This is a genomic window from Glaciecola sp. 33A (assembly GCF_002836745.1).
Taxonomy (GTDB): Bacteria; Pseudomonadota; Gammaproteobacteria; order Enterobacterales; family Alteromonadaceae; genus Glaciecola.
Genome location: NZ_PJAR01000024.1, coordinates 403,701 through 519,043, shown reverse-complemented (window position 1 = coordinate 519,043; position 115,343 = coordinate 403,701). Strand labels below are relative to the sequence as shown.

95 protein-coding genes and 1 riboswitch (1 of these 96 only partly in view) are annotated in these 115,343 nt (G+C 41.5%); of the genes, 49 read left to right on the top strand and 46 right to left on the bottom strand.

The genetic code is table 11. The features are described 5' to 3' along the window. From CXF81_RS02630 to CXF81_RS02610, 5 genes are all read right to left on the bottom strand, one after another. A protein-coding gene (locus CXF81_RS02630; RefSeq protein WP_101179804.1) for a glycoside hydrolase family 2 TIM barrel-domain containing protein crosses the window boundary here: on the bottom strand, positions 1-3,023 show its 5' portion. 235 nt of this gene lie to the left of the window's left edge; 3,023 of the gene's 3,258 nt are visible here — the first part of the coding sequence; the start codon lies at positions 3,021-3,023; its stop codon lies off the left edge, out of view. 100 nt (positions 3,024-3,123) lie between these two features. Next, on the bottom strand, positions 3,124-4,521 hold the full coding sequence (locus CXF81_RS02625) for an acetylhydrolase (protein ID WP_101179873.1): 1,398 nt from the start codon (positions 4,519-4,521) through the stop codon (positions 3,124-3,126). 61 nt (positions 4,522-4,582) lie between these two features. Then, a complete protein-coding gene (locus CXF81_RS02620; protein WP_101179803.1) occupies positions 4,583-5,575 on the bottom strand; it encodes a Gfo/Idh/MocA family protein in 993 nt (330 codons plus the stop codon). Between the two features lie 9 nt (positions 5,576-5,584). Next, the gene (galK, locus tag CXF81_RS02615) at positions 5,585-6,763 is read right to left on the bottom strand and encodes a galactokinase (RefSeq protein ID WP_232771753.1); all 1,179 of its coding nucleotides are present in this window, start codon (positions 6,761-6,763) and stop codon (positions 5,585-5,587) included. 15 nt (positions 6,764-6,778) lie between these two features. Next, complete coding sequence (locus tag CXF81_RS02610; protein WP_101179802.1) at positions 6,779-7,813, bottom strand: UDP-glucose--hexose-1-phosphate uridylyltransferase; 1,035 nt, start codon at positions 7,811-7,813, stop codon at positions 6,779-6,781. A gap of 283 nt (positions 7,814-8,096) precedes the next feature. Between CXF81_RS02610 and CXF81_RS02605 the strand changes: the two genes are divergently transcribed. From CXF81_RS02605 to CXF81_RS02575, 7 genes are all read left to right on the top strand, one after another. Beyond that, complete coding sequence (locus CXF81_RS02605) at positions 8,097-8,867, top strand: SapC family protein (protein WP_101179801.1); 771 nt, start codon at positions 8,097-8,099, stop codon at positions 8,865-8,867. A gap of 188 nt (positions 8,868-9,055) precedes the next feature. Continuing rightward, a complete protein-coding gene (locus CXF81_RS02600; RefSeq protein ID WP_101179800.1) occupies positions 9,056-9,913 on the top strand; it encodes an SPFH domain-containing protein in 858 nt (285 codons plus the stop codon). A gap of 24 nt (positions 9,914-9,937) precedes the next feature. Further along, on the top strand, positions 9,938-10,180 hold the full coding sequence (locus CXF81_RS02595) for a hypothetical protein (RefSeq protein ID WP_101179799.1): 243 nt from the start codon (positions 9,938-9,940) through the stop codon (positions 10,178-10,180). A gap of 253 nt (positions 10,181-10,433) precedes the next feature. Then, the gene (locus tag CXF81_RS02590) at positions 10,434-10,664 is read left to right on the top strand and encodes a hypothetical protein (RefSeq protein ID WP_101179798.1); all 231 of its coding nucleotides are present in this window, start codon (positions 10,434-10,436) and stop codon (positions 10,662-10,664) included. Between the two features lie 150 nt (positions 10,665-10,814). Further along, the gene (locus CXF81_RS02585) at positions 10,815-12,389 is read left to right on the top strand and encodes an amidohydrolase family protein (RefSeq protein WP_101179797.1); all 1,575 of its coding nucleotides are present in this window, start codon (positions 10,815-10,817) and stop codon (positions 12,387-12,389) included. A 174-nt stretch (positions 12,390-12,563) separates the two neighbouring features. Beyond that, positions 12,564-14,696 carry an alpha-galactosidase gene (locus tag CXF81_RS02580; RefSeq protein WP_101179796.1) on the top strand — a complete coding sequence of 711 codons (2,133 nt, stop codon included), beginning with the start codon at positions 12,564-12,566 and terminating at the stop codon, positions 14,694-14,696. 199 nt (positions 14,697-14,895) lie between these two features. Continuing rightward, positions 14,896-16,785, top strand: coding sequence for a DUF885 family protein (locus tag CXF81_RS02575; protein WP_101179795.1), 1,890 nt, complete (start codon positions 14,896-14,898; stop codon positions 16,783-16,785). 20 nt (positions 16,786-16,805) lie between these two features. Here the strand turns inward: CXF81_RS02575 and CXF81_RS02570 are convergent, their stop codons facing one another. From CXF81_RS02570 to CXF81_RS02560, 3 genes are read right to left on the bottom strand one after another with little or no spacing between them, the layout of a single operon-like run. Beyond that, on the bottom strand, positions 16,806-17,732 hold the full coding sequence (locus CXF81_RS02570; protein ID WP_101179794.1) for an SMP-30/gluconolactonase/LRE family protein: 927 nt from the start codon (positions 17,730-17,732) through the stop codon (positions 16,806-16,808). Between the two features lie 35 nt (positions 17,733-17,767). Then, positions 17,768-18,757 carry a 2-dehydro-3-deoxygalactonokinase gene (locus tag CXF81_RS02565; protein WP_101179793.1) on the bottom strand — a complete coding sequence of 330 codons (990 nt, stop codon included), beginning with the start codon at positions 18,755-18,757 and terminating at the stop codon, positions 17,768-17,770. Next, a complete protein-coding gene (locus CXF81_RS02560; RefSeq protein WP_101179792.1) occupies positions 18,757-19,554 on the bottom strand; it encodes an SDR family NAD(P)-dependent oxidoreductase in 798 nt (265 codons plus the stop codon). The genes CXF81_RS02565 and CXF81_RS02560 overlap by 1 nt, the downstream gene beginning before the upstream one ends. Positions 19,555-19,729: 175 nt before the next feature. Here CXF81_RS02560 and CXF81_RS02555 point away from each other — a divergent pair, with 175 nt between their 5' ends. From CXF81_RS02555 to CXF81_RS02535, 5 genes are all read left to right on the top strand, one after another. Next, positions 19,730-20,428 (top strand): FadR/GntR family transcriptional regulator, encoded by a 699-nt coding sequence (locus CXF81_RS02555; RefSeq protein WP_101179791.1) that lies wholly within the window; start codon positions 19,730-19,732, stop codon positions 20,426-20,428. Positions 20,429-20,475: 47 nt separating this feature from the next. Then, entirely contained in the window at positions 20,476-21,120 is a 645-nt protein-coding gene (locus CXF81_RS02550) for an NTP transferase domain-containing protein (RefSeq protein WP_101179790.1), read from the top strand. Between the two features lie 52 nt (positions 21,121-21,172). Beyond that, positions 21,173-21,676, top strand: coding sequence for a (2Fe-2S)-binding protein (locus CXF81_RS02545; protein WP_101179789.1), 504 nt, complete (start codon positions 21,173-21,175; stop codon positions 21,674-21,676). Beyond that, positions 21,673-23,961, top strand: coding sequence for a molybdopterin cofactor-binding domain-containing protein (locus CXF81_RS02540; protein ID WP_101179788.1), 2,289 nt, complete (start codon positions 21,673-21,675; stop codon positions 23,959-23,961). The genes CXF81_RS02545 and CXF81_RS02540 overlap by 4 nt, the downstream gene beginning before the upstream one ends. A gap of 174 nt (positions 23,962-24,135) precedes the next feature. After that, a complete protein-coding gene (locus CXF81_RS02535; protein WP_101179787.1) occupies positions 24,136-25,185 on the top strand; it encodes a MipA/OmpV family protein in 1,050 nt (349 codons plus the stop codon). Between the two features lie 83 nt (positions 25,186-25,268). On the opposite strand, the gene CXF81_RS02530 is transcribed toward CXF81_RS02535, so the two are convergent. After that, positions 25,269-27,152 (bottom strand): CocE/NonD family hydrolase, encoded by a 1,884-nt coding sequence (locus CXF81_RS02530; RefSeq protein ID WP_101179786.1) that lies wholly within the window; start codon positions 27,150-27,152, stop codon positions 25,269-25,271. Between the two features lie 634 nt (positions 27,153-27,786). Between CXF81_RS02530 and CXF81_RS02525 the strand changes: the two genes are divergently transcribed. After that, on the top strand, positions 27,787-29,301 hold the full coding sequence (locus CXF81_RS02525; RefSeq protein WP_101179785.1) for a tryptophan halogenase family protein: 1,515 nt from the start codon (positions 27,787-27,789) through the stop codon (positions 29,299-29,301). A 111-nt stretch (positions 29,302-29,412) separates the two neighbouring features. Here CXF81_RS02525 and CXF81_RS02520 read toward each other — a convergent pair whose 3' ends face one another. Continuing rightward, complete coding sequence (locus tag CXF81_RS02520) at positions 29,413-32,607, bottom strand: TonB-dependent receptor domain-containing protein (RefSeq protein ID WP_198556298.1); 3,195 nt, start codon at positions 32,605-32,607, stop codon at positions 29,413-29,415. Between the two features lie 412 nt (positions 32,608-33,019). Further along, positions 33,020-35,233, bottom strand: a complete 2,214-nt coding sequence (locus CXF81_RS02510) for a glycoside hydrolase family 3 N-terminal domain-containing protein (RefSeq protein WP_101179783.1) — start codon at positions 35,231-35,233, stop codon at positions 33,020-33,022. A 376-nt stretch (positions 35,234-35,609) separates the two neighbouring features. On the opposite strand from CXF81_RS02510, the gene CXF81_RS02505 reads away from it, so the two are divergent. Then, entirely contained in the window at positions 35,610-37,046 is a 1,437-nt protein-coding gene (locus CXF81_RS02505) for an MFS transporter (RefSeq protein ID WP_101179782.1), read from the top strand. Between the two features lie 181 nt (positions 37,047-37,227). Further along, positions 37,228-37,479 carry a hypothetical protein gene (locus tag CXF81_RS20200; protein ID WP_101179781.1) on the top strand — a complete coding sequence of 84 codons (252 nt, stop codon included), beginning with the start codon at positions 37,228-37,230 and terminating at the stop codon, positions 37,477-37,479. Between the two features lie 68 nt (positions 37,480-37,547). Here CXF81_RS20200 and CXF81_RS02495 read toward each other — a convergent pair whose 3' ends face one another. The 4 genes from CXF81_RS02495 to CXF81_RS02480 form a co-directional block, all read right to left on the bottom strand. Next, complete coding sequence (locus CXF81_RS02495) at positions 37,548-37,796, bottom strand: DUF3297 family protein (RefSeq protein WP_101179780.1); 249 nt, start codon at positions 37,794-37,796, stop codon at positions 37,548-37,550. 206 nt (positions 37,797-38,002) lie between these two features. After that, positions 38,003-41,485, bottom strand: a complete 3,483-nt coding sequence (locus CXF81_RS02490; protein WP_101179779.1) for a hypothetical protein — start codon at positions 41,483-41,485, stop codon at positions 38,003-38,005. Positions 41,486-41,521: 36 nt separating this feature from the next. After that, the gene (locus CXF81_RS02485; protein ID WP_101179778.1) at positions 41,522-42,916 is read right to left on the bottom strand and encodes a family 16 glycosylhydrolase; all 1,395 of its coding nucleotides are present in this window, start codon (positions 42,914-42,916) and stop codon (positions 41,522-41,524) included. 242 nt (positions 42,917-43,158) lie between these two features. Further along, positions 43,159-44,589 (bottom strand): MFS transporter, encoded by a 1,431-nt coding sequence (locus tag CXF81_RS02480; protein WP_232771752.1) that lies wholly within the window; start codon positions 44,587-44,589, stop codon positions 43,159-43,161. Between the two features lie 291 nt (positions 44,590-44,880). Between CXF81_RS02480 and CXF81_RS02475 the strand changes: the two genes are divergently transcribed. Further along, entirely contained in the window at positions 44,881-45,903 is a 1,023-nt protein-coding gene (locus CXF81_RS02475) for a glycosyl hydrolase family 17 (RefSeq protein WP_232771751.1), read from the top strand. A 52-nt stretch (positions 45,904-45,955) separates the two neighbouring features. On the opposite strand, the gene CXF81_RS02470 is transcribed toward CXF81_RS02475, so the two are convergent. From CXF81_RS02470 to CXF81_RS02460, 3 genes are all read right to left on the bottom strand, one after another. Continuing rightward, complete coding sequence (locus CXF81_RS02470; RefSeq protein ID WP_101179775.1) at positions 45,956-46,900, bottom strand: glycosyl hydrolase family 17 protein; 945 nt, start codon at positions 46,898-46,900, stop codon at positions 45,956-45,958. After that, positions 46,890-47,771 (bottom strand): glycosyl hydrolase family 17 protein, encoded by an 882-nt coding sequence (locus tag CXF81_RS02465; protein ID WP_101179774.1) that lies wholly within the window; start codon positions 47,769-47,771, stop codon positions 46,890-46,892. The genes CXF81_RS02470 and CXF81_RS02465 overlap by 11 nt, the downstream gene beginning before the upstream one ends. Before the next feature lie 266 nt (positions 47,772-48,037). Next, a complete protein-coding gene (locus CXF81_RS02460) occupies positions 48,038-49,414 on the bottom strand; it encodes a glycoside hydrolase family 2 TIM barrel-domain containing protein (RefSeq protein WP_101179773.1) in 1,377 nt (458 codons plus the stop codon). 229 nt (positions 49,415-49,643) lie between these two features. On the opposite strand from CXF81_RS02460, the gene CXF81_RS02455 reads away from it, so the two are divergent. The 3 genes from CXF81_RS02455 to CXF81_RS02445 all read left to right on the top strand — a co-directional run bounded on the left by CXF81_RS02455 (position 49,644) and on the right by CXF81_RS02445 (position 52,833). Continuing rightward, complete coding sequence (locus tag CXF81_RS02455; RefSeq protein WP_101179772.1) at positions 49,644-50,774, top strand: sensor histidine kinase; 1,131 nt, start codon at positions 49,644-49,646, stop codon at positions 50,772-50,774. Positions 50,775-50,776: 2 nt separating this feature from the next. Continuing rightward, positions 50,777-51,607, top strand: coding sequence for a LytTR family DNA-binding domain-containing protein (locus tag CXF81_RS02450; protein ID WP_101179771.1), 831 nt, complete (start codon positions 50,777-50,779; stop codon positions 51,605-51,607). Between the two features lie 98 nt (positions 51,608-51,705). Next, positions 51,706-52,833, top strand: a complete 1,128-nt coding sequence (locus tag CXF81_RS02445) for an aminotransferase class V-fold PLP-dependent enzyme (RefSeq protein ID WP_101179871.1) — start codon at positions 51,706-51,708, stop codon at positions 52,831-52,833. Here CXF81_RS02445 and CXF81_RS02440 read toward each other — a convergent pair. Next, positions 52,830-53,894: a DUF1679 domain-containing protein gene (locus CXF81_RS02440; RefSeq protein ID WP_101179770.1), complete on the bottom strand. Its 1,065-nt coding sequence runs from the start codon at positions 53,892-53,894 to the stop codon at positions 52,830-52,832. The genes CXF81_RS02445 and CXF81_RS02440 overlap by 4 nt on opposite strands. Positions 53,895-54,110: 216 nt before the next feature. On the opposite strand from CXF81_RS02440, the gene katG reads away from it, so the two are divergent. After that, the gene (gene katG / locus CXF81_RS02435) at positions 54,111-56,321 is read left to right on the top strand and encodes a catalase/peroxidase HPI (protein WP_101179769.1); all 2,211 of its coding nucleotides are present in this window, start codon (positions 54,111-54,113) and stop codon (positions 56,319-56,321) included. A gap of 94 nt (positions 56,322-56,415) precedes the next feature. Then, the gene (locus tag CXF81_RS02430; RefSeq protein WP_101179768.1) at positions 56,416-57,276 is read left to right on the top strand and encodes a PA4780 family RIO1-like protein kinase; all 861 of its coding nucleotides are present in this window, start codon (positions 56,416-56,418) and stop codon (positions 57,274-57,276) included. 203 nt (positions 57,277-57,479) lie between these two features. Here CXF81_RS02430 and CXF81_RS02425 read toward each other — a convergent pair whose 3' ends face one another. Together CXF81_RS02425 and CXF81_RS02420 are read right to left on the bottom strand one after the other, a co-directional pair. After that, positions 57,480-58,106: a DNA-J related domain-containing protein gene (locus tag CXF81_RS02425; protein WP_101179767.1), complete on the bottom strand. Its 627-nt coding sequence runs from the start codon at positions 58,104-58,106 to the stop codon at positions 57,480-57,482. A 69-nt stretch (positions 58,107-58,175) separates the two neighbouring features. After that, on the bottom strand, positions 58,176-59,162 hold the full coding sequence (locus tag CXF81_RS02420; protein ID WP_101179766.1) for an MDR family oxidoreductase: 987 nt from the start codon (positions 59,160-59,162) through the stop codon (positions 58,176-58,178). A gap of 309 nt (positions 59,163-59,471) precedes the next feature. On the opposite strand from CXF81_RS02420, the gene CXF81_RS02415 reads away from it, so the two are divergent. From CXF81_RS02415 to CXF81_RS02405, 3 genes are all read left to right on the top strand, one after another. Continuing rightward, entirely contained in the window at positions 59,472-60,749 is a 1,278-nt protein-coding gene (locus tag CXF81_RS02415; protein ID WP_101179765.1) for an amidohydrolase family protein, read from the top strand. 253 nt (positions 60,750-61,002) lie between these two features. Then, positions 61,003-61,674 carry an OmpW family outer membrane protein gene (locus CXF81_RS02410; RefSeq protein ID WP_101179764.1) on the top strand — a complete coding sequence of 224 codons (672 nt, stop codon included), beginning with the start codon at positions 61,003-61,005 and terminating at the stop codon, positions 61,672-61,674. 176 nt (positions 61,675-61,850) lie between these two features. Continuing rightward, positions 61,851-62,741: a delta-class carbonic anhydrase gene (locus CXF81_RS02405; protein ID WP_198556297.1), complete on the top strand. Its 891-nt coding sequence runs from the start codon at positions 61,851-61,853 to the stop codon at positions 62,739-62,741. Between the two features lie 33 nt (positions 62,742-62,774). On the opposite strand, the gene CXF81_RS02400 is transcribed toward CXF81_RS02405, so the two are convergent. The 3 genes from CXF81_RS02400 to CXF81_RS02390 all read right to left on the bottom strand — a co-directional run bounded on the left by CXF81_RS02400 (position 62,775) and on the right by CXF81_RS02390 (position 66,062). Continuing rightward, positions 62,775-63,452, bottom strand: a complete 678-nt coding sequence (locus CXF81_RS02400; protein WP_101179763.1) for a response regulator transcription factor — start codon at positions 63,450-63,452, stop codon at positions 62,775-62,777. Then, complete coding sequence (locus CXF81_RS02395; RefSeq protein ID WP_101179762.1) at positions 63,449-65,008, bottom strand: HAMP domain-containing sensor histidine kinase; 1,560 nt, start codon at positions 65,006-65,008, stop codon at positions 63,449-63,451. Before CXF81_RS02395 ends, CXF81_RS02400 begins: the two co-directional genes overlap by 4 nt. 133 nt (positions 65,009-65,141) lie before the next feature. Continuing rightward, a complete protein-coding gene (locus CXF81_RS02390) occupies positions 65,142-66,062 on the bottom strand; it encodes a cation diffusion facilitator family transporter (RefSeq protein WP_101179761.1) in 921 nt (306 codons plus the stop codon). A 390-nt stretch (positions 66,063-66,452) separates the two neighbouring features. Here CXF81_RS02390 and CXF81_RS02385 point away from each other — a divergent pair, with 390 nt between their 5' ends. Continuing rightward, complete coding sequence (locus tag CXF81_RS02385) at positions 66,453-66,713, top strand: DUF5062 family protein (protein WP_101179760.1); 261 nt, start codon at positions 66,453-66,455, stop codon at positions 66,711-66,713. 44 nt (positions 66,714-66,757) lie between these two features. Here CXF81_RS02385 and CXF81_RS02380 read toward each other — a convergent pair whose 3' ends face one another. Beyond that, the gene (locus CXF81_RS02380; RefSeq protein ID WP_101179759.1) at positions 66,758-67,066 is read right to left on the bottom strand and encodes a helix-turn-helix domain-containing protein; all 309 of its coding nucleotides are present in this window, start codon (positions 67,064-67,066) and stop codon (positions 66,758-66,760) included. Positions 67,067-67,078: 12 nt separating this feature from the next. After that, on the bottom strand, positions 67,079-67,477 hold the full coding sequence (locus CXF81_RS02375) for a hypothetical protein (protein ID WP_101179758.1): 399 nt from the start codon (positions 67,475-67,477) through the stop codon (positions 67,079-67,081). A 253-nt stretch (positions 67,478-67,730) separates the two neighbouring features. On the opposite strand from CXF81_RS02375, the gene cysD reads away from it, so the two are divergent. The 6 genes from cysD (at position 67,731) to cydB (ending at position 73,953) form a co-directional block, all read left to right on the top strand. Beyond that, the gene (cysD, locus tag CXF81_RS02370; protein ID WP_101179757.1) at positions 67,731-68,642 is read left to right on the top strand and encodes a sulfate adenylyltransferase subunit CysD; all 912 of its coding nucleotides are present in this window, start codon (positions 67,731-67,733) and stop codon (positions 68,640-68,642) included. Between the two features lie 15 nt (positions 68,643-68,657). Beyond that, positions 68,658-69,464, top strand: a complete 807-nt coding sequence (locus CXF81_RS02365) for a DUF6671 family protein (RefSeq protein WP_101179756.1) — start codon at positions 68,658-68,660, stop codon at positions 69,462-69,464. A 231-nt stretch (positions 69,465-69,695) separates the two neighbouring features. Next, a complete protein-coding gene (locus CXF81_RS02360; RefSeq protein WP_101179755.1) occupies positions 69,696-70,586 on the top strand; it encodes a pseudouridine synthase in 891 nt (296 codons plus the stop codon). A gap of 243 nt (positions 70,587-70,829) precedes the next feature. Continuing rightward, positions 70,830-71,378 carry a GbsR/MarR family transcriptional regulator gene (locus CXF81_RS02355; protein WP_101179754.1) on the top strand — a complete coding sequence of 183 codons (549 nt, stop codon included), beginning with the start codon at positions 70,830-70,832 and terminating at the stop codon, positions 71,376-71,378. A gap of 138 nt (positions 71,379-71,516) precedes the next feature. Then, on the top strand, positions 71,517-72,944 hold the full coding sequence (locus CXF81_RS02350) for a cytochrome ubiquinol oxidase subunit I (protein ID WP_101179752.1): 1,428 nt from the start codon (positions 71,517-71,519) through the stop codon (positions 72,942-72,944). Between the two features lies 1 nt (position 72,945). Beyond that, positions 72,946-73,953, top strand: a complete 1,008-nt coding sequence (cydB, locus tag CXF81_RS02345; protein ID WP_101179750.1) for a cytochrome d ubiquinol oxidase subunit II — start codon at positions 72,946-72,948, stop codon at positions 73,951-73,953. A 62-nt stretch (positions 73,954-74,015) separates the two neighbouring features. On the opposite strand, the gene CXF81_RS02340 is transcribed toward cydB, so the two are convergent. From CXF81_RS02340 to CXF81_RS20010, 6 genes are all read right to left on the bottom strand, one after another. Then, entirely contained in the window at positions 74,016-74,477 is a 462-nt protein-coding gene (locus CXF81_RS02340; protein ID WP_101179748.1) for a DUF2721 domain-containing protein, read from the bottom strand. Between the two features lie 19 nt (positions 74,478-74,496). Continuing rightward, positions 74,497-76,149: a GldG family protein gene (locus tag CXF81_RS02335; protein WP_101179745.1), complete on the bottom strand. Its 1,653-nt coding sequence runs from the start codon at positions 76,147-76,149 to the stop codon at positions 74,497-74,499. Next, positions 76,149-76,859 carry an ABC transporter permease subunit gene (locus CXF81_RS02330; RefSeq protein ID WP_101179743.1) on the bottom strand — a complete coding sequence of 237 codons (711 nt, stop codon included), beginning with the start codon at positions 76,857-76,859 and terminating at the stop codon, positions 76,149-76,151. Before CXF81_RS02330 ends, CXF81_RS02335 begins: the two co-directional genes overlap by 1 nt. Positions 76,860-76,865: 6 nt before the next feature. Further along, entirely contained in the window at positions 76,866-77,636 is a 771-nt protein-coding gene (locus CXF81_RS02325; protein WP_101179741.1) for an ABC transporter ATP-binding protein, read from the bottom strand. A 173-nt stretch (positions 77,637-77,809) separates the two neighbouring features. Next, positions 77,810-78,250, bottom strand: coding sequence for a universal stress protein (locus CXF81_RS02320; protein WP_101179739.1), 441 nt, complete (start codon positions 78,248-78,250; stop codon positions 77,810-77,812). An 818-nt stretch (positions 78,251-79,068) separates the two neighbouring features. Further along, positions 79,069-79,245 carry a hypothetical protein gene (locus CXF81_RS20010; protein WP_198556296.1) on the bottom strand — a complete coding sequence of 59 codons (177 nt, stop codon included), beginning with the start codon at positions 79,243-79,245 and terminating at the stop codon, positions 79,069-79,071. Positions 79,246-79,701: 456 nt separating this feature from the next. Here CXF81_RS20010 and CXF81_RS02310 point away from each other — a divergent pair, with 456 nt between their 5' ends. After that, complete coding sequence (locus CXF81_RS02310; RefSeq protein WP_101179735.1) at positions 79,702-80,511, top strand: ferredoxin--NADP reductase; 810 nt, start codon at positions 79,702-79,704, stop codon at positions 80,509-80,511. A gap of 44 nt (positions 80,512-80,555) precedes the next feature. Here CXF81_RS02310 and CXF81_RS02305 read toward each other — a convergent pair whose 3' ends face one another. Beyond that, complete coding sequence (locus CXF81_RS02305; protein WP_101179732.1) at positions 80,556-81,446, bottom strand: homocysteine S-methyltransferase family protein; 891 nt, start codon at positions 81,444-81,446, stop codon at positions 80,556-80,558. A gap of 916 nt (positions 81,447-82,362) precedes the next feature. Between CXF81_RS02305 and CXF81_RS02300 the strand changes: the two genes are divergently transcribed. From CXF81_RS02300 to CXF81_RS02265, 8 genes are all read left to right on the top strand, one after another. Further along, complete coding sequence (locus tag CXF81_RS02300; protein WP_101179730.1) at positions 82,363-82,803, top strand: winged helix-turn-helix domain-containing protein; 441 nt, start codon at positions 82,363-82,365, stop codon at positions 82,801-82,803. A gap of 80 nt (positions 82,804-82,883) precedes the next feature. Continuing rightward, positions 82,884-83,489: an EAL domain-containing protein gene (locus CXF81_RS02295; RefSeq protein ID WP_232771750.1), complete on the top strand. Its 606-nt coding sequence runs from the start codon at positions 82,884-82,886 to the stop codon at positions 83,487-83,489. A 2-nt stretch (positions 83,490-83,491) separates the two neighbouring features. Further along, positions 83,492-83,836 (top strand): hypothetical protein, encoded by a 345-nt coding sequence (locus tag CXF81_RS02290; protein WP_101179726.1) that lies wholly within the window; start codon positions 83,492-83,494, stop codon positions 83,834-83,836. 57 nt (positions 83,837-83,893) lie between these two features. After that, positions 83,894-83,969, top strand: a riboswitch (cyclic di-GMP riboswitch). Positions 83,970-84,051: 82 nt separating this feature from the next. After that, the gene (locus CXF81_RS02285) at positions 84,052-84,855 is read left to right on the top strand and encodes a fimbria/pilus periplasmic chaperone (RefSeq protein ID WP_101179724.1); all 804 of its coding nucleotides are present in this window, start codon (positions 84,052-84,054) and stop codon (positions 84,853-84,855) included. Continuing rightward, on the top strand, positions 84,848-85,270 hold the full coding sequence (locus tag CXF81_RS02280) for a hypothetical protein (protein WP_101179722.1): 423 nt from the start codon (positions 84,848-84,850) through the stop codon (positions 85,268-85,270). The genes CXF81_RS02285 and CXF81_RS02280 overlap by 8 nt, the downstream gene beginning before the upstream one ends. Positions 85,271-85,330: 60 nt before the next feature. Further along, positions 85,331-85,783 carry a hypothetical protein gene (locus CXF81_RS02275; protein ID WP_101179720.1) on the top strand — a complete coding sequence of 151 codons (453 nt, stop codon included), beginning with the start codon at positions 85,331-85,333 and terminating at the stop codon, positions 85,781-85,783. Positions 85,784-85,839: 56 nt separating this feature from the next. After that, positions 85,840-86,220, top strand: coding sequence for a hypothetical protein (locus tag CXF81_RS02270; RefSeq protein WP_101179718.1), 381 nt, complete (start codon positions 85,840-85,842; stop codon positions 86,218-86,220). Positions 86,221-86,474: 254 nt separating this feature from the next. Then, entirely contained in the window at positions 86,475-89,048 is a 2,574-nt protein-coding gene (locus CXF81_RS02265) for a hypothetical protein (protein WP_232771749.1), read from the top strand. A 140-nt stretch (positions 89,049-89,188) separates the two neighbouring features. Here CXF81_RS02265 and CXF81_RS02260 read toward each other — a convergent pair whose 3' ends face one another. The 8 genes from CXF81_RS02260 to upp form a co-directional block, all read right to left on the bottom strand. After that, the gene (locus tag CXF81_RS02260) at positions 89,189-90,340 is read right to left on the bottom strand and encodes an ABC transporter permease (RefSeq protein ID WP_101179716.1); all 1,152 of its coding nucleotides are present in this window, start codon (positions 90,338-90,340) and stop codon (positions 89,189-89,191) included. A gap of 47 nt (positions 90,341-90,387) precedes the next feature. Further along, complete coding sequence (locus CXF81_RS02255) at positions 90,388-91,527, bottom strand: ABC transporter permease (protein ID WP_101179714.1); 1,140 nt, start codon at positions 91,525-91,527, stop codon at positions 90,388-90,390. 23 nt (positions 91,528-91,550) lie between these two features. Further along, positions 91,551-92,525: an HlyD family secretion protein gene (locus tag CXF81_RS02250; protein ID WP_101179712.1), complete on the bottom strand. Its 975-nt coding sequence runs from the start codon at positions 92,523-92,525 to the stop codon at positions 91,551-91,553. Between the two features lie 9 nt (positions 92,526-92,534). Then, positions 92,535-93,911 (bottom strand): TolC family protein, encoded by a 1,377-nt coding sequence (locus tag CXF81_RS02245; RefSeq protein WP_101179710.1) that lies wholly within the window; start codon positions 93,909-93,911, stop codon positions 92,535-92,537. A gap of 148 nt (positions 93,912-94,059) precedes the next feature. Beyond that, positions 94,060-94,386, bottom strand: coding sequence for a YdbL family protein (locus CXF81_RS02240; RefSeq protein WP_101179708.1), 327 nt, complete (start codon positions 94,384-94,386; stop codon positions 94,060-94,062). A 9-nt stretch (positions 94,387-94,395) separates the two neighbouring features. Then, positions 94,396-94,575 (bottom strand): YnbE family lipoprotein, encoded by a 180-nt coding sequence (locus CXF81_RS02235; RefSeq protein WP_101179706.1) that lies wholly within the window; start codon positions 94,573-94,575, stop codon positions 94,396-94,398. A gap of 2 nt (positions 94,576-94,577) precedes the next feature. Next, positions 94,578-97,121, bottom strand: coding sequence for a YdbH domain-containing protein (locus CXF81_RS02230; protein ID WP_232771748.1), 2,544 nt, complete (start codon positions 97,119-97,121; stop codon positions 94,578-94,580). 189 nt (positions 97,122-97,310) lie between these two features. Next, entirely contained in the window at positions 97,311-97,940 is a 630-nt protein-coding gene (gene upp, locus CXF81_RS02225; RefSeq protein ID WP_101179704.1) for a uracil phosphoribosyltransferase, read from the bottom strand. Positions 97,941-98,428: 488 nt separating this feature from the next. Here upp and CXF81_RS02220 point away from each other — a divergent pair, with 488 nt between their 5' ends. Then, positions 98,429-99,670, top strand: a complete 1,242-nt coding sequence (locus CXF81_RS02220; protein ID WP_101179702.1) for a cation:proton antiporter — start codon at positions 98,429-98,431, stop codon at positions 99,668-99,670. An 85-nt stretch (positions 99,671-99,755) separates the two neighbouring features. After that, positions 99,756-99,968 carry a DUF418 domain-containing protein gene (locus CXF81_RS20580; protein ID WP_101179700.1) on the top strand — a complete coding sequence of 71 codons (213 nt, stop codon included), beginning with the start codon at positions 99,756-99,758 and terminating at the stop codon, positions 99,966-99,968. On the opposite strand, the gene CXF81_RS02210 is transcribed toward CXF81_RS20580, so the two are convergent. Next, entirely contained in the window at positions 99,872-100,315 is a 444-nt protein-coding gene (locus tag CXF81_RS02210) for a helix-turn-helix domain-containing protein (protein WP_101179698.1), read from the bottom strand. The genes CXF81_RS20580 and CXF81_RS02210 overlap by 97 nt on opposite strands. A gap of 549 nt (positions 100,316-100,864) precedes the next feature. Here CXF81_RS02210 and CXF81_RS02205 point away from each other — a divergent pair. From CXF81_RS02205 to CXF81_RS02185, 6 genes are all read left to right on the top strand, one after another. Then, a complete protein-coding gene (locus CXF81_RS02205) occupies positions 100,865-103,069 on the top strand; it encodes an EAL domain-containing protein (protein WP_232771747.1) in 2,205 nt (734 codons plus the stop codon). A 57-nt stretch (positions 103,070-103,126) separates the two neighbouring features. Continuing rightward, complete coding sequence (locus tag CXF81_RS02200) at positions 103,127-105,478, top strand: DNA polymerase II (protein WP_101179694.1); 2,352 nt, start codon at positions 103,127-103,129, stop codon at positions 105,476-105,478. A 457-nt stretch (positions 105,479-105,935) separates the two neighbouring features. Then, positions 105,936-106,070 (top strand): hypothetical protein, encoded by a 135-nt coding sequence (locus CXF81_RS20460; protein WP_255409400.1) that lies wholly within the window; start codon positions 105,936-105,938, stop codon positions 106,068-106,070. Beyond that, positions 106,067-106,750 (top strand): polyketide cyclase, encoded by a 684-nt coding sequence (locus CXF81_RS02195; RefSeq protein ID WP_101179692.1) that lies wholly within the window; start codon positions 106,067-106,069, stop codon positions 106,748-106,750. The genes CXF81_RS20460 and CXF81_RS02195 overlap by 4 nt, the downstream gene beginning before the upstream one ends. Then, complete coding sequence (locus CXF81_RS02190; protein WP_101179690.1) at positions 106,747-107,442, top strand: alpha/beta fold hydrolase; 696 nt, start codon at positions 106,747-106,749, stop codon at positions 107,440-107,442. The genes CXF81_RS02195 and CXF81_RS02190 overlap by 4 nt, the downstream gene beginning before the upstream one ends. A 71-nt stretch (positions 107,443-107,513) precedes the next feature. Beyond that, positions 107,514-107,705, top strand: coding sequence for a hypothetical protein (locus CXF81_RS02185; protein ID WP_198556295.1), 192 nt, complete (start codon positions 107,514-107,516; stop codon positions 107,703-107,705). Here CXF81_RS02185 and CXF81_RS02180 read toward each other — a convergent pair. From CXF81_RS02180 to CXF81_RS02165, 4 genes are all read right to left on the bottom strand, one after another. Then, complete coding sequence (locus tag CXF81_RS02180) at positions 107,671-110,811, bottom strand: efflux RND transporter permease subunit (RefSeq protein ID WP_101179688.1); 3,141 nt, start codon at positions 110,809-110,811, stop codon at positions 107,671-107,673. The two genes, CXF81_RS02185 and CXF81_RS02180, sit on opposite strands and share 35 nt — an antisense overlap. A 1-nt stretch (position 110,812) precedes the next feature. Beyond that, positions 110,813-111,883: an efflux RND transporter periplasmic adaptor subunit gene (locus CXF81_RS02175; protein ID WP_101179686.1), complete on the bottom strand. Its 1,071-nt coding sequence runs from the start codon at positions 111,881-111,883 to the stop codon at positions 110,813-110,815. A 47-nt stretch (positions 111,884-111,930) separates the two neighbouring features. Beyond that, positions 111,931-112,380, bottom strand: a complete 450-nt coding sequence (locus CXF81_RS02170; protein ID WP_101179684.1) for a GbsR/MarR family transcriptional regulator — start codon at positions 112,378-112,380, stop codon at positions 111,931-111,933. 237 nt (positions 112,381-112,617) lie between these two features. Continuing rightward, the gene (locus CXF81_RS02165) at positions 112,618-113,007 is read right to left on the bottom strand and encodes a MerR family transcriptional regulator (protein ID WP_101179682.1); all 390 of its coding nucleotides are present in this window, start codon (positions 113,005-113,007) and stop codon (positions 112,618-112,620) included. Positions 113,008-113,225: 218 nt separating this feature from the next. On the opposite strand from CXF81_RS02165, the gene CXF81_RS02160 reads away from it, so the two are divergent. After that, on the top strand, positions 113,226-115,325 hold the full coding sequence (locus tag CXF81_RS02160; protein WP_101179680.1) for a TonB-dependent siderophore receptor: 2,100 nt from the start codon (positions 113,226-113,228) through the stop codon (positions 115,323-115,325). Positions 115,326-115,343 lie beyond the last annotated feature (18 nt).

The following is a 115,343-nucleotide window of genomic DNA, read 5'->3' as shown; positions in this document are numbered from 1 at the left end:
AAAGCGAGCAATGGTAAACCCGTAAACTTGAGCCCATTACCTTTACTATTAACGAAGGATAGAAAACGGATATCGGTTCTATGTCCGTTTTCTTGAGGCCTTACATAAGGAACTTCAAGTTCTGAAACCGTGCTTTGATATAAGCCGACAAAAGCAGAGGATTTTCTATCAATGTAATTTTCATGAGGCCCTCGCCCATACCAAGCCACGTGCTGGTAATCTTTATTTAACACAAATTGCGTCCCAATTCTTGGTAAATAGGACCTGCGTTTGTGCGGCGCGGCATAGAAATAAACGTCAACATCTATAGTGCCATTGCCATATACATCATAAGTCGTGAAATAACGACTCTCCACTGCGGGTAAATATTGCTCAATCAGTACTTTGGTATTTTGGCTCGATACTTTTTGCACGCTTATACTGGTGAGTTCAGTATGGCTACCCGCGTGTTGCCAGACTCCAAACTGGTCGCCATAACCTTTTTGTGGGAAGTCATTATCGGTCGGCGCTCTCCAAAAGTTAGGATGCACCGGTTTGTTCACGTTCGAGCTCAGCAACTGATCACCGGCAAAAATCATGCTGCTAATTAAACCGCTTGTTTTACTAATGACCAAGTCAAAATCTTTGCCGGATAATTGGATCCGTTCTTCATTGTCACTAACCGACAGTCGATTTGTGCCTTTTTCTGCGGCCGCTATGGGCATCGGCAATTTGCTCAATGAAATTTGTTCGGATGCAACAATATGTCCCTCTGGTAATAGATTTTGCGCTCTTACTAAACGAGCCTGTAAGTTCAATAATTGCTCTTTGCCGTCATGCTGTATGGCAACAACGGGAATACTAATGATCTGTGAGGATTGTGGCTCAGCACTCAGAATTAGACCATCCCCGCTTTCATCAACGTCACCATTGACGAGCAACTGCCAAGTCAATTCAATATCACTCAAATTTTTGAAAAAACGTTTGTTACGGATTTCAACTTGAGTTGATTGACCACTGCCTTGCCCGTCTTGAATAGCCAAATTTGAAGCCTTGCTTAATGAAAACCCAATATTCTGCTGCGCATGTTTTACTTCCCATAAATAGGGATATGGCGTCCGGTCGGCATAAACTAAACCGTTAGCCGAAAAGCTCTTTGCGGTAATAGCAAAAGGTGGCTCAAGGTCGCCTCCGTAACCCCAAAAATCTCGACCATCTGCTGTTTTCATCGCGAACGTTTGATCGACCCAGTCCCAAATAAAACCACCTTGAAGCTGCGGATAACGTTCAAATAATTGCCAATATTCATTGAAGTTACCCAGTGAATTTCCCATAGCGTGCTCATATTCGATAAGGATCATTGGCCGCGTAAGGTCTTGTTTTGTTTTTGCAAAACGTTCAACTTGTTCAAGCGACGCATACATTTGTCCGTAAGCATCAGTATGACGACGAAGTTGAGCTTGCTCGGAAATAACAGGAGAATTCGGTTCTTGCTGTTTAAGCCAGTCGTATGATAATTCTAAATTCACGCCATCACCCGACTCATTACCCAATGAGCGCATCACGACTGAAGGATGATTTTTAGTACGGTGATACATGTTAGAAACGCGATCAATATAGGCATCTTTCCATTCAACTTTATTAACTAAATGAACCTCTGGGTCGTAGGCCCCGCCTTGATTTGCCGCCCCAATCCCATGCGACTCAATGTTCGCCTCATCCATAACATACAATCCATATTTATCCGCCAAGTAATAAATATAAGGGTCATGCGGATAATGAGCCATGCGCAAGGCATTAATATTAAAAGCTTTCATTAGTTCTACATCTTTACGCATCGACTCCCGTGTTATTACATGTGCAGACACGGGGTCATGTTCGTGTCGGTTGACACCTTTAAACAGCACGGCTTGTCCATTGATCAATATTTGCCCCCCTTTCAGCTCACTGCTGCGAAATCCAATGTGTTGACCAACCCATTCCTGTTGCTCACCATCGCCATTAACTAGGGCCATTTTAAGTTGATATAAATAGGGCGTTTCTGCACTCCAAACCGATGCGTTTGGAACTAAAATTTGAGTTGTAACTTCACTATCATTGTTTTTTTCAGTGTTATTTATGTTGATGGATGTAGATGCTATTTTTACATTGTTATGGTCAAGTAATTCAATCGCTAACCTGTAGCCTTTAGCGGACTCTGTTGTACGATTTCCAATCAGTGCAGTGAAATTTAGAACCCCCGTGCGGTAATTATCTGTCAATGTAGTTTGCGCATGAAAATCAGCAATGCGCACCTTGGGCGCGGCATACAAATAGACGTCACGTTCTATGCCGCTGACGCGCCACATATCCTGACATTCAAAATAGGAACCAGTAGAGTATCGGAATACCTGCATAGCAATGGTATTTTTACCTAGCTCAACAAAATCAGTAATATCAAATTCAGCAGCGGTTTTTGAGTCCTCGGAGTAGCCGACATTTTGACCGTTAACATACAAATAAAATGCTGACTTTACTGCGCCTAAATGAAGAATGATCTGATTGTCATCCCACGATTTGTCAATATTAATTATTTTACGATAAGACCCTACTGGATTGTAAGTCAGCGGCAATTCAATTTGCTCAGTGTTAGGCTTTAAACAATAATGCGAATGATAAAACGGTGAGCCATAACCATTCACTTCCCAATTGGCGGGTACAGCGAAATCGTCCCATTGACTATCATCGTAATCAACAGTCTGGAAATTTTGTGGGGCTCTGCTAACTGCATTCACCCATTTGAATTTCCACGTCCCATTCAACAATTGGTAGTTGGTCTGTTTCCAAGGTTCTCGAGTGAAAGCATCTTCCTCGTTAGTTACTGGATAATAAAATGCGCGAGCCGGTAATTTATTAATACGAAAGACACTAGGATTTTGCCAATGTTCTAAGGTAGACGTGGTATTTTCTTCGCTCGTAAATCCAGCTTGTGCTGGTTGATTATTAAATATCGCTGCGACCAGAAGAATAGAAGCGCGTAGGAATAAAGCCTTAGTATTATGCATAGTGATCACCTATGGTCTTGGTAAGAGGTAAAACATTTACTTAACTGATTTCGGACTGTCGTTGATGACGAGCATGGGAGTCGTCATCTTCTAGCGCTATCTACTTCTGCTGCCAACGCAATCCAGTTGAGAAACGAGTATCGAAACCCTTCCATGGTTCAGGTAATTTGCCATCCACCTGCACTTGATCGGAGCTTTGCGACAGGTTCAAATAATCACACGTTTCAGTTTGTTTTTTTACATGACAATCCATCATCGCTAAAGCAAAATGTTTATTGATATCGTTTAACACTGAACTTGACCATGCAGATTCATAATAGTGACCAAAATCCGTTTCACTTCCCCAAGCCTCTTTTGGCGCAGGATGAGGTGCAATGTTATGGCGCGCATTTATTATAGTTAGTAAGTACGTGCTGGAAGCTTGCGTTTTTTCATATAAAGACTGTATGCCTGCATAACCAGAAATATCATCCAGATTTCCTGATACAAACAAGTTGGGCACTTGAATGTTGGTAAGACTTTTATGCGTAAATAAATTATTCTGGCCACCCCATGCAGCAAGCATAATTGCCGCTTTCCATTTATCGTCCACTTTTGGGTTTTCGTATTGGCCTGCAGCACAACTATTCAAGGCTTTTTGCACCAAGGGCAGCATCTTTACATCCTGCGTTCCGGTAAACATACCCGCTTGTTCTAGCGAGAAGTTATAACAACCGCCCACCGTGTTCAATGCGCCAAATGCGCCCATTGAATAGCCGATTAGACCTGCATCTTTGGTATTAACAACAGTCCTTAAAAAGTGTTTTTCTTGGGTCATAAAATCAAGCGTAAATTGCTGATCTCGACTGCGGTTAATCAGCGTACTTGGGAAACCATTGAACGGGGCATTAACTATGTCAACATCTTCGTTTGTTGAGTCTGTATGATCAATTGCTGCCACTATGTAGCCGTGGCTAGCTAAGTGCTCCCCAAGATAAAACATAATTTGTCTATACCCAGTATAACCATGTGATATTACCACTACTGGATATGCTGATCCGGAAACTAACGGCGCCGCATCTCTTACGGCATTGGCTTGAATACTGAATTTCTTGGCTAATCTGGTTTCGTTTTCATAGGAAGTTAACGGCGTTCCTTTGTTGTAATCGGCTGGATACCAAACCTCAATTTTAAGTGTTCTCGGCTTAATCTGATTTGTTAGTAAGTCGACGTACTTTTCATTAGTAATATCAAGTGTCTTAACGCCAACCTTATACTTGCCGGCCGCTGCTAGTTCAGGTTGCATATCCGGATGTACTTCAGGATATAACTGCTGAGGCTGCAGTTTTTCGCTTTTAAGCGCTTGAGAATTCGTATCAACAGCTGCTGCGACATCTCCCGCTTCAGTGTTTGGATTGCAACCACTAACAAGGGCAGCAAGTAATAAGTAAGAACCAATAAGTAAAGCCGGTTTCCATTTGTCAGTTTTGACTTTGGTATTGTCTAAATACTTGTTCATAATACTCATATTTTCCTTATTATTATGTTATTTACTGTTCTATTATTTGCGCTGCAACTGCTTATTGCTCACCTTCATATTTAAGGCCCCATTGATTACGCAGGAGGTCCATTGTCTGCATTATTTGCAAACTTTCGTCATGCGTCATGATTGGACTTTGTAACAACCCTTGTTGTATGCAATCGTGCATATGTTGTATTTCAAAACTGAAGTTTTCATTGTCACTAAATGGGTAACTGTAAGTTTGCGGTTCTTGCCCTTGTATGTGCACAGAGAAGCCTTGTGCAGCGAAGAATTGAGGGACTCTAATATAGCCCTCAGAGCCAGAAATTAAGGCTTCACAAGGTGCTACTTGAGTATAGCCCGAGGATAGTGAGGCGATGCGTCCATCACTATATTCAAATAAATAGAATGACCGCGCATCCACACCGGTGGTATCCATTATCGCTGAACTTTGGATTTTTTCAGGAGGCCCATCGAATACGAGGGACGAGAATGTAATTGGGTAAATACCAAGGTCGAGTAATGCGCCACCAGCCAGTTTTTTACTACGAAGTCGATGGCTTTCAGCTAGCTTTGGATTGATACAGAAGTCAGCTCTGACACTTAAGATATCGCCAATCACATTATCTGAAAGGTTTTTTTGCAGCATGCGAATAGCCGGTAAAAACCGAGTCCATACTGCTTCCATGAGAAAGCACTTATTTTCCCGCGCTAGTGCATACAGTTCAGCAGCTTGTTGGGCATTTAACGTGATCGGCTTTTCACACAAAACGTGTTTGTAATTTTGCAGGCACAACTTAATTGACTGATAGTGAAAATTGTGAGTATTGGCGACATAAATGGCTTGTACATCGCTGTCATTTACCAGCGCTTCATAGCTGCTGTATACGCTGCGAATATCATGTTGAAACTTTTGATTTTCAGCCCAAACATGGGCTCTTTGCATAGAATTAGAGGCACAAGCAATTAATTTTCCAGAATCTAGACAAGCCAATCCATCTGCGAACGTGTTGGCGATATTACCGCATCCAATTACACCCCAATTTAGCATTCTAATTCCTTATTTAATATTTGAAACCGTTAGCCCTTTACCAGCGCTACACACATATATATTTGCGCGTAAATTAAAACGCTTTTCGTATTGAGATCCTACAGCTTGCGTAATTGATTCAATGTCATCTGTCCTGCACAGACAAACTATTGCTCCGCCAAACCCACCACCGGTCATTCTAACAGCACCTCGATTTTGTAAAGTTGCAGCACAAATTTCTACCAATCCGTCAGTTGCCGGCACTGTTACTTCAAAATCGTACTTCAACGATTGATGGGAAGCGGTCATTAACTGGCGCAACGTATCCATATCATTATTTTTGAGCGCCTCAACAGCATCTAATACGCGTTGATTTTCACTAATAACATGATGTGCTCGTTTGTATTCATTTGCACTCAAGATGCCTTTATTTGAATCAAGTTTGCTCAAGTCAGCCTGCCTTAACGAACTGACTCCCATTTTTAGGGCCGCTTGTTCACAATCAATGCGACGCTGATTGTATTCACTGTCAACGAGTTTTCGCGGATAATTAGAGTTCACGATAACAATGGCTAAATCTTCTGGAATTAAAACCGCTACTGTTTCTAAGCTTTCACAATCGAGAAGCATCGCATGACCTTGCACCCCGCAAGCTGATATCATTTGATCCATAACCCCGCACTGGCAATTTATAAAATCGTTTTCTGCAGCCTGTCCTAAGACTGCAATTTGAGCCTCTGACAACCCAAGCTGGCAAGCATGATTAAACATTCCTCCAATAGCGACTTCTAGTGCTGCTGATGACGATAATCCGCTACCTTGAGGCACATCACTGTCAATCAGTAGATCGAAACCTGACAAGTTATGATCCTCACGTTTAAAAGCGAATGCCACAGCACGAATGTAGTTGCCCCACTGTGAATCACCAGGAACAATATCGGCGCTGATATCAAAGCTGTCTTTTTCACCTGCATATTGTGTCGAGCGCACGTTTACAATCGAGTCATCGCGCTTATTAAATAATATTCGCGTGCTATATTGCAACGCGCAAGGCAACACAAATCCATCATTATAGTCGGTAAACTCACCAATGAGATTGACCCTACCAGGTGCATTTGACAAAGCTGTTGGCTCCTCGCCATAGATATCGACGAAGGCGTTATGAAAAGGTGAGTCTTTTATTTTTGTCGTCATAGTAGTCGCTAACATGCTCTCTTCTGATCCTTAGTTTTTATAGTGAACAGTGGGAACCTCACGGAGAATTTTCGCCGCCGTTTCTGCCGTTAAATCACGTTGACTTTCTGCCAACATCTCGTAACCCACCATATGCTTTTTAACTGAAGATGAGCGCAATAGAGGTGGATAAAAATGCGCATGTAAACGCCAATGTTTTGCATCACTCAAATCGAGCGGCGCGTTGTGCCAACCCATTGAATATGGAAAACTACAATTGAATACATTGTCATATCGTATGGTTAATTCTTGTAAAATTTCAGCTAGTGAACGTGCTTGAGCATCGTCAAGTTGTGCCATCGTTTGTACGTCATCTTTACACAATAATAGCGTCTCAAAAGGCCATTTTGCCCAATACGGCACCACCACCAGCCAATGTTTATTTTCAATTACAATGCGTTGCTTTTCAATTTGTTCTTTTTCAATATAGACTTCTAGCAATCCACGCTGATGTTTATCGAAGTAAGTGGCCTGTCTTTCGTCTTCAGATTGAATTTCGCTAGATCGATGATTATGCGCCCATATCTGACCGTGTGGATGGGGCTGAGAGCACCCCATCATCTCGCCTTTGTTCTCAAAGATATGAATGCATGAATAACGACTTGAGAGGTCAACAAACTGTGACTTCCACGTCGCCACCACTTGCGCAATCTCATTAATAGATAATTCGGGAAGCGTTTTATTATGCTCACGCGAGAAGCAAATCACTCTTGCTTCGCCTGTGGCTGCTTCGGCTTCAAATAAATTATCATCATCAATTTTTGAATCGTCAGCCAATGTCGGCGTTAATGCACCAAAATCATTGATAAATACGTGGGTAAAATCGTAATTTGGGTTAGTCTCGCTATTAGCTCGAGTATTGCCTGGACACAATGGGCAAGTGGCATCATAGTTATGATTCAAAGACTCAGTTGGCGCTTCAGTTGCCCCCAACCAGGGACGATTATTGCGATGCGGCGATACCAACACCCATTCGCCATTTAGCAAATTTTTACGACGATGGGTAAATTCATAATTTTTAGTCATAATCTAACAACTTCCGATAAAAACATGTTAAGTAGCTTTCAGCTCCAATTTGGACTCTGTTTCCAACTTTTTTGAGGGCTTCAACTAAGCTAGTTCCGACTCTATTTTCTATTTATATGGTAACTAGGCAGAGTTTACAAATCAACATTAATCGTATTTATACGATTAATGAATGTTGGATCCATCTTTTAAGATCAAAGATGATGCATAATTAATCGAGCATAACCCTTTTGTAAAAAATGCGATAGAATTCATGTTTACGAATAATAATTAGTATGAATTTATGAAAAAACTTACGTTAGTAGAATTAAATAACAAAGCGCATAAAGACTTAAAAATTAAAAATAACGCGGTTATCGACCATATTGCGAAACTACACTTGATAACGTTACGAGCAACAGAACTAGGGCAAGCGGCAACTTGTTTTCCTATATTTGCAACCAGAAATACGCACAATGGCTTTTGGACGTTTTCGGCTATGACCAGCTTTGCGCCAAACGAAAACTTGTATGTAAAAAACGACAAGTTCGGGGTTATCTATCGTCCCACGAGCGTGCAAACATTTCCATTTTACTTAATGAAAGCACCTGTTGAAGAAAATGCCTATACCATTGGTATCTTGGAACAAAATAGTTGCTTTTCAAAGACGACAGGCGAATCGTTATTTGATGAAAAAAATAATCCAACTGAAGGTGCTAAAAGACGGGTACAACTTCTAGAAGCCGATGTTCAGAAGGACAAACAAACAGTCCAGTTTAGTAAGACACTAGAGGAGTTGGACTTGTTCAAACCCTTAGATATGAACGTTCAGTTGCTAGATGGCAATTCTAAAAATATTAGAGGATTGCACACTATTGATGAAGAGCGCTTGAAAAGCCTCAGCAGCCAAGAACTTGATTCACTGCACAAGCAAGGTTATTTAATGCCTATTCATGCAATGTTAATATCAATTATACAAGTAAATAAACTGATTTTGCTTAACAATGAAAAGGTTGAGCGGGCCCAGATTATTGAAGTTAAAATGACACCTGCAAAAGATGTGGCTGTTTCTTAGTTGAACAGTTTGTTGAGTAATTCATTCAAAAAAAGCCACCGTGCGCGCAACGACCAAGTTACTTATTCATTAAAGGGAACAGTATATAATCCAAAGTGGGTTCGCATAATTTAATTACGTTAGTTTCTTGATCTCACTCAAAAATAACTCTATAGTGATATCAAAATGATATCACTATAGAGTTATTCATGATTACTGAAAAGACAGGTTTCTCAACAAATGGCTATTTAATTGCGCTGATAATACTGCCGATTCTAGTCGTATTAGCTATTTACTTATTTGCTAGCGATGCGGGTAAATTCTTCTCTGCTTTGCTAGCCATAGTCAACATACTAGGGTTTACTGGTTTTTTCATGGTGCAACCAAATCAAGGTAAAGTCATGACCTTATTTGGCAGTTATGTCGGCACTGTTAAGGAAAACGGACTGCGCTGGACGATACCCTTTTTTGTAAGAAGAACCATCTCATTGCGTATTAGAAACTTCGAAAGTGCAAAAATTAAGGTGAATGATAATCAAGGTAATCCGATTGAGATTGCAACTATCGTGGTTTGGTCTGTATCAGATACTGCTGAGGCAGTGTTTGAAGTTGATGACTATGAAAGCTATGTGACGATCCAAAGCGAGTCGGCATTAAGAATTATGGCTAGTAGTTTCCCTTATGATCCTAGCGACGACGCTGAAGCTGAAGTTGCGTTAAGAAGCCACCCCGGTGAAATTGGTGAGCGCTTAAAACATGAAGTTCAAGAACGACTCGGCAAAGCGGGCATAACCGTTCAGGAAGCTCGAATAAGCCACCTTGCTTATGCACCTGAAATTGCCAGTGCAATGTTACAGCGCCAGCAAGCCTCTGCAATAATAGCGGCCAGAACCAAAATTGTTGATGGTGCCGTTGGCATGGTTGAAATGGCATTAAACCGCTTAAAAAACGACGGTGTCGTTGACTTAGATGAGGAACGTAAAGCGCAGATGGTAACCAACCTGCTAGTCGTGTTATGCAGTGACAAACATACACAACCAATAGTTAATGCCGGTAGTTTGTGCTAATCTGATACAGGTAAGGATGAAATTTTGAGTAGTAAAAAAGCCTATCCGTTACGGATTAATTCTCAAGTGCTTGCAGCCATGCAGCGATGGGCTGGTGATGACTTGCGTAGCGTAAATGCGCAAATTGAATTTGTATTAAGAGATGCACTAGTAAAAAGTGGACGCGTAAAAGTGATACAAAAAGTGGTTACTGAAGTCGTCGATATTGCACGCACACAAGAAGCGCCCGAACAACGCGCACCTAAACAAAAAGCACCTAACCAATAACGCTATCTGACAGAGCATCTTTAATTAAGATAAATAATTTGCAAGTAACGCGACTGAGCAACGTCGATAACCACTGAAGCCAACAGATAAAAAATTATCAGTGATTTAATTTTGGCTATCTATTAGTTATTGAATTGAGCCATGATTCAAATCAAAGCGGTGTATAAGCGGAAGGCGCAGACTGAGTGGAAGGAGTCACTTATGCATACAATGGCTCCTTTTATTCATTTACTGCTCAACATGGGAGCCAGCTATGAGTGATAAAAAGATTATTTTAATTCTCAAGATTGCGATGGCATTTGGTATTTGCTTAATCCTACTAGGCGTTTACTTTCATTTGTTCAATCAAACAATTGAAGAGATGGGTGTAAATGGCATTATCATCAGCGCAGCTTGCGTTGCAATCGGTATGGCATTATCTTTGCCTACAAAAATGTTTCTTACCTTTGTTCTCATGAGAACAGAAGTCGAGCAAGACCAATAGATATTATGAACACTTATAAGCCACGATACAGCGGTCGCCTCTTATCCAGAGCTGATGAACACAACAGAATAATTGTGAGTCAGTGTGTATTGTATAGCTAAGACATATTGTTTATGCTTTTTGCACATCTACAGTCGGCTCAGTTCTTATATGAAGCATTCCACGTTAATTCTCATGCTATGTGTATGGTTAGCATCATGTGCACATCAACCAAGCCGAACATACGACCTACTTATTAAAAATGGTCACATTATTGATGGCAGTGGAGGCAAGACTTACATCGCCGATATTGCCATTAATGGCGACACTATTATTAAGATTGGTGATTTGAGCAGAACCACAGCAACTCTTGTCATTGATGCAAAAGGTCGTGCAGTCAGCCCTGGTTTTATAGATTTGCATTCTCATGCCGAACGAGAGGTATTAAAGCGCCCCGACGCACAAAATAATATTCGTCAAGGAGTGACCACTATTCTGGGTGGTAACTGTGGTGGAAGTCCGCGTGATGTTGCACGCTTTCTTGCTACCCTGGACAAAAATGGTGCAGCACTAAATGTCGGATTATTGATTGGTCACAATACGGTTCGCCAACAAGTGATGCAAAAAGAAAATCGTTATGCCACCACGCAAGAACTGCAAGCCATGCAATCGTTGGTCGAAAAAGCCATGCAAGACGGTGCTTTTGGATTATCCTCTGGGCTGTTGTATATTCCTGGTACCTTTGCGGCACCTGATGAACTCCAAAAGTTAGCGACTGTCGCATATCAATACGCTGGTTTTTACGCTAGCCACATGAGATCCGAAGGCGCTAGTGTATTGCAAGCAGTGCAAGAAACCATTGATGTTGGAGCTGCAGTTGGAATTCCTATTCATATTTCTCATCATAAAACTTCTGGACCATCGGCTTGGGGCTTAAGTGTTAAGACCTTAGAGATGATTGATAATAATCGCGCTGCAGGCATGGATATCACTCTTGACCAATATCCATATACCGCTTCGAACACAAATTTAGGTGTTTTGTTGCCACAATGGTCGCTAGCCGGAGGGCAAAAAGCATTTGTTAAGCGAATGCAGGATCCGCAAATACAACAACAAATCCGCGAAGAAGTTATTCGTATTATGAAGGAACAACGTTCGGGAAAAGAGTTATGGCGTATTCAAATCAGCAGCTATCCTAGCAACTCAGGCTTAGAAGGCAAAACCTTTGAGCAGGTTCTGCAACAGCGTGAATTAGACCTTACCATAGAGAACGGGGCTCAACTTGCATTAGAGTTGCAACTGAACGGTGGCGGTCGTGCTATATACCATACGATGCAAGAACAAGATGTTGAGCGTATTATGCGCCACCCTATGACCTCAATATCGTCTGATGGCAGAGGAGTCGAATGGCAAAAGGGCAGCCCGCATCCGCGAAATTATGGCACTTACCCGCGCTCATTAGCATTATATACAAGGGACAAAGGTGTTCTTTCATTGCCTGAAACCATCAGAAAGATGACTTCTTTACCCGCTTCACGGATGAATCTTAGTGATCGTGGCTTCTTATCCAAAAACTACAAAGCCGACATCGTAATTTGGGACCCTGATAAGGTCCAAGATAATTCCACCTATGCCGACCCCCATCAGTACTCCACAGGTATCGATTTTGTTATCGTAAATGGCATACCCGTTATTATAGAAGGTAAAATGACTGGTGCTTTGCCTGGTAGAGGGTTAAAAAATTAACACCTGAATACGGAGGCTCCACCTAACAAAAATAGAGTCGATGTAGTAATACATCACTTTATAATAAACGTATTTATATGATATATTTAAAGCCACCTTAGTTTGTTGCTTAACTCAGTTTCAATTTAGTCAATCAAGACGCTAACATCACACGTATCACGAGGATTATTCGACATGACTGCTTTATCAGATTTTGTTCAATTAGATAGTCGCCAAGCAAGTCTGGTAATTGATTGCACATCAAACACGCCAGCGATCGCCTATTTTGGCAAACGGTTAAATAAACAAACTTCTTTTGATATGCTAAAGCTGTTGCTAACACGCCAAGAGGCAAAGTGCGCGGTGATTGTTGAACCGCCTATTTCACTGACACCATCAATGGGGCAAGGTTTTACAGGCGGTCCGGGTATTGAGCTAAACAATGACAGCAATGCTTGGTCAATAGGCGCCAAGCTGCAAAAAATTGAGCAACTTAATAGTCAAGAAGTGCGATTTGAATCTTTTGATGAGGCACGCAAACTGACACTCAGTCACTTGATTAAACTCGACGAAGTCAGCAACGTAATAAGTGCATCAACGACATTAATAAACCACAGTGAAGCGGCCGTTGGGGTTAATTATTGCGCAGCACCAACAATCCCTATGCCCGATCATATAACCAAGTTAATGTCCTTTGAGGGACGTTGGTCAAATGAATTTCATCGCAATACTATCGATTTATTTTTAGGATCTGTGCTGCGCGAGAATCGCAAAGGCAAAACCTCACACGATAGCTTTCCAGGTGCTATATTACATGAGCAATATACGAACGAGAGCCAAGGTGAATGTTATGGTTTCCATTTAGGTTGGAGCGGGAATCACCGCGCGCGTATTGAGTTACTGCCAGAACAACGCACCTACATTCAAATGGGTGAGTTGTTAATGCCCTCCGAACTGACCTTGCAGCATGGTGAAGCTTATACTTCACCAACGCTTTACTGCGCATATTCGCAAACAGGCTTTAACTCGCTTTCGAACAACTTCCATCAGTTTGTACGTACTCAAATTCTGACTGCAAAACAGCAAGCAAAGCCCAGACCTGTTCATTACAACACATGGGAAGGTATCTATTTTGAACACAATGTAGATACCTTAAAATCGTTAGCAGATCGAGTAGCCAGCTTAGGGGTTGAACGTTTTGTATTAGACGACGGCTGGTTTAAAGGACGTCGCGGTGACTATGCTGGTTTAGGTGACTGGACCGTCGATTATGCTATTTATCCCGATGGTCTGTCTCCGCTTATTAATCATGTCAATAGCTTAGGCATGGAGTTTGGTATTTGGTTCGAACCTGAAATGGTTAACCCCGACAGTGATTTATATCGCACGCATCCAGATTGGGTATTGCACACTGAGGGCAATGAGCAATTACGTTTTAGAAATCAGCTGGTGCTGGATTTAACACGTCCACAGGTGGTGAATTATCTGTTTAAATGTATTGACGATATCCTAAGCGAATATTCGAGTATTCGTTATATAAAGTGGGACATGAATCGCGACATTAATCATGCCGGTAATGAGCACGGAAAACCCGCCGTCAGTAAACAAACTCATGCCCTATATAAACTCATCGATGACTTGCGCGAAGCCCACCCTGAGGTAGAAATTGAAAGTTGCTCATCCGGCGGTGCACGCGTCGATTATGGCGTTTTAAGTCATACTGATCGGGTTTGGACCTCAGATTCAAATGACGCCATTGACCGTCTCGATATTCAACGTGGTTGCTCGTACTTCTTTCCATCAGAAGTTATGGGGGCACACGTTGGCCCCCGAGATTGTCACATTACTGGGCGTCGTATGAGCATAGAAATGCGCGCAGGGGTTTCTTTCTTCGGTCACTTAGGTTTAGAAATGGACCCTCGAGAATTAAGCGAACATGAAATGCAGATACTTAGCGATATTATTGCGCTGCACAAAAAACACCGCGCGCTAATTCATTCAGGACAACTCATTCGCTTAGATACAGATGGTAACTCGGTCGATTTTGGTATTGTGAGTAGCGACAAATCACACGCTTTGTATGCTTATAACAGCGTTACTGAAACTAAACGTACAGTCCCTAAAAAATATAGATTTAACGGTTTAGATGCCTCGAAAACTTATCAGTTTAATAAGATTTGGCCAACCAACCTTAAAGAGTATTCACCGTCTATTTTAGCAAAAATAGACGGCCAGAAAATCAGTGGGCAAGCTTTGATCCAACTGGGTATGCAACTGCCGATTAGCTTCCCGCAAACTACGCTTATTTTTGAATTGAAGGCAGTTTAATCAATCGGCTATTAAAAATCGTCGGCACGGTATGTAAGCGCCGACGCATTGATACGAATAAAACAAAGAATTTAATAATAGACTTGAATAACGTGCCGTAATGACATCTGGGAATAGAGAACTAGCGCAATTGTGCTTAGTGATTAAGCGGAGTAGGATAAAGACACAAACGACAATTCCACCTTCAAATGAGACCCTAATGCGCTTAAACAACATTGCCTTGATTACCCTTTCTATCCTCACCGGCCTGGCCCTATCTGGTTGTGAAAAAGCGAACGATACAATCGCTACAAAAGTAAGTGAGTCTCCACCATCGGTAGACGCTAATGCAACAATACAATCTGCAGAAACAGCAAAAATAAACGCTTGGTTTGAAGATAAATTTGAGCAAGAATTGATGTTAAGCCCAACTACTTTAACCACTTTAGGTCGAAGTGAACGTCAAGACGAAATAGATGACTATTCAGAACAAGCTTACGGAGCAAAAATAGCCCTCAAAAAAGCCAACCTAAGCGAGTTAAAACGCACCTTTGATTATGCAAAGCTAAGCGATGACGCTAAATTATCTTATGACCTTTGGGTTTACATGAGCGAGCAAGCATTCGCCGCATATGAATTTCGCTATAATAACTATGTATTTGAGCAAATGAATGCGGTTCATAGTTTTTTCCCACAATTACTAATTGCGCTGCATAAGGTCGAAACCGGCGAGCATATGCAACAGTATTTAAAAAGAGTATCCGCAACGGGCAGAGCTCTTGACCAACTGATTGAGAGATCTAAAGAAATTGCTGAAAAAGGGGTCAGACCCCCGTATTTTTCCTTTGAAGCTGTTATTGACGAGTCGACTAAAATTATTACAGGTGCACCTTTTAGCGAGGGTGACGACAGCGCAATTTGGGTCGACGCCCAAGCTAAAATAGCTGGTTTGCTTAAACAGAGCCAAATCAACCAGAGCGAAGCTGACGAATTAACCGAGCGCATTAAGCAAGCACTATTAAATGACTTTAAGCCAGCATACGAAAGACTCATCAAATGGCAGATAACAGACAAAGCAAATGCGCCCGAACAAGCATTAGGAGCTAGTGCATTGCCCAATGGCCTTGCGTTTTATAACGAGCGCTTAGCTAACCAAACAACAACGAATCTAAGTGCTGATGAAATATACAACATCGGATTAGCAGAAGTTGCTCGTTTGCGTAGCAAAATGGAAGTGGTAAAAGCTGAATTTGGCTTTGCAGGTAATCTGCAAGAATTTTTTGTATTCCTAAGAGAAAGCAAAGACGATGAACGTTTGTATTACCCGAATACCGATGCAGGCCGTCAAGCTTATATTGATGACGCAACGGCAGCGATCAATAAAATTAAAAAGGTGCTGCCCGAGTATTTTGGTATATTGCCAAAGGCCGATATGGTGGTCAAACGTGTTGAGGCCTTTCGCGAGCAAGACGGCGCCGCGCAGCATTACTCGTCGTCTACGCCTGATGGTTCAAGACCCGGTGTTTACTATGCCCACTTGTCCGATATGACGGCTATGCCTAAGCGCGAGCTTGAGGTGATTGCATATCATGAAGGCTTGCCAGGCCATCACATGCAAATAGCTATCTCGCTAGAGCTGGAGAACGTGCCTACATTTCGTAAGCAGTCGTATTTAAATGCATTTGGCGAAGGCTGGGCTTTATACTCAGAATGGTTAGCCAAGGAAATGCCGGGCACTTATCAGGACTCACTTTCAGAATTCGGACGTTTAGGCTCTGAAATGTGGCGCGCAATTAGATTAGTGCTCGACACCGGTTTACATGCAAAGGGTTGGAGTGAAGAAAAAGCCATTGCTTACTTTAAGGAAAACTCTGCGATTACTGCAGAACAAGCGCAATCTGAAGTACGCCGTTATTTAACTATTCCAGGACAAGCGACGGGTTACAAAATTGGCATGATAAAAATTCAGGAGCTGCGAGCTCTAGCTGAGCAGCAACTCGGTGATAAGTTTGATATTCGTACTTTTCATGATGTTATTTTAGGCGGTGGTGCTTTGCCTATGGTCATGCTAGAACGTCGAGTAAAAACGTGGATTGCTAGTCAGCAATAATCACGACTTTGCTCATTGCCTCAGATCACACAAACGGGTTCTACAACACCTTCAATTCCATGTAATTGATAGATAAAAATATTACCCGATTGTGGTTCTATCATTAAACGTTCAGGTGCCAGTGAATGCTTCGCTGTGGTCACAATCAGCCAATCCATCTGTGGTCCCCCTATCGCCACACTGGAGGGTTGACTGACGGGCATATCGAGGACTAAGTCAATCTTGCCCTTTGGGTTGTATCGGACAACTTGCGAAGCTCCCCAATGTGCATTCCATAAGTAATCCTCTGAATCGACTATTGCGCCATCAGGAAAGCGATGTCCTTGCGTTGTTGCAAAAACTCTTTTATTAGATAATTGGGTCGTATGCGTGTCAAAATCGTAAGCGCTAATCGTGCGCTTTATTGAATCGGCATGAAACATTGTTTTGCCGTCCTTACTCCAACATAAACCATTAGAAATTGACACATTCAATACCTTTGCATCACATTGCTTGTTCGCATCTAAACAATATAGATTGCCCAAAACAATGTTATCCAAATTATTGTCATCGTTGGCAACAGATTCATTCATAGTGCCAGCCCAAAAACGGCCTTGTCGGTCAGTCCTGCCATCATTAAAGCGATTCGTTTTTATATTCTTTTCAGGTTGAGCCAACCACTCAAGTTGTTTGGTAACAAGATTATAGCGAGCGATCCCAATATCGAATGCAGCGATAATTTCATTCTTAATTGGTGTAAAAGAAAAACAGCCAATCCGATACGGCATATCAAAAGTTTCAACACCATGAGTTCTAGGGCAATAACGTTGAATTTTGGCGCCAATGATATCAACCCAATAAATGATTTGCTCAGACTCATTCCAGAGCGCACATTCGGCCAAAATACATTGTGAGTTGATACTGAAAAGTAACTTACCCACTTTTTTCGATAGTTGAGTATTTTTCAAGATTACATCCTCTTTTTTAAGCACACACAATCGACTCAAGCCGTTTCTTGATTTAATTCATTTATACTCTGGAAAACCGAATTAAAGCCCAATAAAGTGGTCGTCGTTACCTGACAAATTTCAGTTAAAATTGATTGTGACTCTAGCACGCTTGCAAAACAAGAACTTAAGTGGGGAGCCCCAATAATAGAGACTTTATCCATTTTAACGAGGCTCCATTCTGTGGCATTCATAGAAGCACGAACATCGCTCCCTATCAGCAAACCTGAAAGATAAGAGCTTGCTTCATGGGCACTCAATTGCCCAAATAACTGCCTCGAACGCACACTAAATAACCCATGAATTAAACTACCCATTTCACTATTGAGGGTAAAAGCAGCGCCGGAATCAAATGCTTCCTGATTAAACACTTTCTGATTAAACACGCCCTGATTAAACACTGTCACTTTTTCTTGGATCAAGACACTGTGATTTGCAATAAGGTCAAATAACTCGCCAGTTAACGCTGTTTTAAAGAGCTTAATTTTGCCGTCTTCAACTAACACCCATTTAGTATGCGTGCCCGGCAAACAGACTAAATGTCGACCGACTTGGTTTTCTTCCGCTAATTGCAGCCAACCTAAAATCTGTAACTCTTCCCCGCGCATGCAGTCGTAGTTGTTATTTTCAAGTTTACAACTCAGGCCTGGAATAACATTAATATTGTAACCGTTGAACTGAAAATTTACGCAAGATTTAGCCAGTTCTCGGGGGGAAATGGGGCTAGACAAATAGGGTGTCTCTTTCCAACCAATACTTGAGCCAATTTGTCCCGCCATTAAGACCGGTAGTTTGCCGTATTCAGATTCCCACGGCGAAATACATTGCATTAAGGTTTCCTCAAAACTCAAGGCTGACTTACTCACTCCGAGGCCTGCGCTGCGGCTGACTAGTTTTGGGCTGCCATCGGCTTTGACTTTACAAAGAAAAGCTCGAAGTCGACTCGTCCCCCAATCAACAGCAATAAAATAGGAATACCTTTGCATTAAGTTCTCCCACCATCAATATTAATGGCTTGTCCCGTAATCATGGAAGAATTATCTGAAGCCAGAAATAGCGCCAAATTGGCGACGTCATGGGGTTCTATGCGTTTTTTAAGTGCCATCGCTTCAGTCCATTTTTGCTCTTCTTCTTCGGTTAACCAACTGGCTAGCTGTCGATCGGTAGCTACCCAGCCGGGTAAAATAGCGTTAACTCGAATATTGTCGACGCCAAAATCGCGAGAAAGTGATTTCGTCATGCCCATTAAGCCTGCCTTTGCAGTCACGTAACCCGTCATCTGCTGTGGGCCAATAAGCGCATTGATGGAACTGAAATTAATAATGCTACCAGAGGCATGCTCTCGCATAATTTTGAAAGCCGCTTGTGAAGCAAAGAAAGCAGGGTCTAGGTTAACCTGCATACACTTATGCCAATCATAGGCCGAGATATTTTCAACGTCTTGACGAGCATCATTGCCCACATTGTTGACTAGCACATCCAAGTTACCCAATGCTTTTGATGCTTCTAAAATAGCCAGTTGTAGTGTTTCAGGATCGGTTACATCGACTTTTCGATACCAAAGTTGAGCGTCATGATTTTCAGATTCAATCCCAGTAATTAATCTTGCTGAGGCTTGTTCATCGATATCGATAAAAGCAACTTTAGCTTTTTGCCCGACAAACGCCTTTACCATTGCAGCGCCGATGCCGGTGGCGCCTCCAGTTATAAATACAACCTTACCAATGAGACTCGAATACTGTGTCGCGTTTTTGTCAATAGAATCGGTCACCCAATCCTCCATTTGTCGAGGTGTTAAAGAATGTTAATCAAGCGCTGAACACTTAAATATTATTAAGGTAAGCAGTTTTCGCCTTTTAGGTTATTATCATATTATACTAACTAAAAACAAATATGATAATTCAACCATAAAATTAAGTATGATATAACTGATTTATTGTAGATTTGGAAATTTTAACATGCAAACACCGCAACGGCACAATCTAACTCATCAGCTTACACACGATTTAGGCATTGCTATAGTAAATGGGAAATATCCTATTGGCAAAGGCATGCCATCAGAAGCTGACTTATGCGTAGAGTATGATGTGAGTCGAAGCTCTACAAGAGAAGCGGTGAAAATGCTATCCGCCAAAGGACTTATTTCTTCTCGCCCCAAACAAGGCATTAGGGTATTGCCTGAAAGCAGCTGGAATATGTTTGATACCGATGTGCTAACCTGGATTTTAAGCAGTAAACCCTCACTTTCTCTACTTAAAGAATTTACACAGGTACGCTTCGCGATTGAGCCCGAAGCCGCTGCGCTGGCAGCTCAGAATGCAACGGATGAACAGCTTGCACAGATAGAGTTTGCTTTGAGCCGAATGGCGGATGCAGACAATGGCTTAGACGATCCCTTAGAAGCTGATATCGAATTTCACACCAGCATATTAAATGCCAGTGGCAATCGATTTTTCGCTCAACTTTCAGACTTTATCGGCACCGCCTTGCGAGTAAGCATTCGCTATACCAATAAAATAAAAGGTGTTCCCGGTGCTGATGTGCAAAAACACGCTGACATTTTTAATACTATAAAATCAAGGGATGATAAAGCTGCCCGTGAAGCAGTTTCAACCATCCTCGTTGAAGCGCTTGAACTAATCGAATCCAAGCTCTAGGGGTCCTAATATGACGGAGCATACTCAACAACAGCTAAAGACGTAGCATGAACACCGAAGATAAACATTACTGTATCGAAGCAATACTGCTTGCAGCTGGCGAGAGTAGACGCTTCAACGATACTAAACAGCTTGCTTTTGTGGATAAGAAGCCGATGCTGGTTGGCACTGTAGAGATGTTGAAAAACGCAAAATTTAACTCAATTACCGTTGTGTTAGGCGCAAATGCGAGTAACGTTAAAAACGTATTGCAACAGGTTAGTTTAGAATCGGCTTTAGGCAGTAACAGATTTCCAAGCGTAAACGCCATCATTGCCCATAAATGGCAACAAGGAATGGGTGCTTCAATAGCCGCTGGTATAGAGAATTTAGCTCAGGACATCACTCATGTTTTTATTGGATTAACTGATCAGGTGGAAATTCGGTCAGAGCAGTGTAACCTTATGATGATAGCATCGCGCAAAAATCCTAACAAGATTGTTGCCGCTTTTTATAATGGTAAGCTAGGTGCACCGGCTATTTTCCCCAAAGCATATTTTGCGGAGCTCGCTTTACTAGAAAACGATAAAGGGGCAAGAAATATATTGCGTGCCAATGCAGCACACATCATCAGTATTGATATGCCAGAAGCAGCGCGGGATATCGATACCAAGAAAGATTTATTGTCGTATCAATCGAATACCCAAACGTAACCAAGCACGAGTTGAACCCCCCCCAACAGTGAGAAACATAGAGGACAAAGGAATGATTAGTTTTACCTTAAATGACAAACCTATTAAAGTTGATGCGGATCCAAAAATGCCGTTACTTTGGGCATTGCGTGATTTGCTTGATATGACAGGAACCAAGTACGGTTGTGGTATTGCTCAATGTGGTGCTTGTACGGTACATATGGACGGTACACCAATCCGCTCATGTGTTATGCCACTGGCTACCATTGCGGGTAAAAATATCACCACAATAGAGGGCTTACCCAGTGATGCCAGCCACCCTATTCAACAAGCTTGGCTGGAGCATAATGTTCCGCAATGTGGCTATTGCCAGTCAGGTCAAATAATGAGTGCTGTTGCTCTGCTTGAGAGTAATCCTAATCCCGATGACGCCGCTATTGATGATGCAATGCAAGGCAATATTTGTCGTTGTGGCACCTACCCTCGCATCAAGGCTGCCATTAAAGATGCTGCAAAAAATGTGTCGACAACTAACGTCGATTTTAGCCTAGCTAAAAATGCAGGAGAAAAAGCATGATTGAATTATTTCAACAGGCCGCTGATAACGCATCAATTAAGCAGACAAAATCTGTTAGCCGACGTGATTTTTTGAAGTTAACCGGCATGACCACTAGCGGCTTTGTTTTGGGATCTATGTTGTCTGTTAGCTTACCAGCATGGGCGCATGGAAATGCCTCTCATGTAGGCAATAACACACTCAATTTATTTGTTACGATTGAAACTAATGGCCGCGTCAACATTGTCTGTCACCGCAGTGAAATGGGCCAAGGTATTCGCACCAGTATTCCTCAAATTGTTGCCGATGAACTTTGCGTTGCTTGGAAGGATGTGCACGTTGTGCAAGGCTTAGCCAATGAAGCTTATGGCAGTCAAAACACTGATGGGTCGCGTTCAATAAGAAACTTTTATGCAAAGATGCGTGAAATGGGCGCAACTGCAAGAACGATATTAGAACAAGCTGCCGCAGAACAATGGGCAGTGCCGATAGCTGACGTTTATGCTGATGATAGTTTTGTTATTAATAAAAATACCAAGCAAAAAATATCTTTCGCTGCACTAGCTGAACCTGCTTCAAAAATAAAACCCCCTGCCCCCGACTCGTTAATCTATAAATCAAAAAAAGACTTTAAGTATATTGGCAAACCAATACAAATCATCGATTTACCCGACATGGTTACTGGCAATGCTATCTTTGGCCAAGACGTGACACTCGAGGGTATGTTGTACGCAAGTATTGAGCGTAACCCTGTCGTTGGATCAAAAGTTGAATCGTTCGACAAAGCCGCGGCCATGAAAACGGGCGGTGTAGTCGACGTTTATAAGATGCCTGAACAACCAACGCCTGTGGTTTTTAATCCTGCGAACGGCGTTGCTGTTATTGCAACGAATACTTGGGCGGCATCACAAGGCCGAAAAGCACTAAACATAAAATGGGGCGACAGTCCTCATAAAGACCATGACTCAGCAGAATACTTGGCGCAATTAAACCAACGAATTGTCGGTAAAGGTAAGACAATTAGGCAAGGCGGCGATGCTTATGCTGCAATGCAACAATCACAGAAAAAAATAGTAGCAACTTATACTGTACCTTATCTCGTGCATGCACCAATGGAGCCACCCGCCGCGACTGCCGTATTTAAAGACGGCAAGTGTGAAGTATGGGCCTGTACACAAACGCCTCAAAATACTCAACAAAATGTGGCCGCTGCACTAGGTATTGCAAAAGAGAATGTGACTGTAAACGTAACGCTATTAGGTGGTGCCTTCGGACGTAAATCAAAAGCTGATTTTTCAATTGAAGCTGCGCTCCTTGCCAAGTACACAGGAAAGCCCGTAAAGGTTATCTGGAGTCGAGAAGATGATATTCGCCAAGGTTATTACCATTCCATTAGCTCACAATATTTTGAGGCCGGCTTAACCGCCGATAATATGGTAAATGCATGGATACAACGAACCGCCTTCCCGAGTATCAGTTGGACATTTGATGGCGCTACAGATGAGCCCTCCGATGGCGAGTTAAGTTTAGGCTTTGGCGATATGCCATTTAACGTTGATAACTTGTCCTGTGAAACGCATAAAGCGCCTGCTCATATTCGAATTGGTTGGGTTCGTTCTGTATGTAATATTCAGCATGCATTTGCTCAAGGCAGTTTTGTTGACGAACTAGCTCATGCAGCTAGAGTGCCTACGCAAAAAATGTGGCATCAGTTATTGGGCGATGACCGCTTGGTTAATCCAAAGGACCAAGGTTTTGAATATGGTAACTACGGAGAGACACTGGAGCGTTTCCCTATTGACACCAAACGTTTGAAAAATGTTTTAGATGACGTAGTGACTAAATCTGGTGCCGACAAGCCAACTGCCAATGGTGAGGCATGGGGCATTAGCGCGCATCGAAGCTTTGTGAGCTATGTTGCCGTGGCAACAAAAGTGCGTGTAAAAGACAATAAAGTAACTGTTCTCGAAATGCATTCTAGTATCGACGCTGGCACAGTGGTTAACCCTGATCGCGTTCGCTCGCAACAAGAGGGGTCAATGATATTTGGCTTATCGTTAGCGATGATGGGCGAAATCACGGTCAAAGAGGGTGCTGTCGAGCAATCGAACTATAACGACTATCAAGTTTTAAGAATGTCTCAAAGCCCACTGATCACGACTTATATTGTTGAGTCAGACGCGATACCCGGTGGTGTTGGAGAACCCGGTACACCGCCTGTTGCACCAAGTTTAACTAATGCAATATTCCATGCTTGCGGTAAACGAATAAGAGACTTACCTGTAAATAAACATTTTACGGTCTAAACTCGTAGTAATAGTTGGCGCATTGATAAACTTGTTTGGTAAATATCGGTTTTCAGTGCGTTTTTATATAGCGAATTGGGATCAACTCTCTGTACGCTGTCAACTTAAATGCTCGATAATCAGCGAATTATAAACCCAGCGCTGAAGAAAATAGACTTTAGGAAAGCAAGCTGAATGACATTACTTGATACCCGCCCTTTTTTACCTAAACTGTCAGTACTTTTTGGATTAATTACTTCAACGCTGATTTTTACATCTATTGCTTATTCTGCTGAAGAGACTAAAAATGCACAAGACACGACTCTGTCTAGCAAATCTCAAGATAAAGAAAAAAATAACCGTATTTCATTAGGCGATGATATTGGCAAAGCCGACATTCCAATCGAACGAAGCCTAACTGGCTTTGACAACGTTAACGCAACACTTTCGCTATGGGAGCTTGGTGCCGGCGGAGGCGCTTTTTATAATCCTAAATACCCGGCCTCAAGTGAAGGACGAGTCTTTGGTCTAGTGCTCCCCTTTGTTGTTTATCGAGGGGAAACGTTCCGTATAGGTGACGGTGGCGGAGCAAGAGCCATTATTATCGAAAATGAAACATTTGAAATCGACTTTTCCTTTGGCGCAGCATTGCCAAGTGACAGTGAAGACAATAGTGCGCGTGTTGGCATGCCAGAGCTCGATTTTTTAGGTGAAATTGGTCCACAGATGATTTTCATGTTAGGTAAATATGATTTCGATAAGAATGCAAAAGGCGAGAATATAGGTACTAATATTGGCAAAGGCCGACTCGATTTTCGACTGCAAGCGCGAGCTGTATTCTCCACCGACTTTAGTGACATTAATGCTCGCGGCTTTATTTTTGAACCGCAAATATCTTACCAGCACCGTGGCTTTAAACACGAAGATACTGCATTTAATATTTCATTTGGTGCTGTTTTTGCCACCGAACAAACACATGACTATTTTTATGAAGTTCGTCCCGAATTCGCAACTGCGGCGCGCCCAGCCTATGATGCTAAGGCGGGCTATTTAGGCTCAGAACTAAGTTTAGGAGTTTCATTTCGAGTTAGTGACGATATTCGTGCATTTATTGGCGGTTCGGCACAATTTCATAGCTTAGCAGCGAACAAAGACAGTCCACTGTTTGAAAAAGAAGTCACTTATTCTATCGGTGCAGCCTTTGTATGGCGTTTTTACAAGAGTCAGGCAAAAGCTAATTGGTAAGAGGTGGGTGGCCCTAATCTTAAGAGCCCCCTAATATCAAAAATGACGAACTTAATGACGCACCCTCTATGAGTGTTAATCGCTTATTCTACGGTTTTGACCGGTAGCACAATTCGCGACTGATATTGATTAGCGTGATGAATCGAATTATTGGCTACAACGGCTTTAATTTCATCATAATTATTGCCTCCCGTATTTAAATTACGCATATATTGTGGAAACTTACTTGATGAAACTTCAAGTCTGATCCTATGTCCGGCTTTAAACAGATTGCTGGTTGATAAAGGGCTGAAGTTGAGTTCATAGACTTCACCTTTTTGCATAAACACCGGTGTTTTGTAACCCTCTCTGTAACGTGCACGCTGAATAGTGTCGTCCACATTGTATGCAACGCCATCGGGGTCTACGTCGACTAGCTTTACCGTAAAGTCAGTATCTTTAGCGTCGGATGAAACATACAGCGTAATATCAATATGACCGGTAACTTCCATATCCTTATCAAGTGGCTCACTGCTATAAACAAGCACATCTTGTCGAGCTTCTATCGCTCTCTGATCATAGGACCCGCCGGGTGAAGCCCCTGAATTACAGCATACACTGCCGCCTAGTGCTTGCACTGGATTCATTGGGTCATATTGATAATTATCCTGCTCAGACTTAGATGATTTTGTTAATTGTAATTTGCCATCACCATATAGACTATTAGCCTCGCCTGCACTGCTTAAATATAGTGTCACAGGCTTAGAACTCTTGGGTGGCCAGTTATCAGCAGTTTGCCATTCGTTTGCGCCCATTGTGAAGTATTTTACTTTCGAATTATTCTTTTTGAAATCACTCTTTGCATCTTTCATCCAGTAATCGAACCATTCAATAATAAGCGCGTCAGGGTCCATCTTGACTCGTCCCATGTTTCGTTCACCAACAATCAAATCGTCGTATTTCGGAATACGCCAAAAGCCACAGTGCAGATTTGGTGCAATAACCATATACTGGTTGTCTCGTACTTCGGGATCGGATGCATTTTTTGTGACGTGATTAAACAGATCTAGATTAGGACCCTGTGAAACGTCATACCAACTATTAAGCCAGAGAGCAGGAACACCAAAATCTTCGGTGTCATGGTACAAACCGCCTTCTAACCACTCGGGATCTCCGGGTTCACGTTTTACCATTTCTAAAAAGGGGCCATCGTTACCATTTATGTTTTCAAACCACGATTCCAGTGGCAGCTTTTTAGTTTGCTCCTTCCAATCAACCTCAGGCATTTCAGCGGATAAGTCATACGACTTACGCAGGCGTTGTAGCTGTTTTTGCGTTAAGCTATCAGGAAATCGCGGCGCTAGGTTTTGCTGCACACTATACAGCCAGATACTAAATAAGGTTTGATGAACGCCTCCTTTGTACCAGTTACCCTGTTCGGTATATCGACCGACTTTTCCAATGCCAGCACCAGCTGCAGCCGGCACCATTGCGGTGTGGGCAGGATGATTTTGGGCAGCTAAACCCAGTTGCCATTCGGCGGAGGACGAGCAACCAAAAGTACCCACTTTGCCAGAAGACCATTCTTGTTCTTCGATCCAGGATAAGGTGTCATAACCATCAGTACGTGGATGACCTAGTATTTGCCACTCACCTTCAGAATAATATCGACCCCGTTCATTTTGGATAACGAAAGCATAACCATTTTTTACTGCGAGCTTTGCCATTCGAAGACTACCACGTTGCAGTTTATTTTCATTATACGGGGTCTTTAATAATATCGTAGGCAGTTTACCGACGGCATTTTTAGGTCGATAAACGTCGGTAGCCAAACGCACCCCATCGCGCATGGGCATCATGACCATTGTATCGCTAGTTGCCATGTCCATTAATGCTTTATAGTCTTCTTTATCATCGGCTAAGACTGACGAGGATGATATTATACCCAGTACCAAACTACTGATAAAAAGTAATGTTTTAATATTCATGATTATTCCTCCATTTTGACAACAACCCAGAACAGATGTTGGTTGTCGGTATTTAATAATAGTAAATGGCTGTCCTCAAACTTATTGTTAAGTTAAGCGACGGCGCTGACTAATGCATACTTTTGTGAATCTAAAACGACTAGTAGACTAAACTAAAGCATAAGTATAATCGATTCAACAGAGTTTGATTTTATTATGACTATGGATAGTGCGCACGAGGGTGACCAAAGATAAGACTCAACTGTGTACTATCAGAAATTTATTGACTGCACGTTTTCTGTCCCCAAAGCAAAAGATGCTCTATCTATGAGCAATCAAAGCCTCATGCTGTCCTTGTAGAAAGTCATTGAATGGGAGAGTAAACCTGCTACAATTTCGGATGGAAACGAGCTTTAATATATATCAAATAAGCAGATCAATAGTACTCGTAACCATCAAATAAAAAATGCTATTTTACAACTTTATAGGCGCATTTGAGGTATATATATTGAACGGTGTAAATGCATAGTATTCCGCCAATATGTAACTTATAGACTTGCTACCAAAGACGATTGCGACGATGCAGTTGTTACATTGATGTTAGATAGCAGATATCATTTATTAATAAAGGATAACTTGTTTTGGAAGATAGAAAATGAATCAAAATAAGCTAAAAATAGTCATTCTGGGCGGTGGTACTGCGGGGTGGATGACTGCTAATCTGATGGCTGCCAGGTGGAAAGATAAAGACATACAGCTCACATTAATCGAATCGCCTGACGTTGGTATCGTGGGTGTAGGAGAAGGCTCAACACCTTCCCTACAAAACTTTTTTCAAGAGATAGGTGTCCAAGACTCAGAATGGATGCCTGAATGCAATGCAACATACAAAAATGGCATTACCTTTGAAGGCTGGACATCAATTCCCGGATTCGAAACGTACTGTCATCCTTTTCCATCCAAAATGGATAACCATACCTTTCCTAAGTTTGATCGTAATTGTCAATTAAGAAGGCATAATTTTGATGTAGAGGCACATCCAGACCGTTTTTTCCTTGGATCTTATCTCTCTCAAAATCAAAAGAGTCCTAAAGCAAATCATAATTTTCCCTTTGACCATCCTAATGGCTATCATTTTGATTCAGGTTTATTAGGTAAGTTTTTAAGAAAAAAAGCGCAACAATGTGGTGTGGAACATTTATCACGTCATGTGACTCGTGTTAATCAAAAAGAAAATGGTGAAGTTCGTAGTCTTGATTTTAAAGAAGGCGAATCACTAGAGGCAGATTTTTTTGTCGACTGTACTGGTTTTGCAGGGGTTCTGTTAGAAAAGACATTAAAAGTACCGTATATAAAACTCGACAAAATGCTGTTTAACGACACAGCAGTCGTCGTTGCAACACCCAGTGATAAACATAGCTTGAATTCACAAACCAAAAGTACGGCATTAAAACATGGTTGGGCATGGGATATTCCGCTAACCAGTAGAACAGGCAATGGCTATGTATTCAGTTCCAAATACTGTTCGATAGCCGATGCTGAAACTGAATTCAGAGAACATTTAGGTTTATTGGAAGCGGATGTAGAGGTTAGAACTGTAAAGTGGAAGCAAGGAAGGCTTGAAAAAAATTGGAGTCAAAATTGTCTGGCCGTCGGATTATCGCAGGGGTTTCTCGAACCGATTGAAGCCATGGCGCTTCACCTTGTGTATAACAGCATTGGTCACTTTATAACTGAATTTGAAAATGGCAATTTTACCAATCAAAATCAACAAAAATATAATCAGATTATTGACCGTGGATTTGATGGTGTAGTCGACTACATCGTAGCGCATTATCGAATGAATTCTAGGCGCGATACTGAATATTGGCGTGATAACGCAGAAAACCAAAATATGACCCCTTCATTTATGGCTATCGTGCAAAGCTGGTTGGGTTCCTCTCCAAATAATTTAGCAGAAGAAATTAGAAAATATGATAGCGGTAGTTTCTTTCCCCTTGTGTCTTGGCAAATATTATTTGCAGGATATGGTGTGTTTCCTTCAAAGGAAAATGTAAAGCCACAAAATCAGGGTAATCAGTCTGTTAATATGTATGAATTAGACGATTTTATTAAACGCTGTGGTTCCAATTATAGTGCTCACCTTGAGGCTCTCGACGCACTAAAATAAGTCAATTGAGAATTTAATACGTAGCAAATAAAAACCCCAAATCCGAAAGGAAGTGGGGTTTTTTTATGGCTCTTAAACGTTATAAGAGTCCGTATTTACATAGAAACTTGATTAGAACTTATACTTAGCTAACCAGAATACGCTCTGTCCAACCTGATCATAACCAGAACCTGTCATACGTCCACCACGATCGTTTCCTTGACCACTAGAAACTGTTGCTGGCGATTCATCCGTAATATTACTGATACCAAATGTAGTACTGAAGGTATCATTTGGAGTCCAAGTTAGAGACAAATCAGAATAGAACGCAGATTCAGCGACACAATCTAAGTAAACATCAGGGTCACCGGTAATAGTGGCTGCACTGGCACCTGCGTTACTTGCAAGACATGTACTGCCAGACGTAGCTGGGTCACGAATAAAGCGTGAAGTTTCATCTATGAATCGACCGCTATAAACCAACGAGTAATCACCCATATTGAACATTAACTGAGTAACTAAGCGTATTTCAGGCGTTCCGAATGTGCCAACAAAATCGTCTTTACCACCATTTGGAAGAGTGTCATCTTTAATGATAGTTTGACTTCTTTCGTCCTGGAATGTCGCTTGCACTGTCCAGACAATGTCATAGTTGTCGTAGTTTAGACCTAGACGCGTATTCAAATCATAACCCGTTGATACTTCAGCACCAATGTTTACGAACGATGCATCAACATCAGCAACAAATCGAGTCGCTTCCGATAGATTTTGATTTCTAGCCCCAACTAAACTACAGAACGGACTCGCTAGACCGGGAACATCGGAGAAGCAACGATCTAAAATGAACCCAGCTGATACAGATTGAATGGTATTTTCGATTTCTATATCAAAGTAGGTTATTGAAAAGTCGAAGCTCATATCGTCGTTATCAATTGGCTGCGCTTTAAATGTGAACGTCGTCTGATCTGATGTTTCAGGAAGCAAGTTATCAACTGCACCACCGATTTTTACCGGTATAGTAGTTGACCCTTGAGAACCAAGAGTAAATGGGTTGGCACCACTTAGCACACAGTTATCCAATGTTAGTTGGGTGCGTGTTTCTAAGCCAGGATCATATACTGCTGGACTGCCATCCGCAAATGCAGCTCCGTTACAAGGATCAGAACCACCGCTTGTGCCATCGAATTGATCGCCTAAGAACTGCTCTCGTAAGTTTGGAGTACGGAACGAAGTACCATAAGCCGCGCTAAAAGACATCCAGTCTAGAGGGGCATAAGTGACACGAACACGTTCGGTATTTTCGCCACCAAAGTTAGACTCATCGGTATAGCGCATTGCTAAATCAACCGTTAGATCATGTGCACCATCAACTTCACGAAGTATCGGCAAACTCAATTCACCGAAGATTTCGTTAATTGTGCGGGCACCAGCAGTAATGCCCTCAGTCCCAGGACTTTCTGCTACAATCAGACCATTAGCACCATTAAAATCAGCTTGCGAATCAATAGTATCGCGACGTGCTTCAACACCAACAACTAAGCTTGCTGTGCCACCATTGTCGAATGAAAATAGCTCACCGGTAGTAAAACCAGACAAGACAGACTGTGTTACAACGGTTCTATTAACGCGCTGACCGATTAAGTATCCTGCTTCTGCTGCAGTCAGTGAGCCAGTGCTGTCGCCCGAATTGCCATAAAGACCCGTGTTAAAGAAATCAACAGGAACACAGTCTTGTGCACTAATAATACCACCCCACGTATTGTTAGCTACGATAGGAACGCCACAAGCTAATTCGCCATTTGAATCTAGGCGAAGTGTTTCTATTGTGAATATTAAGTTTCTTTCATCCATTATTGGTTGACTTGCCGCACCATCACCTCTGTCATAACTTGCAAAGAGGTCAAATGTCCAGCCGTTGTCTTTAGCCCATTGGCCAGGTAAATCACCATTGATACCCGTAGAAAAGCGGAAGTGGTCAAGTTCAACATCACGTTCCTGCTTAAGATTATCAATCGTAATAATAGGTAAGGCATCAGTTCCAAAAGGGTTTAACGGATTAGGAACTAAATCCCGAGTCCCGTCTGCGTTTAAAACGATATTACCTTCAGAATTCTCATAAGGAATTAATGCAGGAATACCAGGGTATATCTGCTCAGTCGACGCTTTATTTGTCAAGTGGCGGTGGAAGTAAGAGGTAGCAAATGTTATTGCAATGTTGTCTTGTTCACCCCATTCTGGAAAATAACTACCACTGGACATTAGTGAGAAGCGCGTAACAGGCGACACAAGGTCAGATCGTAAACGATCAGGTACATCACTGTAATCAGGATTAAGCGTAAAACGGTCATTTCCTACCTGAGTTCCTAAGAAAGGATATTGAGCACTCCATACATCAGGAATATTAGCCTGATTACTCCAATTAGGAACAGGTTGGCCGGTTAATGGGTTTGTCAGATTTGATTGGCCCGGCGTATAGAAGTTCCAAATATTACCAGAGGCATCGTTACTTGACAGTGCTGCATTATCTGGAAAACCATTTCTACAATAATTATATTGCTCGCCGGTAGAAGCGTTGATTTCCTTTCGCTCAATACAGTCAACACGGTCACCTAACGCAATACGCTCACGTTCGTAGTACTCACCACCAAAGATGAATTTAAAACGCTCGCCTTCAGCACCGGTTACAAATGATAATTGTTTAACTTCGCCACCCGCATCAGACGGTGAAGTGATATTCACGCTAAGTTGAGCACCATCAAATGAGTCTTTCAAGATAACGTTGATAACACCTGCTACCGCGTCAGCGCCGTAAATAGCAGAAGCTGAGTCTGACAAGACTTCAATTCGGTCAACCATATCCAGTGGTATCAAACTTAAATCAGGTTGTGATGGCGCGCCACGGACACCTGATGCACCTAATCGATTGCCGTCGAGAAGTATTAATGTTCTTTCCGCACCTAAACCACGTAAACCAACGTTAACAGAGCCAACACCACCGGCTGGAGGCGCCTCTGTTGCATTTGAATTACCTGAGTTAGTGTTAATTGTGTTATCTATTTGTGTACCGTTAACAAGGGAAATACGCTGTAGCATATCGCCTACATTCGTAATACCAGCTTGTTTAGCATCGTCAACATTAAGCACTTGAATGGGTGATGCAGAGGCAAACTCGTCACGTGAAATACGAGTACCCGTGACAACGATCTTTTCCGTCGTTACTTTCTCTTCATCATCTTGTGCGTATGCCGCAGGAATTGCATTTACAGTTACCCCAACTACAAGTGCTATGCGTACTGCATTGCTTAGTTTATTATTTTTAAATTTCAATGTGTTGATCTCCGTTAGAATGAAACTTTTAATATTTCTATACTTATTAACCCACTGTTTTATATCAGTTTTAGGTTTATCAGCGAACATCTATTAGACTACTCAGATTATATGAGAAACCTCGATTCACTTGATTCAAGATATTAGACCCATTCCTTTAATTTTGCAAACAGACTGCTGTTTTGTTTAACTTTTCGTCATTATGATCAATAAATGAGATGAGCCATAGCAAGACACGTCATTATCGAAAATGAAACATTTGAAGTCGACTTTTCCTTTGCTGCAGTGTTGCCCAGTACTGGTGAAGATAACCGCGCGCGCAGGTATACCTGAACTCTATTTTTTAGGCGAAATTGCTTGAGGCAGCTGCAGAGTGTTTATTATTGTGCAGCAGTCAAAACAGGGTGGTGAGCTACTTTACCAATGAAAAAGGAACGCTAAGCTCAACGGAGCTATCTGCTCCAACACCCAATAAGAAATCACCTATTTCGACATTTAATTGATTGCAAATATCATAGAATGCCAAGTCATCGGTGTGCATTTCAAACATAACATTGACGCTTGACTTGGCTTTTAGTAATACGCGTTTGAAGCCTTTTAATTCCCTCACCGGTCGGGTAACCGAACCGACTAAATCTCGAATGTAGAGTTGTACAATTTCTTCAGCATCCACGTCACTTTTATTTTCTAATATCAATGAGACTGAAAATGTTGAGTCTAGTTTAATTTCATGCTGGCTAATATTGACGTGATGATATTCAAAATTAGCGTAGGACAATCCGAAGCCAAACGGATACAAGGGTGAAAAATGCGTATCCAAATGGGTTGCCGCCATCCCTAAAGAGGTCTGTGCAGCCCTAACAGGGACATCGTCAATAAAAATAAAACTCTCTTCGGTCGGCGGGCGACCTGAATTTTTTTGCGCATAATAAATCGGAATTTGGCCCACCACTCTGGGGAATGACACCGGCAACTTCCCCGAGGGAGATACATCCCCAAAGAGTAATTCAGCAATAGCGAGTCCGCCCATCGTGCCCGGATGCCACGCATATAGAATACTATCTACTTTGTCGAGTATTGGTTGCAAAGTCAGCGGCCTACCGGCTAACACGACCAATACAATTGGCGTATTTGATTGCGATAAGTGCTCAATGAGATCTAGCTGTGCGCCCGGTAAGTCGATGTTTGCTCTGCAATGAGCTTCTCCTGACAAAATCGATTCTTCGCCTAAATATAAAATCGCTACGTCAGCGTTATTAGTCAGTTCAAGGGCCTTATCAAAATGCTGAGTGTTACTATCACGTGATGTACAAAGTACAGATTCAAATTCAATTGCAATACTTTGCCCTGCTAGCGCCTTTAAACCGCTAAGGCAAGTGACACTGTGTTTCTCTTCACCGTCGAATACCCAAGTACCTAATTGTTCATAACCATCGTGTGCCATTGGCCCAATCACCGCGATACGTTGAGTTGATCCCCTATTGATAGGCAAAACAGGGGTATTACCATGACGCTTTTTATTTTGCAGTAATACACAACTTTTTTGCGCTGCTTCTTTGGCTACTTGCAAATTCTGAGCGTTCATTAGTTGCGGTAATACTGAAGCGTCTGTAAATGCGTTTTCAAATAAGCCTAGCGCAAATTTTAGATGTAACACATTTAACACCATTTGATCGACTTCGGCTTGGTTAAGCTGATTTTCGGCAATTAGGTCCGCCATATTGTCGATATAACAATGACTTGCCATCTCCATATCAACACCGGCTTTAGCCGCTAAATAAGCCGACTCTTTTTGACTAGCAGACAAGCCATGTACCTGAAGTTCTTTTATTGACTCCCAATCGCTAACCACTAACCCTTGATAATTCCACTCGTCTCTCAATACCTGCTTCAACAGCCATCGATTGCCAGTGGCGGGCACTCCATTTAAATCACTAAAAGAAGTCATAAAGGAGGCCACACCGGCTTTAGCTGCTTGCTGAAACGGTGGCAAATAAACGTTGCGAAGTTCATTTTCAGGGATATTTGTCGCATTGTAATCGCGACCACTTTCGCTAGCACCATAGCCAGCAAAGTGCTTTACGCAAGAAGCAATAGCGCCTGGCGACGACAAATCATCAGTTTGAAAACCCTTAACCATAGATGCACATAATGCGGCGCATAGAAATGGGTCTTCACCCAAACTTTCAGCTATTCGTCCCCAGCGAGGATCACGCGCAATATCAATCATAGGAGCAAACGTCCAATTCACGCCCACCGTTGCGGATTCTTCCCCTGCTATTCTTGCTCCTTTCTCAACGATCTCAGGTGACCACGTTGCCGCTTGACCTAGGGGGATTGGGAATATAGTTTTAAAACCATGAATAACATCGCGCCCGATTAGCAGAGGAATGCCTAAGCGGGTTTCTCTTACCGCTAAACGTTGCAGTTCATTATTGGTGGCTAAGTCAACTTCATTGATAACAGAGCTAACCCTGCCGTGTCTTATTGCATTGGCTAAATCGTCGGGTATGTGCGCTCCGGCACTGGATACTTGAGACAATTGCCCCAACTTCTCGTCTAATGTCATTTTACTGAGTAATTGTTTAGCTTGACTGATAATCTCAGGAGAATACAAATGGGACATATAAAGACTCTTGTTCGAATTTGGTTTAAAAATAGCTGCAAGCTCAAGTCAGTCAAACGACGCTACCGACAACTTTCCCGAGTTTATATAATGCAACTAGAGTAAACATGAGAATAACGTAGTCCAGCAAAACAAGATAAAGTGGACCGCTACTGAGGTAAGCTGAGACTGAGTGTCCAGATGTTTAAGTAAGAATGAAAAACAAGGTATGTGCTTATTGTTTTTTATACTTTTATTAAGCTTTTGTTATAGTTATGCTTGATAGTGTCCTATTTAACGCAGCATAAGGCCTAGCTATCGCATATCGTTTGTTAAATTAACCTAGCAACATTAGCGTAGACGATTAACTTTACAATTATTTAACATGAGCCCATTAATGAGCGCAGACGTTGTAGCAAACGGAAAAATCCCCTTCCTTCAAAAAATCATTTACGGCCTTGGTGCCCTCATCAATAACCTATTATCTGCTGCTATTGGTGGTATGGTTATTGTCCTAAATCTAGGTCTTGGAATGAACCCCGCTTTAGTCGGCTTGGTCAGTGCAATGCCGAGGTTAACCGACGCCATTACCGACCCATTGATGGGTTACATATCAGACCATACTAAAAGTAAATGGGGTCGCCGTCGACCGTATATTTTTTGCGGTGCCATTGCGGCAGGTATTATTTTCGCACTTTTATGGCAGCTCCCTGAAGGCAAAAGCGAAGAATACTATTTTTGGTTTTTTCTTATCGGCTCATTTATCTTCTATTTGGCCTACACTATGTTTGCAACGCCCTGGGTGGCCTTAGGTTATGAACTAACACCTGACTACCATGAGCGCACAAGACTCATGGCAACACAGAATTTTATGGGTCAAATTGCCTACTTAATTGCGCCATGGTTTTTATGGTTTATGCAAAATGATCTCTTATTTGAAGACATGATGGCAGGTGCTGCTTGGTTGGCCGTCATCATTGGCGCATTCACAATATGCGTTGGAGTTTTACCCGCTATTTTTCTAAAAGAACCCATAAAACATGTGCAAGCGGGGCCGATCCCAGGCGAACAATTTATTACACCCGGTGTAAAAGGCTTCCTTAAAGGCTTCGCGACGACGGTCAAATTTAGGCCTTTTCTATTTTTGTGTGCTGCTACCTTTTTAGTATTTAATGGTTTTATGATGGTTGCATCATTCCAATCCTACGTCATTATCTACTATATATTTGGCGGTGATACCTCAATGGGAGCCGAGTATGCAGGTTGGTCCGGCACGTTAGCTGCTATATCTACTTTTTGCGTCATCTTTATTGTAACCAAATTTTCTACCCACTTTGACAAGCGCAAAGGCTTCTTTTTTGCCATTGGTATATCAGTGGTGGGTTATGTATTGAAATGGTTCTGCTACACTCCTGATTATCCGCTACTAATGCTATTACCGGTCCCTTTCATTGCTTTTGGTCTTGGTGGTTTATTCACCCTAATGGGCTCTATGATTGCAGATGTGTGTGACATGGATGAGCTCAATACGTATGAAAGACGTGAAGGCATGTTTGGTTCTATATACTGGTGGGTTGTGAAGCTTGGAATGGCTGCAGCACTTGCTGCGGGTGGTTTCTTGTTGAATGCAACTGGCTTTGATGTTGCATTGGGTGGCGCCCAAGCTGCGGAAACCATTTACCTGATGCGCATCTTTGATGCCTTCATTCCCGCTTTGTGCTCTGCCATTGCAATATTGATGGTGTATTGGTATCCAATTACTGAACAAAAAGCAGGGGAAGTAAGAGACGCCTTGGACGCTCGCAGACTGTCTGTCGACCCTGTTAGCAAGTGATAAAGATGGATGCTGGCTGAGGTAAAAAGCACCTCAGTTTAGCCAATTTTATGACTCATATTTTTGACCGTTTGCGAACTGAAGAATGCATTGATATATTAAACATATCGGGATCATAGGAACTAATAACCCAGTCAGCTATGCTCTTAAAATGAAGTACACCAACACAGGCTAAAAAAAAATGGCTAAGCCTAATAAAAAAGCGCCCGAGTCCTGCGTGGATATTTACTGTAATAAATGCAAAGCACCGTTATTTAAATACCGCAAGGGCGGCAAAGGATCGTTGGTTAAATGCTTTAAACAGCGCATCAGTAAGGACTTCACTTTACTGCCGTGCACCTGCCCAAATTGCCATGTTATTTTTGCCAGAGAAACCCTAATAAGAGGCACTCCAGCGTTCAAAATGATCGGCGGTAAAGTGTTTAGTAAATAATTTCTTTACGCCATTTTATTACTATTTACAGTGGCATCAGAACCTAAGACACCTGTTATTAATTGGTCTTAACGATAGAACGCTGCAACCTTGCCTTTTACCGTCATCGTAAGCGGTTGTCCGCGACGGTCCAATGCTTTGTGCGACGGGACTTTTACCCAACCTTCACTGATGCAATATTCCTCAACATCAGCCCGTTCTTTGCCATTGAACATAATTCCAATTTCATGCTCAAAAATTTCTGCCACATGATGTGGGCTGCGCGGATTTACGCTAAGTCGATCAGGTAAAGCTGGTTTAGATGTAGTGTCGGTCATGGTCGAGGTCTATCGTTAATAAAATTTCCGCTATTGTAGGCAATACAGGCCTTATGCTCAAGAGCGACATTAATAAATGTGAGTGACTTGTCCCACGTCTCTAAATGTAGAGTAAGACCAAAGGCTAGAAAAAATGCGGATGCAAGGCTGCATCCGCAGAAATGGTATGTTATTTCGCCATATTTTACAGACCTATATACTACTAGCTAGCTCGCGCTATAAAGTCTGCTTCTGCCAATCGATACATCAATTCGCACAATCCCTCCTGAACGAGCAAATAACATTTGACTTAACTCTTGATCCAGCTCATTTGCCATCATTGTGTGCTTTTCGCCATCTTCAGAATAAATAGTCATTAGTGCATCATCATTATTGCTTATTGAGTAGATAACTGGCACTTGGCACCATGTAAAAGCCAAACTGCCACTGTTGAGGTCGATTGTCTTCCATGCCTCATTGATATCTAGATAACGGAACGTTGTTGCTTGCGTGGTGAACTCCTGTGCTCTTAGTAAGAAAGGGTCAAAACTAACCTTACCATTAGTCACAAAGCAGCCTAGCTCGCCCATTCTAGTCAATAGCTCTTCTTTGACTTGACCCGTCATACCAGGTTGTTGAGCACCCGCATGTTTCGGTGTGTGTGAGTAAGGGTCTGCTGGGAAAGCGCCATACTCTTGTGGTGTTTTGTTAAATCCGATACCCAAGCGCACATTATAATAGTGGGCGATTAATGCTTGCGATGTTGCTGATTTACCTTGCTCATAAACACTTCGTATTGCCACTTCTTGCACCGCAAGTAATAGCTTAGATACCATGTGCCAGTAAATACATCCTAATCCTTCAAATCCAAACATGCCGCCAGAGCGACCGGTAAAGGCGCTGTGATTAAAGACAGATTCATAAATATCTAAGATCATATTTAATGCGCTGTCGGTTGCTAAGTCTGGGTATTCCTGTGCTATGCGAGGCCAAATTTGTTTAATAGCGTTGGCGTTTGTTAATTCACTACTAAAACGATAGTTTTCTAGGACATCGAGTTTAATCAGGCGATTATCATCCTGTGCGAGCATTTTTGCTAACAGTGGGTGATTTATGACAGCGTGCTTAGGAACACAGTTTTTACTGATAAAACCTTGCTGTTTTCTATCAGGGTAAAGCATAAACGTTTTTTGGTCCGCTCTATAAATGTCGCTTGCATACAATGTGTCCATTACCTCAACCGCTCTTTGAGAGCTCAATGCTCCCGAACTTAGTGCCGCTACCTGCCCTTCTAGCATGTCGTAAAGATGACTCACGTTTAGGGATTTTGGATTAATGCTAAGCACATTGTAAGCATGGTATAAACCTGACTCGCTATAATTAGTTTCAATACTGCGAGTTATTAGCGGCTTGGCACTAGAAAGCAAGGCCTTGAGTTCATCTATACTGACAACTTCCTTTGTATAATTACCTGAGTGATGATACATTTTTGCGCGGTATTCACTGGCTAATGTACCTAGCTTTTGTAAGGTAGAAAATTGTAAACTTGCAGATACTTTGCCTTGTTCTATCTGCGCACCTGCACTTTGCAGAATATATGTCGTTCCTGTTAACCACTCGGCGACTTCTGTCGTCATGGCAAACTGTTTATCGGTGTCCTCAATTGAAACGAGTAATTGTGTTACAAACGTCAAATAACGATTCAGATAACACAACGTGACCATCGACAAACCTTGCCCAACCAAGGCATTGTTAGCATCATTCCACTCTGGGCGCTGGGTATTTAGCCAAATTCCACCATCAATAACTAGGTTGCTCAATTTTGATAGCAGCGGTATAAATAGCTTCTCAACTAGGGACACTTGATAAACTTGACCCTGAGCATCTAGCACTAATTTGCCATCAGACCCTAAACGCTCGATATTTCGGTCGATATCTTCAGCCAGTTCATTATCAAATAAAACAGTGTCTTTGGGTGAATCAATAATGTTATGCAACGGTTTAATGCGATAAGGCACATTGGCATAGCTGTAAACAGATTGTTCGAGTAAAGATGCCAATTTCCCGGGGTGGAAATTATTAGAAGATTCCAATAATTTCAATAAGTAAATAATCTGGTGATCGCCCCAATAACCAATGTAACTCCATGGGTCATCCGGCTCTTCAATTTCCCAATCAATACCTTGCTTAGTGATGCGATATGGATTGTAACCATCCAATGTAGAGGCGTTGACAAATTTTGCAATAACCGACTCAATAAATGAAGGATAACTGAGCGTTAGCGCTTCCCAATTTTGGAAAATATCGCGCCAATTGCCTTGATAAGATAAGAGAGGTTGACCTCGGTCGTCTTTCAATTCAATAGCGAACTGATTCCAAGGGCGACTAGGATCGCCATGACGACGACCGAAAGTAATCGGTAAATATTCATAGATTAATCGACTCAACTGCACATCTTTTAACGCTTCAACGGATGCCATGAGCTCGTCCAAGCTTACATTTTCGGGCAGATTGCTTAATACAGCCTTTTGCCTTTCATAAATATCATGATTGAAATGCTGTAGAGTCTTGAGTAAATCGGCACGCGAAATCAGATATTGATTAGCAAAAATACCGCCACGTAAAACATTAAACAGCGTGTTTGCATAATGGTGCAGAGAAACGTCTTCTTCTGCAGTTACTTGGAATCCATCTGATGACGCCATAATGCGGGCTAATGTGTCATTACCGGTTAAAAATGATTGCTGCATTTTTTCAGCGACAGCCGATTCATTCAACAACGCATGTTTTAGCGCCACAACATCGGTTTGGTCTTTTTCGACATCAACATTGATTGACCACTTTTGAGCGCTATGCGCGGCTAACGTAAGATGGCTATGCACTAAATAACAACTGCGCACACCACGACTATAATCTGAGCTATGCAGCACTTGGCCGGCTTTAAATAAATCTAAACTTGAAGAGGTTAAATGCACGGTTGAACCCGGCAAACCTAAGCGAAAAACCGTATTTGCACGCAACGCTTCTACTGGCTCAGCGCGGTCAGTAATAGCTGAATAAAGCGTATACAATGCCAATCCAGTTTCCTGGTCTACTTCTGTCCATTTATAAGCGTCAACCAGATTACTCGACTGTGACTGTGTAAATGAAGGCGTGCCAGCGGGAAGTATATTTTGTAAGCCATCGATTAACTCAAGCGAACGAGGTTGCTCACCTAGGTTTTCTAATTTGCATTGTCTGCTAATACCAAAATCACTGGAAAACTGCCAAGAGTAGCGAAATGCCAATTGTAAATCATGATTTATTTCTTCGAAACAAAGGACATTGCCTAAGAGGTTTTTATACAAATTTCGGGTTACGTGATATCTATCATCATGCTCACGATTATAGGGTTCCCAATACACGCTTTTGTGCGCGGACTGGATCACTTTAATAATGGTTTTTGGACCAGTATGCGGCGTACTCTCGTACAACTTATCCACGGTAACGTAAGGAAAAACAGCTTTATCGGGGGACACTCTGCCCATAGTTAGGCCGCCGGTAGAACCGGCAAATAACCAATGATCTTGATCAGAAACGACACTGATAAAAAAGGGGGCCATTTGGTCAACATGACTAATTTTGTAATAGGTGTCGCCATCCATTTGTATAAAAGCACCGCTAACGGCGTCATCCGGCTTAGCGTCAGCATTAAGTGACTTGTTGTCCATATTCAAACTCTCTTGTTAATTAGGCTGTTTTTGTTTTTATTCTGCCAATTGATAGATTCGCACATAGTCTACTTCCATTCTTAATGGGAATATAGAGGCGTCGATTGGGCCGCCAGCGCGACCCCAACTTCCGCCTATGGCAAGATTTAAAATTACATTGTAAGGGTGGTCAAATGGCCAAGCTCGCCAACCACTTCCCTCATTTTTATAATAGAAATAGGGGGCATCATCAAACGAAACAATAATATGTTCAGGGCTCCATTCCATCGAGTAAAGATGGAACTCCTTATCGACATTGCGTCCTTCAACACTGGCTTTGCGTTGTTCCCCGTTAACCCAGTAATATGCTTTAGTGTGCACCGTTCCGTGCACTACTTGCATGTCATATCCAACATGTTCGAGAATATCGATTTCACCCGAGTTTGGCCAAGCATCGCAGGTTCTGCTGCCTTGCCAATCTTCACCTGGTGCACATGAAGTTGCGTACTTGTAAGGATTTGAGGGCAGCATCCATATCGCCGACCAAGTACCTTGACCTCGCGGTATGCGAGCTCGAACTTCTACTTTACCGTATAAGAAATCACCACTGCCACTATTGTGCAATCTTGCTGATGTATATTCTGCTTGTTCGAATTTTTCTTTATGGGCTTCTATTATTAGCATACCATTTTCCACTCGAGCATTTTTTTCTCTATTCGTATAAGCCTGGTCTTCGCTATTTACTTTTCTTGCTGGCCAAACATTGTGCTGCCATTTGCTAGCATCCGGTAAGCCATCTTGTGCAAACTCATCATTCCACATTAACTGCCAATTGCGCGGGTCATTAGGTGTCTTGCGTATGACCATGGCATGAATTATGGGTTGGCCCTTAAGTGCAACCAGTTCGACGTTTAGAACGCCATCTGTGACCTCAACACCGGTAATCGTTCTTGCCAAAGAGGATAAAATGTTATTGTCTCGAGCAAGGAGGATATCTAAACCAGAAATGACCGTCTTACCCTCTACATTAATGTCAAATTGACGTTCGCCAACCTTGATATTATCTGGCTCAGCAAACTTAAAAGTAAGCGCATACCGACCATTATCTAGCGGAAATTGAAGCACAAGATTGTTTGTTGTCGTTGCCGCTCGATATGTCCTAAACAAGGCTGCATCTTGACTGCCCTTTATTTCTGCTGAAGACCCCACTACAGAGTCTATATTGAGGCTATCAGCTAAGTATAAAACACCATCGCTTGCCTTATACTCAGGACCACCAAAATTAAGTGCAACAACTGTTTGTGCATATGGATGAAGGCCTGCTATTGGTGCCGGCTCAGGGAGTTTAGGATCGTTTGACTTGGGTTTGCATGCGGCAACTAAAAACAGAAGAAGAAATACAAATGCCGATATAAATAAGTGTGTGGAATTTTTGCCGTTAGCGTTATTCATATGGATCCAATTTAGTCAATTTACCGATTATTCAAGACATAACATAATGAACAATCGGGCGAAGTTAATCATTTGTCCCGTTATTACAATCTAAACAAGATAGAACGGACTATTACTAAGACAAAGTGAATCGTTAATCAGCGGACTCTGTTTTAAACAAGCTATAAACGCCCCCTTTATGACATCCTAAATTAACTAATAACGGCAGATTTACTGTGGTTACGCTCATTGCTTGAGAAATATTATATATCACCGCGACGTTCAATCAATTTCTCTTTAATTTGATGTGCTTTTTCTTCGGTAATATCGTAATTCCACATCATTAGAATAGCCAGTGCAGCGGTAGTTGCAGGAATAATAATATCGGCAATCCGCAAATTAGTCATTGTTTCCACGCTTTGCGTTGCGACACCAGCGTCAAACCCAACAAGCTTTAATACAACACCACTTAATATTAATGCCAATGCCTGACCTAGTTTGACCATCAGCCAGTAAATAGCCGCAAAGGTGCCTTCTTTGCGAGGCATGCCATTATTTAATTCGTCAAGATCACAAACATCAGCAGTCATGCTCAACATTAATGTGAATAAACCGCCTATGCCGAACGACATCAAAGGTATAGGCATGAACATTAACCATGGGTTTTCAGGATTAAATCCATACCATTTTAATGCGTAACCAAAAATTGATAGCACGGTAGATATAATAAAAGCTTTACGCTTACCCCACTTGTTTGCCATCCAACTGACGATAGGAATAACCAAAAAGGCGGTAACAAAAGCACTAACAGTAGAAAACCAGGCAGGCCAAGAACCGGTCGCAGCGTAATCGCCATCGAACATATGAAATACAATAATAAAATAACTAAAGGAGGCAACTAGCTGAAAACCATTGAATACAAAGAAGGTGGCACCGCAAAGTCTTACAAAAGCAGCATTTTTGAATGCTTGGCCAATACTTCTGAATATTCCCATAACATTACTTGAAAGCGTTCGAAACGAAATTTCTGCCCTATTGTCAATATGCGAACTGTCAATCCCCTTACAAAATAGTCCAGGTACAATCCCTAAGACGATGCAAGCACCTGAAACATATATCGCGAGATGCCTTACTCCTTGTGCCTGACTATCGAATAAATCGGGGTCGGCAATCATCACCCAAAACCAGGGTACAATCATCCATGCGATTTGACCCATAAACTGTGAGGTTGCCATAAGACGCGTTCGCTCCTTATAGTCTGAGGTCATTTCATAGCCTAAGCCAACAAAGGGGGTTGCAAACATGGTGTTACCGATGGTGAAAGCCATCGAAAATAACAAGATATACCAAAATGTGTAATTTTGAGAATTAGTAGGATCAAGCTGCCACAACAAAGCAAAGCAGGTGCCACTTAAAATTGCACCCACGACTATGTAGGGCCGACGTCTACCCCATCTGGATTTTGTGTTATCTGTAATAAAACCCATAATAGGGTCAGTTATAGCATCAAATAAGCGGGGTAAACCGCCCAATAAACCAGCGAGTATTGGGTCTACACCAAATGCTGTTATTAAAAAGAACGCAAATATTCCTAAAGCTGCAGGTAGCAAGTTAAGTACAAGTGTTCCCGTTCCATAAGCAGCTTTTTCGCCCAATGGGATTCGATCTTTAGCGGCAGTATCATAATGCGACATATTTTTATTCAAATGCATTTGTAAACGGTTTGTAAATATATGTTATTTAGAAAGCATTTTCTAAATAAAATGGCGATAATTCGGTAGCTTGAACTTTTAACGTGTTGGGTGGGACAAAATAATAAGAATTATCTGTATTATGGAAAACATAAAAGTATAAATAACCTACCGAAGCACAAGAAAAAGACCCCCAATAACCCCAATAAAGTCCTTTTAAGCTCAAATAACTTGCTAACAGTAAGCAACAACTGCTGTACTGAATTAATTCTTTTTACGTTTAAAGTCAGTTATATGAAATTATTATCTGCTATTACCTTCATCGTAGTACTAGTTAGTTTTAACTTACAGGCGAACCACATGACAGAGCAACACAGCAAATCTTTATACACAAAACCAGTCTTTGAACCCATGCTAAATGGGGAGTGGATTGGATTAGGTATTGCTTACGGTTCTTATCGTGATAATGAAAGCCCGGATAGAAAAAGCGTATCGTCTGAACAGGATATTCTTGAAGACATAACTATTTTAACCACTAATCACGGCGTATCTTGGAACCTTATCCGCATGTATGCCGCAGACCCAGCTAGTGAGCAAGTGCTGAAGACCATAAAGAAACACAACTTACCTGTAAAGGTAATGCAAGGCGCTTGGTTATCTTCAACTCAAAGCGATGCTGAAAATGAACAGCAAATTTCTGAAGTTATTCGACTCGCAAATGAATACAAAGATATTGTTGTGAGCGTTAACTTAGGTAATGAAATTTTTGTTGACTGGTCTGCGCACAAACTGGAACTGAGCGATATTCCACAATATTTAAATTGGGTTAAAAAGGTAAAAGCGGCTGTAGATGTGCCGGTAACACTTGCAGACGACTACAACTTTTGGAATAAGCCTTGGAGTCAGGAAATAGCCCAACAACTCGATTATATTGTTTTGCATGCTTACGCAATGTGGAATTCACAAGCATTAGATAATGCGGTGCCTTGGACCGAAAAAACGTATCATGATATTGCTGCATTGCATCCAAATAAACAGATTGCTCTTGGCGAATCGGGCTGGGCTACTAGTTCCGTCGGTAGCAATGGCGATGAGGGTCTCATCATTGGAGAGGCCAGTGAAAAAGCGCAGAAAATATTCTTTAATACTTATCGACAATGGTTAAAAGACAATCGTATTGTGTCTTTCTATTTTCAAGCTTTTGACGAAAAATGGAAAGGCGGTGAAGATAAACCAGACGCTATAGCAGAAAAAAACTGGGGGGTATTTAACTCAGACAGAACGCCTAAGTTAGTGGTTCAGGGCGCATCTAAATAAGAGCTCGTTAACGGTGATGGGCAACGTTCATGCTGCGCTCATCACCGCTTAATTAAGCGTTTTGCATCACCAATTTAGGACTTCGGTCAACGTAAAACAATCCCCAATGCTTTTCTGGCTCTTGCGGATCATCTGAGCCCTTCCAAGGTTCATCAAAAGCCTCAAATACAAAAGTTAATATCTTTTCGCTGTTAGTCCACCTTAATAACTGTTGGTAATACTCAGCTTGTAAGGTATCAGAAGCATTCCAGGCTTCTATGCCGCAACCATTAGATTGTGTGGTCCAACCGGCCTCTGTGATCACAATCGGCACACCGGGATTACACTCCTGTACAGAGTAGTAATTCTGCTTAGTATACTCTAATGCATTTTCGATGCTTTGAAACTCCCATACTGGATAAGTATGAATAGATATAAAATCAAGCTCAGCGACTAAAGGAGCAAGTTTGTTCGTCCAAGGCACATAATTTTCGCAAAACGTAATAGGTACGTCGATTTTACTTTTAATATGCTGTGCAAATTCAACTAAGCGCTCAACTGGCACCATATGGTCAGTCCAATCAACACTGGCTTCGTTACCTATTGAGACCGAAAATACGTGCTGAGGATAGCGACTCGTTAAATCGATTAAACGCTCAATATCCTCGCTATTCGCTTGACGATTCAAAGCTAACTGCTGTTCGCTAAAATGAGCACCCCAAGGACAATTTGGATTACTAACTTCGGCGGCAATGTCGACTCCCAACATCAATGCAAAGTCGAGGTTCTCGTTGGCAATTACCGATAAAACAGTTTCTGCATGTTGACTACAATCATAAAGTCGTAGGTAAGACCAATCTTTCAACAGTAATAAGTCTTGTTTAATTTGCTCATAACTCGGGTATATACCTAATCTTGGGTTTTGCCCTTCTCTGTAACCTGAATAACAGATGGCTTGTCCATGTTTACGGCCACAACGTTGTTCAAGGGAAGTTAATTGCCTAGATTCATTTAGCATATTTATGTTTTCCGTCTTTGTCTAATATGCCCCAGTAAGCGCCAACATCGCCCTCATCTGCAATCTTCCAGTCTTCATCGAAAGAGGAGAAATAAAACATATCAATGCCTTCTTCTTGCGCCCAATGATACGCATTAACAAAATAGCGAATGGCGTTTTCATAAGAAGGAACGGCGGCTCTGTCAGGTGTACCTTGATCCGGCCAACCAGTTTCACTCACAATAACAGGTTTGCCGTTGGCTACTTTCACAGCGCGGGTATACATATTTTTCATGTATGACAGAGCATGTTCAGCAGGGTAGCCTTCCCAAAAAGGATAACAGTTGGCGAATATTACATCACATGCATCGGCAACTGAGGGATGATTTTCAAATAGAAAATAAGCGTCAACATACCCCACCGAAACGCCTGGCGCGCCTTGTTTTGCTCGGTTAATATAAGCGACTAATTGTTGCTCGGTCATCTCTTTTCGCAGCATGACTTCATTGCCTACTGCCAGCATAGCGGCATGACCGGCTTGAGCAATATCGATTGCATTTTGAAGTTCTTTTTCATTGTTCTCAAAATCATCATTTAACCAAACTCCAACCATGGTTTTTAGTCCATATTCAGCTGCAATTTTGGGAATTAATTCATTACCTTGAGTACATGAAAATGTGCGTATCCACTCTACGTAGGGCAAAATTAACTGCAAACGCTCATGTATCTGTTGTTCTGTAATTTGAGTGCCCGGTGCTTGACCTGATACATATGGACTAAATGATAACCCATGGATCTTGTTGTCCAATAGTTTTTTAGCTTCTGTTTGCAATTCAGAAACAGATAATTGGGCTGCAGTTAGACGCAGATTACGATAATATTTTCCAGACATAGTCATCTCTATTTAAAAGTTTAGAAACTAAGGCGCTTCTAGTGCCTTAATTATGTTTAATTTTGATACCAACTCATTTTCAAATTTAAAGAATAAAAAATCGCCTGCTACTAATAACAAGCAGGCGATTGCTCGAGACTCATTTAATCAATTCATTACGACAAAACACTGCTAAAAAACCTTTGTTTGTTAACAACCCTATTTTGCGACCTCAATGAGTGAAAAACAAAACGGCCTCGCTGGGAGCTATCTAAGCGCGTATTGAACTACTTCACGTAAAACGGAATGTTCGCATGCGCGGCATTGTTATTACCGTCAAACGCATACACAAACAAACGATAAGCACCTGACTTTTCAGGAGCTGTTAGTTGAATAACTGCGTCCTGATTTTTAATCACACCATCCACTATTGTCGGCAAATACTCAGGGTCTCCACCGACGTTGTCAGAGCTTGATTCTGCGCGGATTTTCCAAACATAATGTATATCATCACCTTCTGCATCAACCACCTCTACTGCTGCTTGATATTCTTGACCTGAATATAAAAAGACGTCATCAAACGCACCTTTTTCATCCAAGATGATTGGACTAATGCTAGGGGCTCGATTTTCAGGCCAAGTGCCACGCCATATGTGATGCATGACATCTACCGCTTCTGTTTTTTCGCCACTGTCTAAAAACATACCGTACCAAGTAGAGGTTTTTTCCTGTTTTTGTCCCCATAGAAACACATAGTTGCCTATCGCCTGGTCGCCATATGGTTCAAGCACTTGCGAATAGCTTTTTGAATAATTACTGGCTTTTTCCGTACTGGTATTTTCTACTGGCGCGCCCCACTCAGTGGTATGCACTTCCCAATGTCCAACCGATCCCCATTCCGTTATAAAATAGGGTTTCTCAAAACCAAATTCTTTTATATATTGGGGTAGATTGAGAAGATCAGCGTACATCTGAAAGCTAATAAAATCTAAGTCCGGCGCTCGCTCAGCTATCGCCACTAGTGCTTTTTTATCAAAGCCTGCTAATGCCGTTGTTGTTGGATGGTTAGGATCGAGTTCTTTGATCATTTTTGCGGTGTCATTCACCGCATCAAATACTTTTGGATTAGTAAAATCAAAGTTCACTTCATTACCAATAATCCAAGTTAGTAACGCGGGGTGGTTTTTGTACTTTTCAACTCTTACTCTGTTTTCAGCAAGTTGTTTGGCTACTGCCACTTCATCATTGTAGTCAAAGCCATGGCGCTCTCTGGCGAACTCTAGGCACAATGAGACGGTAATTCCCATTGCGTAAGCCCGGTCTAACAATTGCTGTGCAGGTTCAGCATGATTATCAACGGCCCAATTACGCATTGAATTACCACCGAATTTCACGAGACTATCTAGATCAGTTGACGAAATACCGGCTCCTCTAACTTGATACGGTTTCCCCCCTCTTAATAACTGATATTTGCCATTTTCTTCAATAATCTCAACTTTAATTGGCGTTTGCTTCTGAATTGCCTTTTTAGTGCTTGTTGCTGTCTCAATAGTTGACGAAAAATCCGAGTTCAGGGTTTCTATAGCATAAGCTACGCCATAAATAGTTGCAGCGCTTAGTATGCTGGTCACCAGTGCGCAAGATAGAATCTTACTAGGCTTCATATTTACTCACCTAATTATGTTGTTACTTGAAGTAGTAGCTTTGCTATTCACTTACAAATACAAGTGTTATTATTTTGTTAACACTAGTTTGCGTTGTTATACCCATCAGTCTCAAACAAAATGCGGCAAACTGGGTCTTTTGGCAGGTAGAATGGATGAATACCATAGATATGAGCAACAGGGATGTGTAAACTCAGAGCATGTTAAAATTAGGTAAACAAACTGCTCGATGATCAATGCAATTAATCAATCTGTAAAATTGGCAATAAAACAAGACGCTACTCACCGTTTTTGGTTCTGGCAAGCTAGCTTTTGGCTGTTTCTCAGCACGGTAAGTTTCCTTACCTTAACGTTGTGGTATAGCCAAGTCACATTAGCAAACGTTGTGCACACCATCTTGCAAGCAATCCTTGGTTTATTCTTCTCCGTAATACTCTACAGAATTTTCGATCAAATATGGGACAAGTCCGTCATATACAGGCTCAGTGTTGGTATGTTTATGGTATTTATCTTCGCGTTTATTTGGACTATCTTCAGAATGCAAGCTCTCGCTTGGTTAACCCCTGCAGATCAAGTATGGGGAGAGTTTGGGGGGTGGTTTTTCGCTAGCATATTTATTTTTTTATGTTGGACCGGATTATTTCATGGTATTCGCTACTATGAGTTGTTGCAGTCAGAACATGAAATTATGCTCGGTGCTGAAGCCGCTACTCGAAAAGAACATATTAAACGTATTGAAGCCCAAAGCGTTGCGCGTGATGCAAAGTTAAAAATGTTGCGCTATCAGCTTAACCCGCATTTTTTGTGTAACACCTTAAACGCCATTAATTCGCTGATTGAAATTGAAGAATCTACAAAAGCACAGGCTATGACGGTCCAACTGAGTCAATTTTTACGTCATTCCTTAGATAATGACCCCGACACTAAAATCACCTTAAAAGATGAAATTGCGGCGCTCAATCTTTATTTGGAAATTGAAAAAACGCGATTTGCAGATCGCTTACAACTTGATTTTTATGTCGATGAGCACGCTCAAAAAGCACTGGTTCCAAGTTTGCTATTGCAACCCATTATCGAGAACTCGATGAAGCACGCAATCTCGAAAAACGAAAAAGGTGGAACAATTGAACTGCGAGCGGGCATTAATCAAGGTAGACTTATCATTGAAATTAGCGATACCGGTGCGAGTAATGTGCAAGGCAAACCGCTAGACTTAAAAAAAGAGACAGGGGTCGGTTTAGCAAATACCGAACAACGTTTATCGGTACTCTACGATAACGACTATCAAATAAATACCATGCGCCGTGCAGAGGGTGGACGCTCTACTTGCATTAATATGCCTTTCGAATTATCGGATTAAAAATGACGATATTAAAAACAATTATTGTTGACGACGAACCGCTTGCGTTAAAACTATTGGCTGCAAAATTGAATAAATTGCCGAATATAGAGGTCGTTGCGCAATGTTCTAACGGCAGAGAAGCTATCGCTGCTGTCATAGAACTTACGCCCGATTTATTATTCTTGGATATTCAAATGCCTGGCCTATCCGGCTTAGATGTCGTTAAACAACTGCAAAACGATACGATGCCGCTGGTCATTTTCGCAACCGCCTACGAACAATATGCACTGGAAGCCTTTGACGCTTATGCGGTTGATTACGTGCTTAAACCGATTGACGATGAACGTATTCAGCGATCCGTCGCGAGAGCACAAGAGCGTCTTTCAATAAAGCCATACGACAGAATTGAAAATAAAACTGAAGTTATTGGTGCCATTGCTCAAATAGAGCAAAAACAAGAAAAAACCATTACTTGGATGGCAAATGATTCAAGTCATCAAGATACACACCATACCGACATTAAAAATCGTAAGATTGTGATTAAAGACCGTGACGAAATACATTTATTAAAACAAAAAGATATTCAATGGATTGATGCTGCTGGTGACTATGTGTGTGTGCATGCGCTGGGCGAAACTCACGTAAAACGTTGCACCTTAAAAGAAATGTTAATAGAGCTAGATGAGACCCTATTTAAACGAGTTCATCGTTCAACTATCGTTAATTTAGATTTCATAGACAAAGTCATTCCGCATACAAAAGGAGAGTTTTTCTTAATGATAGGGCAACATGACAAGATAAAGGTCAGCAGAAACTACAAAGAGGTCGTGAAAACTTTTCTTGCGAACTAAGCTTTATCGATAGCCAGTTGTCACACAAAAAACATAATTTGGTGATAGCAAAGGCAGCAAAATTCAAATCTAGTAAAGAATACAAAAAGGGACATGTTTTGCAAACTCAGCAGTACAAATCACAATTTCATCTGCCTGCAGGTATTTATGCGCTTGCTCATTCCGTAGGACCGTTGCCTAAAGTATCGAAACTCGCGTTGGAGGAACATTACCTTGCACCTTGGGAGCATTTAGGGGGAGATGCATGGCCTAATTGGCTTCAAAGTATTGACGCTTTTTGTACTGCAATTGCTCGTCTGATCAATGCAACAGCTAATGAAATTTGTCCGCAACCTAATTTAGCCTCGGGTTTTTCAGCGTATTTAACTGCTATTGCTAAGCTGCCGGAAAACCAAGGTAAGTGCCGTATTTTAATGCACCAAGATGCCTTTGCTTCTATGGGTTTTGTAGTGACCGGCTTAGCTAAATCGTATGGACTAGAATTGATATTAGTTCAAGGAAATCCAAATAATCTTTATGCATGGACAACTGAGCTTGCCAAAGGACATGTGTTGGCCTGTTTATTTACGCATGTACATTCAAACACCTCTATAAAATCTAATATTGTGCGTTTAGTTAAACTGGCAAAGGAACATGATACTTATGCCTTGGTCGATATAGCACAGTCAGTAGGAATTGTTCCTGTTGATGCCAGAGAATGGGGTGCAGATGCCATATTTGGGTCTTGTGTAAAATGGCTATGTGGCGGACCTGGCGCTGGTTTTATGTTTATTGAGGCCGCTCAAATTGTTAAGTTGAATCCGGATCCTGTCGGTTGGTTTTCGCACCAGAATCCCTTCGAATTTGATATTACTCACTATGTTGCAGCTACCAACGCTAGACGTTTTTGGGGTGGAACACCAAGTGTTGCATCTTATGTTGCAGCCTGTGCATCTATTAATATGATGCTGGACATCGGTGTTGCCCAAGTTGCTCGACATAATGTTGAGTTGAAGCGTTACTTATTGCAATGCTTACCCAGCAACGTAACAATGAAACCAAGCGAAGATGAGCTTTATCATCAAGGTGGAAGTTTGTGTATTGGTTGCGATGACATGAACGCAGCCGCAATAAAATTGAATGAAGCTGGAGTGAGGTATGATCGTCGCGGTGATATCTTTCGGCTATCCCTGCACATCTCGAATAGCCTAGATGATGCCGAAAAAATTGCAGATTGCTTTGACTAACAATTGGTCAAGGCGATGTTAGTCTGCTTTTTCATAAACGCATTTAATTTATAATGCGCTGTTGTCCAGCCAATTAAAAAACGCTCGAAGTCGGCCCACGCGAAAGGAAGTAAACCACGCCATTCGGTTTCAAGCGCAGCAAAGTTGACCTCTACATGGTAATGTTCAATGGCCACCTTCAATGTTGTAAAATATTCATCGAACAGCATATCAGTATATAGCGCCAACTCGGATTCATTCAAGCAGCTGCCTAAAAAATACATCAGCTCTTTGATACCGGCTCCGCGCCCAACATATTGAAAATCAACCGCTGCCAAGTTATTACCATTTGCACAAAAGCAAAAGTTTGCAAGCTTAGCATCGCCATGTAAAAGAGTTTGAAAAACTGCATTATTGAGCTCATTATTAATTGCGTGAGCTTTACTCTTCAGCTCACTTTCAGGCATTTTCGCAAATTCATCAGGGCGTGTTGCTAGATGCCAATAAGTGCCAATCGGCCAAACATTATGCACCGGTTGATTTAAGAATTTGGCATGAAAATAGGCCAACCATCTTACCCCTAGCTTAACTGTCTTTAATGATGCGTGGTCACATCGATCAACAAACCCAGCTTGGTCTAAATCTTCCATTATTAATACACTAGTTGCCCTATTTACTTGATTCTCAGTAAGCTTAGAAAGTGTATCTGTGACTGAAAAATAACAGACAGGAGTGCGGCAAAAGTAGTCTATCTGCTGGCTGTAATGGTGGTAAAAAATACATTCGTTAACATAAGAATCAAGTTTTCGCTGATGAGAACGTTGTCCATCCCACCCTTTTGGGTGATTACTTTGGATTTGTGGCCTTACTATTTTAACGATAACTGAGTTATCTATACTTGGCACGAGGTAACGCGCTATTTCACCGTAACCGCTCCAAAGGGTTTGAATACTGGCCAATTTAACAACAAAGTGATCGTCAAAACTTGCTTGCACAAATTTTAATGCATCGTCATCACATACCTTGTCATGATCATCAGGTGCTATGCTATCAGATGCTGTGTTATCGGGTGCTCTTGGCATAATTTATGGCTAACTTTCGCGATGATATTATATCGATGAAACAGTTTGCCACGCACTAAGAATAGATTCAATTTCAAACAACACACAATCAAGTTAATTGATTAATTTAATATAATCGATTGCATAGAACGGAAAAATTCATTATCGAACAACAGTGCTTTGCTTTATCGTTACTGAATACAAACTCAAGACTGATTTATACAACTGGAGGTGTTTATGCAAAATAACAATACAGATACAGGCGCGAAATGTCCATTTATGCACGGCGCTAATACTCAAGTAGGTGGAGACAGTACCAAGAATGTTGATTGGTGGCCTAATCAACTTAACCTTAAAATTCTGCATCAAAATAACAACAAAGTAGACCCTATGGGCGCTGACTTTGATTATAAGGAAGCGTTTAACAGCGTAGATATAAACGTGCTTAAAGCAGATATTGAAGCGTTATTAACTGACTCTCAAGATTGGTGGCCTGCAGATTATGGTCACTATGGCCCTTTCATGATTAGAATGGCTTGGCACGCCGCAGGTACTTACCGAGAAGGCGATGGCCGCGGCGGTGCAGCATCAGGTAATCAACGTTTTGCCCCGATTAACAGCTGGCCGGACAATGGTAACTTAGATAAAGCGCGTCGCCTATTGTGGCCTATTAAGCAAAAATACGGTCAAAAATTGTCGTGGGCAGATCTCTTCATCTTAACAGGCAACGTTGCAATTGAGTCGATGGGCTTACCTACTTTTGGCTTTGGCGGCGGACGTGCAGATATCTGGGAACCTGAAGAAGATATTTACTGGGGAACAGAAGACAAATGGCTAGCAAATGATCGCTATACTGGCGATCGCGAATTAGAAAAACCATTAGCCGCAGTGCAAATGGGATTAATTTATGTCAACCCCGAGGGTCCTGATGGCAACCCTGACCCACTTGGCTCAGCTCGAGATATTCGAGAAACGTTTGCAAGGATGGCCATGAACGATTATGAAACAGTTGCATTAACTGCAGGCGGACACACGTTTGGTAAAGCCCATGGCGCTGCACCTGAATCACACAAAGGTCCTGAACCGGAAGCTGCTCCAATAGAGCAACTGGGGTTAGGTTGGATCAGTGATTACAAGTCGGGCAAAGGCCGCGACACAATTACCAGTGGCGTTGAAGGCGCATGGACACCAACCCCGACAACGTGGGACATGAGCTATTTCAGTGTCCTATTCGACTATGAATGGGAATTAACAAAAAGCCCAGCCGGGGCAAAACAATGGCAAGCAATGAGTTTGGCTAAAAAAGATCATGCACCTGACGCAGAAGACGCATCCATTCCCGTTGGTATCATGATGACAACTGCCGACATGGCAATGAAAATTGACCCTGAATATCGAAAAATATCGTTGCACTTCAAAGAAAATCCAGAAGAATTTGCCGATGCTTTTGCCCGTGCTTGGTTTAAGCTAACGCATCGAGATATGGGTCCAAAGTCACGTTACTTAGGCGAAGACGTGCCACAGGAAGACTTAATATGGCAAGACCCATTACCTCAAGCTGAAACTCAAATGCTCAATGAAAAGGATATTCAGCAACTAAAGCAAAAAATAGCTACCTCTGAGCTAACTGTGCCAGAATTAGTCTATACCGCTTGGTCAAGCGCATCTACATTTAGAGGTTCAGACAAAAGAGGCGGCGCCAACGGTGCACGTATTCGTCTTGCACCACAAAATACATGGGAAGTGAACCAACCAGAACAATTAGCTAGTGTGTTGACTGCATATGAAAACATTCAGGCAAGCTTTAATAAAGAGCATAAAAAAAGCACAAGAGTTTCTATCGCAGATCTGATTGTGCTTGGTGGTTCTGTTGGCATTGAAGAAGCAGCTAAAGCCGCGGGTTTCATTATTGAGGTGCCATTTACTGCGGGTCGAGTGGATGCTACGCAAGATGACACCGACATTGACTCATTCTCAGTGTTGGAACCAGTGGTTGATGGCTTTAGAAATTACAGCAAAACACAGTTTACGGTGTCCGCAGAAGAGCTGTTACTAGATAAAGCACAACTGCTCACATTAACTGCACCTGAAATGACCGTGCTAGTTGCTGGAATGAGAGTGCTAGGTGCAAATTATGCAAATGCAGATGAAGGCATCTTGACAGCATCTCCAGGACAATTGAATAACGCTTTTTTTGTTAATTTACTGGATATGGGCACGCAGTGGACGCCAACCAATGAGAGTGCAACTCACTTTGTTGGTAAAGAGACTAAAACGGGCAAAAACAAATGGACAGCAACACGTGCTGACCTCGTTTTTGGTTCGAATTCGCAACTTCGAGCAATCGCGGAAGTCTATGCCTGCAACGACGCTAACCAGAAGTTTGTGACCGACTTTACGAATGCATGGGTCAAGGTAATGGATGCAGATCGCTTTGATCTGAGCTAATCGATAACAGTCGGATGAGTACTTTGAAAAAATTCTCAAAAGAATATTTTGAGAATACATTTAAAAATGCTCAAGAGTGCTGTATAAACGCGTGATGAAAATACCAAAACGTTTACAGCCTCTCGTTGAAGATGGCCTTATTGATGATGTACTTTATCAGCTTATGAGTGGCAAGGAAGCCACTGTGTTCGCTGTTACCAGTCAGGGCGAAGTTCGTTGCGCCAAAGTATATAAAGAAGCCATGAAACGCAGCTTTAAAAAAGCGGCGCAGTATCAAGAAGGTCGAAAAGTTAAGAATAGCCGCCGTGCAAGAGCAATGGAGAAAGGTTCAAGTTTCGGGCGCAAACAACAAGAAGATGCTTGGCAGAATGCAGAGGTAGATGCTCTGTTCACTTTATCAAAAGCAGGTGTTCGGGTACCCCAGCCTTTTGGCTGTTATGACGGGGTATTGTTAATGGAATTAGTGACTGACGATGAAGGAAATGTTGCCCCGCGGCTTAATGATGTGTCGATGTCGGCTGAACAAGCCTTAGAAGACCACGCACAAGTTATGCATTACGTTTTGTTGATGTTGTGCGCAGGTATTGTGCATGGCGATTTATCTGAATTCAACGTGCTTGTTGACAGCTACGGTCCTGTTATAATCGACCTCCCGCAAGCGGTCAATGCTGCTGCAAATAATAACGCATTTAGTATGTTGCAACGAGATGTTCGTAATATGACTGATTATTATGCTGAATTTGCCCCAGAGTTGAAAGAAACCCATTATGCCGAAGAAATGTGGGCATTGTTTCAAGTAGGTAAATTGACCCCTGAGACTGAATTAACCGGTTACTTTGAATTTGACGAAAGCGAAGCTGATGTCGATACCGTGCTTGAGGAAATCAAAGCCGCATTTGAAGAGGAACAAGCTAGGGTTGAACGCATGAGCGATGCTAATTCAGATGATGAGTGATAGACGTTAATCTGTACCTCAACGTTATCCAACTGGGTATCGGGAAAAGGTACGCCAGAAGCATCAACTTTAACAGGAGCACCTAAAATCCGAGCGGCAAAATTAACCGCGAAGCCTGATGATAGTGATGCCGCAGCTACAAAAGCACCGGAATAAGAGAATGACGCAGGACTTTTTAACTGCAACTTATAAATTAATCCTAGTTACTTATTCGACACATATTTATACAGGGTAGTGTAGGCTTGTAACACTTGCTGCGAGCCTTCTACGCTGCCCCCTTTGTCAGGATGATTTGCATGCTGTAACTTGCGGTATTGCTGTTTGAGTTGCACTAGCGACAGACCTTCAATCGACGTGATTTGCAGGATTAGCATTGCTTCGTTTAAAGCTTCTTGTGAAAAATAGTGATTAACATCAACACCTGCTATTTTCTGCCAAAAACTATTGAGTAAATCATTAACCTCAGCCGGATCGGTGGCACTTAAGTTTGTCCAATCGAGGTAATAATCAGCCAGCGGATCTGCAACTTGCAAATCCGCATCGAATGACAAAATAGAATCTAGCTTTATTTGCGTTGCCCGAATATCTAACTCACCCACTTTTTGCTCTCTCCACTCATTTCGCAAATGATAGAGTGAGTGAAATAGCACAAAGTGGGTTTGAAACAAGGTCAGCGGATCGCGCAAAGCATCCTCATCAAATAGCGAATACGGTGGCTGTTTTAACGCGGTAATTAACTCAAACTCACTAATACCCGCAGTAAATTGCGATTGAAATGCGTTCAAAATTTCTTGCAATAGAAACTGCAGTTCATCATGTTTATCAGGCATTGTTTACTCTAATGACCAATGTCATTATTCAGATTATTCAAGTTCAGCAATACCGGTATTCTCACCTTATTAGCCCTTTGCTACATCAACCACGACGCGCCCTCTTACTTTTCCTTCAAGAAGTTGACCGGCTGTTTGGATAACCTGATCAAGTCCTATTACAGTAGAAATATCCGTGAAGTCGTCCTGCGTCAAAATAGTCGCTAATCGCTCCCAAGCTTCAACTCTATCAGCAATAGGGCGCATAACGCTGTCAATTCCCTTTAGGGTAATGCCACGCAATATGAAAGGAGCAACACTAGCGGGAAAGTCCATTCCTTGAGCAAGACCACAAGCAGCGACCGTACCGCCATATTTAGTGCTTGCACATATGTTTGCAAGGGTATGACTACCAACTGAATCTACAGCGCCAGCCCAGCGTTCTCTGGTCATTGGTTTGCCTGGTTCAGACAAGGTATTACGATCAATCACGTCACTTGCCCCAAGTTTGGTCAAGTAGTCACTTTCATTCATTCTGCCCGTAGACGCAACAACCTTGTAACCCAATTTTGACAATATGGTGATGGCAAAACTGCCTACCCCGCCATTTGCACCTGTTACTAATATTTCCCCAGACTCAGGCGTTACACCATTATTTTCTAGCGCAATAACGCAAAGCATAGCGGTGTAACCCGCGGTCCCAATCGCCATTGCGTTTTCTGGCGAGATACCACTCGGAAGATTAATCAGCCAATCACTTTTCAAGCGGGCTTTTTGAGCTAAGCCACCACAATGCACTTCACCCACGCCAAAGCCATTAAGTAGAACCTCATCGCCAGTACTAAATTTTTCGCTACTGGATCTAGTTACAGTTCCTACCAAGTCGATGCCTGGCACCATAGGAAAACGACGCACAACAGGACTTTTACCGGTAATAGCAAGACCGTCTTTGTAATTTAAGGTGCTGTACATCACGTCAATATCTACGTCGCCTTCAGGCAGTACTGATTCATCAATATCTTGTAATACAACCGTGTAGTTATCATCAATTTTATCTATTAATATACCTTTGAACATAATCGTTATTCGCCTTAACATTGAGGAGTTAATTAACCGTTGGTGGCTTTTTGGTAATACGTCATGATGACACCAATATGCCAATGATAAAAAAGAATAGGGCTTAAGTATGATTATCGCAACCAGCAGAGCGTTGCTTTTAATGGTTAGTCAAAAAGCTGAAAATCAAACTTAACGAGCAACGTGAGCAAGCCCGCCCACTCCAGCTTAATTGTGAAGATTTTTTTGTTTGCCATTTACTACTATTGTCTTATAGTGTTTACGTAACTAAGACACGCTGGTGTCCAACTCAGTCGATCAGGAATTCAAATGAAAACAAGCAGTTTTTACTGGTTTATGGCTTTTACTTTTTTAAGCATACTCAGCAACCGAGCATTTGCCCAGCAAACATTAATTAATGCTGATGCATTACTCGACGTTTCAAGTGGCGCAATAGTCGACAATGTAGCAGTGCTAGTTGAGAATAATAAAATTATTCGAGTCGGTCCCCAGGGCAGTATCAATCCAGCTGATGCAACTGTAATTGACCTAAAAGGAATGACATTAGTACCCGGCTTAATGGATATGCATGTTCATTTAACGAGCGATGCAGCGGACAACTTTTTAGCCGCTAAAGGAAATTCAATACCGCGAGTAACGGTCAAAGCAGTTAAAAATGCAGAAATAACACTCATGGCTGGTTTTACTACGGTCAGAAATTTAGGCGCCAAAGGTTATTCGGTTATTGCAGTTAGAGATGGCATTAATGCGGGTGAAATACCAGGCCCAAGAATATGGGCAGCTGGCTATTCAATTGGGGTCACAGGCGGTCATTGTGACGATAATTTCTCACCTCCTGAAGCACGCAGTAAATCCACAGGCGTCGCCGATGGGCCCTGGGCAGTAAGAGCAAAAGTCCGTGAAAACATCAAATACGGAGCGAATACTATTAAGGTTTGTGCAACCGGTGGCGTATTCTCCAAAGGCACGAAAGTTGGCATTCAACAACTAACCGAAGAAGAAATTAGAGCTGCGGTAGAAGAAGCGCACATGCGCGGATTGATAGCGGCTGCGCACGCACATGGCACTAACGGTATTAAGGCCGCTATTCGTGCTGGCATCGATTCGATAGAACATTGCAGTTTTCTAGATGAAGAAGCAATTGAACTAGCTATTAAAATGGGCACTTACTTCTCATGCGATATCTATAATACAGAATATACGCTTGCCTTTGGTGAGGCCAATGGTGTTCCAGAAGAAAACATCAATAAGGAAAAAGTAGTATCAAAAGCGCAGCGTGATAGCTTCACAAAAGCGGTAGAGGCAGGCGTTAAGATGGTTTTTGGCTCTGATGCCGCTATTTATCCTCATGGCGATAACGGTAAGCAATTTTCGCGCATGGTTCGATTTGGTATGACACCTTTACAAGCAATACAAGCGGCAACTATTAATAGTGCAAGACTACTAAAACAAGACACTGCTCTTGGGCAAATCAAAGTAGGATATTTAGCCGACATCATTGCCGTGAAAGGCAATCCATTGGAGAACATTTCAGTCTTAGAAAACGTTCAGTTTGTCATGAAAGATGGCCTTGTTTATAAAAAATAAACGGCCTGCATGGAAGTTTCCATTTAATAGAAGACTTCCTACTTCTCTCTCCTACTTCTCTCTCCTACTTCTCTCTCCTACTTCTCTCTCCTACTTCTCTCTCCTACTTCTCTCTCCTGGAGTATCCGGCGTCAAGCTTCATAATAAAAAGACGCAGCACCATTTTTAATCTAATTTTAATATTCCCGCAACGTCTTTTTTAGATACTTCCAATAGAATGTGTACTCTGAACTTTAACTATTACAGGTGCATTATGAAAAAACCAAGTGCTGTTATTTTGGCGCTCGCCACGTTAGTTGTGTCCCAGACCGCTTTTGCTTTTGAAAAAGGCGACATACTTGTTAGAGGAGGCCTAGCAACAGTGAGCCCCAATGAATCTTCATCCAACATCATTGCAGGTAGCGATCTTGGGGTTAATGTTGGTGTCGGCAACAACACCCAACTAGGACTTAATTTCGCCTACTTCATGACAGACAACATTAATATTGAAGTGCTGGCCGCGACCCCATTTAAGCATGATGTGAACTTTGGTTTACCCAATCCGTTGGATACCGGTAATCAGCTTGCTGAAGTGACACATTTACCACCCACGATAAGCGTTAACTACTATTTCGATACTGGTAACAGCGTCTTGAAGCCATATGCAGGTGTTGGTTTAAACTACACCCTATTTTTTGACGAACAATTTACTTCTCAAAATGCAGCCATTGGATTGCAAGACTTATCATTAGATAACTCATTTGGCTTGGCTGCACAACTAGGTGCAGACTATATGGTAGATGAAGAATGGTTCGTTAATGCCTCAATTCGCTGGATAGATATTGACACCGAAGCAAGTTTTAATCTTAACGGTGCACAAGGCAGCATTGAATCCATCGAAATCGATCCATGGGTTTACACCGTTGCTGTTGGCTATCGGTTTTAATTCAGTAGATTAGTAAATATACACTAAAATAATCGCTAAATAATGTTGTCGTGATGGATGTCCATGTCGGTAACACAACCTTAAAGACAATGAACACGAAGTAAGCATGATTTACACTTAAGGTGCACAATCAATTTTTACATTCACTGTTCAAAGCTTTACATAGAGGAATAAAAATGAAGGCTTTTAATAAGACAGCTATTCGTAAAAGAAGCTCTACTCAAAAGAGCGTAATTGCTATTGCACTTGCAACACTGGTTTTATGTGCTAGTGCAGCCAGTGCCAAATCCGTGGCAGACAATGTTGTTTCTGAGCAACGCGATACCCTTGAAAAAAATACAGACGCTCAAGGTTTTGGTCCACAGTCACCACGTGATATCGGCCAAAAAGCGGGGACTAATTCACGTCGTTTTGGAACGGCTCCCGAGCGCAGTGATCTTAACCTATGCAACATTCATTTTCACAAAAATGCAGAGCATAAAGGCGGGGATTTTACTACTTACGCTGGCAACGGGGACGGCAAAGGTACCAACACAGGTTATGTATACAACGGTAAATTGTCGGCTGCACAAATGAAGCCAGTCAGCAACCAGGTGTGTGCAGCTAAAGGCGACGCTTTGCAATCTGGTGATACCTTGGAAGTACATTTTGTATATTCTTCTGCACAAGTTGCACCAGGTCCAACACTCGGTGCTTGTTTAGCTGAAAGTACAATGAATCCAGGTTTACGAGTTGAAGGTCAAGTGATTGTGCTTGCTAACGATACAAACGCAATGGACTTCAGTGAATTAGCAGAAGTGACTCAAGTAGACGGTTATTACCAAGCGCCAAATGTGCCGACTAATATGGGCGCACCAATTCAGTATTTAGGATCAACCACGGGTCCAGCATACAATGAGAAAGCATCACCTTTGCAAGTAAGTTGGAGTGTCAGACCACAAGTGGCTGTTGTCGATATCAACAGTGTTAGTGAGTGGTGTGATGACAACGTGTTCAAAGAGGGCCATGCGCATGGTGTACGTAATTTAGTGCGAAACCCTAAGCTACTATCACCTATTATTAACTAAGATATAGGTGCGAACTACTGCAGATAGTTCGCACTACTTTAATGCTAAACGGTAACCATTACCGCGCAATGTTTGTATAGAGAGCTGCGGCTCTCTTTCTAATTTCTTCCTCAGTCTACTGACGTATACATCGATAATATTGGTATTAGGGTCGCTGTATGTCTGCCAAATACGGCTTAATATGCGTTCTCGCGAAAGCACTTTATTTTGGTTCTCTGCAAAATATAATAACAACTCAAATTCGATTTTGGTTAACGCTAATTCCTCTCCATTGAGAAAAACAATTCTCTCTTGCAATGCTAACTCTAAGCCTCCCATTTTGATGTTGTTTTGATTGACTTGCTGTGGTGCACTCATTCGCCTTCTTAAGGCTGAAATACGAGCCAGTAATTCATCAAAATCGAAGGGTTTACAAAGATAGTCGTCAGCTCCCATTTCCAAGCCCTTGACTCGTTCAGACACTTCATCCAACGCAGTTAGCATAAGCACCATGGGCGGGCTTGGTAAAGTCTTGATTGAGTCAATAATCGACAAACTATCTTGAGAACCAAACAACCTATCGAGCACAACTACTGGTGGCATATGTTTTTTAATAAATGGCAGCACTTCATGCAGTTCATTTAAACAAGTGCATTCATAGCCTTCAGCTCGCAAACCGCGTGCTAAGAAATTAAGGAGTGGCTTTTCGTCATCTGCTAGTAGGATCTTCATAACAACTTTCCAATCGGTAATATGACTGAGAATGTGGAGCCCTGTCCTGGTGATGACTCAACAGAAATTCGGCCGCCATGAGCTTCGACTATGACCTTTGCAATAGGTAAACCTAAACCTAAGCCCTCATTATGTTTACTAAAGCGAACAAAACGTTCAAATATATTATCTATTTCAGCAGCTGAAATACCTTCACCTGAATCTTTGATGGAAATAGTAATAAATGTATCCGTCTTCCCTAATGCTATTTCTATCGGTTGATTTGATTTTGAATATTTTGTCGCATTATCAAGTAAAATAGACAGCACTTGACCAATGCGTTGTTTGTCTATCATCGCAATTGCCTTAGTTGACTCATTTGCCGAGACTAATAAAATACTGCGGTTCACATCATGCTTTTCCCACTTACTGACTTCTGACTCGAGCATTGGCATAATTTGGACTGGGGCCATGTCTAAATTAAGTTGGTTCATTTCCGCACGAGTTAACAATAATAAATCATCCACTAATCGGCTCAGGTTCACCGCTTGTTCTAGTATAGAAACTAAGGTTTGGTTAAAGTCTTCGACTGACGCAGACTGCATTCTGAGAGTAACTTGCGCTTCTCCTCTAATGATCGTCAACGGTGTGCGTAACTCATGCGAAACATCAGCGATAAACTGACGACGGCGGGAGTCAATTTTGGTCAATTGTAGGTTCGCATCAGTCAGTTCGCTGGTACGCTGTTTGACCTCCAATTCGAGTTGTTTGCGTAAAGCAGTTTCATTATTTTCATGCTCTTGAAGGCGTCGCGCAAGTTGATTTATCGACGCTGCTAGTTCCTCAAATTCATCGTCCAATTTAACCGATATAGGCTGCCCATAATTCCCTGAAGCAATGGCATTGGTAGCATTACCAATTAAAATCAATGGCTGATATAGCTGATTAAAAAGCCAATAACAGCCATACAGTATGAGTGGTAGCGACAACGCACCTAGGCCTACAGTAAACCACACAATAGTGGTATTCAAGGTATCAATTCGAGCATTGATTGCAGCCACCACGCGGCTTTGACGAGCAACGGCTGAATTAATCGCTTCTCTAAACTGGTCATCAATGGTGACCTCGAGCAAACGACGAAGTTGTTCTTGCTGGCTAAGTGGAGCCTGATTATTACTGATCACAACCGCTTCAAATTCGGCAATGATCTCATCTATTAGACGCACTAATTCATCGGTATCCTCAACACTACCTTGCGTAAAAGATACGCCCAACGCTTTACGCTGCTCTAGCTCCAGCTGCCTAATTTGCTCCAGTGATTCTTGAATCACTTTTTGCTTTTTTCTAACGTATGCTTGATTAGCATTGCGTCCAAATATTATTTCGTCGGTAAGTTGCTTGAATAATCGATATGAAATACTCGACAGCTTTTCATGCTCAACCAGCAACGATTGCGCAATGTTACTTTGCTGCAAATTGCCGCGCGTTAAATGCGCCGATATGGCAGTGCTAATGAGTGCGATAAATAGAATAAAAGCAGTGGTGAGGCCGAAGTAAAAAAGTTTACGTTTGTACATGCGTATCTAATGTAGCAGAAGGAATCAAGTAGATTACACACACGAGTTAGTCTTAGCAATAGACTAAATAAGTACGTCAACGGGTTTATCTTCAGGCATGATATTAAGAAGGTGTTACATCAATTTATCTAGCCTACCCTGCCAACCTGGCATCTTTAATAAACAATATATCCATAATAATCGAAGGGTCCCACTCACGCATTGCGGCTTCGCAACTGATACGAATGTCATCGAGTTCACTAATAGTGGCGACTGAAAATGACTCATCGACTATGATATGCACCAATATATACAGATCTCTTCCGCGTTTGCTTATTCGCACTTCAACATGTTCATAAGTCACAGCGACAAGCGTTTGCTTAAGTTTTTTCTCAATAACTGCAGTAACAGCCTCAGGCGGCGCTTTATTAATGACTTCTTTTAAGCTATCGAGCATAATTTTTCCGGGTATAGGTAAAATCGCTGTACCCAATAAAATAAGTAATATTGGGTCGACAAGAGGGGCGTATGCCGAAAAGCGCGTTTGTTCAATAAAGTAAGCAAGGGCAAAACCTAGTAGGATCGATATGCTGAGTACGCCATCCACAAACCAAGTACGCGCATCAACGCCAACCAAGTCCGAACGCAAACTACTGCTTTGATGCTTCATATAAGCAGATATTGCAAAACAGCCGATGGTTGCAATAGCACCATAAATCATCGCCAGTCCGTACTCAGCTGAATTGCCCCCTGTTAATAAGCTAGTTATAGACCCGACAACAGCGTACAAACAAGTGGCAATGATAATTAATGACTTAAATAGATTCAGAGTGGGTTCGATGGCGGTATAGCCAAAGTGGAATCGGTCGTCGTCGGGCATCTGCACAAGGTTAGCCACTTTGAGCGTTAGCAAAGCCATGAAAAAAGCAATAAGGGAATAGATACCGTCAAAAAGGATCGCACCAGAATGGGTAATAAGTGCAAAGCCTAAAGCGACAAAAACAAATAATCCAGCGACGTAAAAAGACAGTGTTAATAGGCGCTTTTCCTTTTTCTCGTGAAAACCGATGATCATTAAAAATAGACTGAGAAGGTGATAATTTGCGGATTTTACTCCACTTTTTTAAATTAGATAGTGATTTTAAAAAATAATTTTTTAGTACTTTGGATAGCTAATACAAGTCTCTTTTTGACAACATATGGGCTTAGCAAAGAGTGATATTCCCCTTCAGTATTCTGACTCCTCTGCTACCCTGATCTAATAGTAATAAGGCTGCCATAAACAACAAAATACAGCTCGCTGGTTTAGTCTATAAACGGTTAAATAATTGCCCAAAATATCGTTCTAAGCTCATGTATAGACCTAGACATAAACTGGTAAAAATCTGCATCTATTGCATAGTTCTGGTATAGCGTTTATTCTTTTTGGCTGCAACCTTCGATATACCTATTGAGATGGTAATAAATGAAAAAAATCAAAAATGAAAGTGCGCTGCTAAAAAAAGCGCTTACAGTTGCTGAAGGCTACGCTGTCAAACGAGGCTACAAAGCCTTTTCACCGAATGATTCAGCAAAACAAAAAATTGAAAGTTTGTATCGGCTCTTAGTACATGACAAGTTAATCCCCCCTTTACCTGAGGATAAAGAGGATTTGGCTAGTTTAAAACATCGCTTAGTTATGTGGATCAGTAGTAAATTGCCCGCCGATCATGAATTACTGAGGTAAGCGATAGAACGTTGTAGATTGAAATATGCTTATTTAATAAGCGATCAAGTGATTAACCATAAGCCCATTGCACCGATAAGCGAGCCAGCCATAAAACTCAACAAGAGAAAGTAAGTATTTATTCTTTTGGATGGTCCTTTGTCTTTTGTCGGGTTATTAATTGCTGTTAACAGTAGATCTCTTTCTACTTCAAATGCAGCAGCTAATGACTTACTGGTTTCTAACGAGCCAAGACCTTGAACTTCAACACGCTGGATCGTTCGTAGGCTCAAATCACTTATTTCAGCAAGTTGCTGTTGAGTCCAACCTTTACTCGTTCTTATCTCTCTAATTTTAGTCGAATTTAAATCCATTGACCATCAGCCTTACAAAAGTGTATTAAAAATAATAGCGCTAAAGAAACCGATCGCAGCAAACAATAAGCCAGTGATCAGACCCGGGCGGGCCGAAGGAAATACCCAATGATCGCCGTCAATATCAATACCCTTACTTCGCAAAGTTATATCGATAGGACCCTTAAATGAATTTTTAATGTCCACTAAAAGCTCATACTTGTTGTCATCAATAAAAAAACTATGTATGGAATGTTGTCCTAAGTTTCGCTTTTTCGACACTAATACGTTATCGACATAAACACTTTCTCTGGCCGTCAGCGTCGACAAATCAATCTTTACTGTATATTCACCAATATCAAAATAGCTAATAAATTTAGTGCGCCAGTATGGGAATATCTTTTCTTTGTAAGTGACTTTATTATTTATCATTTTATTTCTCCTAATTATTAACAGGGCTCAGAATGACATTAATTAAACTTAAAAACGACGACAGTTTAGTGTCAGGCACCTATTTGACACCTGACAGCGAAGCGCCACCTAAATCTCTTGCATCACAAAAACCTAAGTAACAACAACATAAATGACGACTTATCAAAAGTGCAAATTACACTTATTCTGCACTTAAATTTATTATAAATTCTTGAATTATCAATGCTCGAAATCGTATGAATAAAGGAATTCCATGGCCCACCTTAAATTGTTAGAAGCAGAAGCTATCCATATTATGCGCGAGGTTGCTGCTGGGTTTGATAATCCGTGTATGTTTTATTCAATTGGCAAAGATTCAACGGTAATGCTACATTTAGCACGTAAGGCCTTTTACCCAAATAAAGTCCCCTTTCCACTTTTGCATGTGGACACCACTTGGGAATTTCATGAAATGGGTGCGTTTCGCGATAACCTACAAGAAAAGTACAACGTAGACATAATTGTGCATACAAATCAAGAAGCGCTTAATTTAGGCATCCATCCTATTGAGTCAGGCTCAGTTAAATATAACGATCACATGAAAACCATTGCACTAAAGCAAGCACTCAATAAGCATAAGTTTGATGCTGCACTAGGCGGTGCTAGACGTGATGAAGAAAAATCTCGCGCCAAAGAGCGAATATTTTCAGTGCGTAATGCAGACCACCAATGGGATCCTAAACAACAACGTCCCGAACTTTGGTCGATTTACAACACGCAAATAAATAATGGCGAATCGGTTCGTGTATTTCCATTATCAAACTGGACCGAACTTGATATTTGGCTTTATATTCTTGAAGAAAAAATCGACATCGTACCGCTGTATTTCGCCGCCGAACGCATGAGCTGGGTAGACGAAGACAGTGCACAGATACTTGGTTTGGACGACGATAGAATGCTACCGCACTTAACTAAGAATGAAACTGCCAGTTTACAAAAACGCTGGATACGCTTTAGGACATTGGGTTGTTATCCACAAACTGGGGCTGTATTAAGCAAAGCCAACACACGAGAAGGGATTGTCCTGGAAATGATTTCGAGTAAAACAAGCGAACGTGAAGGTCGCTTGTTAGATAAAGATCAAACCGGCTCAATGGAAAAGAAAAAGCGCGAAGGTTACTTCTAGACTGATCCGATTAATATGACTAAAAGCACTAAAATCCCAAATGAAAATATTGCATTTTTAACTAAACATGGCAAGGAAGCCCTGCTCTCTCCTATTTTTGCTAACACCTATAATAGCCAAATTCAGCATACCAATGCCTTCGATACAGATACGCTCGGTAGCTTTGATCACCTCACAGAACGCAAATTATCGGCAGCACAAACCGCATTGAAGAAGGCTTACTTAGCTTGCGAGTTGACAAATTGTTCAAAAGGCTTGGGCAGCGAAGGCAGTATTAGCAGTTTGTTTGGCATTGGCTTGTTAGATGAAGAATTTTTGGCTTTTGTAGACACACAAAAGAATATTGAAATTGTGGCTAGAGTACAGCAACCCATCAAGCTAGGGCCTATTGATGCAAAGCATAAAGATGAACTATGCGAAAAGTTAAGCATATTTGAACACAATCAATATTGGATGTTAAAAACCATGGACGGCTGGGAAAAAGGACTCAGCGTAAGTCATCTGATGGCACAAACCTTAACCTTTCCTGTTTATCTTGAGCCCGATTTTCGCGCCATGTATTGCCCACAGCGCCAGGTCGTGATCAGCAAAGCGGCGGTGAATTTGATACAACGACTGAGTTCTTTTTGCCCTCAATGCGCCAAGGTAGATTACTCACCCGAACATGCTAAGGCCTCATATTTAGTGTGTGAAATATGCACGTTGCCGACTAATCAGATGCAGCCGCTGCTTCCCACCTGCTCTCATTGCGGATATCATCGACACGACCTCAATGCGAGTAAAATAGGAAGTGCGTTTTATTGCAATTTTTGTAACCCGTAGGGTTGCGGTTTTTAGTGTATATTGCGCTCTCTTTCATCAGCGTTGATGATGATTAGCCAACATCGTTTTTTTCATCGCCATTTCAGTATTCCCAAACTACATTGAGTATTTGCTTTACCGTTTTTGTGTCAGCCTCTTTACTTCGCTCACAAGTAAAGATAAAAACGTTATATACTGATGGCATCAACTTATATCAAAAAGGCCTTTATAGGGTCAACTACGAGCATCATTATGGTAATAGCCAAGTCCCCGTCCAAGCTCAGCCTTCCTCAGCATAATCCAGGTGTGACTACTGTTCTGGAATTTCTTATTCTCAAGTTTCCAGCCATAACTAACGCTACGTGGCGACAGCGTATGACGGATGGCAAAGTTCATTGGCATGACGGGTCTTTAATCAACACACTAACTCCGTTTATGGCCCAGCAACGAGTTTACTACTATCGTGAAGTTGAATGTGAGCCTGTCATTCCTTTTGAAGAAAGAATTATTTTTCAGGACGACTTGATCGTCGTCGCCTACAAGCCTCATTTTCTACCTGTCACACCAGGTGGTAAGTATATTGAAGAATGCCTGCAAAACCGCTTGCGTAATACCTTAGGCAATCATAACTTGCAGGCAGTACATCGCATCGATAAAGCCACCGCAGGTTTGGTATTATTTTCAGTTAATCCCAATTCACGTCAGCAGTATCACGCTCTATTTGAAACACAACAGGTCAACAAAACCTATCAGGCCATCGCTAGCACGATTAACAATTTGCCAATAAAAAACCAGCAATGGGAGATTAAAAATCGCTTGCAGAAAAGCGAACCTAGATTTTTAATGCACATTGTTGAGGGCCTCGCCAACAGCCATTCCCGCATTCGCTGCCTGCAAACTTCAGCCGCCAAAGCCTTATTTGAGCTACACCCCATAACCGGCAAAACCCACCAACTGCGTCTTCATATGCAAAGCCTTGGATGGCCGTTATTGCATGATACTTACTACCCTGAGTTACAACCTAGTAAGCCAGATGATTACACTAAACCTTTGCAGCTATTGGCACAAAAGCTACAGTTTATTGACCCTATGACACAACAACAACGATGCTTTTCTAGTAACACCGAACTCAATCTAAACTAACCGACACGTTGACTAACAATATTATATTAGCTTAGCTCACTCGTTTCCTTCGCGCGGTGTTGTGGTGAGAAGTGTCAGCATTGCGTTACACCACGCCTAATAAAAATGCAATTTACATTACCCGATTTTCAAACGATTCTATTGATTTAAATCAATAATACATTATACTTTCATTAATTATTGAAACTTCAGAACGTAAAGTTACTTCTGAAACAAATATACGACTAAATATGGAGAAAGGTAATGATGACACCCATGATTGAATCTTTTGTTATGCACTTTGGCGAGATGGGCAGTAAATGGGGGTTTAACCGAACTGTAGGGCAAATATACGCACTACTTGTCATGACTGAGAACCCGCTCACCGCCAATGAAATTGCAGAAACACTGAGTATTTCACGAGGTAATGTCAGCATGGGGCTGAAGGAACTCAATGCGTGGCAACTCGCCGCAACGATTCACAAGCCGGGTGATCGCAAAGAATACTATCAAAACAAAGGTACCATTTGGGACATGGCTAATCGAGTTTTCGAAGAGCGACGCAAACGTGAAATTGATCCCACCCTCACCCTATTGCGCGATATTTTACTTGACCAAGCTGCTAATGACTCTGAAAAGTACGCGCAAACTCAAATATCAGAGATTCATGATCTGTTAGAAAACATTACACATTGGACACAGAGTTTACAGTCGTTGAGCCCAGAAAAACTCAATACATTAATGAAGCTAGGTTCTGGTGTAGGAAAAGTATTAGACATGAGAGATAAGCTGTTAATGAAAAAAGAAGGATAATTAGAGCCATGTAAGCAGTTTCACTATTTAAGGCAATTATCGCTAGATTGTTATTTTCAAGGCGACAAAATAAGTAGGGCAATTGCCTTCTTTTGTTGTTTTTCCTAAACGGATTTGTTATCTCTACAGGAGATTATCATGTTTGATATACTCATACTTTCCAGGATCCAGTTTGCTGCTAATATTAGCTTTCATATTCTTTTTCCGACCATCACTATCGCACTTGGTTGGTTACTATTCTATTTTAAAGTGCGTTATGACCTTTCAAAACACCCAGTCTGGATGCGTGCATATCGCTTTTGGGTAAAGGTATTTGCGTTAACGTTTGCCTTAGGCGTTGTCAGTGGCATTACAATGTCTTTCCAGTTTGGCACCAACTGGCCTGGTTTCATGGAAACTATCGGGAATATAGCAGGACCATTACTTGCTTACGAAATACTAACTGCATTTTTCTTAGAAGCCACTATGCTCGGCATTATGTTATTTGGTTTTCGTCGTGTGCCATCATGGGTGCATACCGGAGCAACTTTTTTAGTGGCTTTTGGCACTACAATGTCAGCGTTTTGGATAATTGTACTTAATTCTTGGATGCAAACTCCAGCAGGTTTTGAATTAATTGACGGAGTGGTCCACGCCACAGATTGGTTTGCAATTATATTTAATCCGTCATTTCCATATCGATTTACGCACATGCTAATGGCGTCTTCGTTGACTGTTTGTTTCTTAGTGGCGGGGCTGTCAGCTTATCGGATTTATCGAGGTGATAATAAAAAAGCCCCTAGAATAACCTTGCGAACAGCTATCTTTAGTGCGGCTTTATTGGCTCCTATGCAAGTTTTTGTAGGTGATTTACATGGCCTCAATACATTGGAGCATCAACCACAGAAAGTAGCCGCTATGGAAGGCTTATGGGAGACTCAGAAAGGCGCACCATTAGTGTTATTTGGTATCCCAGATAAGGAAACAAAAACCAATAAATTTGCAATTGAAATACCTAAGATGACCAGTTTTATCTTAACTCATGACTTCAATGGTGAAGTCAAAGGTATTAATGAGTTTGAGGGAAAGCATCCCCCAGTTGCTCCTGTTTTCTATAGTTTTAGAGTCATGGTCGGCATTGGGTTTAGTATGATACTTGTCGCTTGGTGGTGCAGTTACAGTCTAATTCGAAAAAAAGCACTGGCCAAACCTCAATTGTGTATTTTAATTGCGATGACCTTCATAGGATGGGTTGCCACGTTAGCTGGCTGGTATGTAACAGAAATTGGTCGTCAGCCATATCTGGTCAGTGGCGTACTGAAAACCGCTGATGCGGTCACAACAATAGCCTCAGACAATGTGCTCTTTACTTTTATACTTTATGTGACGTTGTACATTGTACTGCTCACCGTGTATGTAAAAACCTTATTTTTACTCGCGCGTAAAGCGATCGAAGTTGAAGAATATGATTTAGTTCCTCCTGGCATTATTGAAACTAAAAGCGAGACCGCTAGTGAGCATAAGGTCGCAGCAACAGCAAATTCAACGACTCGCTCGATCCCATTAACTCAAACAAAAGAGGCTTAATATGGATTTTATGTTTTCAGCGCAAGGCCTACCTATTGTCTTTGGTGTTTTAATCTCTATTTCAATTTTATTGTATGCAATATTAGATGGCTATGATTTAGGTGTTGGTATTTTATTGCCTATGGACAACGCAGAGCAGAGAGATGTCGCTATATCGTCCATAGGGCCTTTTTGGGACGCGAATGAAACTTGGCTAGTACTTGCTGTGGGATTGTTATTGGTCGCCTTCCCCGCAGCACATAGTGCTATTTTAAAAGCACTTTACTTACCCGCAACCCTAATGTTGATTGGCTTAATATTAAGAGGCGTCGCTTTTGATTTTAGAGCAAAAGTTAAGCAAACGCGTAAAATTGTCTGGGATTACACATTTAAAATCGGCTCATATGTAACTGCTTTTATGCAAGGCTTCATGCTAGGACTCTACGTGATGGGACTTGAGTACAATGTGTATTCGATATTGTTCGCCACTTTTAGTGGGTTTTGTGTTGTTGCGGCATATAGCCTTATTGGGTCAACTTGGCTAATAATGAAAACCACCGAGGATTTTCAGAAAAGAGCTATCGGCTGGGCCAAAAGAGCCGGCGTGTTGAGTGCATTGGGCATTTTGACCGTCAGTTTAATCAACCCATTGGTAAATCAGTCGGTGCTTAAAATATGGACTCAATTACCATGGGCCTATCTTTACGCAGCTATCCCACTACTGTGTTTTTTTATGTTTATTTTGGGCTACTTAGTGCTATCGCGGTTACCGTTAGCGGATGATCATGGTGCTTCATTACCATTTTATATGGTGGTTATCGTGTTTGTTTGTTGCTTCTTAGGTTTGAGCTTTAGCTTTTATCCTTATGTTGTGCCTGGTGAATTGACTTTATTTGAAGCCGCAAGTGCGCCCGAATCACTGCGTATCATTTTAGTTGGGAGTCTATTTGTATTGCCGTTTATTGGTGGCTATACCGTAATTTCATATTATACGTTTAGAGGCAAAGCTGAGAAGTTACGCTACTACTAAAAAAGAAACACTGGTAAGTGCAAAGCATCAGCTTATTCGGAGCATCGGTTGATGCTCCGTAATTAATCCTGCTTAAACTGGCTTACATCCACCGCTCTGATTTTTAACGTTGCCGTGGCTAAGCTAACTTCAAGAAAAAAAGCAATCAAGCCTCCGGTTAAGAAGACCATGCACATCATAAAAGTGATTATAATTGTGATGTCTAAATTTGTGCTTACTAAGCCATTGATCATGACTAACATAACCGTGAAGCAAGTAACTACCGCCGACGCAACTAAGAAATTTATTGACCAATTAGCCAGTCTCATGCGCTTGTTTAACGCTCTAATTTCTAGTATCGCTTTCTCATTTATACGTTCTGGTTCTTCCCTTGCCAGATTGCCAAACCATCTTGCTCTGTCTATGATCCTAGATACGCGGCCGGTGGCTACGTTGACCAAGTTACCGATACCAACAATAAGAAAAATAGGGGCCAAGGCCAACTGAATAATTTCAACTGCACTTTGTGTAATAATTGTTTCCACTGACGTCTCTTTTTAAAATTCATACTATATACCTAATTCGTAACCATATAATTAAGCCCACAATAATGAAAGTAAAAGGTAACAAAAAGAGTACTACGATAACTTGTCGTTTTTGCTTGCTGGTTAAATCTAGCCGCTCAACCGCAATTTTTTTGTTGCCAAGAAATGCCCTGTAGTCTAGCTCTGACAACCAGTTCACGATATTAAGTCCCATCTGTGCATTACTATATTGGTCAATATAAACGTTAGTTAAAAAGTCTGCGTCGGTGAACACTATTAATCGGGTATCTGAGGTTTGACCTTTCTTTGTGCTCTCGGCTTCTTTTTCGTCAATAACGACATAAGAAAAAGGCACAGGGCCTGCTGTATCAATGCCTTTATCAAACTTTACGTCTAAATTTCGATTGCTTTCAGCCCAACTATTTTTTGTCGATGCGGTTGATGCAATGACGGCATGTTTTATGTTGGGGCGACGATTTTCCAATAAATTAATAGAGCGTGGACGGACGTAAAACGTATAATCTAAACCTTCGGTAATCGCCTTATGCTTCTGATAATTTTTGGTTGCCGGACTACCAACGTCGTCACCAACATGGCTAGTTAAATCAACCACAATATCCGATTCAACATTGAGTCCCCATTTATTGAGAAGTGAATTTAAATCCGGATTTTGTCGCATCTGCGCTGCATTCAAGGGTTTATCTGGTGTGGTGACAACGGTATGTTCAATCAGAAATAAGGCGTCCCCGCCTTTTAATAAATAGCCTTCAATTAAGTTTTCTTCTTCTTCGGTTAGTTCATTTTTCGGACCCGCTATAATCAGTACATCGGAGTCATCAGGAATCGACTGGCTAATACCAAGCATCAACGGTTTACTTAAAATATTGTTGGCCGCAAGTAACTGAGTAAACTTAGACAAACCCGTATTTTCTTCATTTTCTATTGAATATTCGCCATGCCCGGTCAGAAAGTAAACCGTCTTTTGAGCACGACTGACACTCGCAATCGCATTTGTTAGACGTTCTTCTGACAAGGAGTCCTGGGTAAAGTCGACGTCTTTGCGGTTGTTGCCAGATTGAACAATCACTTTTTGCTCTTGGCTATTAATCACATTACCAAATGTTGCCGCGTAGGCAACTTGTTCAATAGGGTCAATGATTTCAGTTGTCACTACCCCGCCAGACGCTCTCTCATATTCATTGAAAAGGTCTTGTAAATATTTCGGAGGAACCCCAACATAAAATGCAGTTAGTTGAATATCACGTTCAAGTACACTAACAAATTCAACCGTATTTGCAGACAAGGTATGTTGCTTGTCTTTTGTTATATCCCATCGAAGTGTCGAGCTATTAGCTAAATAATTACTACCTCCAATAAACGTCACACTGGCAATAGTTATCAACATAATAGTCGCAAATTTTTTCCAACGTTTGGGAACAAAAAACGTTATAAATCTCGAGTTGGCTGCATTAACTCGATACGTTACGGCTATGCCTAGTAAAATAACAAGGGCCATGCCACTGCAAATTAGCAAGCCTATGCTTAGATAAGAAAGCTGTTGTTCAATATAAAAAAGAGCGACGCCTAGAGCGAGAACCAAGAGTGACAAGCCACAAAAGAATGGCAGCAATGCCAGCAAAGGTGAGCGCATACTAAAAATTGATTTGCTCATTATTGCCACAGCCTATTGTCGATACTCAACCTTGTTAAGACTAAACAAAGAATGATACCAGTTAGATAATAAGTAATATTACTGGGCGTAATTATGCCAACTGCAAAGTTTTCTAAGTGTGTTCGAGTGCTACTTTGCATAAAAAAACTCTCTACAGAACCGGTAAAATACTTAGTGAAACTAGCCGCAAAATAAAGTGAAAATATCAACGCGTAAGACACTAATGCTGCAATTATCTGATTACGCGTCCAGGAAGAAACAAGTAAGCCGATAGCAATAAAAAATGCCCCTTCTAACCAAATCCCAACATACCCAGAAAGAATACTGATTGGATCTGGATCACCAAAATAGTCCAAAATAAAATAGTAAGTTGCGGTCATGCTTATCAATAAGGTGAAAAAGATCAACATACTGAAATACTTACCCAACACAATCATGGTAAGCGTTAGTGGTGATGTGAGTAAAAACTCCATCGTACCATTGGCTTTTTCTTCCGAGAACATTCTCATCGTGAGTAACGGAATTAAGAATACAAACATAAACTCCATCAGTATGAAAATATCACGCAACGATGCTTCGTGATTCTGGTCAATAATGAAAAAAAAGAAAACATTAAACAGCGAAAGTGTGGCTATCAGAATAATGTATGCGATGGGTGAACTAAAGTAACTGTGTAATTCTTTTTTTACTATCGCGAAGGTTTTATTCATCTTCCATTACCCCTTTACTGATGATGCAGATACAAAAGGTCTCGGTGGTGTCTCTTGATGATACTCGATGAAGATTTGTTCCAAAGTAATAGGATATGATTGAGCTAGTTGTTTCTTTTCCAGCAACTCGTTTAAGGGTGCATCAAGCACAATTTTTCCCGACTTCATCATTAATACACGCTGCGCAACTTGCTCAATTTCATTTAAGGTGTGGGTGCTTAATAAAACGGTTCTCTGATCTCTCTGGTTTTTAATTAAAGCAAGCACTTGCAGAATTTGTATTGGATCAAGACCACTTGTCGGTTCATCCAAAATAAGCAATTTAGGTTCATGAATAATCGCCTGAGCTATGCCTACACGTTGCTGATAGCCTTTGGATAAGGTAGCAATTTTTTGCTTTTCAACCCGATTTAGATCGCAGTCATCCAGTACCTTAGCAACCTGAAATGATTCTTTTTTTGCTGATACCCCTTTTATTTGAGCTGCAAATTTTAAGTAGCTTTTGACTGTCATGTCGCTATATAAGGGGGGTTTTTCGGGTAAATAACCTATTTTTTCCCTAACCGATAGAGAATGTTTGCCAATGTCCTCACCATCAATAATAACGGTCCCAGCGGATGCAGTGAGGAAAGTCGTCAGTATGCGCATTAAAGTGGTTTTCCCCGCGCCATTTTTACCTAAGAAGCCAACAATATCACCTTTATTTATTTCGAATGAAACATTTTCTAACGCTTGGTATACACCAAATTTTTTACTAATATGTTTAGCAATCAACATCTACATCGAACCTCTCGCATTAGTGCGGTAAAAATTAAGCGCCCCAAGCGAGTAAGTATAGAACATACCCTTAATTAGGAAAGCTAAATAATAATGCACCTGCATCTTCTCGAGATTTGTCAGTCATACGATGTCGACAGGAACTGCATTTTGGATAGGTATAATAACACCACTTATTTTTGGTCATGCACACGAACTGCAAGTACATCTTGTTTCACGCCATGCAACACTGCGTTGGCTGTTGATCCAAGAAGTAATTTGATCCCACTTCTACCATGCGTGCCTATTACAATTAAGTCTGCATGAATTTCATTCGCAAAATTTTGTATCTCATCAGAGGCATCGCCGGCCTTCAAATAAACATTCTTTTGTTTGATCCCAAATTTATGCGCAATATCATCTAGCTTTTTTTGAGCCCTAGCCATCCGATCAGAATCATCAATCACGTTATAATCCGCCCCATAAAGATAAGGTTGAATATAGACCGCAGATACCGGGATATATACAAGACTTAGCTCTTCAGGAGACTGACAAACACTCAGTGCTTGGTGAATAACGGTTTCATAATCTGCACTAATATCTATTGCGACTAATATCTTTTTATAATTACTCATATTTTTATTCCTTGAAGCATTTCGATCACACTTGTAATCACACAGAGGCTGTTTGTTTAAACGTAACTTCATATTAACAAAGTAAAGTCAGTGGAAATTGACCCAAATCAAATCTAAATCCTATTTTTAGTTTATTTTAAATTAGGGAAAACGTTATCAGAGTGGATCTTCGATTTAGAGAGTGTCCACTGGATTAAAAAAGCGATTCAGTTAAACCAGCAGCTTTTGCTTGATTGGGTTGCTATCAGCATGCTGATAGATTTAATGAAAGAGGAGCTGATACAACAAAATGCTCAACTCAAAAGTACATTGAGAAGGCATCGTCAATTTGATCTGTATCAATAATGAAATACACGCCATATGGTCGTTATTATTAAATAATAACGAAAAATACTAAAACCCGCCGACAGTCGACGTTTTTTTGCAGCTCGAGCATCAATTCACTCGTTACGTTTACTAATTTTGTATCGACAATTCTCTTATAGGCTTGATCTAAGGCATAATAAGTAAGGGCTGCATCAGCGCAGATAAACACCAATAAGACGAGGCCAATATAATTGCATGGGGAAATTAACAAGAGAGCGTCAGCTAAAATCCTGCGATAGCTGCGGAATAAGCGAGCCGGTGTTTTATAGGATTAGGGTTCAATTTCAGGAGGCTTGGCTTTTTGTCTGTCCCAGCTGTCAATTAAAAGCGAAAATAAAACCGGGTTATCAATATGGCGGCACTTGGAAACAGAAAAAGAGGAATTAAGAATATTGCATCAATCCATCCTTAAGTGGTCTATTTTAGACAACCACTTACGCTGGCAAAGACAGTCAGTTTTTTTTATTGCTGAACCTGATATACAACAAGATAACTATCAGTACCACCGCAACTGGCAACATGGCAATTAACGGTTTATCAGACAAAGCAAGTTCACCCGCAACATGTACAAGAAAAGCAATACCCGCGAACGCGATTAACGTAGCGATTAGTTTAGTCGGTTTATTCATAAGTAATTCACTTTGTCCTAGAATTCTACTTTTCGTCCTTATACGATTAGTAAGATGTTATAGCCCATTACTATTTACACAATTGTGGCAAGACAACGCAAGCGTTATAGGCACACTGGTAATTTACAGCGCAAACAGACCAAGGTCAAAATTTTATACTATCAATCTTGATCCCGCAATATATATGCTTATGATTTACCTTTAAAGAATGCTAAAGAATTTTAATACCGTGCTAGTCAACCTAAAGCGACTAAAACGTCAGAACATGTTTTGAAGACCTGCTTGTGTGGTGTATTCAATACCTAACAGACAAATGCTTTTTCGATACCTTACGTGATGGATAGACCGCTGGTTAGTGTGTTATTATTGAAAAATACAGAATTAACGAGTTGTTAGGTATCCCGCTCCGAGTGAGGTTACACTAGACAATGCAGAACGAACCATCTCAGGGAATTCATGCGCAATACAGTTACTGAAACCATTACCCACGTACATCATTGGAACGATACCTTATTCAGCTTTAAAACCACTCGCTCGCAAAGCTTTACCTTTGAGAATGGCCAATTTGTGATGATAGGACTTGAAGTAGACGGCCGGCCTTTATTGCGTGCTTACAGCATTGCCAGCGCCAACTATGAAGAAGAATTAGAGTTTTTTAGCATCAAAGTACCTGATGGTGCGCTAACATCGCGGCTCCAAAAAGTCCAAATTGGTGACGAGGTAATCCTAACAACTAGGGCAACGGGTACCTTAGTAGCGGGTTATCTGAAACCAGCGAAGCATCTGTATTTATTATGCACAGGAACGGGATTAGCACCCTTTATGAGCATCATCAAAGACCCTTTTATTTATGATGCTTTTGACAAGGTGATATTAGTACATAGCGTTCGTTTAATATCCGAACTTGCCTATAAAAATGTGATTGAGCACGAATTACCTGAAAATGAATTTTTTGGTCCCGACGTGCGTGAGAAACTAGTGTATTACCCCACCGTAACAAGAGAAGATTTCCATTATCAATCAATAAACGAGCGAGAGAATAATGCGAGTCACCGTGCTCGTATTACTGACTTATTAACATCCGGCCAGCTCACTCAAGACCTTGGTATGCCGGATATTAACCTCGAAGACGACAGATTCATGATCTGCGGAAACAATGATATGTTGCTAGATCTGATGAAGATCTTAGATGACAAAGGCTTTAGCAAGGCTAATTCGCGTAATTTAGGAGAATATGTGATTGAGACAGCCTTTATCGAGAAGTAGTTTTAAGCCTCTATATACCGTGATATAAAACCTCGACAAAATACCTAGATAAATCCCTCCTTGCATAGCCTGCTATGTAAGGCTCTAATATGTTGCGGTCCAATTTCACAGCAGCCACCAATAATAGACGCACCGCGTTTAGCCCAGCTCATAGCATGCTCAGCGTATTGTTGAGGGCTCATATCTTTGCGCATTTCAAGCGTCTCTACAGTATCACCTGGGTACAACGAGTCTACTGATACGAAACCATTAGCGTAAGCACCAACCCTTCCCTTTTTCGCACTCAGTAAGGACCAGCATGCGCTGATTGCTTCCGGCTGACTGCAGTTTAATAACGTTGCCTGAGTATCGAAACACTCGAGTGCTTGTAACGCGTCTTTTAACGATTCACCACTGCGTAATTGTTCTGGATGGTCATCACTGACCGTCAATGCCAGCCATACCGGTTTACCACTTTCAAGGGCAGCAGTGCAGGCGGCTTGGGCCTCGGTAATGGACGACATGGTTTCGCATATAAACAGATCGCTAGCTGGCGATTGTAATTCAACAAGGCGACGGTAGGTAGAAAGCGAGTCTTCGAACGACAGCGATACATCAGGACGATAGCTAGCAACTAACGGTGGCAGGCAACCCGCAATTTTGACGTCATTGCACTGCGCTAAATCAATCGCCTCTTGGGCCGCACTCATGGCTCGCTGATGCAGGAGTGCTAATTGCTCAAGATGATTTTCTCGTTTTAGGCGTTCTGGTGTCGCAGTGTAGGTATTTAGGGTAATGACGCGAGCACCGCTATCGATGAACTCACGATGCAAATCTCTCACCAACATTGGCTCGTTAAACATAATGTCAGCAGACCACATTGGCGTTATTGCACGTGAACTTCTGCGCAATAACTCTTGCCCCATGCCACCATCGAGTAAAATAATAGGACTCATTTAGTTGCCTCCGATTTAGTTGAAAATAGCGCCTTAAAATGGCTCATCATTCAATAATTCAAACACTAGAAAAATTGATATTGACGTGGTTTTGGAGGTACGTAAAACGCGTTACTCATTTACATTTATTTATGACTATCATCGCACGTCGGCTGAGACGCTCTTAGTTTACAACCACAAACAAAAAACTTTTTTATAATCATACAATATACATGATGTATAACAGTGTTATATTAACAGTTCAAGTTTAATGATGTTGAATATATTGCGGTTGACCCTTTTTCAAGTCAACGAGCGTTTGCGTTACGTGAAATTTGTAGATAATGCGCAACTATACTCTACCCACACTATGAAGAGATAAGAAATACGAAAGCTAAGTCGATAGTGTTACTGCATGGCGTGTTCATGCAGTCTATTGTTGTTGAAACGTAGGTATCCATTATTCTCATCTGTCTAATTTTCAACGCTGCCGCTTATTTGCGCTTAAAAAGTAAAGTCGTTTTGATCGCTTTACAGTAAACAGAACCCGGCTCAACCTTCTATTCGAACCTTATGAGCTCCCTGTTTACCATAGAGACTCGTTATAGAAAAACGTTAATTTTGAACTTAAAAATAGATTAAAGGCCACGAAAAAGTCATTGCATGAGGCGACTTATTTAATTGTATTTTTGGCACTATCTTATGTTCCACAGGTTTTAAAAGTGACCGCAATATCAGATGTCAAAGAACATAGAAAACCAGCGATTACAAAGGTATATATTTTATAATTTTTATAATTTTTATAATTTTAGACTTTAGGCACAACTAAAGTATATAAAGTACAATACGTATGAGATTACATTCCTAGAATATAGCTAAGTTTGCATAAATGGATTAATTGTAAGAACAAGCCAAGATACAAATATTAGGAGAGTAAATGTTCAATTCTAGCCCTATTGCAGAGTCTAAGAAATGCGGTGAGAATCAGCCGATAGACATTCATCAAACCAACAGAACCGTGGCAACAAATGTATGTCATGCATGTTGTGTTTTATGTCCAAAGCAGCGCCATCCTATTTATATAGACAAAAATGTGTTTATTGAACGACATGCTATCTCAATAAAAGGGACCAAATACAGAATATCTAATCCTATGTTCAGAATTCTTTGTGCTTTTCACGAGTATGAAGAAGAAGTAGTCAGCAGAGCGTTTTTATTGGCATATGGTTGGGGAATAGATAATAAAGTTAACAATAATGTCACTGTGGCGATTTCTGAGCTACGCGCTTTATTGAAAAACAAATCCGATTTAGAAATAATCACAATCCACGGAAGGGGATATCAAATGTTTAATAAAAATAAAGGTCGATTTGAATGATAACAATCCCTTTAATATCTATCAAAAAACAAGACATACAGTACCTTGTTTATCCCAGAGTTGAGTTGATAACGGATTGCATGTCGAACAAAAACGGTATTTTGGAAGTGTTGTGCATGGTGATGAAAGGCCCAGAACAATTATGCCCTGCGCGTTTTTTTAATGAATTAAGTAATGATGAAACCTATGTAATTTACCGTCATATACTGGAAAGTTTAGAAACAAAAACGACGTCAACAGTGTCGCTTAATATAAATACTAATTTCTTGAACTCACATCACGTTGATATGCTTTTATCAGAATTTGGCCGTAGTATCATCATATTGGAGCTCTTGGAAACGTGTTCTTTACAATCGACAATCCAAATTCAAAATCGATTAAACGAAATTAGGGAAAATCCTAAAGTACATATTTGGTTAGACGACTTTGGGTCAGCGCGGTCAAATTTTGATGTTTTGAGCGAACTGAATTTTGACGGCGTTAAAATGTCTAAAGAGCTTTTTTGGGACTTGTACGAAAATGATAAAATTTTACTCAAATATCTGATCAAAATGATTAAAAGAAAATCCAGTACGATCGTTATAGAAGGTGTTGACAGCTTTGACAGATACATTTTTTGCAAGGAACAGCGATGCATGATGCAGGGCTACTTTTTTAACGAAATTAGAAATAGCGCGGTTTGTTGATTATGGATCCTCAATTGCATGAAACCACCTTGAATCTGATCTCATTAATACACTTTTTTCGACGTACTTATAGTGATAACGAAAAGATAAAAGGCGCGGTAGATTTGTCTTTATTACTGACGATGGAAGGCACTGGGGTATCGAGTTCACAAGAAAAACTACAATTTTGCTCAGCCGCTGTTGAAGCAATTACATCAGCAGTTACCGATGGTCATGGTAAAACCCCAAAAGGGGAAAATATTGTTCCACTTTTGGACACAGAAGAAATCGATTTTATACAAAACATGATGTTCACAGATGGTCACCATAATGTCGAATATGAAAGTGAGAAAACAAATAGTATATAAATAAAATGTTGGCACTTGTTCTTATTTTCATTAGCCAACAGGTAATTGAATTGTAGTGTCGGTGCATCGCAAACCTTAGGAAACTTAGGGACGCAAAGCTAAAGGACCTGTAAAATGGTAGCCAGTTGCCGAAAGTGAATTAGCACTTTTTGTTTTTGAGCTCTTTTTACACATGGTCTTCTTTATGAAGACTTTTTTTTGTCTTAAATTTTGTAATGTATGTAGAAAATAGTTACCAAAAATTAAAAGGAATAGCCGCCGTTAAAATTAAAAATTACTTACACCTAGCTATAACACTATTGTTGTGCACTTATTCAGTGAGCAGCTTCAGTGCCTTTATGGTCACCCAGACAAGTTTTGGGGTAGACCTTGACAAACCGGTGACCCAAGACACGACCCTGATAAATCAGAGTACTAAACCGGTAAGGGTCAGGGTGGATTTTGAAAAACCGAAATGGGCCAAAGATGAGTACTATCTTGGCGATCAACTGGTGGCTTATCCTAAAATTGTGGTTATTCCGCCAAAGAGTAAAATCCAGGTAAAGATAGCACCGCGGATAAAAAAAGAATTAGCAGACGGTGAATATGTGGCCTTATTGGTATTTAAAGAACTGCCACCACGAAACAGTCACGCTCAGGTCACCATGTTGATGAATCTTGGGGTGCCTTACTACGGCAGAAAAGGCAAGCTTGAAACCGCCATGAATTTTGACAATTTACGTATGGCAAAAATTCAAAATGGCTATCAGCTGCTGGGAGCGGCGCAAAACAATGGCAACTTTTCTTACCCACTTCATATCAACATTGAATTTTACCAAAATGAGAAGATCGTCAAAGAAGAAAGCTTCAAGCAGGGTTTCTATCGAGAACATTTAGTCGAGCTAAATAAATCAATCGTGATGAATGCAGTTGCCGATCGTGTAGAGATTGTTTTTGCCAATGAAAAGCTTGATTTTTCCCAGCGATTTACTCTTCCAATCGGATCCAGTTTTCCATTGGGGAAAACTGCAAGTGAATAAAGTTCTTTTTACGCTACTGTTTTTTTCAAGTTTTGTGTGGGCTGAAGAAGGTGATTTTTATATTAATGGCAATGCAGTAACAGCCATATCCTTGACGTTAGGTGTCAGTAATATTGATTTTGGTGATGTTTATAGTGATACCGAGGTCGACAGTGAGATGGTGGATTTTTCGGTCAACGCCGAAAATGGCTATGACTACACGGTAGAGATAAGCGATGACGACAACACCGGTATAGTGCAGGTTTCGCGCAACGCCTGTGGAGGGTATACCGCAAATAGTATCACTTATATACAAACTGCTAACGGGGTTGACCAAGCCCATGAATTTTATGTAGACCTTGATACAGCAAGTATGAACGGCGATTTATCCGCCACCATTACTGTGCAGGTGGCCTACAACGATATCCACGAATAAATATCCTTTCATAGATTGGACGTTTATTCATTTTGAAGCAAAGTAAGAGAGAGAAATACGATGAAAAAATTATTATTAGCAACGTCTTTAGTCGCTATATCATCATCAGCAATAGCTGCCAATACTTCTGTATTGTTAGATACGGCGGTAACAGATACTTTAACGGTTACTGCGAAATATGTAACACCAATTGCAGTTGGTTTAGATACATCAACAATCGATTTTGGGGATGTTTGGACAGATTCGGTTATTGATACTGAGGCAGTTGTCGCTACCGTGACGGGTGAAATTGGTGAGACATTTACTTATAGCGTTGAAACCGATGGAACTTTGGCGCAACTAACCGGTGACATTACCGGCACGACGGTAGCTTTTGTCACTTCGGATACAACACAAGTGCTTAACTTTAATGTTGGTCTAAATACAGCTAATGCCGCAACAGCTGGAACTATCAGTGAGACGATTACTGTCTCTGTCAACTATGACGCTATAGCAGATACAACCAGAACATAAGAATCATTATTATTGGGCAGCCTAATGGCTGCCCTCTTTAACTTGGTTGTCCATCAATGAACAAACTTTTATTTTTACTAATGTTTATCTATTCAGCATCAGCTTTTTCGTTGGAAATTATCGCCGTGCAAAATGCCGAACTACAAAACCTCTACCTTTATAACGGTAGCCGTCTAACGGTTTACCCTGAAGAGGGAGCCCTTATCTCTTTGCAAGGCAGGGCCAATAAACGCGTTAAATTGGATATTACGCAAAGTGGTGTTATCTATTTTGCACCGGGGATCAGAATTGTAGACCTTCATGCAAAAGACCCCATTATCACCCTAAATAAGTACGGTGAGGGAGAATTTGCTATTGGTTTTTCGCTACGAGGAGAAAAGCACGTGAGCGGTAACTATCAAAAATCAATTAAATATCAAGTGAGCTATGTTGATTAAGTTGATTACGTCGACTGAGTTATGAAGTTTATAACGTTTTAACTAACGCTTAATAAAATAAAAGAAGGGCACTATGACCTTATCTGCAGGCAAGTCTCTTTGCAAAAAACATCCTACAAGCCGCCCCCTTTTTTCTGAATGCACTGTGCACCGTTTTATCGTTTTTATGGCGCTTCCTTCAATGCGCTGCAGCTTATAAAGATGTTAATTAAATACAGTTTCATTTTATTTTATCTACTATGAAAAAAACAGCAATGATATTGATCAGTGTTTTACTGGTCGTGATATGCAGCTTGGGGCTTTTTAAGCCTGCTGTTGCCGACACGCAAGATGACTACTTTAACAATATGATCACCCTTAAGGTAGGCCGCTACCTGAAGCTAGAATTCTATGAAGTAAAAAGCGATTTTGATGGCGGCATTTATCTCGATGTCAATGATTTTCTGGCAATGACCGAGCTTAGCCAATATAGCCAACTTACTATCGAAGGCGAAAATATACATCTCCATATGGCAGGCAGTCTGTTTGACGATACAAAAGCAAGGCACATCAATAAAGAAGTAAAAAATCTCAATATTATAATCATAAACGAGCGCCTATATTTTGATAAACAGGCCATCAGTGACTTGTTTCCCCTCAAGTCAATAAAGTGGCTGCCAGAGAGCTATACATTGGCAATAATACCGGATTTTAATCTGCCGCTGGACTATCAGGTCGCAGCACAAAAAAGAAAGCGCGCCATCGAAGAAGACAAAAATAGCCAAGAAAAGCTTCAACAGACCGACTTTTTTATGCCAAAAGACAGAAGACTAGTCGATCTCGGTATGCTTAAGCTGCGCTATGACATAGATGATATGAGTACTTATTTTAAAAACGGCGCGCAACAAAACAAGGGAGATGTGGAAGCAGAATATAGCTCGCAGCTACTTTACGGCGATTTTAATATTAGACACAACATTTATGCCACAGGCGAGTTACAAGATATCAGTCTGAAATACCCTTATATCTTTAAAGATAAGACGGTCACTATTGGTGACACTTTTATACAGAAAAACGATATTCTGGGCTACAACACTAGGATCCGTGGTTTATCGTTAAGTGACAACGATTACACAGTTAATCGTTCAGGTAGGGACGTCACCATCAGGGGCAAAGCACCCAGAAATGCCGTGGTCGAAGTCTATCAAAACGGCAAAGTAGCTGATTATCAGCGTATTGAGGGAAGCGAGTATCAGTTCACATTAGAGATGAGAAGTAACAACGATGCGTTCAAAATAAAAATATATGACCGCAACGGGGTCTTGCTCGAAGACAGAAGTGTCAATGTTATGCAGGGCCGTGATTTTCTAAGTCAAGGCGCATGGGACTATAACTTTTTCTATGGCCAAAACCCGCAGGGAGAGAATAAAGCCTGGGACGACCAAAAATTCGGCATCGCTTATGGTGTGACCAATAATCTAACGTATGCCTTTGACTATTATGACATGCGTAATGAAGACAAGCTTTATCAATACGGTAAGCACATGGCGGGATACCGCTTTTCAAATTTAGTTGTTCCCTTAGTGACTAAGGTTTCCTATTATGATTCACTTTTAGACGATAGTGAGGGCTATATTGCTGAGATAAAAAGTGAGTTATTTTCTCATAAATTATCATACAGTTATGAGCGTTATAGTCATGAATTGGCTCAAGATGAAAACAAGGACAGTTATCAGGAAGCTGAGATGAGCGGCAATTATGGCAGAAGTGATTATTTTTTCAGATTTTCTAGTAAAAAATTCCAGGACAGAACAGAAAGTATTTACGATAGCGGACTTAGCTATGATGTCAGCAAAGCAATACGCATTAATGTAGATCTAGGTAAAACTGTACGCAAACAAAATCAGCGCCAGTCTAATTACACAGGAGAAATAGGCTTTGATTATAACCAGGGAGATTTCACCTACAACGTCGACGCGAGGTATAATCAGCGCCGTGACGCTAAGTGGCAGTATACCGCTAGGCTAAGAAAGAGGCTGCGTCAGAATAGTAACTACGCCTATCAACTTGAGGTAAGTTATGATGAAAGCGATGATGTGCGTCTAGAAATGTCTTTTGAATATAAATTTAACGACTTTTTAAAAACAGATGCGAACTATAGGAGTAACAGAGAACAACAATACAAAGTCAGAGCTAGCTACGAAACGGTGATCAATTTGAAAAAACCATTTGTAGCTAATAATACAAAATATCCTGATAGTGGCTATGTTGAGGGCACCATTTTTGTTGATAAAAATGCCAATGGCAAAAAGGATAACGATGAAGTGCCTATTGTGGGTGTAGGAGTGGGCATAGGTCAAAATAAAGTAGAGACCAACAGCTCAGGTATTTTTTACCTCAGTGATGTACAGCCATATAGAAGGAATGAATTGCATTATGATTATTCCGGTATCATGATCGATCCGACTCTTACAGCGGATCGTGATCAAACAGTAACGCTGCTGCCAGCATCAGGTAAAAAAATATCTGTTGGACTTGTTCCCTTATCCTTGATCATGGGGTCAATCCTCCTACCAGAAGCAGAAGATAAAATAACTAAGAAGTTTTTTAGCTATGTTGAAATAGTTGTTGAAAAAAATAACGACTATTACACCAGCATAACTCCTGAGTATGACGGTTTCTATGTCTTACAAGACCTAGAACCGGGAAAATATAAGCTGAAAATAAATTACTTGGGCAGCGAAACCATCGCACTCGAAGAAGAAATCCTTAGCGTGGTCGTTCTCTCGGGAGAGACTGGCGATTTTTATGAGGGACTTGATTTTACGGTTTCCGAAATCAAAAAATAATCGACCTGTGATGAAGCTTGAACCGTAACCCAGTCAATGCACTTGAAGGCCAATAATAATAAAATAACGAACGTTTTACTTATCGGTTTATTAGTTGGCTTTACTGCATTATGAGTGTTGATAGCCACTACTTGGTTGAATTAATCCGACTCATTGCTACGTTTAAAGGGTATAAATGCAACGACACCCCAAAGAAACGTTAATCCCCATAGCAATAAAAGCTTATCCATTATTTGATAGAGTGTCGCCCCCATCTGATTAGCAGCGACAAAAGCTTGGATCGCAGGTGTGCTTGGAAATAATGATGATAGCCAAATAATAGGGCTTGGAATAATTTCAAGTGGCCAAATAACACCCGCAGAAAATATAAGCGGCATTGAGCTTATCAGGACCACAAAAGTAACCAATTCGCGTCTTGGTAAAATCGCGCCTAACCAGATACCAATAAAGCAAGTTGAGAATAAAAACGGCATCAAAATAGCCAACATTGTGGGTATATCAGCAAGCCGATTAATCCCATACATTTCAAAACCGACACCAAAGTAATATAAGCTTAAAAAGACATAAATACCGACTAACGTTATGCTTCGTACAGCAAAAATCTGACCTGAACCATATTGACGCCAATACCCGTGGCCTGATTTTTGTGTTCCTCCCATTAATCCTGCTGCCATTGCTAAGGTTTGTTGCAAAATAAGCACAAATACCGCAGGAAGAACATAATGTATATAGCCCATACCGGGGTTAAACGTGGGTTTCATATTTAATTTTACGGAAGATACATGGTTACTTGCGTAATCTGCAGGCAGACCTTGTGTTAATAAATGCGATACTTTTATTTTTGCCGCTAATGTGCCACCAGCATTCGCCAATCCTTCTATTATAGTACCGTATACCAAAAAGAAAGAAGCGTCTCCTGCATAAGCTAATACAGGACTTTTTCCAAGTAATAGGTCTTTGTAAAAATGTTCGGGAATAACGAGAATACCGCTAATGCCACTAATACCATCATTGCTATGTGTTAACAGGGCATCTTCTGCCGCTTTAATTGAATGATCCCTTTGCACCACTGTAATTTGCGGTGTTGCATCCACCATTCGTTCTAATTGGTAACTTGCCTGGCTTCTATCCAAATTAACGATACTGATGTTTTGTTCTCTGGGCGTCTGATTCGCATAAGGCAGTGGATATAAAAATGAATAGAAAATCACGCCAGCAAACATGGTTAACACCACAGCAGAATTGCCCATTATTGCTTTAATTTCAAGCATCAGTAATGCAAGCTTCTTCATACGGCAAGCTCCTTCATACGGCACGCTCCTTCATACACCAAGCTCTGTCATACGATGAGCTCACTGCTATTACGCCGTTTTGTTATCAACAAGTAAGTTAGGAATAAAGGCAGTAAATAGCCAAACATGGGCAATAATTGCGTCAATGCGACTATCCAAGAAACACCGTAGCTAACCTGACTCACTTGCACTTCAATATAGTGACTAATAGGTAATAAATTTCGCCAAATCAGGGCGGCGGTATTCATGTCAGTAACCGGAAAGGTGATACCCATAAATGCGAAACTGGGTGCCGTAAACGCGCCAGCTACACTGATTGCTCTGGCAGCATCATGTGTTAGAAAATAAAAAAATGCGCCCATGATCATACACGCTATACAGGTGACAAATTGAGCAAACAGTAAAGCCACAAAACTGCCATTCATTGGCCAATCAAAGCCAACATAAAACCAAAGTAAAAAAAGTGCCCCGTGCAGCAGAAACAACGGTATATAAAAACTCAAGGTAGTCATCACCTGCCCTACGGATAATCTAGTTGCCCTGGAGGCAGCGCTTTTATTGGCGGCATTGGCAGTGATAATTAATATCGTGCCAGCAACAATAAAAATTTGCCAGAGCGCGGGAATAATGGCGGAAACAAGAAACTGCGTATAGTTGGTGTTTTTATTAAATAACGGCGTAATTTGAGTTCTTATAGTCAACGCTCTGCCCATGGCACTCTGCGTTGTAGTATTGCCATCAGAAAGAGATCCCAATACCTCTATTTGTGCATTAGCGGTGCCTACGGCGCTAATAATCGCTGAGCTGACTAACTTGCCAACTAAAATATATTGGCTGTTATAAAAGGCCGAAATTTGTGGTGATTGTCCTCTATAAATATCTCGATCAAATTGCCCAGGAATAACAACATATGCATAAATATCGCCGCTGATTAAGGCATTTTTTGCTTGGCTTACATCTGAATATTTGTCATTAACTGCCAGGGTTGCACTGGCATCTAATTGGCGACTGATTGTTCTGGACAATTGACTGTGAGATAAATCAACAACACCTATAGGCAAATCGCGGGCAGTGCCGTGAAAAAATATTGCCCAAATAGAAAGAGCCAATAAAATAGGTACCCAAGTAAGGCAAGAGAATAACCACTTATCTCGGTAAAACAGTTGCCATTGTGTTCGAAAAGTCATTGCTTTTTTCCACTTAAATTAACTTAGAGTTCTACCACCACACTCATACCCATGCGTAAATTCTCAATTGACTCAACCGGCCTGGCTTCAACTTCAAAGGTACGTAAATCAAAACCTTGTGTCGCGTCTGTAGAGCGCCATGTAGCAAAATCGCCCATTACGGCGATGTGCGACACTTCAAAAACGATACGCTTATCTAAAGCAGGGAGATAAGCGGTAAAACGCATTCCTTTTTCAAAGTTGTTTAGTAAATCTTCTCGCACATTCAACACCGCCCAAGCGTCTTTTGTATCGATTACAGTGACAACTGGAAATCCTTGCGGCGCGAGTTCTCCGCTGTTCAGTAAGACCTGCGAAACTTCACCGTTAAACCAACTGGTTATTTTTGTATCCGCTGCAGAAGCTTGCACTTCTGCTACAACGCCTGCGGCCATTATCTCTTTCTGTTGGGCTGCCACTTTGGTTTCTTCACGCACGCCTTCTTGCATTAATTGGTACATTTGAAATGCCGCATTCTCGGTATATTTTGCTGCCTGTTGCTGCGTATTGGCCTCATCTCTTTTTTGTTCGGCAACAACACCATCATTGTATAAATTATTAATACGTTGGTAGGTTTTTTCCATTAATTGTGCATCTGCTTTTGCTGTTAACCATTGGTCTTTTGATGCCTGAATTTGTTGTGTTCTGGCACCTTTTTCTGCTTCTTTCGCCATGGCGCCAGCGGCTTTTTGTCCAGCAATGGCTTGATCAAGTTTCGCTGTAATTTCAGGGCTAAATAATGTAAATATCAATTGTGACTTGTTTACTATATCCCCTTTTCGCACCAACACTTGGTCAATCCGACCCGATACTTTGGAGGAAATACTATATTGTTGAGCTTGAATTTGACCTTGAAGGCGGACAGGCTGAGGTTGATACGCTTGATAGAAACGAAAACATAACCAGCCGATTAATAACACGACTGCCAATACCATTACGCCAAGTTTTATCTTTTTCATAGTGTCCTTCTATTCCTGAATGTCTGTTGATAAGGCTGTATTTTGATAATGCGTAAACGTATTCATTTCACCACTTAATGCAAGCAGTTTGGTCAATGAGCTTATATATTGAAATCGAGCAACAGATTGTTGGGTTTGGATACTCGATAGGTATAGCTCAGCATCAACAACATCAAGTGAATTAGACAGTCCTTGGGTAAATCCTTTTTTGCGCAAAACTAGGTTTTCTTTTGCTAACGCTAAACTGGAATCAAGCCCAATAACTTCTTCAATCGCTTGTTGCGCCTCAAGGTAGGTTTTTTTAACTAACACTTTCAAGTCTTGTTTAGCTTGTGCTTTTAAATATTGAACTTGATACACCGCGCTGTGCGCTGCCTTGACGTTATCAGAGCGACCCGAATTATCAAATAACGTGACCTTTACACCTATTCCTATAAACCAATCAGGCTTCAGCTCGCTGGTTAATGAGTCTTCTTCATAAACATTATAATCACCGTATAAAAACACATCAGGATAGTATTTACTTTTTTCAGCTGCGATTAAACTGCTCGCTTGTGTCTTTTTAGAGTCAAGGATATGTAAACCAGGATAAGTGTTAAGTGTTTTCTCGATAAAGCGATGCATTGATGGAATAGTACTATTGATAAAAAGTGTGTCTTTGGGCAGGACAACCGCTTCCTGATTTAAGATTTGAGTTAGCGCTGATGACGTAATATCTAAATCTTTTTGCGCTTTCTTGTAATCGACATGCGCTTTATCCAAAGAGGCTTCTGCTTGTAAACGCTCGATTCGGGCGACCTGCCCCTGTTCTTCGAGTTTTATGGCAAAATCAAGATGCTGTTTAAGGCCTATTTCAACATTTTTTCTGGTTTTTAGTACGTCTTGAGCCAATAGAACTGAGAAATAATATTGACTAAGTTCCTCGAATCGAACATGGGTCTCCATACCAAGTTGACCTTGCGCTTCATCGAATTGCCCTTTTGCCGCATTTTGAGCTGCTGTTATTTTACCGCCCGTATAAATGGGCCAAATGACACGCACAGATGAAGAATACACATCTTTATCTTCAATCGTTGAGGTAAGCCCGGCAAGACTCTCTGAAATTTGACTGCCTAACAACGTTATATCATCGTTTAGGCGAGTGTAATTAACACCTAATGAAACTGAAGGTAGGTTCAGATCATTTTTAGCTTGTTGTAGATACCTGTAACGGTCAACATTAGCGGACTGAGCAGCCAAAGAATTATTACTTTTCTGAAGTAACTTCCAAGCGTCTGAAAATGAAAGGTGACTTGCCTGTGCTTCAGCAGAGTGAGCGCTTGGCATATTTACCAAAAATAACCAAAAAAATAGTCCGAAAAATAAGAGTGAAATCTTCAGTTTCATGTTTCGCGCATTCTCCTAAATATTTATCAATTCCATAATATCACGTAATGCAACTTCACCTTGTAGGTAAAACAAATATAATAAGAAATTCAGAGGCTTAACAACCCCAGTATTGACTCATATCAATTTTTATGGCGGACCGCTTATATCATTTCTTGATCCACTGTCCATTACTGCGCAGATAATGGCCAGCCTCAGTTTTATCATACGCTTTTTTAGCAGCGAGTGATTCTACCTGTCTCAAGGTAATGCTGTTTTTAGTCGCCAGTTCCTGATATTTGGCTTTACGTTTTGCGTTGATATCAGTAATTAATGTCATGACTTCAGTGCTCATAACAACCGCTCCTAGGTAACCATTCTCCTGTTCACCTACTAAGCCCGTTGCTTTTGCAGAATCAAGCTCAATTGCAAAAGCGGCAGCGCTAAATAGAATGGCGGCAAGCAGTAGCGTTTTTAAAATTGTTATCGTTTTCATGTTTTACTCCTAAAATAATTCGCTGTCGTCACTGAAAATATCATCCAGTTCCTTGTCAACTTTGACCCGGATTTCGTGATCTATTTTGACATTAATATTGATAGTGATGGGCTCTTTTGTTTCAAGCTGTACCGTATGAGTACATGCACTTAAGAGCACAAAACCGCAGGTTATGGCTAAGATTCTCACGTTTATTTTCCTTTTTCCAAGTAGCGTTTTTCAATTCGTTTTTCAATAGAGTCTTGTATTGAGCTGGTTATTCTAAGGGATTTTAACAAGGTAAATATATTTTCTTTATGACCATAATTAAATATCACTTCTTGCTCCTTATCCGGATTACGTCCGGCGATGGAGAGTTCTAAATCCAACCAGCCATCAGAAGCTAATTCGACTTTGCTGGATAGTTGGCGATACTCAACGTTTTGCAAAAATGATAGCTCTTTCTGCTGACTTTTAATTAAATCAAAGGCCGCATTATCCTGTATTGTCAGTTTCCCCGGGCCATCGCTGGTAAGCATGCCATGTTGAATAATTCCCTCCTCATAGCCAAACTGAAAAGGTAATATGCCGGACATTTCTCCAGTCACCTTTATGCCTTGCTGCTTTTGCAGCGCCGCTATATCGGCTAAGTCTACGCCGCTTACGCTGATATTAGTGCGCTGCTTTCTGCCATCAAGCCATAGGTCGGTGACTTTAAAAGTGCCACCAATAAGTTCACCTTCAGCCGATTCAAGTTTCGCTACGTTATCAACAATATTCACAAGCAATGTAACTTTACTGATTGGCACACCAACATTAATTTCCTCTATGTTAATTTTGCCACGAGTTAGCTGAAGCCCAGCTGAATTGAAACTGAAACCTTCATTTAATTGCAGGAAAAGCACCTCAAAATCATCATATGTTAAACTGTTATCCGTCAATTTCAACGAGCCAGAATAATTTGAAGATGAAAACGTGCCTGAAACTTCACTGCTGAAGGTACCTGCCAATAACTGTACTTTGCTATTGAATTGATTAACTAGCTTTTGTAAGGACTTAATTTGCTGCTCCGCCATCTGCACCTTGACGTCTTTTTCTGTATGAATAATCTGCATACTTAAACCAGATCCCAACTGAAGGTTATGCTTACCCAACATTCCCATGGTCGGCAGATTGGCGCTTAACTCATGCTCAAAAGTTAGCTTATTGAGTTTTTTATCGTTGTAGCTAATACCCTCCAGTGTAGATCGCCCAATTAACTGCAGCCCACTGTCCGCTGTGATAACAACATCACTGGTATTGATAAGGTTAACCAGCTTTGTCTGCGCAACAATTACATCCGGGATCTTGTTGACTAGTTTAATTTGCCACGTTTTAGCAGCCGAATGTGACATCTGCCAATCGGTCGTTATCTCACTGAGCTGGATTGTAGGGCCCAATTTTGATGTGCTTTCAATGCCGCTTATATGTTGCAGACCAGACAGCGACAAGTCGAGCTGATCAGTATTTGAAAACGAGACTCGATAGTTAAATGAGTTCGTCAGCCGATCTGCAATGGCCCACCGAGTAGCTGGCGCACTAACCTCCATTTCTGCTGTTCCAGATATCATAGTCCCTTTATTATCGTTTCTGGTCACTTTCCCATTTGAGGTGAGCGCTACTTCACCGTTTAACGCCAGCTTATCATTTCGCAGATCAACCAAACTCGAGGCCAGATCGAATGCGTAATCCAATGATAAACTTTGATCAAATCCGAGTTCAATAGCTGATAGTTTCACTACCGGATTTAGCTGAAATTCAGGCAGGAATAATTCGACGCTGTTGGTTAATAAAGCATTCCCTTTTATAATGAGGGGCTGTGTTGCGGTTAAAAGTGCATTGCCTATTTTAAGGCCCTTTAGCTGCGCTGGTATAAGCTGGCATTCTGCCAGATCTGCTGATATTGGAAAGTTACTGGCATCAACGCGTGCCTCAAGATGAGGCAATGTCAGATCAATTAGCAGTTTACCTTTAGCCTCAATGCTAATGGGACAACTTTCGAGTTTAATTTGCGGTTTAATGTGCAAACTATGTGACGTTTCAATACGCTTTCCCGCCATCGCAAATTGGCTTTCTATCTTGGTATTAATCAAAGCCTGCCAGTTCAGGCGTTGGTGCAAAATTTGTGTTTTTTCCTGCAACAGTTGGCTTTGCTTGATGACTCGGCTCGGTGTCCAGTTTATCGTTCCCTGCAGTGTGCCATCAAGGTAGTCTGCAGTTGCGTTAACATCGCCTGACAGCATAAAATTCGACGCTGAACTTTGTTCTAAAGCAAACTCCAATGGCTGCTGCAAAAAATATGACTGAAGGTTAATCGACTTAATGGTAATCCGAGGCAGGTTAGCAGGCAAAGCGATATTGGGCAGTTCCAGCGAAACTGGGGCAGCGCCTACTTGAATGTCGGTATTTTTATGATTAATCCGCAGTTTACCGATATTCAAGCGACTCTCTTTACGTCGCCAGTTATCTAAAAACCAGTTGGCTTGATGCATTTCAATATCGACAGACTGAGTATTGAGGCACAGCTCATTGATAGACAGCGTGGGCGACAAACCTATATCAAATTTAAGGCAGGTAACTTGCGCATCTTTTGGCAAGTAGTCTGCAATTATCCACTTGGCGAGTGATACTCTAAACACATAGCCGCTCAGCAGGGTCACGAGTACCAAAACAGCAATACTTAGCAGTGCTATTACCCCTCCCCTAAGCCAACGCATTTGTAAGGACGTATTCAGATTAAATCCCGTTTAAAAATAAAATGTCACCCGAGTTAATTCATTTAAAGATAATATCATGTAAAGCTATATCTGAGTATCACACGACTATCGCGACTTTTTGACTGTAAGCAGACACTGCAGCGTCAATCTTGCCGGTGGCAAATAGCCTTTTCTTGTGTGGTTTGTGAATTAGCGCGTACCAAAAATTTTATCACCAGCGTCACCCAATCCAGGCAAAATATAGCCCTGGTCATTCAGTCGCTCGTCAATAGCGGCAACATATATATCAACATCAGAATGTGCTTTGATAACGGCTTCTATACCCTCTGGGGCTGCTACCAAAAATAAACCCAAAATATGCTTACAACCTTTGCTTTTAAGTAAATCAATTGTCGCGATTAAGGTGCCACCGGTGGCCAACATTGGGTCCACAATCAAAGCAATGCGTGAGTCAATATCACTAACTACTTTGTCGAAATAAGCCACCGGCTGCAGCGTTTCCTCATCTCGATATACGCCTACCACACTAATTTTGGCATTAGGAACCAAGCTCAAAACACCATCCAGCATGCCTAAACCCGCCCGTAAAATAGGCACTACTGTTATTTTTTTACCTTTAATTTGGTTGACCGAAATAGACTCACCTGCCCACCCTTTAATCTCGATATCTTCGACTTGTAGCTCACGCGTAGCCTCATATGTGAGCAAGTTAGCGACTTCACTCGCGAGTTCTCTAAAATCTTTACTACTGACACCATAAGCGCGCATCAAACCAATTTTATGTTGAATGAGCGGGTGTTTTATTTCATAGACTGACATGGTAATCCCTTTACTAAAACAGGTATTTGATGTTGATAAGGATACTGGTAAAAAATCACCGAAACAAACACCATGATTTCTACTGATATGAAGATGTATGTTATCTCAAAATATGAATTAATCATCTCAATTATTTATATCGATTATTTAAGCGCCTAGGCGCAGCGCTTTTTTCTTACAACTATTAGGATTTTCACCCATATTCCCGATGGATACTCTTCATTGTTGTACCTAGTGAGTTGTGGAAACTACCTAACTCGATTTGCAATGTAAGTTGAGAGCTTTAGTTACACCCGAGAACATGACCAATATGCTTACATCGGTATTCGTTACTTCGTTGTCTTAAATGAGGTGTGGCGATTTAACCCGCGATTTAACCCTACCTTCGCTTTTGGTATCAATCTGACGTAAAAAGCGAATTACGTGATCGACATCAATAATAAATATAGCAGTGCATGTAGAGTAAAAGTTTGCTCGGAGAACCTTGCATGCATGACATTGCATTATTGGCTATTATTTGGACGTCAGTTTTTGCTGCTTCTTATCTCGCTCATAAAACACGTTTAACGCCAGTTCTGTGGTACTTATCCTGCGGTGCTTTGTTAGTCAATGTCGGTATATTACCTCAAGTTATGCCCGTTTTTATTGTCGATTTTGCTGAATTAGGCATTATCATTATTATGTTTGCATTGGGCTTTGAAGAAAACACCAGCCACTTTATAAAAGGTATAAAACGCAGTTGGGGAATTGCCCTTTTCGGCGCATTGGCCCCATTTTCTATTGGATATTTGTTTGCAGATATCGTTTGGCGCGATACTAACACCTCTTTATTTGTTGGTTTAGCAATGACTGCAACTGCTGTGTCTCTAACCATGGTTTCTCTTAAAAGCGAGGGGCTGAACAATACGCCTGCTGCTACTGGCATTATGACGTCAGCAGTGCTTGACGATATTGCGTCACTTGCATTAGTTGCTATCTTGGTGCCAACTGCCATTGGTAAAACAGGCGTTTCGAGTTTCGGAATACTGTTGGTTTTCGGTAAGGCAACTGCATTTTTCGTTATTGTTACTTTTATGGGTGCTTGGTTGTTTCCTGCGAGCAATGGCCTCGCTGCCAAAATTCCGTTTTTAGGTCAACTTAATTTATGTTCGGTGTTATCCATGGCTAAGGGTGAATACACTGTACTCGCTCTATTGTTGATTGCGGTGTTGGTCAGCTTACTTGCTCATGAGTTTGGCTTTCATCCAGCTGTAGGCGCATATATGGCCGGTCTTATTATAAAAAAGGAATATTTTGATTTTAATCAAAACGATGAACGCGATCACTACAAGCATGCGCGCGAAGTCATTGACAACGTCGCGTTTTCTTGGATAGGTCCTGTGTTTTTTGTCGCATTAGGCACTAAACTGATTTTTGACGCTACCCTATTCATCTCTGTCCTACCTTACGTCATCATCTTATTCATCGGTTTGTTTGTTGGTCAGGTTTTATCGGCAGCACTAGCTGCACGCTATACGGGCGACTTTGATTGGCCATCGAGTTGGATGATAGGTTTTGGTATGTTAGGTCGCGCCGAATTGGCATTTGTCGTGCTCGATATCGCTTACGTGCAGCATAACATTATATCGATAGAGGTCTTTTACACGCTTATACTAGTTGCCTTTTTACTTAATCTATCCGTACCACTTTGCATCCACTGGCATAAGAAAAATTTAAAATTTGAGAGTTAATGAGGTATAGGATCATCAGCAGATATGAACCATACAAAATTTTAAGCTGCATATAGCTTAATTGTATAGTTCAGGAATAGTGTGCATGTTTTCGTCACTTGTAACATATGCAATGTCTTTTTTTGCAGTTAAATCAGAACTAAGGCTAACGTGCTTTCGATACGGCCCACTAGAGTGGATCTGGCGATGCTGTACTTTTGCTCAAATACAGCCGCTTAGGAAAGCTAGCGGCAATAAAAGTAGTCTTAGAGCGAATGCGATAGCCAACACAATAAGCGGCTCAAGATTTTCACCCTGATTATAATTTGGCAAAAATATAAAGATAAAAAGTCCGAGAGATACCGCTAATGTAATGTAAAAATATTTTATGGATTGCACCTTTTCTTTAGCTAGGCTTTTTTGCTCCTCGAGGTCGGGTGGTATTGTCATCTCTTCCTGTATATTCGGTAAATCATGTTTATCATTGTTCTGGCTTTTTAAATCATTCACGTCTATTTCAAACACGGCGGCCAAAGATTTTAGGGTTTCGAAGCCGACACTTTCGCCTTTTTCAATACGCTGAATAGTACGAACATTTAGTCCACTTAATTGCGCGAGTTGCTCTTGGGACCAACTTTTATGTAACCTTAATATTTTCACTTGCATATCTCTTTCCTGTTATAGTTAAGGTAAGTATAAATTAAACTTTTCTTGTCGGTAGCGACTTATACATGACAAAAGCCCGACAGTTTAATAAATTCAATGACCTATATTTTATCCTATTCATAAAACAAGACATATTTGTCGGCACAATATACGTAGACCCATAAGCTCGATGTCTTCTGTCGAATGGTTTGGCTCTATTCGTAAACTAACAGCACTGACCTGAACGAACAAAGCATAGTCTATTTAAGGACTGAAAGCCTCTATGTGGGCTCGCTAAATAGAATGCCAATCAAATAAAATTCAAGGGGGCAGAGCTTCTTGCTCAGATCATGTTTAGAGTTTACTCTTTCTATGGTAGCTTATTTAATGTTGATAATAAGAGCAATGACACTGATAGCTCAGGACATCTCTGGTGTTATCTAGATTGAAGCCAACAGTTTCAATCACACGCTCCAATTGTAGGATTTGGTCAAAAAAGTTTTATAACCAAATTAACAGGTGCGCATACGCGTTTTGTGGTTCTTAAATTGTTTTATGGATGAGGTGGCAATGTCGGGTAATCAATTCGAAGTATTTAGTGAGTCGCTTTTAAATCTAGTAAAAGGGAAAGCCCTTTACAGTGGCAACTCCATGGATTCTTTTCAAGAGATCACAGAAGCTGCATCGCATACCTTGAATGTCGAACGAGCAAGTATTTGGATGTATTCACAGGATCGTTCAAGTATTAAAAGCGTGGACCTTTATGAGCAAACACCGGATCATCATTCAAAGGGTGACGAGCTTTCAAAAGTTCAATTCCCTGCCTATTTTACCGCCATGGCCGAAGAACGCTTCATAGATGCACACGAGGCGCATAGCGACTCACGCACAATTGAGTTTTCTAAAGACTACTTGAGCCGACTTGGGATTGAATCAATGCTAGACGCTCCAATTCGTTTTGGAGGCCAGACAATAGGCGTTATATGTTTGGAGCATATAGGTAAATTTCGGACTTGGAGTTCCCAGGAAATAACCTATATCAGTTCGCTAGCAGACCTTGTGTCCCATGCAGTTGAAGCCCAAAAACGCTCTATAGCGGAAGCAGCGCTCTTAGAAAGTGAAGCAAGATATCGGAGCCTTGTAGAGAACATTCCCGATATTTTGTTTAAAACAACGTTAAAGGGGGAAATCACTTATGTTTCACCCTCAGTATTCTCTGTTGCAGGTTATAGCGTAGACGAAGCAATAGGGATTAGCTTAGCAGAGGAAATTTATGTCGAGCCCAAAGATAGAGAATTATTTCTTGCGAAAATTCTGAAAAATGGATTTATTAAGAATTTTGAAGCTCAATTACGCCGCAAAGATGGTTCACAATGGTGGGGCTCCGCAACAGCGCAGTTAGTGAAAGGGGATGACGGCGGTGTTTTAGGTATTGAGGGGCTCTTAAGAGATATTTCGGTGCAAAAAACTGCACTGGATGAGCTCAGCTATCAGGCTATCCATGACCGTTTAACCGGCTTAGTTAATCGTTACGAATTTGAGAAACGGGTAAGTCACTTACTGGCTGATATTCAGGATAGCGATGATTGCCATGCCATGTGTTTCATGGATTTAGACCAATTCAAGGTCGTCAATGATACCTCTGGTCACGTTGCAGGAGATGCATTACTGCATAAACTTGGACAGCTATTGAGATGCACCATCAGCAAACGCTACACGCTAGCGCGGCTTGGCGGCGACGAATTTGGTGTTTTAATGGAGCATTGTACGCTCGACGAAGCTCACGAAGTTGCTGATGAAATTCTTCAGGCTGTCACTGACTATCAGTTTCGCTGGGAGGATAAGGTGTTTCGAATAGGCGTCAGCATAGGTCTTGTTGCAATTACCAAAACAAGTACTGATTTTACGGAATTATTTCGGCAAGCAGATGCTGCCTGCTATGTCGCGAAAGATATGGGCCGCAATCGTATTCATGCTTACCATATTGACGGTGCAGAACTGGCAGTTCGGCATCGTGATATAAATTGGGTTGGGCGAATTAATCAAGCCTTAGCTGAGGACCGTTTTTGCCTTTATGCGCAACCTATTGTTCCACTCGATGGCAGTAACCACAGACACTATGAGTTATTGATAAGAATGTTAGATGAACAGGGAGAAATTATTCTTCCAGGCGCATTTTTGCCGGCAGCAGAGCGATATAACCTTATCGAAAAATTAGATGAATGGGTTGTTAGATACGCCTGTGTATTTCTAGCTGAGCATTCTCAGTTTTTCACACAGATTGATTTTGTGACCATCAATTTATCGGGACCATCATTAACTAATCGATCTTTTCTGCAATCTATATTACGCGTTTTTGAAGAAACTGGAGTGTCGCCCAGCATGGTATGTTTTGAAATCACTGAAACAGTCGCCATTTCAAATCTGGACTTGGCCATTGCTTTTATTAAAACCTTAAAAGAGTCTGGTTTTCGCTTTGCTTTGGATGATTTTGGTAGTGGTATATCGTCCTTTGGATATCTGAAAAACTTACCAGTAGATTATTTGAAAATTGACGGCATGTTCGTCAAGGGTATTGTGGATGATCCTATTGACTATGCAATGGTCAAATCGATTAACGAAATTGGACAAGTCATGGGAATGCAGACTATTGCAGAGTTTGTTGAAAATGATGAAATCAAAGACAGACTCATTCTACTTGGCGTAAATTGTGGTCAGGGATATGGCCTCGGGAAACCAAAACCACTGAAAGATTTAGTTAATCAAATTTTTTAAAGACGAACATACTGTGGATGCTATTTAGTTCCCACTTAACCTGATAGAACCTTATATATGCAGGTCTCCTTAGAGGGATTTATTCTTACAGCTCGCAACATAGAACACCACGGTAAGACCTATATTGAATGTTGGTTTATTACTGAAAATGGTGTGCTAAAGGCACTCTCAAATAAACAACAAGGGCTGTTTTTTATTCATCAGCGTGACCACGTGAAAGCGACGCTGCTTCTACGTAAAAGTGGAATTGAACATAGCTATAATCCCTTATCTTTAAAAACGTTTGAACATCGAGCTGTGGGTGGTTTGTACTTTGATAAAAACAATTCACTTTACAGAGCAAAAACACTGCTTAAGCAGAATCAAATTAGTTGTTTCGAGGATGATATACGATTAACTGAACGTTATTTGATGGAGCGATTTATTTATGGCAGCGCGGCTTTTACAGGCAAACAAGTCCCAGGCAAACCAGCAGAGTTGACTGATATGCAATGCAAACCCAGTCAATTTGTGCCAAAGTTTAGTCTGTTGTCAATTGATATCGAATGCAGTGAACGTGGAGAACTATTCTCAATTGGCCTCGCCAGCGATACCTACAAGTGTGTATTGATGATTGGGGAAGCACAAGCAGCCCATGCTTGGATCCAGTGGTTAGATAATGAAAAAACCCTGCTGCAGCAGTTTGTTCAACAGGTGAGCAAAATCGATCCCGATATTATTGTTGGGTGGAACGTGGTTAATTTTGATTTTCGATTGCTGATTAAACGCGCCGCGTTGCATAAAGTTGAATTGTCGTTGGGGCGGGATAGTCAGCCCATTTTATGGCGAGATGCTAGAAATGAAGTTAATCAGGGTTTTGTATCTATGCCTGGTCGAGTGGTTGTGGATGGCATAGATGCGCTAAAAACGGCTACTTATCAGTTTGACAGTTTTAGCTTAGAAAATGTTGCTCAAACGTTATTAGGTAAAGGTAAGAAGACCGAAGACGTCGACGACAGGCTTGCCCAGATCGTACACGACTTTAAACATAACAAAATCAAACTAGCAGAATACAATCTGCAAGATTGCCAGTTAGTGTTAGCTATTTTTGAACACACTAAAGTGCTAGATTTTCTTACTTTACGCAGTCAGTTAACCGGCCTTGAGTTAGACAGAATGGGCGGCTCGGTAGCGGCTTTTATCAATTTATATTTACCTAAACTTCATAGGTCAGGATATATCGCACCTAACCGACCAAAGGATGGCGGTTTAGCCAGCCCTGGGGGGTATGTGATGAATTCCAAACCTGGCTTATACCAACATGTATTGGTACTGGATTTTAAGAGCCTTTATCCGTCCATTATGCGCACTTTTAAAATCGACCCACTCGGATTAGTGGAAGGATTGACATCCCCAGATGAGGCGATTGAAGGTTACCGCGGCGCCAAATTCAGTCGTGATAAACACTTCTTACCAGAGATTATTACCTCGCTCTGGGAGCAGCGTGATGCCGCAAAAAAAAATCAAGATGCAGCTCGTAGTCAGGCGATAAAAATTTTGATGAATTCGTTTTATGGTGTATTGGGTTCAGGTGGTTGCCCGTTTTACGACACCCGTTTAGCGAGTTCAATCACGCTGCGTGGCCATGACATCATGCAAACCACCGCGAAGTGGATTGAACAAGCGGGTTACCAAGTGATTTATGGCGATACCGACTCTACCTTTGTGTGGTTGGAAGGGCAATACAGTAATCAACAAGCGAACCAGATTGGCCAATCCTTAGCCTTAACGATAAATCAAAAATGGCAAGATAACATCAAGCTGGAACATCAATTATCGTGTGAGTTAGAAATTGAGTTTGAAACCCATTTTAGCCAATTTTTAATGCCTACTATTCGGGGGTCAGAACTAGGCAGCAAAAAACGTTATGCCGGATTAAAAACCACAAAAGAGGGTGACGAACTCATATTTAAAGGTTTGGAAACGGTTCGCTCAGATTGGACACAACTGGCTAAAAGTTTTCAGCTTACGTTATATAAAATGGTTTTTGCAGGGCAGAATGTTAACGATTATCTGCTGCAGATCATCGCAGATACTCGCTCAGGGAAGCTAAACGAGCAGCTAGTCTATCGCAAACGTATTCGTCGTAGATTGGATCTTTATGTGAAAAACGTGCCGCCCCACGTTAAAGCAGCAAGGCTAGCCGATCAACAAAATAAGGCATTCGGTAAAACACTCAAATATCAACACAAAGGTTGGATATCTTATGTGATCACTGTCAAGGGCCCACAACCAATAGAATACCTAAGCAGCAAAATAGATTATGACCATTACGTAGATAAACAGATCAAACCCATAGCCGAGGGAATTTTACCCTTTATAGGTTTATCCTTCGAAGACATCACCAGCCAACAGATGGACTTGTTTTAGAAGCGACTTTGCAGTGTATTTTTCTGCGAGTGTCAGCAGTGTTAACTACCGTCCGGTAATAATTTTTCTTAGATCATCGACATGAAAACAGAGTCGGGCCTGCCGGTTTAAGCAAAATATGGTGGTGTGAGACCATATAATAAATAAGGTTTAGTTACCTCAAAACCCAATTAACACTTCAAGTTTTTGAGGTGTGAAATACGCATATTATTCATGTATATCAATACTATAAATGAATACATTCTTTTGATTTACGTGTTATTGCATTCGAAGTCAAAATGTACCATAATTATATTTGTTTCAATATACTTAATATCATGGTGCGAAAACTGCTGAAGAAGTCAAGTGCTAGCTTAATGACTGGCAGCCTGATTTTGCTCAATCTGAGTTAATTGGTTTGCATCAGAATATAAATAGTTGAACTCATTCTTGCAACTAAGTTATAGAAGAGAAAAACATGAAATACGAATTTAGTGGCTTTAAAATGTCATCAAAAAAATCAATGCCAAAAGAAGATGACGTTGGCAGCCATGTTGTGGTTTGTAATGAAGCAAACACCCGTATTGTGGATCCGAAAATGGTGACATTGTGAACGGCTTTAACCCTCGTTTTACAGACTTACCGGACTACATCCTCAAGTGCACTGCTCAGATCTGGGAAGGTCGTGATATCGCCGCGCTTGACTGGCATTATGGTGAAAATCTTATTGTAAGAACTCCAGCAGGGATAAACCACGGCAATGCTGCCGGAAAAGCAAATACGATGGCAGCGCTCAGTGAGTTTCCAGATCGTCAATTACTCGGTGAAGATGTGATTTGGTGTGGTGATGACCAGTCAGGTTTTTTATCGTCTCATCGGATAGTCTCAACCGCAACACACAGCGGCGGTTCTTTTGGCCCGGCGACCGGACGTCCTGTTACTTTTCGTACCATTGCCGACACATTACCTTGCGGTGTTGAGGCACATGGTACCTCTGCAGCTAAAGAATTTTATATTGGTTTACGCAGCGCACTGCCCTCCGCGACCTTCAAAATTGAGCACCAAATTGGTCGTCATGACCAAATGCTAAGTCCGCGCAGCGCAATCCGTTGGTCTTTGACAGGCAAGCATGAAGGTTATGGCCGTTACGGAACGCCCACTGGCGCAGAAGTCCATGTTATGGGAGTTAGCCATGCCGAGTTTGGGCCATGGGGTCTGCGTCGAGAAACAACCCTGATTGATGATATCGCAATCTGGAAACAAATCTTGCTGCAAACAAGAGAACAGGAATGAACGAGCCACTTCTTCTTTTGCCCGGAATGATGTGTGACGCGCGATTATTTGCTTCGCAAGTAAGTGAATTTTCTGCAGATTATCCTGTGATAGTCCCAGTGCTAACTGGGCAATCGACATTTGCAGAACTGTGCAAAGATATTCTCGCTCATGCGCCGCCCCGATTTGCGCTTGCTGGCCTATCGATGGGTGGTATTATCGCGATGGAAATTGTCCGTCAGGCACCCGAACGTGTTTCGCGCTTAGCTTTAATGGACACCAACCCCTTGGCTGAGCCAGCGATCCGCGCAATGGAACGCGACGCGCAGATAGAGCGTGTTCGCAATGGCGGCTTGAGCTCAGTAATGCGCGACGAAATGTTACCAAACTACTTAGCCGATGGCTCGAAAAATGACGACTTGCTCACTTTATGTATGGAAATGGCCGAAGCATTGGGCGCGGATGTTTTCACGCAACAATCTAGAGCCCTGCAGCAACGACGGGATCAGTGCGATACTTTAAGAAGAATTGATATGCCAACGCTAATTCTTTGTGGGGAATATGATGCTCTTTGCCCACTCGAAAGGCACGTGATGATGTGTGACCTCATTTCAGGGGCGCGCCTTGCAGTTATTCCTGGAGCTGGCCATCTGCCAGTGTTGGAACGATCCGAGCTAACCAATAAAGAAATCAAATTATGGCTGAACACTTAGTACCTGATGATTTATTCACTCTGTTGTGTGAGGTTGACACGCCAACTGTCTGCAACGCCATCGAGTAGCGCATGGACAACGATCTGATCGCAGGCGCGGGTCTTGATGTTTACTTGGACGGACCTAACCAATTGCGTATTTTGGATAATGTCACGCTTTTGCCGCATATTGGTTCTGCGACAGAAGAAGTTCGTATTGCTATGGGCATGGCTGCCCCCATAAAAAGCCTTAAACACTTTTTTGATTCTCTCTCCAATTTGTAAATTGCTCACCAATCATCAGCATGCAAGGGGTTAAGAATAAAGTTAACAATGTAGCGAAGGTCAAGCCACCTGCAATAGTGCTCGATAATTGTGTCCACCATTGAGAAGAAGGCGCACCTATTGATATATTACGTCCCAAAATATCGATGGTTAGTCCAAATACCATGGGCATGAGTCCCAAGACAGTTGTTACTGAAGTGAGTAATACCGGTCGCATTCTTTGTGCGCAAGTTCGCAGGATAGCGTCCTTCGCGCCCAGTCCTTTGCTTTTTAAATCATTGAAGGTGTCAATCAGAACAATATTGTTATTCACCACAATGCCAGCAAGCGCAATTACGCCGATGCCGCTCATTACTACGCCAAATGCTTGTCCTGTTAGCAGCAGACCAATAAATACGCCTGTGGTGGAGAAAACAATCGCACTTAATACAATAAAGGATTGATAAAAGCTGTTAAATTGCGTGAGCAAAATCAGTAACATCATAAATATTGCAATGATAAAGGCTGTGCCTAAAAAAGACATGGTTTCTTGGAGATCTTCGTCTTGGCCCTTAAAACGCAGGATAACGCCTTGGGGGAGTGGATTAGCGGCAAGTGCATTTTTCATTAAGGTGACTTGTTGATCAGCCAATACACCCTCTTCAATAGCCGCTTTTATACTCATTACTCTGCGCCCATCAGTGCGATTGACTCTGCCAGTTTTTTGCGCTGGTTCAAAGGTAACGAAATTGCGTATAGGCACATTGCCTGCGCTTGTGGGTATGCGTAATTCGTTAAGTTGTTGCAAGTTGCGTTCGCTTTGGGGAAACCTAAGCCTAATTTCAAGTTCCTCTTCAGCGTCGTCAGGGCGGTATTCTGCTAACAGAACACCATTTGTAATCATGGTCACTACATTACCTAGCAAAGTAACATCGGCGTCAAATTGCGCGGCTTTTTCGCGATCTACTATTAGCTTCCATTCAATGCTTGGTAGCGAGCGGCTATCTTCAACATCGACAAAGTTACCCACCTCTTGCATTAATTGAAGAATGTGTTCAACACCTTGGTTTAATTTGTCGTTTTGAATAGCACTAATTTCAATGTCGAAAGGTTTCCCGCCCGCCGGTCCCGATTCTTGTTCGCGTATTTGTACCTTAATACCCGGAATATTGCCGGCTTCGCTGCGTAGCCGTTTTATAATGTCGACCGCTGGTGGGCGCTTTTGCCAGTTGGTGAGCTCTAATTGGATCACCCCAATAACGTCTGCAGGCATATTGCCTTCGATTTGTGCACCGCCCCCCATAGTGCGTGTATACACTGACTTAATTCCGTTTTTGGTGAGTAAATCTTGTTCAACTTGTGCGACTAAAAGATCGCGCTCAGTAATCGATAAGTCACCACGGGCTTGCACTTGAACTTGAATAAACTCAGGCTCAATAGTGGGGAAAAACTCGACGCCTTTGCCTAAAGTGAAATACGCTACGTAAGCCAGTATCAACGCCAATACTACGCCTGCAAGAATACGCTTCGGATGATCTATAATGGGTTCGAGACTGCGTAAGTAAGTACCCACTCCTCCTTTTATTGATTTCAGGTCACCGTCTTCACTGGCTTGTAAATTGCCGTCTGTGTCTTCAGCTTGTTTGTGTTTTGCGACTTTATCACTAGTAATAATCCCGCCTAGTACCGGAATAAAAATGAGTGCCATAAACAGTGATGCGCCCAAGGTAATAATAACGGTCATGGGTAAGAGTTTCATAAACTCCCCTGTTATACCTGGCCAAAATAGTAAGGGGAAAAAGACCACCAAGGTAGTGGCGGTAGAAGCAATAATTGGCCAACTCATGCGTTTAGAAGCCGCAGCGAAGGCTTGCTTTGGGGTAGCGCCTTCAGACATTTTTCGGTCGGCAAGTTCTATCGTGACTATAGCGCCATCGACTAGCATTCCGACCACTAAAATGAGGCTAAATAACACAACGATGTTAAGTGTCATACCAAGGGCGCTTATAATTAACATCCCGGCTAAAAATGAACCAGGAATAGACAAGCCAACTAATATTGAAGGGCGAACGCCAAGTACCGCGACAATCACAATCATGACCAAAATAATGGCCGTGATTACATTGTTCTCTAAGTTGCCGAGCATGGTTTTTATTTGCTCTGATTTATCCTGTAAGTAATCCACTTTAATGCTGTCGGGCCAAAACAATTTGTTTTGTTCAACGATGTTTCTTACTTCAGCGATGGTCTCAATAATATTAGCGCCTGTGCGTTTTGATACTTCAAGCGCTAGGGCAGTTTCGCCTTGAATACGGGCAAATGAGCTGGGGTCTTTAAAGGTACGACGAATGGTCGCTACATCTTCAAAGGTCACGATAGTATTACCCACGCGTTTAATTGGTAAGCTTTGTAAATCACGTAAGCCTTCGATAACGCCTGGTACTTTAAACACCATGCGTCCTGCACTTTGCTCAAGCGCACCGGCCGCAACCAATCGGTTGTTCTGCGTCACAAAGTTAAATACATCGTTTAACGATAAGTTGTAAGTTTCAAGCTTATTAGGCTCAATAATCACTTCTAGAAGCTCTTCGCGTTCGCCACCAATGTCGACTTCTAGTACGCCCGACAGTCCTTCTATTTGGTCTTGTAGACTGCGAGCAATAACCAGCAAGGTTCTTTCAGGCAATTCACCAGAGAGAACTACCGTTAACACCGGAAATAAAGCAACATTGACTTCGGTCACTCGCGGTTCGTCTGTACCTTGTGGGAGTTCAGCTCGCGCTAGGTCGACTTTTTCACGCACATCTTGTAAGGCAAAGTCCGGATTAAAACCCGCATCAAATTCAAGTGTTACTGAAGCAAAGCCTTCAGCGCCGACGCCACGCATCTCTTTGAGTCCTTCCAAAGACTGCAGTTCCTTTTCTAAAGGTTTTAGCAATAAACGTTCGGCATCTTCGGGCGCTATCCCCTCATAATTAACCGACACGTAAATAGTCGGAATAGGGATATCGGGTTCGGACTCTTTGGGGATACTAAAATAAGCACTTGTCCCCATAATCAAAATCATAATGAACGAGAGCGCAACGGTGCGTGAACGACTAAAAGCGCCGTCAATAAGACTATTCATACTATTTCGCCTGCGTAGTTATAGGCTTAACTTTATTGCCTGCTTTAACAAAGCCTTGTCCAGTAATGATAACCTTTGCGCTGTCAGGTAATCCTGTTACCCAAGTACCGTTGCTATCGGATTGAACTAAATCGATCGGATAGAATTCAACAATATCTTGCTCATTTACCGTTTTAACGCCAATTTCCCCTGAGTCACTCAAACTGAATAGTGCCGGTGACAAATAATACGCTTTTACCTCTTTTGTGGGTATTTGTGCTTGTGCACTGATGCCTGAGCGTAAGCTGCCGTTGACGTTGTCTATTTCAATTTCAACATCAAATGTACGTGTGCTGCTATTGGCACGTGGCGAAATATATCGAATACGGCCTTGGCGAGACAGACCATTGGCAAAATTGACTTGTGCAGTCATATTTTTTTCTACATTTGCTATGTCCTGCTGCGCAATCGCAACTAAAACGACAATAGGGTGGTTTTCGACCACGATCGCTATAGGTGTGTTGATCTCTATATAGTCTCCTACCTCTACCAAACGTTTTTCCAATATACCGCTTAAAGGTGACACGATTGTTGTGTTTTTTATATCTCGCTGAATATTTGCCACATTCGTTTCTGATGCTTTTAAGTTGGCAAATGCGGTTTCTACTTCACCCTCTGATTGAAACTTCTTGTCTTCGAGCTTCTTCACTCTTTCGTAGGTTTTTTGATTGAGTTTTAGTAAGGCTTTTTGTTGCTCTAGCACCAACATTCTGTCCTGCATATCAATGATGATAATTACATCGTTAGTGCTCACTGCTAGACCTTCTAGGGCTTTGACAGAAACCACATTGCCCAGGGTTTGAGATCTGATTGTTACCACTCTGTTAGGCTCAGCTTGACCTTGCGCAGTCACCAATATCGACTTGTCTTGCGCGGTTAATTGTTCAACTTCAACACTAAATAGATCCGTTGACTGAGCAGTGTTAAGCAAATCACGATTTGATTGTGTATCGCTTTCTGTGAATAAGCCGCTCAGCATCCATGTGCACAAGATCGCAATAAATGCTAAGGCAATAATATAGGGGTTCTTCATTATTAAGGGATTCCGAAAATTAGAAAGTTCGCTTTATGCTTAGCAAATTACTTGTTGGTGATAGCTAAAGAAGCCTGATAAAAATCTTTGTAAAATTGTTCAAGCTCTTGCAAGCGTTTTTGTGCACCACTCCATTGTTCAGGTAGTTGCTCTCTTGCTTCTTCTACTACTTCTTGAGCGTATAGCATGCGGGTTTGTATTCCTCGCATTAGGCTGACGTAAGGGTTTTTGCGTAAGCGAAAATAGTTTTGTCTTTCACCCGGTTTGGTGGTGCGCTCTATTATGGCGAGGGTCTCTAGTAAGCGCGTATTGGTGCTTACACTAGCGCGGCTAACTTGCAGTTTTTCGCTCAGTTGAGAAAAGCTAAAAGGCGCATCAAACAAGACTAATACACCGAGTATCCTGCCGGATATGCGAGGCATGCCCTCAGCTTGACTAATTAGCCCAAGTCGTTCGATAAATTCTTCAATGGCTTGTTCAGTTTTTTCTAATTTCAATTTATTTTACTCGTGCTTACAATCAATGTTTATGTTGTTCAGTTCAAACTGAATGATATAAACATTAACGACTAATTGCAATTGATAGTGTGTCAAATGCACTTCTCGATTACCGATTGATAAGTGTAGTGTCTCTTAACAGACTGGCGTCCAGATTGTGTGAAATAAGATTAACTTGCCGCGCTATATCCCGTTTCATAATCACACTAAAGGGGATGCTCAATATTTAACTAATTGTTAATTCGACCGCAAATGCTTCAGTATTTCGCAATCTTTAATACGCTCATTTTTACAACAATTCGCCAGTGTTTTTAAGTTTTGCTCTAGCTGGTGCAATTCATATTGGGCAATGCGTATTTTCTCAAGTTGTTGAAAAATTATTGCATCAACTTGCTTGCACGGACCGTTACCACTGCGCTGCACCACAACTAGTCGCTTTATATCAGCCAATGGGATACGTAACTCTTTACAACGACGAATGAATTTTAACAATGAGACATCTTCTTCATCATAATACCTGTAATCGTTATCACCACGTTTCGCCTTTGGCAATAGACCAATGTCTTCGTAGTAGCGAATGGTTTTAGCGCTTACCCCAGTAAAACTGGCTAATTTTTTTATTTGCATTTTTTCTTGACATTCCTGTTACTGGAAGCTTTATTCTACATCCAATTAATATCAAAGTAACCAGAACCCATGTTGGAATAAATAAGAAACCGACTACTATGCACTCGCGTATATTGTAGTTTGGCGATAGAGTTTTTTATAAATAAACCAAAAAAATAGCGCTTACAAAAAAGCAATTACCCATTACGACCTCTCTAGCATTAAGGAATATGATCACCATGAGCGCTTTTCACTTCTGCAAACAATTTGTTTTATTCATTGTTGCCGTCAATATTTTCACTTTTAAATTGCAAGCCCATCAGAGCGAAACCGAGACAAACGCTAACTCATCTTCACCAGAGAAATTGACGATAAGCGACAGGTCTTTTGGTGAACACGAGCATAAACATCTGAATAGTGATACCAAACCTCAGGATGAACATATGCATCACGATGACAATCATGAGGAGGTTGAATCTATTCTCGTTACATCCACTCGTTCGGGTCGGTCGATAAACAGTGAGCCTATTCGAGTAGAAGTTATCAACAGCGAAGAGCTTCAAGAGAAAGCCATTATGCGGCCCGGTAACATCTCCATGTTGGTAGCTGAAACAGGCGGTGTGCGAGTACAAACCACTTCTCCTGCTCTGGGCAGTGCGAACATTCGCTTACAAGGTCTTTATGGTCGCTACACTCAGTTACTTAACGATGGCTTAGCCCTTTATGGTGGTCAAGCTTCCTCCATTGGTCTACTGCAAATCCCGCCAACTGACTTGTCCCGTGTTGAGATAATCAAGGGCTCGGCCTCTTCACTATATGGCGGCTCTGCCATGGGTGGCGTGATCAATCTAATTTCGCGCCGGCCCACCCAGAAGCCCGAAGGCGAAGTACTGTTGAATGCAACTTCGCGCGATGGACAAGACATAACTACCTATTTAGCTGCGCCTATTAGTGATTCTTTTGGCGCATCGTTTACCGCTGGCGCCCATCATCAGGCGAAACAAGACCTCGACGACGATGGCTGGATCGACATGGCAGGGTATGAACGTTTCACTGCTCGGCCACGCTTGTTCTGGGATGGTGAAAACGGTGCTAGCTTATACGCAACAGCTGGCTTTATGACAGAAAAACGCGAAGGCGGCACAAGAAAGGGGCAAACTGTGCCAGACGGCAACACTTTTGTGCAAAATCAAGACAGCGAACGCTTTGATGCTGGCCTAATTGCTAATGGCCCCTTAGGAGATGTATTAAGCTGGAACGCACGGGGTTCTGTCATGGTGCAGAGTCATAACAAACAGTTTGGCGACGTATTCGACGACGACCGTCATGAGAGTTATCTCCTGGAGAGCACATTGTCAGGTTATACGCTCAGCTCAAAATGGGTGATTGGTTTAGCCATGCAGTCAGATAGTTTTGAGTCTGAAGATTTTCCTAGCTTCAATTATTCATACGAGGTGCCGGGTATATTTGCGCAAGCTGACTATGAGTTCACAGAACAAATTTCGACCTCAATCAGTGCACGCTTAGATGATCATAGCGAGTTTGGATCGCAGTTTAGTCCTCGCATATCAATGCTCTATCGCCCTGATGATTGGACTATTCGGGCATCTTATGGGCGCGGCTATTTTGCGCCGACACCCTTTGTAGAGGAGATTGAAGCAGCGGGTCTGTCGCGTCTCGAGCCGCTAAACGACATAAGAGAAGAAACCGCTATCACGTCTTCTTTGGACATTGGATACCAATACAACAAACTTGACACTAACCTTACCTTCTTTACTTCAAGCGTTGATGGCGTAACTGAGTTAGCCGCTTTGGCTTCTCTAAGCGGCGGGCCGCTCGACCGAGTTCGTTTGCTCAATGCAGCGGGCAAATCGCGTATTTATGGCGCAGAGTTACTGCTGCGCTATAAGTGGCAAGACTATAAACTCACCGCCAGTTATCTATATTTAGATGCAACTGAATTTGACCAAACCAGTGTAAGCCGTCAGCGCATTGCGCTTACTCCGCAACATTCAGCCGGCTTTGTTGCTATGAAGGAGCAGCACGGCAAATTTAGGATTGGTTTTGAAGCTTATTACACAGGTGTACAGCGTTTGGACGGTAATCCTTTCCGAGCTCAGAGTTCGCCTTATTGGCATCTCGGACTAATGGGCGAAATTACGAGCGGCAAATTCAGCTGGTTTATTAACGCCGAGAACTTGCTCAATATCCGCCAGACCAAAGAAGACTCGCTAGTGTTGCCAATCCGCGCACCCGATGGGCAGTGGACGACCGATATTTGGTCACGCAACGACGGCTTTATTGTTAATGCGGGTGTAAGAATTCGCTTTGGTACTTAATGTATTGGTCCAAATGTC

What these genes read in the sequence shown, in the direction of transcription:
- CXF81_RS02200 (WP_101179694.1), top strand. Translation starts at nt 103,127, where the DNA reads ATGCAGGTCTCCTTAGAGGGATTTATTCTTACAGCTCGCAACATAGAA.
- CXF81_RS02550 (WP_101179790.1), top strand. Translation starts at nt 20,476, where the DNA reads ATGAACACCGAAGATAAACATTACTGTATCGAAGCAATACTGCTTGCA.
- CXF81_RS02230 (WP_232771748.1), bottom strand. Translation starts at nt 97,121, where the DNA reads ATGCGTTGGCTTAGGGGAGGGGTAATAGCACTGCTAAGTATTGCTGTT.
- CXF81_RS02480 (WP_232771752.1), bottom strand. Translation starts at nt 44,589, where the DNA reads ATGTCGCATTATGATACTGCCGCTAAAGATCGAATCCCATTGGGCGAA.
- CXF81_RS02460 (WP_101179773.1), bottom strand. Translation starts at nt 49,414, where the DNA reads ATGAAGCCTAGTAAGATTCTATCTTGCGCACTGGTGACCAGCATACTA.
- CXF81_RS02485 (WP_101179778.1), bottom strand. Translation starts at nt 42,916, where the DNA reads ATGAATAACGCTAACGGCAAAAATTCCACACACTTATTTATATCGGCA.
- CXF81_RS02330 (WP_101179743.1), bottom strand. Translation starts at nt 76,859, where the DNA reads ATGAATAAAACCTTCGCGATAGTAAAAAAAGAATTACACAGTTACTTT.
- upp (WP_101179704.1), bottom strand. Translation starts at nt 97,940, where the DNA reads ATGTCAGTCTATGAAATAAAACACCCGCTCATTCAACATAAAATTGGT.
- CXF81_RS02590 (WP_101179798.1), top strand. Translation starts at nt 10,434, where the DNA reads ATGAGTGATAAAAAGATTATTTTAATTCTCAAGATTGCGATGGCATTT.
- CXF81_RS02270 (WP_101179718.1), top strand. Translation starts at nt 85,840, where the DNA reads ATGAACAAACTTTTATTTTTACTAATGTTTATCTATTCAGCATCAGCT.
- CXF81_RS02580 (WP_101179796.1), top strand. Translation starts at nt 12,564, where the DNA reads ATGACTGCTTTATCAGATTTTGTTCAATTAGATAGTCGCCAAGCAAGT.
- CXF81_RS02575 (WP_101179795.1), top strand. Translation starts at nt 14,896, where the DNA reads ATGCGCTTAAACAACATTGCCTTGATTACCCTTTCTATCCTCACCGGC.
- CXF81_RS02470 (WP_101179775.1), bottom strand. Translation starts at nt 46,900, where the DNA reads ATGCTAAATGAATCTAGGCAATTAACTTCCCTTGAACAACGTTGTGGC.
- CXF81_RS02365 (WP_101179756.1), top strand. Translation starts at nt 68,658, where the DNA reads ATGACTAAAAGCACTAAAATCCCAAATGAAAATATTGCATTTTTAACT.
- CXF81_RS02490 (WP_101179779.1), bottom strand. Translation starts at nt 41,485, where the DNA reads ATGGACAACAAGTCACTTAATGCTGACGCTAAGCCGGATGACGCCGTT.
- CXF81_RS02475 (WP_232771751.1), top strand. Translation starts at nt 44,881, where the DNA reads ATGAAATTATTATCTGCTATTACCTTCATCGTAGTACTAGTTAGTTTT.
- CXF81_RS02275 (WP_101179720.1), top strand. Translation starts at nt 85,331, where the DNA reads ATGAAAAAATTATTATTAGCAACGTCTTTAGTCGCTATATCATCATCA.
- CXF81_RS02430 (WP_101179768.1), top strand. Translation starts at nt 56,416, where the DNA reads ATGAAAATACCAAAACGTTTACAGCCTCTCGTTGAAGATGGCCTTATT.
- CXF81_RS02610 (WP_101179802.1), bottom strand. Translation starts at nt 7,813, where the DNA reads ATGACTAAAAATTATGAATTTACCCATCGTCGTAAAAATTTGCTAAAT.
- CXF81_RS02255 (WP_101179714.1), bottom strand. Translation starts at nt 91,527, where the DNA reads ATGACTTTTCGAACACAATGGCAACTGTTTTACCGAGATAAGTGGTTA.
- CXF81_RS02600 (WP_101179800.1), top strand. Translation starts at nt 9,056, where the DNA reads ATGATTACTGAAAAGACAGGTTTCTCAACAAATGGCTATTTAATTGCG.
- CXF81_RS02465 (WP_101179774.1), bottom strand. Translation starts at nt 47,771, where the DNA reads ATGTCTGGAAAATATTATCGTAATCTGCGTCTAACTGCAGCCCAATTA.
- cydB (WP_101179750.1), top strand. Translation starts at nt 72,946, where the DNA reads ATGGATTTTATGTTTTCAGCGCAAGGCCTACCTATTGTCTTTGGTGTT.
- CXF81_RS02545 (WP_101179789.1), top strand. Translation starts at nt 21,173, where the DNA reads ATGATTAGTTTTACCTTAAATGACAAACCTATTAAAGTTGATGCGGAT.
- CXF81_RS02395 (WP_101179762.1), bottom strand. Translation starts at nt 65,008, where the DNA reads ATGTACAAACGTAAACTTTTTTACTTCGGCCTCACCACTGCTTTTATT.
- CXF81_RS02440 (WP_101179770.1), bottom strand. Translation starts at nt 53,894, where the DNA reads ATGCCAAGAGCACCCGATAACACAGCATCTGATAGCATAGCACCTGAT.
- CXF81_RS02310 (WP_101179735.1), top strand. Translation starts at nt 79,702, where the DNA reads ATGCGCAATACAGTTACTGAAACCATTACCCACGTACATCATTGGAAC.
- CXF81_RS02420 (WP_101179766.1), bottom strand. Translation starts at nt 59,162, where the DNA reads ATGTTCAAAGGTATATTAATAGATAAAATTGATGATAACTACACGGTT.
- CXF81_RS02185 (WP_198556295.1), top strand. Translation starts at nt 107,514, where the DNA reads ATGGACAACGATCTGATCGCAGGCGCGGGTCTTGATGTTTACTTGGAC.
- CXF81_RS02540 (WP_101179788.1), top strand. Translation starts at nt 21,673, where the DNA reads ATGATTGAATTATTTCAACAGGCCGCTGATAACGCATCAATTAAGCAG.
- CXF81_RS20460 (WP_255409400.1), top strand. Translation starts at nt 105,936, where the DNA reads ATGAAATACGAATTTAGTGGCTTTAAAATGTCATCAAAAAAATCAATG.
- CXF81_RS20580 (WP_101179700.1), top strand. Translation starts at nt 99,756, where the DNA reads ATGTTTTCGTCACTTGTAACATATGCAATGTCTTTTTTTGCAGTTAAA.
- CXF81_RS02405 (WP_198556297.1), top strand. Translation starts at nt 61,851, where the DNA reads ATGAAGGCTTTTAATAAGACAGCTATTCGTAAAAGAAGCTCTACTCAA.
- CXF81_RS02400 (WP_101179763.1), bottom strand. Translation starts at nt 63,452, where the DNA reads ATGAAGATCCTACTAGCAGATGACGAAAAGCCACTCCTTAATTTCTTA.
- CXF81_RS02245 (WP_101179710.1), bottom strand. Translation starts at nt 93,911, where the DNA reads ATGAAACTGAAGATTTCACTCTTATTTTTCGGACTATTTTTTTGGTTA.
- CXF81_RS02385 (WP_101179760.1), top strand. Translation starts at nt 66,453, where the DNA reads ATGAAAAAAATCAAAAATGAAAGTGCGCTGCTAAAAAAAGCGCTTACA.
- CXF81_RS02325 (WP_101179741.1), bottom strand. Translation starts at nt 77,636, where the DNA reads ATGTTGATTGCTAAACATATTAGTAAAAAATTTGGTGTATACCAAGCG.
- galK (WP_232771753.1), bottom strand. Translation starts at nt 6,763, where the DNA reads ATGTTAGCGACTACTATGACGACAAAAATAAAAGACTCACCTTTTCAT.
- CXF81_RS02220 (WP_101179702.1), top strand. Translation starts at nt 98,429, where the DNA reads ATGCATGACATTGCATTATTGGCTATTATTTGGACGTCAGTTTTTGCT.
- CXF81_RS02285 (WP_101179724.1), top strand. Translation starts at nt 84,052, where the DNA reads ATGTATGTAGAAAATAGTTACCAAAAATTAAAAGGAATAGCCGCCGTT.
- CXF81_RS02250 (WP_101179712.1), bottom strand. Translation starts at nt 92,525, where the DNA reads ATGAAAAAGATAAAACTTGGCGTAATGGTATTGGCAGTCGTGTTATTA.
- CXF81_RS02525 (WP_101179785.1), top strand. Translation starts at nt 27,787, where the DNA reads ATGAATCAAAATAAGCTAAAAATAGTCATTCTGGGCGGTGGTACTGCG.
- CXF81_RS02505 (WP_101179782.1), top strand. Translation starts at nt 35,610, where the DNA reads ATGAGCGCAGACGTTGTAGCAAACGGAAAAATCCCCTTCCTTCAAAAA.
- CXF81_RS02585 (WP_101179797.1), top strand. Translation starts at nt 10,815, where the DNA reads ATGAAGCATTCCACGTTAATTCTCATGCTATGTGTATGGTTAGCATCA.
- CXF81_RS02350 (WP_101179752.1), top strand. Translation starts at nt 71,517, where the DNA reads ATGTTTGATATACTCATACTTTCCAGGATCCAGTTTGCTGCTAATATT.
- CXF81_RS02450 (WP_101179771.1), top strand. Translation starts at nt 50,777, where the DNA reads ATGACGATATTAAAAACAATTATTGTTGACGACGAACCGCTTGCGTTA.
- CXF81_RS02260 (WP_101179716.1), bottom strand. Translation starts at nt 90,340, where the DNA reads ATGAAGAAGCTTGCATTACTGATGCTTGAAATTAAAGCAATAATGGGC.
- CXF81_RS02165 (WP_101179682.1), bottom strand. Translation starts at nt 113,007, where the DNA reads ATGCAAATAAAAAAATTAGCCAGTTTTACTGGGGTAAGCGCTAAAACC.
- CXF81_RS02190 (WP_101179690.1), top strand. Translation starts at nt 106,747, where the DNA reads ATGAACGAGCCACTTCTTCTTTTGCCCGGAATGATGTGTGACGCGCGA.
- CXF81_RS02300 (WP_101179730.1), top strand. Translation starts at nt 82,363, where the DNA reads ATGTTCAATTCTAGCCCTATTGCAGAGTCTAAGAAATGCGGTGAGAAT.
- CXF81_RS02535 (WP_101179787.1), top strand. Translation starts at nt 24,136, where the DNA reads ATGACATTACTTGATACCCGCCCTTTTTTACCTAAACTGTCAGTACTT.
- CXF81_RS02180 (WP_101179688.1), bottom strand. Translation starts at nt 110,811, where the DNA reads ATGAATAGTCTTATTGACGGCGCTTTTAGTCGTTCACGCACCGTTGCG.
- CXF81_RS02455 (WP_101179772.1), top strand. Translation starts at nt 49,644, where the DNA reads ATGATCAATGCAATTAATCAATCTGTAAAATTGGCAATAAAACAAGAC.
- CXF81_RS02410 (WP_101179764.1), top strand. Translation starts at nt 61,003, where the DNA reads ATGAAAAAACCAAGTGCTGTTATTTTGGCGCTCGCCACGTTAGTTGTG.
- CXF81_RS02335 (WP_101179745.1), bottom strand. Translation starts at nt 76,149, where the DNA reads ATGAGCAAATCAATTTTTAGTATGCGCTCACCTTTGCTGGCATTGCTG.
- CXF81_RS02620 (WP_101179803.1), bottom strand. Translation starts at nt 5,575, where the DNA reads ATGCTAAATTGGGGTGTAATTGGATGCGGTAATATCGCCAACACGTTC.
- CXF81_RS02160 (WP_101179680.1), top strand. Translation starts at nt 113,226, where the DNA reads ATGAGCGCTTTTCACTTCTGCAAACAATTTGTTTTATTCATTGTTGCC.
- CXF81_RS02510 (WP_101179783.1), bottom strand. Translation starts at nt 35,233, where the DNA reads ATGTCCCATTTGTATTCTCCTGAGATTATCAGTCAAGCTAAACAATTA.
- CXF81_RS02290 (WP_101179726.1), top strand. Translation starts at nt 83,492, where the DNA reads ATGGATCCTCAATTGCATGAAACCACCTTGAATCTGATCTCATTAATA.
- CXF81_RS02375 (WP_101179758.1), bottom strand. Translation starts at nt 67,477, where the DNA reads ATGATAAATAATAAAGTCACTTACAAAGAAAAGATATTCCCATACTGG.
- CXF81_RS02605 (WP_101179801.1), top strand. Translation starts at nt 8,097, where the DNA reads ATGAAAAAACTTACGTTAGTAGAATTAAATAACAAAGCGCATAAAGAC.
- CXF81_RS02555 (WP_101179791.1), top strand. Translation starts at nt 19,730, where the DNA reads ATGCAAACACCGCAACGGCACAATCTAACTCATCAGCTTACACACGAT.
- CXF81_RS02495 (WP_101179780.1), bottom strand. Translation starts at nt 37,796, where the DNA reads ATGACCGACACTACATCTAAACCAGCTTTACCTGATCGACTTAGCGTA.
- CXF81_RS02560 (WP_101179792.1), bottom strand. Translation starts at nt 19,554, where the DNA reads ATGGAGGATTGGGTGACCGATTCTATTGACAAAAACGCGACACAGTAT.
- CXF81_RS02305 (WP_101179732.1), bottom strand. Translation starts at nt 81,446, where the DNA reads ATGAGTCCTATTATTTTACTCGATGGTGGCATGGGGCAAGAGTTATTG.
- CXF81_RS02320 (WP_101179739.1), bottom strand. Translation starts at nt 78,250, where the DNA reads ATGAGTAATTATAAAAAGATATTAGTCGCAATAGATATTAGTGCAGAT.
- katG (WP_101179769.1), top strand. Translation starts at nt 54,111, where the DNA reads ATGCAAAATAACAATACAGATACAGGCGCGAAATGTCCATTTATGCAC.
- CXF81_RS02425 (WP_101179767.1), bottom strand. Translation starts at nt 58,106, where the DNA reads ATGCCTGATAAACATGATGAACTGCAGTTTCTATTGCAAGAAATTTTG.
- CXF81_RS02210 (WP_101179698.1), bottom strand. Translation starts at nt 100,315, where the DNA reads ATGCAAGTGAAAATATTAAGGTTACATAAAAGTTGGTCCCAAGAGCAA.
- CXF81_RS02295 (WP_232771750.1), top strand. Translation starts at nt 82,884, where the DNA reads ATGTCGAACAAAAACGGTATTTTGGAAGTGTTGTGCATGGTGATGAAA.
- CXF81_RS02355 (WP_101179754.1), top strand. Translation starts at nt 70,830, where the DNA reads ATGATGACACCCATGATTGAATCTTTTGTTATGCACTTTGGCGAGATG.
- CXF81_RS02175 (WP_101179686.1), bottom strand. Translation starts at nt 111,883, where the DNA reads ATGAAGAACCCCTATATTATTGCCTTAGCATTTATTGCGATCTTGTGC.
- CXF81_RS02390 (WP_101179761.1), bottom strand. Translation starts at nt 66,062, where the DNA reads ATGATCATCGGTTTTCACGAGAAAAAGGAAAAGCGCCTATTAACACTG.
- CXF81_RS02565 (WP_101179793.1), bottom strand. Translation starts at nt 18,757, where the DNA reads ATGCAAAGGTATTCCTATTTTATTGCTGTTGATTGGGGGACGAGTCGA.
- CXF81_RS02530 (WP_101179786.1), bottom strand. Translation starts at nt 27,152, where the DNA reads ATGAATATTAAAACATTACTTTTTATCAGTAGTTTGGTACTGGGTATA.
- CXF81_RS20010 (WP_198556296.1), bottom strand. Translation starts at nt 79,245, where the DNA reads ATGAATAAACCGACTAAACTAATCGCTACGTTAATCGCGTTCGCGGGT.
- CXF81_RS02380 (WP_101179759.1), bottom strand. Translation starts at nt 67,066, where the DNA reads ATGGATTTAAATTCGACTAAAATTAGAGAGATAAGAACGAGTAAAGGT.
- CXF81_RS02240 (WP_101179708.1), bottom strand. Translation starts at nt 94,386, where the DNA reads ATGAAAACGATAACAATTTTAAAAACGCTACTGCTTGCCGCCATTCTA.
- CXF81_RS20200 (WP_101179781.1), top strand. Translation starts at nt 37,228, where the DNA reads ATGGCTAAGCCTAATAAAAAAGCGCCCGAGTCCTGCGTGGATATTTAC.
- CXF81_RS02205 (WP_232771747.1), top strand. Translation starts at nt 100,865, where the DNA reads ATGTCGGGTAATCAATTCGAAGTATTTAGTGAGTCGCTTTTAAATCTA.
- CXF81_RS02265 (WP_232771749.1), top strand. Translation starts at nt 86,475, where the DNA reads ATGATATTGATCAGTGTTTTACTGGTCGTGATATGCAGCTTGGGGCTT.
- CXF81_RS02415 (WP_101179765.1), top strand. Translation starts at nt 59,472, where the DNA reads ATGAAAACAAGCAGTTTTTACTGGTTTATGGCTTTTACTTTTTTAAGC.
- cysD (WP_101179757.1), top strand. Translation starts at nt 67,731, where the DNA reads ATGGCCCACCTTAAATTGTTAGAAGCAGAAGCTATCCATATTATGCGC.
- CXF81_RS02625 (WP_101179873.1), bottom strand. Translation starts at nt 4,521, where the DNA reads ATGAACAAGTATTTAGACAATACCAAAGTCAAAACTGACAAATGGAAA.
- CXF81_RS02360 (WP_101179755.1), top strand. Translation starts at nt 69,696, where the DNA reads ATGGTAATAGCCAAGTCCCCGTCCAAGCTCAGCCTTCCTCAGCATAAT.